Source organism: Rhodococcus sp. LB1, from assembly GCF_001583455.1.
Classification (GTDB): Bacteria; Actinomycetota; Actinomycetes; order Mycobacteriales; family Mycobacteriaceae; genus Rhodococcus_F; species Rhodococcus_F opacus.
Genome location: NZ_LTCZ01000389.1, coordinates 1 through 86,381 on the forward strand (window position 1 = coordinate 1; position 86,381 = coordinate 86,381).

Sequence of the window (86,381 nt, forward strand, 5' to 3'; positions counted from 1 at the left end):
CTCGAAGTGTTGCAGCAGCAGTTGTCGGTACAAGTTTCTGTGAACATCAGACACATGTACCTAACCTGTGACAACAGTCACAAGCTCGGCGCAACTCTACCCGCGCGTATTTCCGGTCCGCGGGCGGTCGACAGCACTCAGGCCTGCGAGTCCTCGATGAGATGCTCGAACGGTTTCAGGTTCGCCAGTGACTCCCCGCGTGAGACACGCCACTCCCACTCACGCTTGATGGAACCGGCGAAACCGAGCTCGAGGAGGGTGTTGAAGTCGCCGTCGGCCGCCTCGAGCACCTGCCCGAGAATCCGGTCCAGTTCGTCCGCGGTCACCGCGTGCTCGGCGATCTGACCGACCAGGTAGATGTCGCCGATCTTGTCGATCGTGTACGCCACCGAGTACAGCCGGCGATTGCGCCGCAGCAGGTACTTGTAGACGCCTTCGAAGTTCTCGTCGGGCTTGCGGCAGACGAACGCCTCGACGCGCAGACCGTGCTTGCCGACGGTCAGGAGCGTGGTGGTCTTGAGCTTGCGCTCGCCGGGCAACTCGACGATGAAGTGCGTCGAGTCCTTCCTCGTGAAGTCCATCTCACGTTCGGTCAGGGCGGACTCGATCGCTTCGGCCAGCTCGCTCATGCGCGCACTCCCCCGGCCCTGCGCAGCTTCCACAGTCCGCGTCCGCGACGCGGGGAGAATTCGCTGGGGCCGTGTCCGTAGTTGTAGTTGACGGTCGCCATCCGATAGCTCTCGAGGAGTCCGTCGGCCGTGTGTTCCCAGGAGAAATTCTCCGCGTGACGAGGAGCCTCGGCGGCCAGCGCGGCGAGCCTGCCGGGCTCCGAGACCAGCGACTGCAACGCCGTCGCCCAGTCCTCGGTGCGGTGCCCGTCCACGAGAAGCCCGGTCTCGCAGTTCCGGACGGCGACGCCGAGACCGCCCACGTTCGCGGCGATCACCGGCGTGCCGCAGGCTTGCGCCTCGATGGCCACCAGCCCGAACGACTCCGAATAACTCGGCACCGCAACGAGATCCGAAGCCCGGTACACGTCGACGAGTCGATCGGGCGCCTGCGGCGGGAGGAACGTCACCCGCGCGGCGATGCCGAGCGAGGACGCGAGTTCGATCAACGCGTCCGGCCGAGCCAGCCCGGAACCGGACGGGCCGCCGACCACGAGCACCCGCAGTGTCGATTCGGGATCTCGGGCGATCAGTTCCGCGGCGGCACGGAGCAGGACGTCGGGCGCCTTGAGCGGCTGGATGCGTCCGACGAACGTCACGACGGTCTCGCGCGGGTCGAGCCCCAGCTTCGCCCGGGCCGCGGCCCGGTCGCCCGGCCGGTACCGCGTCAGATCTGCGCCGGGCGCCACCACGTCGATCCGGTTCGGGTCGGCGCCGTAATGGCGGACCAGCTGATCGGATTCCTCGGTGGTGTTGGCCACGAGCCGGTCGGACTCGGCCACCACCTGCTGCTCGCCGATCTGGCGGGCGGCCGGTTCGGGAGTGTCACCGTCGGCCAGCGACAGATTCTTGACCGCGGCGAGCGTGTGCGCGGTGTGCACGAGCGGCACACCCCAGCGGTCGCGGGCGAGCCAGCCGACCTGCCCCGACAACCAGTAGTGCGAGTGCACCAGGTTGTAGTAGCCCGGTTCGTGGCGCGCCTCCTCGCGGAGCACCCCGGCGACGAACGCGCAGAGTTGGGTGGGCAGATCCTGCTTGTCCAGCCCCTCGAACGGGCCCGCTACGACGTTCCGGACGAGGACCCCCGGCGCCGCTTCCTGGACCGGTGCGTCGGCGGACGACGTGGCCCGGGTGAAGATTTCCACCTCGACGCCGCGCCGCGCCATTTGGATGGCGGACTGCAGCACGTAGACGTTCATGCCGCCCGCATCGCCGGTACCGGGCTGCGCCAGTGGTGAGGTGTGGACCGAGAGGACGGCCACCCTGCGGGGGCGCGAGTTGTGCATGGGCGTCACCACTCCATAGTGCTCCCTCACCGATCGGCCCCTTTAACCGAGGTTGTCGACGAACTCGCCGACCTCCTTCACGAACCTCTCGGGATCCTCCACGAACGGTCCGTGATCGCAGCCTTCCCAGAACGACGCCCGCGCCTGCGGGATCAGTTCTGCAGCGTGCCTACCAGCCGAGACATCGACGACGGAGTCCTCGGTGCCGTGCAGGACGAGCACCGGCACGTCGAGGGACCGGAGCAGGTCGTCGTGGCTCGCAGACCGGTTGAAGAGTGCGGCCCGCACCCGGGGCGGGGTGGCGAGGCTGGCCCCGAACAGCGCCTGCGACTGTGCGCCCTTGCCTTCCGGCGGTCCGGTGAGCGCGTTGCCGAACGCGCCCAGCGCGCGGATCGCCTCGCGCGGCTCCTCGGACATCGCGCCGGGGATCGCCGCGCGCATCGCCGCACCGACCTTGCCGCCTGCCTCCCCGCGACCGATGCTGGTGATGGCTCCGACGAAGACCACACCGTCGACGGCGGACGTGCCGTGCGACGCCAGGTAGTCGCAGATCACGAGGCCGCCGTAGGACCAGCCGAGGAGCACGGCGCCGGACGCGACGCCTTCGACCATGAGCACCGCGTCGACGTCCCCGGCCCAGACCGCGGAGTCGGCGTAGCCGGTGTCGGGCGCACCCGAGTAGCCGTGTCCGCGCAGGTCGACGGCGATGACGCGGTAGCGGGCCGCGAGTTCGTCGAGCACCCCAGGGCCCCAGCACTTCGAGGACTGCGCCCAACCGTGCAGGAGTACCAGGGCCCGCGCGTCGGGGTCACCGGTCACCGAGTAGACGAGGGGCGTTCCGTCGACGCCGACTGTTTCACGAATAGCCATGGGGTCACCATAGAGGCCAGCAGCGCGGCGACCGCCGCCACCGCGTAGCCCGCGGTCGTGCCGAATTCGTCGATCATCCGGCCCGCGAGTGCCGACCCCACGGCGACGCCGACACCCAGCCCGGTGACGATCCAGGTGATGCCCTCGGTCAGCGCGGCCGCGGGCACGATCTGCTCGACGAGACCGGTCGTGACGATCATGATCGGTGCCACCGTCATCCCCGCCACCGCGTAGGCGACGGCGAGCGCCGGAATGCTGTCGGCCAGAAGGAGTGGAACCGTCAGGACTGCCACCGCGAGAACCGCGACCATCAGCTGTTTCCGGAGCGGCGCCGACACCCGGATCGCGCCGAACACGATGCCCGCCACAGCGGAACCGGCCGCGAACAGAGCCAGCACCACGGTGGCGGAGGCGGGTGCGTCGTGGCTTCGGGTGAAGGCGATGGCACCGACGTCGATGACGCCGAAGATCGTGCCCATCGACACCATCACCGCCACGAGGATCCACACGGCGGGGGTCCGGACGACGGACGGGCGGCCGTCGTGCGTTGCCGAATGCACGGGGGGTTCGGTGCCGCGCTGAGCGACGAGTGCGAGCGTGCCGACCACCAGCAGGACGAGACCCGCGAGCGGTCCCGCCTCGGGGAACACCGTGACGGACAATCCGACGGAGACCACCGGTCCCGCGATGAAGCACAGCTCGTCCACCACCGCCTCGAACGCGAACGCCGTCCGCAACAGTGACGTGCCGCGGTACAGCTCGGTCCAGCGGGCGCGCACCATCGCACCGATCGTGGGCATGCAGCCGGCGGGAACGGCCCACACGAACAGCACCCAGTCGGGCGTCCCGAACCGGACGCACACCAGCATCGCGGCGATGGACGTCGCGCTGATCCCCGACGCGACGGGAAGGACGCGGGACTGCCCGTACCGGTCCACCGCCCGGGACACGACCGGGGTGATGAACGCGTAGGTCAGCGCGAACACCGCGGCGAGGGCACCGGCCAGTGCGTAGTCGCCGCGCAGTTCGGACAGCATCGTGACGATGCCGATGCCGACCATGGCGATCGGTACCCGCGCAACGAATCCTGCGGCGGAGAACGCTGCGGAGCCGGGAGCGGCGAAGATCTGACGATAGGTACCGAGCACGCGTCGAGCCTCACAGATCGTGGCCGCGACTTCCAGCACGTGCGAGTATTGCGCTCATGAGTGTCCTGGTGTGTTTCCACGCCCATCCCGACGACGAAGTGTTCACCACGGGCGGCGTGATGCGTCAGGCCGCCGACGCCGGTCATCGCGTCGTCGTGGTTACCGCGACGGACGGGGCGCTCGGCGAGGCCCCCGACGGGATCCTGACCGACGGCGAATCACTCGCCGAGCGTCGGCGCCGCGAGCTGGAGGAGTCGACGTCGCTGCTCGGCGCCCAGCGTGTGGTGTTGCTGCACTACGCGGATTCCGGGATGGCGGGAACGCCGGAGAACGAGAACCCCGCCGCGTTCTGCAACGTCGACGTCGAGGAGGCCGCTGCCCGGCTGGCCGCGATCCTCGTCGAGGAATCCGCCGACGTGGTCACCATCTACGACCCCAACGGTGGCTACGGTCATCCCGATCATGTCCAGGTGCATCACGTGGGCATCCGGGCCGCCGAACTGGCCGGTGTGCCGCACGTCTACGAGGCCGCCGTGAGCCGCGACCACATCCGGCGGCTCATGGCCGCGAATCCGGAGTGGTCCGAGAACGCCCAGCCACCGGACCTCGACACGTTCGGTCTGCCGGACTCCGAGATCACCACGGTCGTGGACGTCACCTCGGCCATGGACGCCAAGCGCGCCGCGATGCACGCGCACGCCACCCAGATCGGGGATTTCGGCCCGTTCCTGCAGATGCCCGAAGACCAGTTGCGGGCGGCGTTCGGTCAGGAATGGTTCCGCCGCCGCGGGGCACCGGCCGGCCTCGCGGAGTCTTCGCTGCCCCTCTGATCGACCGGCCCGGTTGTCTCCGCGAACCGCCTGCGCGGGTTCGGTTCCGCGCCTAGCATCCACGGGTATGGATCCCGCTGATCTCGTCGCGACCATGCCGTTCGCCGTGCACACCGGGGTTCGCCTCACCAAGGCCGCACCCGAGGAGGTCGTCGGGCACCTCGAGTGGGAACAGCACCGCACCACCGCGGGAAACGGCATGCACGGCGGGGCGCTGATGACGCTCGCCGACAGTGTCGGAGCCGTCTGCGCGTTTCTCAATCTTCCGGCGGGAGCGTCCACGTCGACCACGAGTTCGAGCACGGTGTTCACCCGCGGCGTCCGCAAGGGCACCGTCACCGCGACCGCGCGTCCGCTGCACGCCGGACGAACCACGGTCGCCGTCGTCACCGAACTGCGGGACGACGAGGACCGGCTCGTGGCGCAAGTGACGCAGTCGCAGGCGGTGCTGCACCCCCAGCCGGGAAGCTGACCGATGTCGCGTCTGCTGCGGGCGTACCGCTCCACGGGAGCGGATCTGCCGTTCGGCAACGTCCTCGCCGCGCACGACGTCGCGATGGAAGGCTATTTCTGGCGGTTCACCCAGCCCGCGACGGGACAGGTCGTCGTCGCGCTGGCGGGAATCAATCGGGCCGCGGACGGGCACTGGGCGACGCTCGGTCTCGCCGGTCACCCCACCCGGTTTCTGCGGACCGCCGCGCACCCGGAGGGCTACGCCAACCAATCCGGGCTCGGCGCCTTCGCCGGCGACGCGTTCCGCGGGTCCGTCGACCGTGTGCACGTGGACCTCGGGCGGGACGCCCGCCTCGACGTCCGGATCGGCGCCCAGGTGCCGTGGCCGCGGCGCAGGCTCGGCGGGTCGAGTGTGTTCCAGACCGTCCCCGCGCTGAACCAGTACTGGCACCCGTGGCTGCTCGGCGGACGGGCCGAGGGCACGGCCGTGCTGGGCGGCACCGAGATCGACCTCGACGGCGCCCAGGTCTACGGCGAAAAAAATTGGGGCAAGGGCGGATTCCCCGACTCCTGGTGGTGGGGCCAGGCTCAGGGTTTCGCCGACCGTCAGGCGTGTGTCGCGTTCGCGGGCGGCGAGATCACCGCGGGCGGGCTGCGCACCGAGGTCACGGCCGTCGTCGTCGCGCTGCCCGACGGCACGGTGTTCCGCCTCGGCAACCCGGTCACCTCCCCCGTCCGGGCGCATGTCACGGACGATCGGTGGTCGCTGCGGGGCCGCGGTCGCACGTGGAGCGTCGAGATCGAGGGCGGTTCCCCACTGAGCGCGGCGCACGTGCTGCCGGTTCCGCTCCCCGCCGAGCGTCGCAACATCCCCGGCGCCCTCGAACACCTCGCGGGCTCGATGAGTGTCACGGTCCGCCGTCGCGGTGAGCTCGTCTGGGCCGACGAGTCACCACTCGCCGCGTTGGAGCACGGCGGTATCGAGCGGGCGCGTGCGGAGCTGCGCAGGCGGGGTGCGCCACCGGACGCGACATCGGCGCCGCCACTCAGCTGATCACCTCGAGCTCGGGTGGCTGCAATGCCTCGACGATCTCGGCGGTCTCCGCGTGGAGAACCCCTATTCGCCCGGCCTCCTCCAGGTGGCGCGCATCGACGCCCGAGATCGCGTCGGCGGCGACGAGCACCTTGTAGTCGCGTTCGCTGGCGTCGAAGATCGTGGCGCGCGGGCAGTGGGGATAGTTGCATCCCGCGATCACCACGGTGTCGACCCGCCACTGGCGCAGGCGGTCGTCGAGTTCGGTGCGGTAGAACGAACTCCACCGGGGTTTGAACAGGATGTGTTCGGTCGGCGAGACGGGCTGGAGGCCGCCGCCGAGGAGCGACTCGGGGTCGAGCGGTGGCACCCCCAGCTCCGGCGCCACCTGGGAGCCGGCAGTGCCCGGTCTGGCGATGTCGAGTCCGGCCGCGAGCACGCGGCGCCGGCACAGGTCGACGTCGTCGCCCTCGTACAACCGGACGACGTGCACGATCGGGGCCGAGGCCTCCCGGTAGGCGTCTACGAGACGAGCGATCGCGGGCAGTACCGCCGAGGTGCCGGGAATCGGGGCGGTCCCGCCGTCGACGAAGTCCACCTGCGTGTCGACGACGAGCAGCGCGGACCGGCCGAGATCGGGAGCGAGGAACGGATCCGAGTTCTGCCGCCAGTGGGTCACGCAGCAAATCTAACGCTCGCACGCACCCTGTAGCCGGAATCACAGGGACCGGTTCATTCACACGAAACGGGGGTTTGGGACCATGGAGTGGGTGGGGTAGTGCGAGAAGGGTCCCAACCGATGACTGTGAGCGATGAGAACTGGCCGTCGATCGGCGCGACAGGGGCGCGCTTCGGATCAGCCAGCCGGCGCCGCAGCGCCAGGAAAGAGCAGGACCCGAGCCCGCCGCAGCCGGCCGAGTGGGTGGAGCCCGGCCGCGCCGAGGCCGCTCCCTTGCAGGTGGAACCCGATTCCGAACCCGCCGATCAGACTCCCCAGGCGGTCGACAGTCCTGCCGCCGAGCCCACCGAGTGGGTGACACCCGAAGACACCGTCTCCATCGTCCGGCCGTTCATCCTCACGGGCGGTCGGACCGAGTCCGGGGTCGATCTGCCACTGGAGGCGCTCATCGCCGCCCGCCCGGACGGGGACACCGTCGTGGACGGGATGCCGGCGCCGGACGAACTGCGCCGCGTCTTCGCGCTGTGCTCCGAACCGCGGTCGGTGGCCGAGATCGCGTCGCTCGCCTCGATCCCGCTCGGCGTCGCGCGCGTACTCCTCGGCGACCTCGCCGCGGCCGGGGCGGTGACCGTGAACGAGACCGCCGGGTCCACCGGGCCGGACCGGAAACTGATGGAACGCGTCCTCGACGGGCTGCGCAAACTCTGAGCTGCACCGGGTAGCAGGTACCCGGGGAAGAAGCATAACGAATTCGTCCGCCGCACAAATATTTTCCCGTGCGGCTGACGAATTGCTGTGACGCTAGATCGACGTCCGGCGCATCGCTCCGACCGGATCGGAGTAGATGGTGCTCAGCGACACCACCGTCGAGGCGTACTCCTGCACCCGGTTGCCGAATCCGGAAATGCGAATGTCCCTGCGCTCCAGCGACGATGCCTGCGCGAAGGCCTCCGCGACGTGCGGGATGCCGGCCGGATACTCGGTGAACGCCTGACCTCCGAGAATCACCCGGTCAGGGTTGAACAGGTCCCGCAGCATGGCGACCGTCTTCCCGAGCACCTGAGCACGTTCCACCAGAAGCTTCTGCGCGGGAACGGAACCCGAGGACGCCGCCTTGTAGAGGGCACTCATCGTCGGCCGCTGGTTCGACTCCGGGAGGATGCCCGCATCGAGGGCCGCGGAAATGACCGCGCGATCGCTGATCGTCGCCTCGAGGCACCCGCGTGACCCGCACGAGCACTGCGCCGACGAGCCGGTCGGCAAGTGCGCGATGGAACCGGGACCGCTCGACGGCGTGTGAACGCGGCCGTCGATGGTGATCGCGATGCCGGCCGTCTCACGGGCGTAGAAGTACAGGCCCGTTTCGCCTTGCGCGACACCGTCTTCGCTGTCCGGGCTCAGCAGCAGTTCGGACGCGGCCATCGCCTCGACGTGCGCCGCGACGGAGACGGGCAACCCGAGTCCGGTCGCGATGATGGCGCCGACCTGGGCGGACTTCCATCCCAGCCGGGGATGGTCGACGACACCGGTCTGCGGATCGACCCGACCGCCGAGTGCGACACCCGCCCACAGCGGGCGACGCCGGTGCCAGCGGGAGGCGAAGGCCCGCGCGCTGCGTGCGATGCCGGCGAGTGCGTCGGCGGACGCGCCCTGCGGGGTGGGCACCTCGACCGCGCCGAGGACCTTCCCGCGCAGGTCACTGGCGATGATGCTGGTCACGACCGCGCCGATGTGAATGCCCACCGTCAGGTAGGGCTCGTGGTTGACCTCGAACGGAACCCGCGGACGACCGATCGCGCCGGACGGCGTGAGGTCGCCGCGTTCGCGCAGCAGCCCGAGGTCGAGGAGCGCCGACACCTGACGGTTGACGGTGGCGATGCTCAGGCCGGTCGCCTTCGCGGCGACGTCCCGGGACAACGGGCCGCGTGACCGGGCCACCCGCAGAACACCGGCGGCCGGGCCGTCGCTGATCCGCAGTTCGGGGGGAACGATGTGGAGACGGGGACGGGACACAGGCCGCTGGAATCGAGATGCGGAGCCGGTCCGGGTGGGGCTGGAAAGAGTGGGGGTAGACACGTGGCAGTCCTTGCATGCGGAGGCGGTGCGCACCTTCGTCCGAACGCTGCATCCGTCCCAGGCCGAGAGTGGGACGACCGAGGACGATCGATCAGGAGAAGACTGCGCGAATTAGCTGCAGATGCTGAGACAGCGACAACACAGTTCCCGCGCCAAGGGCAGCCGCGAGCCCAGCGCGGAAGTCACATAGGTGACCCGCGGAGCGGTCGACTGGCCTGAAGACATGACACGAAAGTAGCAGCTTCGGTCGGTTTCACCAATCGGAGGGCGCGTCGGCGTGTGCCTCCGCCCCGCGCCGCTTCGGCAGTTCCCGCCGTGGGGAGGCACCACCGGCGGCGCTCCCCGGAGACCGTCACCACCCTTGACGGCAATCGTGTTTCACGACACAATACGCCGGGATACCAACCGAACGTACGGTTATAGGAGCGAGATGTATCGATGTGATCGCCACCGGTCTGCCACGGACCGGACCAGGGGTTGTCGATGAAGACGACGAAGGCGCTGCTAGCCCTCGGGGTCGGACTCAGCGTGCTGCTGACCGCCTGTTCGGCCACCGGAACGCAGGACTCCCCCGCATCCGGGATCACCGTGAAGAGGGACGGTTACGGAATCCCCCACGTGTACGCCGACACCACGCGCGCGCTGTACTCCGGATACGGCTACTCGGTCGCCGAGGACCGGCTGTTCCAGATGGAGATGGCCAAGCGGTCGTCGATCGGCACGGCGGCCGAGGTGCTCGGACCCGACTACGTCGAGATCGACAAGACGGCGCGCAATAGCATCGATCCACAATCGATCAAGGATCAACTGGCCCGGCTGCCGCAGAATGAACACGACATCTTCGAGGGCTACGCCGAGGGGTTCAACAAGCGGATCGACGAGGTCGGAGCAGATCCGGCACGCCTGATGCCGAAGCAGTTCCTGGACGCCGATTTCCGGCCCGAGCACTGGACCGGGTACGACGTGGCCATGGTCTGGGTGCAGACCATGGCCAACAGGTTCTCCCAGTCGAGCAGTGAACTCGCGAACCTCCAGGTCCTGAAGAGCCTCCAGGCGAAGAACGGCGACGAGAAGGGCAGGCAACTCTTCGACCAGCTGATCTGGGCCGAGGAAGATCCCGGCGCCCCGACGACGGTTCCCCGCGACGAATCGGCTTCGCCCGACGACGAGCCGCACGCGATGTCACAGGAAGCTCATCTCTCCGACGTCACGCAGGCTCTGCCCGACGCGAATCTGACCCGGATGAAGAACGCGGGCGGAGGCGAATGGCCGCACATGAAACCCGAGGCCAGCAACCTGTGGATGGTCGGCGCCGACAAGACCGCCGACGGCACATCCGTTCTGATGAACGGACCGCAGTTCGGCTGGTTCAACCCGTCCTACGTGTACGGCGTCGGTTTGCACGGCGCCGGTCTCGACGTCGCGGGAAACACCCCCTATGCCGTCCCTACCGTCCTGTTCGGCACCAACAAGACGATCTCGTGGGGGGCGACCGCCGGGCCGCTCGACGTCAACGACGTCTATCAGGAAGTCCTCGACCCCTCGAACGAGCACGCGTACCGGTACGACGGCGAGTACCGCCCGATGGAGGTGCGGAACGAGACGATCGAGGTGCGGGGCGGCCCAGACGTCGCGTACCCCGTCTACTCGACGGTGCACGGCCGCGTCACCAGCTTCGACACCCCGAACGGCAGTGCCTACTCCCTGAAGGAGAGCTGGGCGGGATACGAGATCCAGTCGCTGGTCGCCTGGATCGACATCATGAAGGCCACGAGCTGGGACGAGTTCCTCGAGCAGGCGAAGAAAGTGGCCATCACCATCAACTGGTACTACGCCGACAACCGGGGAAACATCGGTTACGTCTCCCCCGGTCGACTGCCGGTCCGCCCCACCGACCAGGACCGTCGACTTCCGGCGATCGGCGACGGCAGCATGGAGTGGGAGGGCATCCGCCCCTTCGAGGACAACCCGCAGTCGTACAACCCCGAGCAGGGCTATCTGGCCAACTGGAACAATCAGTCCGCGGCAGGCGCACTCGCCGACGGCTACAACTGGTCTCCCGTCGACCGCGTGCGAGCCATCACCACTCGACTCGAGGCCAAGGACAAGTTCACCCCCGGCGAGATCTGGGACATCAACCGGGAGGCGTCGTTCGCCGACCTCAACGTCGACTATCTGCTGCCGTACCTGGCGCAGGCCACCGAGCAACTGCCCGACGGCGACCCTGTCGCCGCAGGCGTGAACATGCTCCGCGACTGGGACGGACAGGCCACCGACGACAACGCGGACGGCGTGTACGACGGCCCGCAACCGGCGATCATGCGCACGTGGCTGCCGATCCTGTTCGACGCGGTGATCCGGGACGACGTTCCGGAGGACGTGTACGCCTCGTACGCGGCCAAGGTGTATCCCGCCGCGGGCACCGCGCGTCCTGCCGAGGCGACGAAACTCGTCTACAACGCCCTGCGCGGCGACGAGTCCGGAGTTCCACAGACCACCGACTTCTTCAACGGAGCGGACCGGATGTCCGTCCTCCGTTCGACGTTCGGCCAGGCAATGGACCGGCTGCGCACCGAGCAGGGCCCCGACCCCGCCGGCTGGACGATGCCGGTCGGCGCGAATCGGTTCGACTACAAGAACTACCTGGGCGTCCCCCAGGCCGGTAGCGACGAGGTGCTGTCCCTGTCGCCGTACATGAACCGTGGAACCCAGAACGACCGCATCGTGCTCGGCGACGGCATCGCCGACCTCTGCACTGTCGGGCCGCCCGGCCAGAGCGGGTTCATCGCACCGGACGGTACGCGTTCACAGCACTACAGCGACCAGATGGACATGTACCGGAACTTCCAGTGCAAGACCGACCACCTGACCGAACAGTCGGTCGACGCGAACAAGACCAGCGAGGTGACGTCGAACTAGTGGGCCCGGCAGTTCGGTAGGCATCCCGTCATCACCCCCGCCGGGGCAGCACGTCCGCTGCCCCGGCACCCTCGAAGGAAATCGACATGACCTCCACCCAGATCTCCGTGACACCCCGGGCGACCATCCGGCCGCTGAAGGTGGCCGGCGCCAGTCTCATCGGGACCGCCATCGAGTGGTACGACTACTTCATCTACGGCATGGCCGCGGCAATCGTGTTCGGCCCGTTGTTCTTTCCGTCCTTCTCCTCCATCGCGGGCACGCTGGCCGCGTTCGCGACGTTCTCCGTCGGCTTCATTGCACGGCCGATCGGCGGCGTGGTCATGGGCCACTTCGGTGACCGCATCGGACGCAAGTCCATGCTCGTCCTGTCCCTGATGCTGATGGGCGGCGCGACCGTCGGCATCGGACTGCTGCCCACGTACGCCACCATCGGAGTCTGGGCACCGATTCTGCTGGTCACCCTGCGATTCGTTCAGGGGATCGGGGTCGGCGGAGAGTGGGGCGGCGCGGTGCTGATGGCGGTGGAGCACGCCCCCGCCCACCGGAAGGGTTTCTACGGGAGTTTCCCGCAGATGGGTGTCCCCGGCGGCCTGATCCTGGCGAATCTCGTGTTCCTGGGGGTGTCGACGAGCCTCAGCGAGGAAGCGTTCCTGTCCTGGGGCTGGCGGGTCCCGTTCCTGGCCAGTGCGGTGATGGTGCTGATGGGGCTCGTCATCCGGTTCACCATCACCGAGAGCCCCGACTTCGAGAAGGTCAAGAGCACGCACCGCGATCAACGACTGCCGATCGTCACCGTCCTCCGGGAGAACCTGCGCGAAGTACTGCTGGCCGCGGGCGCGTTCATCGGCATCAACACGGTCGGTTACATCTTCATGGCGTACCTGCTGTCCTATTCGACGAAGGTCCTGGGCATGAGCAAGACGCTCGTGCTCGTCTTCACGCTGGTCGCCTCGTTCGTGTGGTTGATCGTCATCCCCGTCGCGTCGATGCTGTCGGACCGGTACGGCCGGCGGCGACTCCTCGTCACGGGCTCGGTGGGGCTGACCGTCTGGGCGGCCGCGCTGTTCCCGCTGATCGACCTCGGGAACCCGGCGGTGATGATGCTCGCCCTCCTCGGCACGGCGGTGTTCATGGGCATCGTCTACGGGCCGATCGCGGCACTGTTCACCGAACTCTTCAGCGCCGAGGTCCGGTACAGCGGTGCGTCGCTCGGCTACCAGATCGGATCGGTTCTCGGCGGCGGGCTCGCCCCGACTGTGGCCGCCGCGCTGTACGCGAACTGGGGTTCGTCGGCACCGATCACCCTGTACCTCACCGCGGTCACGCTGCTCAGCCTGCTCTGCGTCGTCGCGATCACACGGAAGGTTCGCGCCGCCGCGTAGCGCCGACACGATCGACGCTCTCGTCGCCGCCGCACCGGCCTGCCGATGCGGCGGCGACGTCGTTGCGCGCCCGCCCGTTGCGATCAGGGTGACGCAAATCCTTCCGGCGACACACCCACCGATGGTTCGGTTTACGGGACTCAACACCGTCTCCGGTATCCGAAAGGCTCACCATGTCCATCGATTTCGCGCCCGAGCACGTGACAGACGCCGAGGGTTCCCAGAACGCGGCGAGCGTCGTCAAGCTCGGTGCCCACATCGGCGCCCGGATCGACGGCGTCCGGCTCGGCGGCAACCTCGACCCCGCCACCGTGTCGCTCATCCGCCAGGCCCTGCTCGAGCACAAGGTGATCTTCTTCCGTGGCCAGGAACATCTGACCGACGACTCGCAGTACGAATTCGCGGAGCTTCTCGGCTCCCCCACCACGGCGCATCCGACCGTCACCTCGCGCGGCACCAAGGTGCTGCCCATCGACTCCGACTACGGCAAGGCCAACAGCTGGCACACCGACGTCACGTTCGTCGATCGCATCCCGAAGGCGTCGATCCTGCGCGCCGTGCAACTCCCCACGTACGGCGGATCCACCACCTGGGCGTCGGGTGTCGCCGCCTACAACGCGCTGCCCGAGCCGCTGAAGGTCCTCGCCGACAACCTGTGGGCGACGCACACCAACGTCTACGACTACGCGGCGACCAGCGCGGAACGCGCGCAGGACGACAAGGCGAAGGAGTACCGCGCCGAGTTCCAGTCCACCTACTTCGAGACGGAGCACCCCGTGGTGCGGGTGCACCCCGAGACCGGCGAGCGCACACTGCTGCTCGGTCACTTCGTCAAGAGCCTGGTCGGCCTGAGCAGCACCCAGTCGCAGGCACTCTTCCGGGTTCTGCAGGATCACGCGATCTCGCTCGAGTTCACGACCCGGTGGAACTGGCAGTCGGGCGATGTCGCGATCTGGGACAACCGTGCCACTCAGCACTACGCCGTCGCCGACTACGACGATCAGTACCGCCGCCTCAACCGCATCACCCTGGCCGGTGACGTCCCCGTCGACATCCGGGGCGAGCGCAGCCGCAGCGTCGCCGGCGACGCGAGTGGCTACTCCGTCATCGACGAGCCCTAACATGTCGGCATGACCTTTTCACCTGACACCCGCATCGCCGTCGTCACCGGGGCGAGCTCCGGAATCGGAGAAGCCACCGCCCGCACCCTGGCCGAGCAGGGATTTCATGTGGTCATCGGGGCCCGGCGACTGGATCGTCTGGAGAAGATCGCCGAAGACATCGGCGGTACCGCGCTCGAACTCGACGTCACGGACCAGGATTCCGTGGACGCGTTCAGCGCGGTACTGCCGAGGGTCGACGTGCTCGTGAACAATGCGGGCGGCGCCAAGGGACTGGCCACCGTCGCCGAGGCCGATCTCGACGACTGGCGGTGGATGTGGGAGACCAATGTCCTGGGCACCCTTCGGATCACCAAGGCGCTGTTACCGAAGTTGGTCGAGTCGGGTGACGGTCTGATCGTCACCATCACATCGCTGGCCGCGCTCGAGGCGTACGACAACGGTTCCGGATACACGACCGCCAAGCACGCGGAGGGCGTCCTGCACCGCACGCTGCGCGGAGAACTGCTCGGCAAGCCGGTCCGTCTCACCGAGATCGCACCGGGCGCAGTGGAAACCGAGTTCTCGCTGGTGCGTTTCGAAGGCGACCAGGAGCGCGCCGACAAGGTCTACGAGGGCATCACCCCGCTCGTCGCCGCGGACGTCGCGGACGTCGTCGGGTTCGTCGCCTCGAGGCCCTCCCACGTGAACATCGACCAGATCGTCGTCAAGCCACGAGATCAGGCTTCGTCCGGGCGTTTTCACCGCACGACGTAGGCGCGTTCGCGGCGGTCCGCCGGTCCTGGTGTTCGAGCACCAGGACCACGGTCCACAGTCCCGCCACGATCGTCACGACCCCCAGCAACATCCATCCCATCCCACAGCCCCCTGCCGATCAACGACTTTCGACCGAAACGGACTGTCGGGGTCGTCCGTCGACCCCTCGACAGCGGACGACTCCCCACAGTTGTGTGACCCGAGAACACGGCGCCGTTGACGCGTCCTCATTCAGGTAGACGCAGGCGACCCCGGTTTCGGTTCCACCGGGTGTGAAGAAAGTTCGCTCGCCTATGCGAGCGCCGACATGGACTGCCATTCGGGCCAGCTGACGGCCCAGTCGTAGATGTCGCCGTCAGCGGCCGAGAGGTCGATGGACGTCCCGGTCACCTCGACGGGATCGCCGTACATCGCGGTGCCGAAGTACTGCTGGGCGTCCCCGAGGGACAGGTTGATGCAACCGTTGGTGACGTTCGACGAACCCTGGACGCCGATGGTCTCGGGGTTCGCGTGGATGAACTCACCGTTGTTGGAGATGCGGACCGCCCAGCGCTCGCGCACGTTCTCGTAGAACGGCGGGTTGGACATGAGGAAGTCCTCGTGCTTCTCGGTCACCATGTGGATACCGCTGCGGGTGACGTTGCGGGCCTCGTTGCCTTCGCCGTAGCTGACGGGGATGTCCATGATGGTCTCGCCGCCGCGCACCACCTGCATGCGGTGGCTGGGCGCGTTCGCGATCACGATCTGGCTGCGCCCGACGGTGAAGTTCAGCGACAGATCCTCCGCGCCGTACGCGCCGTCGCCGAAGTCCAGTCCGTACAGCCGGGCGTCGAGGCTCACGGTGGTGCCGGGCGCCCAGTAGTTCTGCGGACGCCAGTGTGCGCGCGACCCGTTGTCGTCGGGCAGCCACGCCCACGAGCCGGGTGTGGGCGGGTTGGTCGTGACGGTCATCGCCTTCTCGACCGCCGCCTTGTCCTCGACGGACTCGTGGAACTGGACGATGATCGGGGCGGCGATCCCGACTTCCTGACCGTCGGCGATGTTGAGTGTGGCGCCGATCGTCTCATCGGGCTCGATCGTGGCGAAGCTGCCGTCGACGGCGACGGACTTGCCGTCCGTGCCGAGCGCCGTGCCCGTCCACGTGTACGTGGCGCCGTAGCCCAGTGCCTCCCCGACGGTGAACGTGGTCCGGTCGGGTGACAGCACACCCTGCACGGCACGCCCCTCGGCGTTGACGAGGGAGATGTCGGTGAACGTGCCCTGCGACGCGGTCGCGGAGATCGGCGCCACCGGATTGACGTCCTCGGTGCCCGACGCCGGATTCTGGGTGACCTCGACCGCCGGTTCGGGCGGCGCGGTGGCGGTTCCCGACTCGGAGCCGACCGTGCATCCGGTCAGCAAAACGAGAAACGCAATCAGCGCCGTCGCGATCAACGCGACGCGCGACCGACTTGTCCGAGAACCCAGTTCATGCACAGCTAACAGGTTACCTGCGCTACGGATCTGTCTCAGATCGCGCAGCCCACCGTCACGGGTTCGGGTTCGAGCCGGACACCGAACGCCGCCTGGACGCCGTCCCGGACATCGCGAGCCAATGCGAGCAGGTCCTCGCTCTTCGCGGCACCTCGATTGGTCAACGCGAGAGTGTGCTTGGTCGACAGCCGCGCGACAGCGTTCTCGCCGGGATACCCCTTCGAGAAGCCGGCCCGCTCGATCAGCCACCCCGCAGACAACTTGGTTCCGCCGTCGGCCGGGTACTGGGGAACAAGGACGTCGCCGAGGCGGGTCTCGATCGCGGCGAGGACACCCGCCAACTCGCCGTCCGCAACGACGGGGTTGGTGAAGAAGGAGCCCGCGCTCCAGGTGTCGTAATCCTCGGGATCGAGCACCATGCCCTTGCCCCGCCGCAGGTCCAGCACGGCGTCGCGGACCTGCGCCGACGGCAATCGGTCGCCCTCGGCAGCGTTCAGCGCGGAAACCAGCTCGCGGTAGCGCAGCGGTTCGCCGAGCCCGTCGGGATGCACGGTCAGTTCCACGGCCAGCACTAGGGCGGCGTCGGAGTGCTTGAGGACGCTCGTGCGGTAACCGAGACCGAGGGCCTCGGGTTCGACCCAGCGCGCCTCACCGGTGCGTCGATCGAGGAGGTGGACCCGCCGCAGCATCGACCCCACCTCGACGCCGTACGCGCCCACGTTCTGCACCGGGGTGGCCCCGGTCGATCCGGGAATCCCCGACAGGCATTCCAGCCCGCCCAGCTCGGCGGCGACGGTCTGCGCGACCACCTGATCCCACTCGGCGCCCGCCTCGGCAGTGACGAATCCCTCCTCCAGACCGACGGTGGTGTTGCACACACGCACGACCACACCGTCGAATCCGTCGTCCCCGACCACCAGATTGGAGCCGCCGGCGAGGATCAGAGTCGGGATGTGCGCGGCGTCGAGGAGACGCACCACGTCGACGAGGACCTGCGTGGTCGGGCACTCCGCCACGATCCGCGCCGGCCCGCCCACGCGCAGCGTGGTCATTCCCGACAGTTCGAGGTTCTCGGACACGAAGGCGCCCGAATCGACGAGTTGACTGACAATGCTCACGTCCCACACAACCGCAAACGGTAGCCTGCGGATCGTGAGTCGCCGCATCGAGCATTCGTCGTCCTATGCGTTTCCCGTCGCCCAGGTCCATGCGGGCCTGATCACCGAGCAGTACTGGCGCGACCGTCTCGACCGGGTCGGAGGACCGGGGGCAACCCTGGACGAGGTCACGACCGGCCCGGGCACCATCTCGGTGGCCATGTCGCAGTCGATCCCCGCCGAGCACCTGCCCAGCATCGTCTCGAAGGTCCGGTCGGGCGATCTCGTGATCAAGCGCACGGAGACATGGGGCACGCTCGACGGCGATCACGCCGAGGGCACGTTCACGGCCGAAGTCCAGGGTGCGCCCGCGACGATCTCGGGGACCCAGACCCTGACGGCTGCCGGTTCCGGGTCGAACGTGCAGGTCGAAGGCAAGGCCGACGTGAGGATCCCGTTGATCGGCGGCAGAATCGAGAGCGCGATCGCGGACGAGGTCCTGCGCCTGATCGAGAAGGAGCAGGGCTTCACGCAGCAGTGGCTCGGGGCCTGACCTGGGGCGGGTGTCCCTTGTGTTCCGTCACAGCCGGTAACCTTGGCGATCATGGCTCGCCGCATCGACTACTCAGCCCGTTACAAGCACACCCCGAAAGAGGTGTACAACGCGTTCACCAACCGTGACTACTGGGATGCGCGCATCGAGGAGATGCGGAAGTACTCCGAGAACCACATCGAGCACTTCGACGTGAACGACGACGGGATCGACATCGTCCTGCACCACATCCTGCCGCGGTCGGAACTCCCCGAGATCGCGCAGACCGTGATGAAGAAGGACATGGTCATCACGCGCAAGGAGTCGTACACGCCCTTCGGTGAGCCGACCACGGGCACGTACGAAGCCTCGATCCCGGCGGGCCCGGGCAGCCTCACGGGCACCATGAAGCTGTTCGCCACCGAGACGGGCTGCACGTTCCGCACCTCGTCCGAGGCCAAGGTGTACCTGCCGTTCGTCGGCGGGAAGCTCGAGCAGCTGATGCTCGTCAACCTGATCGACCTCTTCCGCGCCGAGGCCGAGATCACCGAAACGTGGTTGTCGCAGCACTAGAAACCACCGCACGGATTTCCCATGACTTCAGCGACGCTGAAGCGGCCTCACGGTGTCATCACCCGGGGTACGACAGGCATCAATCGGCTGCGACGCAGCGACCGCTGGCTCGTCCACGACGCGCTGGTGCGCCGGACGCTGCACGCGTCCGTCGACCCGCTCGTCGTCGACCTCGGGTACGGCGCCCGGCCGCACACCACGTTCGAGCTCGCCGACCGGTTGACCGCCGTGCGCGGCGACCGCCGGGTAATCGGGCTCGAGATCGATCCCGACCGTGTTGTCGAGAGCAGGAACGGAGTGAGTTTCGCCCGCGGCGGGTTCGAGCTCTCCGGACTGCGACCCGTCCTGGTCCGCGCGTTCAACGTGCTGCGGCAGTACCCCGAGGATGCGGTCGGGCCGGCCTGGTCACGGATGCAGTCCGGGCTCGCACCGGGTGGGCTGATCGTCGACGGCACATGTGACGAGCTGGGCCGCCGCTGCGCGTGGGTGCTGCTCGACGCCACCCGCCCGCTGTCGCTGACGCTGGCGTGGGATCCGTTCGCCGTGGAGAAGCCGTCGGACATCGCCGAACGGCTCCCCAAGGCGCTGATCCATCGCAACGTACCGGGTGAGCCGGTCCACGCCCTCCTCGCGGCAGCGGATCGCGCGTGGGCCACTACGGCGCCGCACGGCTCGTTCGGACCGAGGGTGCGGTGGCGGGCCGCCCTCGAACTGCTGCGCGCGCAGGGACTTCCCGTGCAACCGCAGCGCCGCCGCCTTCGCGACAACATCCTCACCGTTCCGTGGGACGTGGTCGCGCCCGGTTCCGGCACGAATTAATTCACGCGACATCCCCCGAGGCGCCCCGTAGAGTCACTTCACGAAACATGTTGTGCCGGTGCGCAGGCGAGGGCTACTTCGACTGTGGATCGCGTGGTCGCCGGTTCGAATCCGGTCAGGGACGCAGGTCCCTGTAGCTCAGTGGTAGAGCGCGTCCGTGCCTCCGCCGACTCCGAACTCGGCACGACATGCGTGCGCGCCACCCGGTGCGCAGACGACGGATACTTCTCAGGTGAAGTGCGCAAGCACGCGGTTCGACTCCGCACCCCGTCGTCGCCTCGATCTCGGGTGGCGCGCACCCCACGAGCACCGACACCTCCTGGAAGGAGGAACAACCCATGAGCAAGTTCAACCTGAAGACGCTGCGCCGCACCAAGGTACGGAGCCCCATCACATCGGAGACGCAACCGGCCGGCCGCACGTTCGAGGGCGGCAGCGGCTACGCCCGCGACGCGAAGAGCGAGTTGTTCCTCCTCGCGGTCACCAACATGGTGGGTGAGCACACGTTCTACGAGTCAGCTCCGGACCGCGACAACCGGTTCGTCGAGCTCATCCACGAGGTCACGCTGTCGGACCCGGAGTGGACCGCCCGCCTGATCGGGTGGCTGCGCCGCGACGCGCATCTGCGTTCGGCGTCGGTGGTGGCCGCGGCCGAGTTCGTCCGGGCCCGGCTGGGCGCCGGTCTGCACGGCGGCAACCGCGTGGTCATCTCCTCGGCGCTGGAGCGGGCCGACGAGCCGGGTGAGATCCTCGCCTACTGGATTGCGCGCCACGGTCGTTCGATCCCGAAGCCGGTCAAGCGCGGTGTCGCCGATGCCGCCGTCCGCCTGTACTCGGAACGCTCACTGCTGAAGTGGGATTCCGATGCCAGGGACGTCCGCTTCGGCGACGTCCTCGAGCTCACCCATGCGTCGCCGTCGGCGACGTGGCAGGGCGAACTGTTCCGGCACGCGATCGATCGGCGGCAGGGACGCGAGAACACGATCCCCACCGGCCTGCGGATGCTCACGGAACGGGCGGCGCTGGCGGCGCTCCCGCCGGAGGATCGGCGTGCCGTCCTCCGGACCCCGGAGCGGCTGTCGGCGGCGGGCATGACATGGGAATCGCTCGCCGGCTGGCTGCAAGGACCGATGGACGCGGCAGCATGGCGGGCGGTGATCCCGTCCATGGGGTACATGGCGCTTCTGCGCAACCTGAGGAACTTCGACGAGGCCGGGCTCCCCGACCACGTCGCGGAACAGGTGGCGGCCCGGATCGCCGATCCGGGCGAGGTCGCGAAGTCGCGGCAGCTGCCGATGCGATTCCTCGCGGCCTACCGGAACGCGCCGAGCCTGCGGTGGGGACATGCGCTCGAACGTGCGCTCGGGGCATCGCTGTCCGCGGTCCCGTCGCTGCCCGGCCGCACCCTGGTGCTCGTCGACCGGTCCGGATCGATGTTCTACAGCCGCGTCTCGGCGCGGTCGGAACTGACGAGGGCGGACGCGGCCGCGGTGTTCGGCACCGTCCTGGCGGCGCGCGCCGAGCGGGCCAACCTGGTCGAGTTCGGCACGGACAGCCGGTACGTGCCGTTCAAGCACCAGCCGGTGCTGCGGGTCGTCGACAGTTTCGGCGACCTGGGCGGCACGGACACGGCGTCGGCGGTGCGGAAGCACTACCGCGACCACGATCGCGTCGTCATCGTCACCGACGAGCAGGCGGCGTGGGGCGATCCGACCCGGCATGTCCCGGCCGACGTCCCCGTGTACACGTGGAACGTGGCGGGCTACCGACACGGACACGGACCGACGGGGTCCGCGAACCGCCACACGTTCGGCGGACTGTCGGACGCGGGATTCTCGATGATCCCGCTCGTGGAGGGCACCTGGAACGGCGAGTGGCCGTTCTGATCTCGGGGCGGTGACCGGTCAGGTGCAGGTGGCCAGTGCGTGTTCGACGCGCTGCGCCACCTGCGCCGGCAGGGATCCGCACTCGCCGTGCAGTGCGCGCGCATTCAGTCGCCCGATCGCGACGCCGTCGGCGACCACCTCGTCGAGCAGTTCCTGCGAGATGCCGCTCGCGGCGAGGTCGAGTGCCGTGCACAGCGGCGTGGTGATGCGCAGGGGGCCGACCTGCTCGCAGTCTTCCGGGCGTAGCGAACGCCGGTGCAGCGCCAACTGCTGCGTCGGCGAAGGCGGCGACAGCACCGTCGAGAGGTGGATGAACCGCGGGTACAGGTGCCCGAGGCCGTGAAGTTCGGCGGCACTCTGGTGGGAGACCGCGGCGGCGGCACCGAACCAGGTGCACCATTTCGCGAATTCCTCGAGATCGGAGTGCGGGCAATCCTTCAAGCGGAACAGATCTCGCTCGATCTTGACCCACGAGCCGTCGGCAACGCGCTCGCCGATCTCGTCGGAGGCGAAACCGAGGCGCAGCACTTGCGCAGTGGTGAAGAAACCCGCCTGAGCCGTCGCGACGCGTGTCAGTTCTTCACCGACACCTTCGCGCTCCGGGTCACCGGGACGTGGAGCCAACCATCCGGACATTCCCCTAGATTACTGGGCGATTGTGGCACGTATCACAATTTCTGCGGATCTCGACGACCCGCCGCGGGCGCATTCACAGAAATTGTTCAGAGTTGTCGGGAAGAATCCGTGTAATGGCAGCCCGAACGAACTCCGCACCCCGAAGTAACCGTGTGCTCGTCATCTCTCTTGTCGTCATCGCCGCGCTCGTGGCGGTCCTCGTCGGCGGTGAACTCTTCGTGCGCAACAGAGTGAAGACCTGCATGGCAGATCAGTTCGAGAGCCAACTCGGCTCGCAGGTGGACGTGGGCCTGAGCTGGAAGCCGGTCCTGCTCCAGTCGGTCGACAAGAACGTCCCGTACATCACGATCGACAGCGACGACACCAAGTTCGGCCCCGCGCAGGGCATGCAGGTGCACGCCCAGGTCAACGACATCCGGATCGAGAACACCGCGGACAGCAGCGGCACCATCGGCAGTTCCGACGCGGACATCACCTGGTCCACCGCGGGCATTCTCGCGACGCTGCAGCAGCAGGCGTTCGGCTCGCTCATCAGCGGTGTCACCGCCGATTCGAGCGCGGGAACACTGAGGTTCTCCGTCGGCCCGGCCGGGCTCGCGGACCTGACCGTCAAACCGGAGATCGTGAACGGGACCGTGAAGGTGCAGACGGTCGGTGCGGAGATCCTCGGTTTCGGTCTTCCCACCGATCTCGTCGACGGAGTCGTCCAGACCCTCACGTCGAGTCTGCAGACCTACCCGCTGGGCATGCAGCCGACGTCGTTGAAGGTCACCGACGACGCCATCGAGATCACCCTCGAGGGCGGCGCCTACACGATGCCTGCCGCCGGCACCCAGCAACAGCAGCAGGAACAGCAGAGCAGCTGCGGTCTCCTGGTCTGATCGACCACCGGGTCAGTCGGGCAGCCCGTCCAGGACGGCACGGGTTCCCGACAGTCCCAGCCGCGTCGCACCGGCCGCGATCATGTCGAGCGCGGCCTGTGCGGTGCGGATCCCGCCGCTCGCCTTCACCCCGATCCGACCGCCGACGGTCTGCGCCATCAGCCGCACCGCCTCGACGGTCGCTCCCCCGGCCGGATGGAACCCGGTGGACGTCTTCACGAAGTTCGCCCCGGCCCGCTCGGCGGCCCGGCATGCTTCCACGATCGCCTCGTCGGTGAGCGCGGCGGTCTCGAGGATCACCTTCAGGACCGTGCGGTCGCCGACTGCCTCGCGGACGGTGAGGACGTCGGCCAGCACCGCGTTGAAGTCGCCGGCCACGGCGGCACCGATGTCGATCACCATGTCGATCTCCTGCGCGCCCTGGTCCACGGCGAGCCGGGCCTCGGCCCCTTTGACCAGCGAGTGGTGCTTGCCCGAGGGAAACCCGACCACCGCGGCGGTCACCAGACCCGGCGCCTTGACCGGCAGCATCGACGGTGACACGCAGACGGCGAGCACACCGAGCGAGCGCGCCTCGTCGATCAGCGCCTTCACGTCGTCGGTGGTGGCCTCGGGCTTGAGGAGCGTGTGGTCGACGAGGTCGGCCACCTGGGAGCGGGTCAGTGCAACGTCGGACATACCTGTGAGCTTCGCACAATGCCTTCCGGGGCTCGCGGCACGGCCTAGCATCGCCGTATGAGTGATCCGGGATCGATCTTCGACGAGGCGCGGCTGGAGTTCGATCGGCTGACGACGGCCGTGTGGGCGCCTGCCGGGCAGTCGCTCGCCTTCCAGCTCGGACTGCGCCCCGGTGACGCCGTCCTCGACGTGTGCTGCGGCGCAGGGTCTTCGGCGTTGCCCGCCGCCACCGCAGTGGGGCCGTCGGGTCTCGTCCACGGGGTCGACCTGTCCGACGAACTCCTGGAGCAGGGCCGGGTCAAGGCGTCGGAACGCGGACTGCAGAACATCGAGTTCGTCTGCGCGGACGCCACCACCTGGGAGCCGCCGAGCACCGTCCCGGAAGCCGGCTACGACGCGCTCGCCTGCTCGTACGGCGTGTTCTTCCTACCCCACATGGATGCCGATTTCACCCGGCTCGCGGGCCTCGTCCGGCATGGCGGGAAGGTCGGGATGACGGTGTGGCGGCGGGGGGCGCTGCGAGACTTCGCGGACGCGTTCCACGACGCCGTGGCCCGGCACCGGGAACCCGAGCCCGAACCAGCCGGGTCGCCGTTCGATCCCCTCGAACGCATCGACACCCCCGATGCGCTCCACCAGTGGCTGGGCGAGCTGGGCGCGCACTCGACCGAGGTCCGGGAACTGTCCAACATCATTCCCGCGACCCCCGAGTTCGTCTGGGACCTCGTCCTCGGTGGGAACTTCCGCCGCTCGCTCGCCCCGTTCGATTCCGGGACCGTCGAGCAAATTCGCCTCGACCTCCTGCAGTTACTCACCGAGCGCGCGATTCACGACGTCGACGCCGGCACCCTCGTCGGCACCGCCGTGGTGAACGGCCGGAGCGCGACCTGAAAGACTGTTGCCCATGAGCGCTGCTTCGACCGAGGACCACCGGTACGTTCTTTCCCTCGGCTGCCCCGACCGCACCGGCATCGTCGCCCGGATCTCGACGTTCCTCGCCGACGTGGGCGGCTGGATCGTCGAGGCGGCGTACCACGCCGACGCCGATACCGGCTGGTTCTTCACCCGCCAGGCAGTGCGGGCCTCCTCGGTCGACATGTCGATCGAGGAACTCCGGGAGCGCTTCGCGGCGGTCGCCGCCGAGCTGGGCCCCGAAACCGAGTGGACGGTGTCCGACACCGGTGAGCGCAAGCGGGTGGTGCTGCTGGTGAGCAAGGAGGCGCACTGCCTCCACGACCTGCTGGGCCGCGCGGCCGGCGGCGAGTTGCCCGCCGACATCTGCGCGGTGATCGGCAACCACCGCGACCTCGAGACCGTCACGCGACAGCACGGCATCGACTTCCATCACGTCCCGTTCGCGAAGGACCCCGCCGACCGCGGGCCCGCGTTCGAGCAGGTGCGTGAACTGGTCGATGCCCACGACCCCGACGCCGTGGTGCTGGCGCGGTTCATGCAGGTGCTGCCCTCCGACCTGTGCGAGCACTGGGCCGGCCGGGCGATCAACATCCACCACAGCTTCCTGCCGTCGTTCGTCGGTGCCCGCCCATATCACCAGGCGTTCGCCCGCGGCGTGAAGCTGATCGGCGCCACCTGCCACTACGTGACGGCCGAGCTCGACGCGGGCCCCATCATCGAGCAGGACGTGATCCGCGTCGACCACGCCGACGAGGTCGCGGACATGGTCCGGCAGGGTCGCGACATCGAGAAGCTCGTGCTGTCCCGCGGCTTGCGCTGGCATCTCGAGGACCGCGTCCTCGTGCACGGCCGTAAGACGGTGGTGTTCAGCTAGTTTCGTCGTCCCGCTACTGGGACGGCAGCAACGCCAGCACTTCCGGGACGGGCCGCAGGTGGGCGGTGAGGATCTCCAGCGCCTTGTCGGCGTCGACGGCGTCGAGTGCGGCGACGAGCGCCCGGTGCTGCGCGTTGATGGTGTCGAGCCGCTGGGGTCCGACGTTCAGCGCGCGGACGGCGACGCGTTGCTGCCGCGACCGCAGCGAATCGTAGAGTTCGGTCAGTACCGAGTTCTGCGCTGCGCTGACCATGGTCAGGTGGAATTCGCGGTCGAGGCCGGACACCGCGAACCAGTCCTGCTCGCGCCCCGCGGCTTCCATCGGCTCGATCAGATCGACCATGTGCGCGGGTGCGCCGACTCCCCGCGCACACAGGGTGGACACCGCGTGGCCCTCGATCAGCAGCCGGGTCTGGTAGACCTCCTCGAGTTCGCGCGCGGTGACCGTGCGCACCTGCGCACCCTTGCGCGGGAGCAGCGTGATGAATCTTTCGGCGGCGAGGCGGTGAAACGCTTCTCGCACCGGGGTGCGTGACACTCCCATCGTCCCGGAGACCCAGAGCTCGTCGAGGAATCGGCCGCCTTCGATGGACCCGCGGATGATCTCGTCCCGCAGCCAGACGTAGACCCGATCTCGTGCCGGTCCGGATTCACCGGTGGGCCCGGCGAGCGTCGATGCCGACATCTCGATCCCTTCGTCAGACGGCCCATCGGATTGACGGACTCGTAACAAATTGATCATACAAGCTATGGACACACCAAGTATTCTCTGTGTATACATGACGTATACGGAGTGGATGTGTGAGCGGTCACAGCGCAGTGACTACCGAGAGCCACCCGTTTCCGGCAAGGGACCCCACGAAAAAGGAGACCACCAGCATGTACAGCACCCCCGCCGATCGGCGTTACGCGATCTGGCTGTCCGACCCGAGCTTCGCCGCAGCGGAGATCGCGCGCGGCATCGGCTACGGCGCCGTGGTCCTCGACATCGAGCACGGATCCTTCGACCTCGCGGATCTCGAACGGTTCATCCCGTTCCTGTCCAGCCTCGGCATGGAGGTCCTGGCGAAGGTGCTCGGACCCGAACGCGGCCCCATCCAGCAAGCGCTGGACTTCGGTGCGACGGCTGTCGTCATCCCCCACATCGAAAATGCGGCTCATGCAAAGGAAGTCACGGCGTTCGCGAAGTTCCCGCCACTCGGCGACCGAAGTTTCGCGGGCGGCCGCACGACCGGCTACGGCGGTTTCACCGACGAGTGGGTCACCGAGCAGGACACGTTCACCCGCTGCTACCCGATGATCGAGGACGCCGGAGCGATCGAGAACATCGCCGAGATCCTGGCGCTCGACACCGTCGACGGCGTGTTCGTCGGACCGTCCGACCTCTCCCTCCGCCGCGAGCGCGGTGCATACTCACGCGAGGAGGGTGACTTCACCGACCTCGCCGCGGTGGCCTCGGCGGCCGCCGAGGCGGGCAAGCCGTGGGTGCTCCCGGCGTGGAGCGTCGAAGAGAAGGAGTTCGCGGTGCAGCACGGGGCCGACCAGATGGCGCTGATCATGCAGCACGGCGCGCTCGCCGCAGGCTTCGCGGCACCGTTCGAGCAGATCAAGCAGATCAGGGAGTCACGATGACTACCCAGACGTCCGGACCGGTATCCCCCGACAGCGCGGAAGTGGCGGCCCACCCCAAGGTGGGCCGTGCCCGATGGACCATCGCCGGCGTTCTCGGCGTCGGAATGTTCGTCAACTACATCGACCGCGTCAACCTCTCGATCGCCGCCCCGGAGATCATGCGGGACTTCGACATCAGCGCGTCGCAGATGGGCATGGTGTCGTCGGCGTTCCTCTGGACGTACGCCATGCTCCAGATGCCGATCGGATCGTTCATCGACAAGATCGGCGTCCGGTGGGTCAACCGGGTGGCGGCATTCCTGTGGGCGGTCGCGTCGTTCGCGTCCGCCGCCGCGGGTGGTCTCGGCATGCTGCTCGTCGCCCGTCTGGTCCTCGGCGTCGGCGAGGCGCCGACGGTGCCCGCGGGCTGGAAGGCGATCGGTCAGTGGTTCCCCCGGCAGGAGCGTGGAACCGCCACGGCCATCTTCGACGGGTGCGCGAAGATCTCCAACGTGATCGGGATCCCGATCATGGCCTTCCTCGTCACCACGTTCAGCTGGCACGCGGCGTTCATCTTCACCGGCATCCTGTCCGTCGGCTACCTGGCCGTGTGGTGGCTGCTCTACCTCACCCCGAAGCAGGCTCTCGCCAAGGGACGCCTCAGCCAGGCGGAATTCGACTTCATCCGGGCCGGCGGCGCCGAGGACGAAGACGCCGAGACGGCCGGGTCACTCAACGGACTGGGGTACCTTCTGCGCCGACGCAAGACGTGGGGCCTGGCCCTGGGCTACGCGTCGTACACCTACGCCTACTACGTCCTGCTCACCTGGCTGCCGGCCTATCTGGAGAAGCAGTTCGGAGTGAATTTGCTCAAGGGCGGCATCTACACGATGATTCCGTGGCTGGTCGCCGTCATCGCGCAATTCCTCATCGCGGGCATCCTGATGGACCGATGGCTGGCTCGGACCGGCGACGTCACCAAGGTGCGCCGAACCGTGCTGGTGGTCAGCCTGCTCGCATCCCTCGCGGTGACGGGCGCAGCGTACGCGGGATCGATCGTCGTCGCGCTGATCTTCCTGTCGATCGGCGCGGCCGGTCTGGCTGTCTCGGTTCCTGCGGGTTCCAGCATCGTCGCCCTGATCGCCCCTCAGGGGTACACCGGATCGCTTGGCGGAATCGTCAACTTCATCGCCAATCTTCTCGGGATCGCGGCGCCCATCGTGACCGGCATGGTGGTCGACTCCACGGGCTCGTTCGCCGGGGCCTTCATCGCGACCGGAGCGGTCTTGATCGGCGGAATCTTCTGTTACACCGTGGTGCTCGGCAAGATCGAACGGATGCCCGCACCCGCCACTTCGGAAAGGCACTGACATGGTCGACATCGCAATCGCACAGTTCGCACCGGGTTCGGACAAGCAGGACAACCTCGGCCGGATCGCGAAGTTCGCCGAGGAGGCGGCCGCGGGCGGCGCCCGGGTACTGGCAGCACCCGAATACGCGATGTTCACGGTCCCGACGATGGACGAGAGGTTCGTGGACACCGCGGAAACCTTCGAGGGCGAGTTCGTCACCGGACTGCGCGAGGTCGCCGCCCGGCACCGGTTGACCCTCGTCGCCGGGATCAACGAAGCGATCCCGGGCGAGCGCCGCATCTTCAACACCCTCGTCGCGGTCGCTCCCGACGGCAGCATCGCCGCCGCGTATCGGAAGCTGCACCTGTACGACGCATTCGGCTACAAGGAGTCGGACTTCGTGCAGGCCGGCTCGATCGGCGAACCCGAGACGTTCACCGTCGAGGGCGTCACCTTCGGCATGCAGACGTGCTACGACCTGCGGTTCCCGGAAGTGACTCGGCGCATCGTCGACTCGGGCGCGGACGTCCTGGTCCTGCCCGCCGAGTGGGTGCCCGGCCCGCTCAAGGAAGACCACTGGACCACGCTCGTTCGCGCCCGGGCCATCGAGAACACCATCTACGTCGCCGCGGCCGATCAGAGCGCCCCGGCGGGTTCGGGCGCGTCCATGATCGTGGATCCGATGGGGGTGGTGATCGCGTCTCTCGGTGAGCGGGTCGGGACCGCGATCGGCACCGTCTCCGCCGAACGGATCGCAGAGGTCCGTGCCAAGAACCCGGCGCTGTCGCTGCGCCGCTTCGGCGTGGTTGCCAACCAGTAGATTTCGACGGATTTGTCAGGCTCACACGTTATTGCGTGTGAGCCTGACCAATTCGCGGGCAACTGTCGGATCAGAGGTTGCGGAGCCGGACGATCTCCTTGTCGAACTCGTCGATGCTCTCGACGGAACTCATGTGGCCGACGCCGGGCAGGACGATCAGCCGCTCGAGATGACCGGCCTCGTCCAGGACGCGAGCGAGCTTGCGGGCGTGGACCGGTGGGGTCAGCCGGTCCATGGAACCGACGAGCACCGTGGTCGGGACGTCGAGGTTGTCGAGAGCCTCGTGGATGTCGAGGCCGCTGAGCGCTGCACCCCAGCCGCCGCGGATACGCGGTTTGCAGTCCCGGACGATGTTCTCGCAGAACTGGACTTCGGAGCGGGAGGCGTTCGGCGACATCGACACGTACTGGAGCGCGCGGGTCATCACCGGCGACGACACCAACGGGACCGGCGTGCTCAGGACGGCTCGTCCGACCGGAACCGGCACTCGCGGAAAACGATTCGGCAGCGGGATGACGGTGGTTTCGGCGATGAGCCGGTCGCAGGCGGTGCTGGCGAGCAGAACCGCCGACGCGTACTTCTTCACCTCGTCGGGGTGCCGGCCCGCCCACGCCATGATGCTCATGCCACCCATGCTGTGACCCACGAGCACGGCCTTCTTGTCTTCACGCACCGTCGCCTTCAGCACCTCCGACAGGTCGTCGGCGAGGACGTCCGGGCCGAGTGCGAGCGAACCGACCGTGCTGCGGCCGTGCCCACGCTGGTCGTAGGTGATGACCCGGTACTCGTCCGCCAGCGCGTTCACCTGCGGGTACCAGTACTCGGTCGAACAGGTCCAGCCATGGCTCAGCACAATGGGATCGCCGTCCACCGGACCGTAGGCGCGGACGTACAGCGTCGCTCCGTCGTCGGTGAGGATCTCCGTCACGTCCGGGCGCAGGTTCGGAGTGCGCAGCAGCTCGTTCGGCGCCACCTCGGTCGACAACGTCAACCCGCGGGTGGCGCGCGTGCGGCGGATCGCCGCTGCCGCGGCGACGACGGCGCCCACTCCGGCTGCGCCGGCGAGTGCCCGGAAGGCGATGGTGCGCGAACTGCTGGTCATTCCTACCCCTGTCCTGTCTAACTTGCTCTGTTGGTGTCTGTGCTCGTCGCCGGGCCCGGGGTCTCTCCGAGTTGCCGGGCCGCCCGCTCGAGGGCCTTGGAGATCTGCTCCTCCATCGCCTCTTCGAACAGCGACTGGACGGCGTCGTGCGCGAGGGGACGCATCTGGTCGACGAGCCGCGCGATCTCCGAGACCTTCGCCTCGTCGAGTTCGAGCGACTCACCCTCGGCGGCGAGGTAACGGTCCGCGACGACGGCGACGAACCGCGCGGCGACGTCCGAGAGGTCTCGTCGCACCGCCGCGGTCTGTTCGAGGACGTCCTCGAGCGGGATGCCGGCGTCGACGAGGACCTGCGCAGCCTCGACCAGTCGCGGATCGTTCACCGAGTAGTCGTCCCCGGCGGGAACGAGCACACCGAGTTCGGTGCCCTTGGCGATGTTGGCCTCGGTGGTCTGCGCACCGAACATGCGTTTCAGCTCGGCGATCGTGAGACGGGCCGCTCGCCTGCGCTTCTTCCATCGGCTGCCTGGGTCGTCGGTCTCCAGAACGTCCTTGACCTGGAGTCCGTAGTGCGCAGCCGTGAGGAGTTCACTGATGGTGGCGAACGTGTAGCCGCGATCGAGCATGCGCCCGATCAGGTGCAGCCGGGCGAGGTGCGATTCGTTGTACCACCCGGTGCGCCCCTGCTTCCGTGGCGGCGGGAGCAGTCCGCGGTCTTGGTAGACGCGCACGTTGCGCACGCTCACCCGCGCCTCGCGTGCGAGGTCGTCGATCCGGTATTCCTTCATCGGACGAGGTGCGCCCGTGGGAGCAGCAGCCGCGACAGGCCGCCGACGAGTCCCGCGGCCGGGTGGGCATCGCTCGCTGAGTCACGCAGGTGGACGACGGACATGTCAGCTCCTCGGTAGCCGTGTCACCACAATAGCATTGTCACAATGCCCATTGTCATCGTTTGGGTGCACGAGAGCCACGCCTTCGCGTGTCCATGAGGTGGGAGCGGCTACCAGCGAGGCCCGCGCTGCACGTCGTCGACGCGCGGGCGCACGTCCACGAGATAGACGCACACCGCGACGACCGCGACGATGCCGAACAACTGCACTGCGGGGAACAGCAGGAGGACGAGGAACGCGACGGCGAGAATGCTCAGCCAGATCGGTTTGCTCAACTTGTCCACGGCGGTGAACGCGTCTTTGCGCTGGCGAGCCGCGTGGAACAGCGCGTATGCAGCACCGCCCAGGGCGACGATGCGAATCACCAACAAGATCACCGAGACGACGCCGTCAACTTGAATCACAGCCCCATCCTACGAGGTCGACACGCAAACGGCCCCCGCACCGAACGTGCGGGGGCCGAAAAGCGTGAAGGATCAAGCCTTCTTGGCCGGAGCAGCCTTCTTGGCCGGAGCGGCGACCTTCTTGGCCGGAGCCGGGGCCGGAGTTGCCGCAGCCTTGGCCGGAGCAGCCTTCTTGGCGGGAGCGGCATGCTTGGCCTGGGCAGCCTTGTCGGCCTGAGCCTGGACGTCGGCAGCGGTGGCGGCGACGCGATCGGCAGCGTCCTTCGACGCTTCCTCGGCCTGGTCGCCGAGGTCGAGAACCTTCAGGGCAGCCTCGTCGCCGGCGTCGGCGATGGCCTCGCCGAGCCCCTCGGCGGTGTCGGAGATGCGACCCGAAGCCCGGCCCGCGAGCTTCGCGGCCTGCTCGCCGACGGCGCGCGTCTGGCGTGCAACGGTGCCGAGAGCTTCCTCGGTCAGCTCGACCGCGTCGCCGAAGGCGGTCTCGGCGCGGCCGATGCCCTCCTCGACGACCGGCTGCTTGCGGATGCGTTCGACGGTGTCCTCGCCGCGCTCCGCGAGAGACGTGTACAGGTCGGATGCGACCTTCAGGTAGGCCTCGGCGACCTTGCGCAGCTCGTCGGCGGTGAACTTCTCACGCAGCTCGGCAAGCTCCTCGGGCAGCTCGGACGGCAGTCCGGCGAGGCGGTCGCGAAGGTTCTCGACACCCTCGGTGACCTCTTCCTGGAGTCCGGCGATGCGCTCCTTGGCGCCGCCGACACGCTCCTCGACGTCACCCTGGGTGGACTCGGCGCGCGAGCGGACCTGGGCGACGACGTCGGCCACGGCCTGCACGACGACGTCTCCGGCGCCTACAGCCGCGTACAGCGAGGTCTTGACGCTGTCGATGGTCTTCTGGTCAGTCATCGGCTTTCTCCTGTTCAACGGTGGGGGGTTCTGGTTCCGGCGTCTGGGAATCAGAACGCTGGTGTTCTTCTGTCCGAAGCTCGGACGTCCGGGATTCGGCCGCTTCCGCCGATTCGTTCTCACGACAGAACGACTCGTAGATCTCGAGCAGCACTTGCTTCTGCCGCTCGGTAATGGCCGTATCCGCGAGCAGAGCATCACGGAGGGGACCGTGTGGCCGCTGCTCGAGGTAACCCGCCTGGACGTACAGGACCTCCGAAGACACCCGGAGACCCTTGGCTATCTGCCCAAGCACCTCGGCCGAGGGCTTGCGCAACCCACGCTCGATCTGACTCAGATACGGATTACTGACACCGGCCAGCTGCGCCAGCTGCCGCATCGACACCTGGGCCGCTTCGCGCTGGGCACGAATGAAACCTCCGATGTCGTGAGCGGCGTTGCTGACTACGCGAGCTGCCAGATCTCCTGCACCGGCTGCGTCGCGATCGTCGCTTGCCATCAGTCCTCCGTGTTGCTGGGCAGAACCAAGCCTAAGGCAGGGTGCTAGCAATTGCAAGCACTCTGTTAGCACCCAGCTAGCGGACCCTCCGCCGAGGCGAATGTCAGCCGAACAGCAATGTCGAGAACGTGTAGATCAGCAAGCCCGCGATCGAACCGACCACGGTGCCGTTGATGCGGATGAACTGGAGATCCCGCCCCACCTGCAGCTCGATCTTCTTGGACGCCTCCTCGGCGTCCCAGCGCTCGACGGTGTCGGAGATGATCGCGGTGATCTCGTCGGTGTAGTGGACGACGACGTAGCGCGTGCCGGCGAGAACCCACCCGTCGACCTTGACCCTCAGCTCGTGGTCGTCGCGCAGCCGCTCACCGAATCGCACGACGTTCTCCGCGACCTTCGTGCGCAGCGTGCTGTTCGGGTCGTCGACGGATTCCATGATCAGGCGCTTGGCGACCGTCCACGTCGCGGCGGCGAGGCCGGTCACCTCCTCGCGCCCCATGATCTCGGCCTTGATCTTCTCGGCCTTCTCCATGGTCGCGGGATCGTTCTGCAGGTCGTCGGCGAAATCGACGAGGAAGCGGTTGGCCGCCTGCCGCACCTCGTGCTCCGGGTTGGATCGCACCTTCCAGGTGAATTCGACGAGCTCCCGGTGGATCTTCTCGCCGAGCATGGCGTCGACGAACTTGGGCGACCAGGCGGGCGAATCGCGGCTGACGATCCGGTCGATGGTCTCCTGACTCCCGAGCGCCCACTGGTGCGCCCGCTCGGCGAGCAGATCGAGGATCGGCAACTGCCGGTTCTCGCGCAGGAGTTCGCCGAGTACGCGCCCGATCGGCGGCCCCCACTGGGGCTCGGCCAGCCTGCGTACCAGGGTGCTGTCGATGATCTGCTGCACGTCCTCGTCGCGCAGGATCTCGACGAAGCCTCGCAGGATGGTGGCCGTCTCGGCAGCGACACGCGCGGCGTGCTTGGGCTGCGCCATCCACGTGCCCAGCCGCAGCGGGATCTCCGCAGCCTCCACCTTGGCGGACACCACCTCGGGGGCGAGGAAGTTCTGGCCGACGAAGTTGCTGAGGCTCGCCCCCAGCTGGTCCTTCTTGCGCTTGATGATCGCGGTGTGCGGGATCGGCAATCCGAGCGGATGCCGGAACAGGGCCGTCACCGCGAACCAGTCGGCCAGCGCACCGACCATGCCTGCCTCGGACGCGGCCCGCACGTAGCCGACCCACGCCCCCGCGCCCCGCGATTCCTGCCACCTGCACACGAGGTAGACCACGGTGGCGAACACGAGAAAGCCCGTCGCGACAGCCTTCATCTTGCGGAGATCGCGACGCTTCGCGTCGTCGTCGAAGGCGGAAAGGCTCAGTTGATCCACAGACGCCATTGTGCCCAAGGACGGCGGGGAGGCGGCAGCCCAGCCGCTGGACGCGTGCCCGCACAGACGGCGTTGTGCCGTGCGACAAGACCGGAGCACTAAGCTGACAGGAGATCGCGACACGAAACGGATGTGAAGAGACTCAGTGGCGAACGACGACGTGAAGGATCCTGAGCAGGTGACCGAGTCGATGACGAAGCTGGACAAGGCGGCAAAGCCCGATGGGCGCAAGCGCCGCTGGCGTGAGCACAAGATCGCGCGCCGAGAAGAACTCGTCGACGGAACGATCGCCGCCATTCGCTTGCGTGGACGCGACATCGGCATGGACGAGATCGCATCCGAGATCGGTGTCTCCAAGACGGTGCTGTACCGCTATTTCGCGGACAAGAGCGATCTGACGAACGCGACCATGGCGCGTTACGTGGAGACCACACTCGCCCCGCGGATCTACGAGGCCATCGGCGGCGACCTCGACGACTTCGAGCTGACCCGCGCCACCATCACGGCGTACGTCGAGACGGTGGCGTCGGATCCCGACGTCTACCTGTACATCATGGCCAACGGCTCCGGCCCCGGCCGCGAGACGGTCGCCGACTCGGAACGGATGATCGCGGAGGTGCTCTCCACCGTTCTCGGCGAGCGGCTGCGGCAGATGGAGATGGACTCCGGCGGCGCCGTCCCCTGGGCGTACGGAATCGTCGGCGGTGTGCAGTTGGCGACGCACTGGTGGATCTCCAACCGGTCCATGTCGGTCGAGGATCTGATCAACTACCTCACCATGATGACCTGGGGTGGCGTCACCGGTATCGCTGCGGTCAACGGCTCGCCCGCGCGATTCAATGCGATTCCGCACCCGCTGCTGCCGCCCGCGGCCGAGGCCGACTAGGCGCCCGACCCTTTCTTGTGTAACTGACAGTTACAGGTAAACTTATCTGTGTGAACGAACACGAGGAAGAAGAAGAGGGCTACCGCGGCCCCGCCGACGTCGTCGTCGGCGACCGTCCCGCCGTGACCGTGCAGGTCCAGTTGGCGGGAAACTTCGAACCCATCAGCGGTCGGTACGTCTGGCACGGCCGCGTCCGCACCCTGACGGACGCCCTCGGCGCAGATGCAGACCTGTCCACGGGCACGGAACTGCAGATCACCAGTCCGGAAGGCACCGCCACCGCCCGGATCACGGGGGTGGATCTCTGGGGAAGCCATCTCGTCGACGGAGTGACACCCCCGCCGTTCAGCCGGGTGTGAACTCGAAGTCCGCCGGTTCGACCGACCGCGTCCGTCGCCAGTAGCGCACGGTCGAACCCGGCCAGATAGTGCGGTTGACGCCGTGCGAGTCCAGGTACCAGCTCACGCACCCGCCGGTGGACCACACACCCTTTGCCAACTTCCGTTGGATGTCGGTGTTGAAGCGGCTCTGCACCGCGGGCCGGACGACCGCGGAATCGGCGCCGCGCCGGTCGACGAGATCCATCAGCTCGAGTGCATAACGAATCTGCGACTCGATCATGAAGACCACCGAATTGTGACCGAGCCCGGTGTTGGGCCCGAAGAGGAAGAACGCGTTGGGGTAACCCGCGACGGTGATACCGAGGTGTGTGCGGATCCCGTGCTCCTCCCATTCGTCGGCGAGGCGCCGGCCCCCGACCCCGGTGAGCTCGACGTTGTCGAAGCCGTCGGTGACATGGAATCCGGTGGCGTAGATGATCGCGTCCACCGCCCGCTCCGCCCCGTCTCCCGCGACGATGCTGTGCGGGCGCACCTCCGCGATGCCTTCGGTGATCACGACCGTCTTCGGTGAGATCAGCGCCGGGTAGTACACGTCCGACCCCAGGATCCGCTTGCAACCGATGCGATAGGACGGGGTGAGCTTCCGGCGCAGTTCGGGATCGGTGACGGTCCTGTTCAAGTTCTTCCGCGCCGCGCTCTCGATCGGCCGCATCAGGCGGGAGTGCCCGTTGAACCCGAGCGCGAGCGATTCGTAGGTCCAGTAGACCGCGGCACGCACCATTCGACGGACCAGCGGGACCCGGCCGAACAAGCGCCGCGCCTCCGGCGGGATGCCGAAGTTCATGCCCGGTATAACCCAGGGCGGCGTCCGCTGATACAACTGCAACTCGGCGACGTCGCCCACGATCTCGGGAACGAACTGGACGGCGCTGGCGCCCGTGCCGATCACCGCGACCTTCTTGCCCCGCAGGTCGTAGTCGTGGTTCCACTGCGCCGAGTGGAACGCCGTGCCCTCGAACGTGTCGGCTCCGGGCAGATCCGGGATGTTCGGGATGTGGAGGGCGCCGATCCCGGAGACGACGAACTGGGCGTCGTACTCCTCGCCCGACTCGGTGTGGACATGCCACCGTTGCCGTTCGGCGTCCCAGTACCCGCCCGTCATCGTGCGGCCGAAATGAATGTTTCGCCGCAGGTCGTACTTGTCGGCCAGACCGCGCAGATAGTCGAAGATCTCCACCTGACCCGACCACATCCGCGTCCAGTCCGAGTTCGGCTCGAACGAGAACGAGTACAGATGGGAGGGCACGTCACACGCACAACCCGGGTACGTGTTCTCCCGCCAGGTGCCGCCGACCTCCCGCGCCTTCTCCAGCAGAATGAAGTCGTCGCGTCCCCGCTTGCGAAGCTGAATGGCCGTGCCCAGACCGGAAAATCCCGTCCCGATCACCAGGACGCGACACCGATGCACCTCACCGCCCACAACTCCATGTAACGCTCCTGTGGCACTGTTTGCACATGGCAGACAACGCACGCGGATTCTGGAGGACACCGGCAATCGAGGCCCTGCGGTCGCGCCCGGGTCAGCCGATCGCCGAACTCGATTGCGGGAGCACACCCGGATTCGTCGGCGACAAGTCGGACGGGGTCGCGGTGCTCGAGGAACGCGGCGCGGTGCTGCCGTCCCTCCAGGAGAAGCTCTACGCCAACGGACGATCCGGCGACCACCGGTCGGTGCTCCTCGTGCTTCAGGGCATGGATACCGCGGGTAAAGGCGGGATGGTCCGCCACGTCATCGGGCACGTGGATCCGCAGGGCGTGGATCACGCGTCGTTCGGCGTGCCCACTCCCGAAGAGAAGCGCCACCACTTTCTGTGGCGAATCGACAGGGCCCTGCCCCGCGGCGGACAACTCGGTGTGTTCGATCGGTCGCACTACGAGGACGTGCTGGTGGTCCGGGTTCACGATCTCGTGCCCGAGGAAGTCTGGAGCGGCCGCTACGACGAGATCAACCAATTCGAGAAGGAACTCGTCGCCGGCGGCACGACACTGGTGAAGGTCGCGATGTTCGTGTCACTCGACGAACAGAAGTCGCGGCTGCTCGAACGGCTGGAGCGCCGGGACAAGTTCTGGAAGTACGACCCGTCGGACGTCGACGAGCGCAGGCTGTGGCCCGCATATCAGGACGCGTATCAGGCGATGCTCGACGAGACATCGACCGATCACGCGCCGTGGTACGTGGTTCCGTGCGACCGCAAGTGGTACAGCCGGATCGCGGTCACCGAGCTGCTGATCGATGCCCTTCAGAAGCTCGACCTCGACTGGCCGCCCGCCACTTTCGACATCGAAACGGAGAAGCGGAGGCTCGCGGAATCCTGAGTCCTCCCGGAAATCCCGCCGTCAGAAGAGGTGCGGCGTTTCGTGGTGCAGCCTGTGATCGTGACGCACGGTTCCGCCGTACAGCGCCATCGCTCCGGCCAGCGCGACGACGCACAGAGATCCGGAGATCACCGCCCAGCCGCCCTGCCCCGAGCCTGCGGCGACGAGGAACCCGCCGAGACAGACCACCGACAACAACACGAGAGCGAAGCTGACCCAAGCAGCGAAGAGATTGAGTTTCACGGCACTCACCTCACCTTCGAGAACGTGGTCCCGACGCTACGCCCGACCTGCATCGACGACAAGGCGGGCCGGTTTTCTTCGCGCCGCCCTGGGTAACCGCAAAGCATGAACCTCGAGAGCCTGTTCCGAAAGGCGGAATCCGCCGGGTTCCTCGACGGCGGCAGCCGGTTCCTGCAACAGAGGATCCGGGGGGTGCTCGGTTCGTCCGGCGCGGGTGCGGTGTTGCGGGGATCCTGGCTCGGGCACCCCGTGCACCCCGTTCTCGTCAGCCTCCCCATCGGGGCGTGGGTCGGCGCGACCGTCTTCGATTTGGCATTCCGCGATCACGTCGGCGCACGCAGGCTCATCGGCCTGGGACTGCTCGCCACTCCCCCGACATTGGTGACCGGCTGGGCGGACTGGTCCGAACGCGATACGCGTCAGCGCCGCGTCGGCCTGATCCACGCCGAGGCCAACGCCATCGGCATCACGGCCATGCTCGCGTCCTACCTTCGCCGCAGGCACGGAACGGACGCACGCGCCGTCGTCACGAGCACCGCGGGACTACTCGCGATCGGCATCGGCGGCGCGCTCGGCGGGCATCTGACCTACGCAATGGGCGCAGGAGTCGACGGGGTGCGGGAGGGTCCGGGATCGGACGCTCTCCTCGCCCCGGTGGGATGAAGAATCGAGGAACGCCATGATCGTGCTCGGACTGATCTTGCTCCTGATCGGATGGCTCACCGGCCTCACCTGGCTGTGGACCATCGGCATCATCCTCCTGGTGATCGGCGCGATCCTGTGGATTCTCGGCGCCACCGGGCGTGCGGTCGGCGGCAGGCGGCGTTGGTATTAGAACGCAACACCGGCCGGCTCGTGCGACCTGTCCTGTGACAGAGTGCTAGCCGGTCGGTTTACAAACCCGAAGTTCGGGAATCCCCGTGGCATGACGGCCATTCATCGCGAACCCAGACCTCCCGTGTGCGGCGGGCAACCGATGAGAACGGCAGCCGTCGGCACCGCGAGACGATTGAGGATTTCGATGGTCTCGGCCAACGCCAGTCCTCTCGACGTCTCGGACGGCGCCGACGTCGGGGGGCAGAGCATTCACCTCGCCGAACTGTCGGCAGCCCTCACGCGAGAGGGTCACGACGTCACCGTCTACACCCGGGCGGACAGCGAGGACGCCCCGGAGCGGGTCACCACCCCGGGCGGGTACACAGTCGTGCACGTGCCGGTCGGGCCGGCGCGGCGGATGTCCGAGGCCGAGATCCTGCCGCTGATGGGGGCATTCGGCAGCTTCCTCAAGACCGAATGGGAATCCGAACGGCCCGACATCGTCCACGCCCACTACTGGATGTCCGGGATCGCGACGCAACTCGCCGCCCGCACGCTCGGCATTCCGGTGGTCCAGACGTTCCATGCGCTCGGGGTGGTCGAGCAGAGGTTCGAGCGCGCGGATTCGTCGAGCACTCACAACCGAATTCACCTGGAACAGTTGATCGCCCGCGGCGCCACCCGGGTGGTGGCGACGTGTACGGACGAGGTCTTCGAACTCTCCCACCTCGGCCTGCCGCGCTCGCGTACGTCCGTGGTTCCGTCCGGCGTCGACGTCGCCGAGTTCACGCCCGACGGCCGCGCCGACGAGAAGGGTAAACGCCATCGGCTCGTCATGGTCGGCCGGCTGGCGCCGAGCAAGGGCTTCGACACCGCGATCGAGGCACTCTCCCACTTCCCCGACACCGAACTCGTCATCGCGGGCGGCCCGGCCGCCGACGACGTCGCCGACGACCCCGAAGCGTCGCGACTGCTGACACTGGCCCGTGAGGCGAAGGTGCGCAACCGGGTACGGATCGTCGGGCGCGTGCCGAGAAACGCGATGCCCTCGCTGCTGCGCTCGGCGGATGCCGTCGTGTGCACCCCGTGGTACGAGCCGTTCGGCATGGTTCCGCTCGAGGCGATGGCCTGCGGCACCCCGGTGGTGGCGTCCGCCGTCGGCGGTATGCGGGACACGGTGGTCGACGGCATCACCGGACGCCTCATCTCACCGCGCAACCCGGTCCGCCTGGCCGAGGCCCTGCGACAGATCTTCGACGACGACGCCCTGCGCACGGGATACGGCATGGCGGGCTGCGATCGCGCCCGCGCCCGCTACTCGTGGGACCGTGTCGCCACCGACACCCTCCGCGCCTACGGCCGCTGTGTGTCGGCCCCTCCCCGCACCAGTCGAACCGGCGCCCACTGAAGTCGGGCGCCGGTTCGGACGGTCAGGCCGTTCGGCCGTGCCAGGCCCCGAGGGCACTGTCCACGGAAGCGAAGCAGGGGTAGCTCGACTCCTGGCCCGCCGCTCTGAGCAGCCGATATACGGGCCGGCCGCAGATCATCGCCCACGTCCGCCCGTCCCGGACGTTCGTCGCGTGGACGGTGTCGAGCACCGACAGACCCGCGGTTCCGATGAAATCCACCTTCGACATGTCGAGGATGAACTGCCCCTCGGGCGAGATCCGCGTGCACACGTAGTCGCGGAACCCCGGTGCACTGAACAGGTCGATCTCGCCTCGCACCCCTACCAACATCACCCCGGACCCGAGCCGCTCGGAAGTGAATTCCGCGCTCGCACAGCGTGTCGGAGCGGAACCGACAGCCGAGAGCGTTACCCTCGGCTTGTACGTGGTACCGAACTCCGTGCCCGAACACGCCATTTCAGGTTCTGGGACCCCTGGACCAACAGACATGGCTCACCCCATCTCGAACATTGAGAGGGGAAGCGGAGCACCTGCAGACAGACCCGACCTCGGACACATGACACCGTCTGCTACGGCAGCGCTTCCCGACATCGGCTGTGTGTTCAACCTCGGTTCGAGACTACTCCCGCCTGTGATGTGTCACAAGGAAATAACAGATACTCGAGCTCTCATTTGCCCTGGTGAGCGATTACAAACCGTTATGCACGGTTGTACGCGCCGAAACAGCCGCGACGACACGTTCTGCGACCACACGCAGTTTGACGTTCTCCCGCTGCGAACGCGTGACGAGGACGTCGAACGCGGTCTCGGCGTCGAGACCGCGCAACGCCATCACGATTCCCTTCGCCTGATCGATGACGGCGCGGGACCGGAGGGCGATACGAAGTTGCTCGATCAGGTTTCTCGCCTCGCCGTACCGCCGGGCATTGCGCACCGCGACCGCTGCCGCCTCGACGTACAGCTCCAGCGCCGACTCGTCCATCCGGTGGAAGGCGTGCGGCAACAGTCCGTACAGATTCAGCGCGGCGGACTGCTCCGCGACGGGGAGGGGTACGGACAGATAGCTGTGGACGCCGGCAGGTTCGGAACTCGCGGCATACGCAGGCCACCTCTCGTGCGCGGCGGCACGGTCGGCCCGCACGGTCTCGCCGGAGCGTACGGCGTCGAGCGCAGGGCCCTCGCCGAAGCGGTACTGCAACTCCTCGAGTGCCGCGAGCTCGTCCGACGTCGCGGCCACCGTGACGGGACCCGTCGCGCGGAGAACGGTGATCCCGGCCATCGCCGCACCCGGGAACGCCTGGACAACCCGACGGCACAGCGCGTGCAGCGCGACGTCGGTCTCGTCCTCCGGCTCGAGCAACTCGAGCACGGAGTCGAGCGACACGGCGACCGCGTCGGCGTGCACAGCCTCGACATCACTCGTCAACGTGTGCAGGTGAATCTCGTCAGGCATCCCACTCGTCTCCCGTGACCACCATGACCCTGCCGAGGGCCTCAGGAACGCTGATCGTGCCGCCAACATTACTCGGGCAAACGTACTGATCGGACTGGTTTGATCGGTCCTGTTCTGCGGTATTCCACCTGCGGTGTCGCCGGATCGCTACCCTGACTTCTCAGCAGCGCGAGCCGACCCACCGCCCGCCGACAGCACGGTACGCCCGACCCGGAGGTCTCATGGCCATCGCCAAGACAATCGAACCCGACCAGGATCACACACATCCCGTCGTCGAACTGCGCGTGCGAGCAACGCCCGATCAGCTCTCCGTACTGCGCGCCCTGGCAGCAACCGTTGCCATCCACGAAGATTTCGACCTCGACTCCATCGCCGACATCAAACTGGCCATGGACGAGATCTGTACCCAGCTGATCGTCCGCGCGACACCGGACGCGCTCCTGGTGTGCCGGCTGCAATATCTCGACAACACCCTGCGAGTCGACGTATCGAGCACCACCACCTCGGTCGACTCCCTCGGCGAGCGTTCGTTCGCCTGGCACGTACTCAACGCCCTCACCGATTCGGTCGATCTGAAACAGGAGCCCGACCCCGCCACCGCGGGTTTCGTGACCACCATGGAATTCACCAAGGTGAAGAACGGCCTGAGTCTGTGACGTCCCATACTCACAGTGGGGGGCACACGGCCCGTTGGCCGGACGAGTATCAGGACGTCACAGCACTCTTCGAACAGATGGCAGCCCTCGACGAGGACGATCCCCGGCGCAGCAGACTGCGCGACGCCGTCGTGACGCGCTGTCTCCCGCTCGCCGAGCACATCGCACGCCGTTTCGACGGCCGCGGCGAGGCGCACGACGATCTGGTTCAGGTCGCGCGCCTCGGCCTGGTCAACTCGGTCGACCGGTTCGACGTGGAGCGGGGATCCGACTTCGTGTCGTTCGCCGTCCCCACCATCATGGGCGAGGTACGCCGGCACTTCCGCGACACCGGGTGGGCCGTGCGAGTACCCCGCCGGATGAAGGAACTGCACCTCGCGCTCAGCCAGGCCGTCGCCGAACTGTCCCAGAGCCTCGGCCACGCCCCCACCGTCAGCGAACTCGCCGAACACCTGGACCTCGAACAGGAGGAGGTGGCGCAGGGGCTCCTCGCCGGCAACGCGTATCAGACCGTCTCCGTCGACAACACGTCGTCCGACCGGACGGGCGAGCTGTCGATGGTGGAGACACTCGGCGACTACGACGCCGCGATGGACGACGTCGAGAACCACGAAACCCTGCGCCCCCTGCTCCAATCCCTCCCCGAACGGGAGCGGACCGTCCTCATGCTGCGGTTCTTCGGCAACATGACACAGACCCAGATCGCCGACCGAGTCGGCATCTCGCAGATGCACGTGTCCCGGTTGCTGGCGAAGACACTGGCGTCACTGCGAGATCAACTCGGTGACGCGTAGGTCAGATCGTTGCCGTGTCGATCACGAATCGGTACCGCACGTCGCTGCCGACCACGCGGTCGTAGGCGCCGTCGATCTCGTCCGCGGAGATCACCTCGATCTCGGCACCGATACCGTGCTCGGCGCAGAAGTCCAGCATCTCCTGCGTCTGAGCGATGCCGCCCACCATCGAACCGGCCAGGCTGCGACGGTTGGCTGCGAGACTGAACGCGCGCACCTCGATCGGCTTCTCCGGCAACCCCAGTTCGACCAGCGTTCCGTTGATCGCGAGCATCGACATGTACGCGTCGATGTCGAGATTCACCGAGACGGTGTTGACGATGAGGTCGAATTTTCCGCGCAACTGCGTGAATGTGCTCGGATCCGAGGTGGCGTAGTAGTGGTCGGCACCGAATTTCAGGCCGTCGTCCTTCTTGCCGAGGGACTGGCTGAGCACGGTGACCTCGGCTCCCATCGCGTGCGCGATCTTCACACCGACGTGTCCGAGGCCGCCCATCCCGACGACGGCGACCTTCTTGCCCATTCCGGCTCCCCAGTGCGCGAGCGGTGAGTACAGCGTGATCCCCGCGCAGAGCAGCGGCGCCGCGACGTCCAGGTCCAGGCCGTCGGGGATGGACAGGACGAATCGTTCGGTCACGACGATGTGCGTCGAGTAGCCGCCCTGCGTCCACTCGCCGTCGCGCCCCTTGGCGTTGTACGTGCCGGTCACCCGGTTGACGCAGTACTGCTCCTCGTCGGCCCGGCAGGCGTCGCATTCGCCGCAGGAGTCGACGAAGCAGCCGACACCGACCCGGTCGCCGACCCGGTGCTTCGTCACGTCGGAACCGACCGCGCTCACCACGCCCGCGATCTCGTGACCGGGCACGACCGGATAGTGCGTGCTGCCCCACTCGTTGCGGGCGGTATGAATGTCGGAGTGGCAGATGCCGGCGAACTTGATCTCGATGAGTATGTCGAGCGGTCCGAGCTCGCGGCGTTCGATAGCGGTCTTCTCGAAGGCCCCTTCGCTGGACGTGACTGCATATGCGGCTGCGGTAACCATGCTTACATGCCTACATGTTTGCACGACCGAACGCACGTTCGGGGCCACCGTAGACGCGGTGACCCCGAACACGCCTGCGAAATCAGGCCTCGGATTCTTCCTTCTCGGCCCGCCTGCGGAGACGCTTCGCGGCCGCCACCATATTGCGCAGCGACGGCTCGAGCTGCCAGTAGTGACGCGTCTTCAGTCCGCCGTCCGGGTTGGCCCACAACCGTTCGAGTGACACCGACTCGCTCGCCTCCGTGAGCAGTTCGTCCAACTCGTCGATGTCCGGAATCCGGGCCGACCGGCTCTCGTACACACCCGGACCGACACCGTGGGTCAGCGCCCGCTCCTTGATGGCATCGAGAACCCACGTGATGGAGCGCGTCGCCACGATCGCCGTCACGTCCGCATCGAGCCGTTCGATGGCGTCGACCACCGACGCCCGGCTCGTGTACGTGATATGCGTGTGGATCTGCGTCTCCGGCTTCGCCCCGCCCGTCGCGAGACGGAATGCGTCGACCGCCCACTCGAGATACGCCTCGCGGCCGTTCTCGCGCAACGGCAGCAGTTCCCGGATCGCCGGCTCGTCGACCTGGATGATCGCGATACCCGCCGCCTCGAGGTCGGCGATCTCGTCACGGATCACCAGCGCCAGCTGATCAGCCGTCTCGTACAGCGGCTGATCCTGGCGGACGAACGACCGCGCGATCATCGTCACCGGACCCGTGAGCATGCCCTTGACCGGCTTGTCCGTCAGCGACTGCGCGTACGAGATCCACTCGACGGTCATCGGCTTCGGCCGCGACACGTCCCCGTAGAGGATCGGCGGACGTGTACACCGCGAGCCGTAAGCCTGCACCCACCCGTTGTGGGTGAAGGCATACCCCTCGAGAAGCTCCGCGAAGTACTGCACCATGTCGTTGCGCTCGTGCTCACCGTGCACGAAGACGTCGAGACCGATGTCTTCCTGCAACCGGATCGTGCTTTCGATCTCGGCCTGGATCCGCTTGTAGTACTCCTCCCACTCGAGGCGTCCCTCACCCAGCTCGTACCGGGCCTGCCGGATCGCGTCCGTCTGCGGGAACGAGCCCAGCGTCGTCGCCGGAACGAGCGGCAGGTTCAGTCGCTCCTGCTGGGCGACCCGCCGCTCCTCGTACGGCACCCGGAGGCGGTCGCCCGGCTTGATCGCGTTGACCCGTGCGCGCACCGCGTGCTTGAGCTTGAAGTGCACCGACGTGGGACGCTTGCGCCACTTGTCGGACGGACCCTCGGTGAGCGCCTTGGCCAGCGAGACCACCTCGCCGACCTTCTGCTTCGCGAACGCGAGCCGGTCCGCGACATCACCCGGGATGTCGTATTCGGACAACACGTCGTACGGCACGTGCAGCAACGACGTCGACGTCGACACCACCAGATCCGGCACGACGTCCTTCAGCGTGTTCAGGTACGTCAGCGTGTTGTAGCGGTCGACGCGCCACACGTTGCGGCCGTCGACCACACCGGCGTAGATGCGCTTGCGCTTGATGCCCGGGATCTTCGCCAGCTCGTCGGCGCTGAGCCGGTGACTGACGAGATCGAGGCCCAGAGCCTCGACCTTGGTGGAGGCGAGGATGGCGAGCGCCTCCCCGAGATGCCCGTAAGGACCGGTGACGAGGATTCGGGGCCGCAGCGGTGCGTGCGACAGCTTCTCGTACGCCTTGGCCAGCGCGGCCAGTTCTTCCGGTGTGCGGTCCTCGGTGAACGACGGCTCGTCCAACTGGACGCACGTGGCGCCGGCCTTCGCGAGCTGCTCGAACAACCGCTCGTACTCCGGCAGCACCCTGTCCAGCAGGTCGAGGGTCGAGAAGCCGTGCCGCTTCGACGTCGGACCGACCTTCGACAACAGGAGCAGCGACACCGGGCCGAGGATGACGGGACGCAGTTCGATCCCGCGCGCCTTCGCCCGCGCGAACTCGTCCATCACGGTCTCGGACCGCAGCGCGAACTCGGTGTTCTCGTCCAGTTCGGGCTGACGGTAGTGGTAGTTGGTGCCGAAGAACCGCACCAGCTCGAGCGGCGGAAAGTCCGGCCGGCCGCGGGCCAGCGTGAAGTAGAAGTCCAGCGGATCGAGCTGATTCTCGAGCGGCTCGAACCGCTCGGGCACGGCACCGAACAGCAGCGCATTGTCGAGTACGTGGTCGTAGTAGGAGAACGTGTTGCCCGGGACCTGGGTCAGACCGGTCGCGGCGAGCTCACTCCACGTCTCCTCCTGGAGGTCCCGGGCGACGGCGACGAGTTCTTCCTTCGTGCTCGTGCCGTGCCAGTAGGACTCGAGAGCACGCTTGAGTTCGCGGCGAGGTCCGATGCGGGGATACCCCAGGATGCTGGATCCGTATGCTGCGGTGCTGGACATGCGGTCGACCTTTCTGGGCTCAGCCCAGTGGCTGAGAATGCCTCTGGGCTCGATGCACCTGTGCGCCTCTCACAACCGCCAGTGGTCGTGAAAGGCGCACAGGTGTAGTCGCCTACCTACCTGCTAGCTGGCCTTCTTGCTGAAACGGCCGTTGTCGCCGTACTCGTAGAAGCCCGCGCCGGACTTCTTTCCGACCAGCCCGGCCTCGACCATGCGAAGCAGCAGCGGCGGCGCCGAGTACAGGGGCTCCTTGAACTCTTCGTACATGGAGTCGGCGATGGACTTGACCGTGTCCAGGCCCACCAGGTCGGTCAACGCGAGCGGACCCATCGGGTGTGCGAGGCCGAGAACCGTTGCCTTGTCGATGTCTTCCTTGGTGGCGAACCCGGACTCCACCATGCGGATCGCGGAGAGCAGGTACGGCACCAGGAGGGCGTTGACGACGAATCCGGAACGGTCCGCGGAACGGACGACCTGCTTGCCCAGCACATCGCTGGCGAAGGCCTCGGCCCGCTCGGACACCGACTTGCTCGTCTTGAGCGTGGTCACCAACTCGACGAGGGGAAGCACCGGAACGGGGTTGAAGAAGTGCATCCCGATGACCCGTTCCGGGGACTTCGTGGCGATGCCCAGCTTCATGATCGGGATCGACGACGTGTTGGACGCCAGCACGGCGTTCGGATCCGTCACGACCTGATCGAGCTCGGTGAAGATTTCGCTCTTCACCTTCTCGTCCTCGACGACGGCCTCCACGACGAGCTGCCGGTCCGCGAAATCACCGAGGTCGGAGGTGAACCGCAGCCGCCAGGCGGCCTGCTCACGTTCCCGCTCGGTGATCTTGCCACTGCTCACTCCGCGGTCGAGCGAACGCAGGATGCGCGAACGCCCCGCCGCCGCAAGCTCGCGGGTCTGCTCGAACACCAGAACATCGACGTGCGCGCGAGCACACACCTCTGCGATTCCGGCACCCATGATCCCGGCGCCGATCACGCCGACGCGCTGAATCTTTTCGCTGGTCACGTCAGCTCCTTTTCGTCTAGTGGAGTCGTCGCCCGGGGAGGGGCCCTGTTACAGGCCCCTCCCCGGGGGCGGGTTGATCAGGTGAAACCTTGATCGGTCGAAGCCTTGGAGGACAAGACTCAGTGGAACTGACCCTCTTCGGTGGAGCCCTTCAGAGCAGCCGTCGAGGTGTTGGGGTCGACCGTGGTGGCGATGCTGTCGAAGTAGCCGGCACCGACCTCACGCTGGTGCTTGATGGCGGTGAAGCCACGCTCCTCGGCGGCCTTGAACTCGCGCTCCTGCAGGTCGACGAAGGCGGTCATGCCCTCGCGGGCGTAGCCGTGGGCCAGGTCGAACATGCCGTAGTTGAGCGAGTGGAAGCCGGCCAGGGTGATGAACTGGAACTTGAAGCCCATCGCGCCGAGCTCCTTCTGGAACTTCGCGATGGTCGAGTCGTCCAGGTGCGCCTTCCAGTTGAAGGACGGCGAGCAGTTGTAGGCGAGCAGCTGGTCCGGGAACTCGCTGCGAACGGACTCGGCGAACCTCTTGGCGACCTCGAGGTCCGGCACGCCGGTCTCCATCCAGATGAGGTCGGCGTACGGGGCGTAGGCCTTGGCGCGAGCGATGCAGGGCTCGATGCCGTTCTTGACACCGAAGAAGCCCTCTGCGGTGCGGGTTCCGTCCAGGAACTGCTGGTCGCGCTCGTCGACGTCGGACGTGATGAGGGTCGCGGCCTCGGCATCGGTGCGGGCGATGACCACGGTGGGAACGTCCGCGACGTCGGCCGCGAGGCGAGCCGAGGTCAGGGTGCGGATGTGCTGCTGCGTGGGGATGAGGACCTTGCCACCGAGGTGGCCGCACTTCTTCTCCGACGCGAGCTGGTCTTCCCAGTGCGAACCGGCGACGCCGGCCGCGATCATGGCCTTCTGCAGCTCGTAGACGTTGAGCGCGCCACCGAAGCCCGCTTCGCCGTCGGCGACGATCGGGGCGAGCCAGTTGTCGACGGAGGTGTCGCCCTCGACCTTGGCGATCTCGTCGGCGCGCAGCAACGCGTTGTTGATGCGGCGCACGACCTGCGGGACCGAGTTGGCCGGGTAGAGGCTCTGGTCGGGGTAGGTGTGTCCGGACAGGTTCGCGTCACCGGCGACCTGCCAGCCGGACAGGTAGATGGCCTTGAGGCCTGCACGGACCTGCTGAACGGCCTGGTTACCGGTCAGCGCGCCCAGCGAGTTGATGTAGTCCTCGTTGTTCACGAGGTCCCAGAGGATCTCGGAACCACGGCGTGCGAGGGTCTGCTCTTCGACAACGGTGCCCTGGAGCTTGGTGACCTGCTCCGCCGTGTAGTTGCGGGTTACTCCCTTCCAGCGCGGGTTGGTGTCCCAATCCTGCTGGATTTCAGCTGCGGTCTTCGGGGTGCCGGTGGTCGACATCAAGACTCCACTCTCTTCGATCTGCTGGTCCGGTACGGATGTACTGCTTCACATCCTTGCCAGGCCCTTCGTATGTACTTACCGAGAATGACACAAGCAAAAAGTGCCGTCTACCTGTTGCTAATGCCAATCTTGGCTAGCTTTTCACACCGCTTTGCAAAGACTGTTAAGAAAGTTCGGCGCCATACCTGCCCGATCGGAGAGGAAAAATACTCGCCAGTAGCAAAAAGTCGCAGGTGGTGAACCAAATGCACGCAACTCGTCGTACACAGATATTTCCGCCCCTGCGACCCTCGCCTTCCCGCCGCGGCATACCCGTAGACCCGCCCGTTGTGACTGCAATCACCAATCGGGTCGGTTACCGTGACCTCGAATGGTCTCCTCCGGCGAAGGGCACCACGATGCCGCTGTACGAATTCCGATGCGCCGCCGACTGCGGCCCGTTCGAGCAGTCGTTCCCCATGGCCGACGTACCCGGAATCACCCGCTGTCCCCGGTGCAACCGCGACGCCGTCCGGCGCGTGTCCTCGCCGCGACTCGGACACGGGTCGTCGTCCGCGATGAACCTCCTCGACAGCACCAAGGCGTCGGCTCACGAACCGGACGTCGTGACCGGTCCGCCGCACCGGACCACGGCCGGTCGTTCACCCCTCACGAACAACCCGTTGCACCGCCGACTTCCACGTCCCTGACCGGCCACCGAAGGAGCGCACATGCCCGAACTGCTGTTTCCGCTCGATTCCTCGAAGAAGTTCACCGATCAGGCGATCGTCGGCCACAACCGCTGGCACCCCGACATCCCGGCCGCGGTCACGGTGAAACCGGGCGACTCCTTCCGCGTGCACTGCCGTGAATGGTTCGACGGCGCCATCCACAACGACGACTCCGCCGACGACATCCTGAACGCGCCCCTCACCACGGTCCACACACTGTCCGGCCCCTTCGCCGTGGAGGGCGCGAAACCCGGCGACCTGCTGATCGTCGACATCCTGGACGTCGGACCCATCCCACAGGAGGATTCCGGCCCGCTGGCCGGACAGGGCTGGGGGTACACGGGGATCTTCTCCCGCCACAACGGCGGCGGATTCCTCACCGAGCAGTTCCCCGACGCCTACAAGGCCGTCTGGGACTTCTCCGGGCAGACCGCCACGTCGCGGCACGTCCCGCACGTCTCGTTCACCGGCATCGTCCACCCCGGACTGATGGGCACAGCGCCGTCGGCCGCCCTCCTGTCGAAGTGGAACGCGAGGGAGGGCGCGCTCATCGCCACCGACCCGGGCCGGGTTCCCCCACTCGCCCTGCCGCCCGAACCGCAGGACGCCGTCCTGGGGTCCCTGTCGGGCGCCGACTTCGACCGCGTCGCCGGCGAGGCCGCCCGCACCGCACCCCCACGCGAAAACGGCGGCAACCAGGACATCAAGAACCTCACCAAGGGCAGCCGCGTCTTCTACCCCGTATTCGTCGACGGCGCGAACCTGTCCGTCGGCGATCTGCACTTCTCCCAGGGCGACGGCGAGATCACGTTCTGCGGCGCCATCGAGATGGGCGGCTTCATCGACCTGCGCGTCGACATCATCAAGCGCGGCATGGACACGTACGGCGTGTCCGAGAACGCGATCTTCATGCCCGGTAACACGGACCCGCAGTATTCGGAGTGGCTCGCGTTCTCCGGAACGTCCGTCACCCTCGACGGGGAACAGAAGTACCTCGACTCGCACCTGTCCTACCAGCGGGCGTGTCTCCACGCGATCGACTACCTCACCAAGTTCGGGTACAGCCCCGAGCAGGCCTACCTCTTGCTCGGCGCCGCACCGATCGAGGGCAGGCTGTCCGGTGTCGTGGACATCCCGAACTCCTGCTCGACGGTGTACCTGCCGACGGCGATGTTCGACTTCCCCGTCGCACCGTCCGCGTCGGGACCGTTCCAGATCGACCCGGGCATAGGCGCGCCGCGCTCGGAGAACAAGGCCTGAGCGCGGGCGAATGTACCTTTCAGCGCCTCCAGTGCGCCCAGAGGTACGTTCGCCCCGCGTCACCGCGTCCCGACCCGCGCGAGTAAATCTTGCGAAGGTTCCGTTCGCACATCTGACCTGCGCCGGTACCATTGCCGTATGTCCAAGACCTTCGTCGGCACCCGGTTGCGTCAGCTCCGAACCGAGCGTGGACTGAGCCAGGCGGCGCTGGCGAAGACGCTGGAGATTTCCGCCAGCTACCTCAATCAGATCGAGCACGACGTCCGGCCGCTGACGGTGCCGGTGCTGCTGCGGATCAGCGAGGTGTTCGGCGTCGACACCACGTTCTTCTCCTCCCAGGACGACACGCGCCTGATCGCGGAGATGCGCGAGGTGGCGCTGGACCAGGAGATGGGCATCGACGCGGACGCCCAGGAGATCGCGGAGATGGTGGCGTCGCATCCGGGCCTGGCGAAGGCGATGGTCAACATGCACCGCCGCTTCCGCAACACCACCGCGCAGCTGGCTCTCGCCACGGAGGACCGCTACAGCGACGGCAGCGGCAGCGGCTCGATCACGATGCCGCACGAAGAGGTCCGCGATTACTTCTATCAGCGGCAGAACTATCTGCACGAACTGGACACGGCGGCGGAGGAACTGACCGCGCGCATGCGATTCCACCGCGGCGATGTCGGCGGTGAGATCGCCCGCAGGTTGCAGACCGTCCACGACGTGCAGATCGTCAGGCGCATCGACCTGGGCGAGAACGTCCTGCACCGGTACGACCCCGAATCCCGGCTGCTGGAGATCTCGCCGCATTTGTCGGGCGGCCAGCAGGTGTTCAAGTTCGCGACCGAGCTTGCGTTCCTCGAATACGGCGACCTGCTCGACAAGCTGGTGGCGGAGGGCGGCTTCACGAGCGACGAGTCCGTTGCGCTCGCCCGGCTCGGGCTGGCCAACTACTTCGCTGCGGCCACGGTGCTCCCCTACGGCCAGTTCCACGACGTGGCCGAGGACTTCCGGTACGACATCGAGCGGCTCTCCGCGTTCTACTCGGTGAGCTACGAGACGATCTGTCACCGTCTCTCGACGCTGCAGCGTCCGAAGCTGCGCGGTGTGCCATTCATGTTCGTGCGCGTCGACCGGGCCGGGAACATGTCGAAGCGGCAGTCCGCCACCGGGTTCCACTTCTCCACCAGCGGGGGCACGTGCCCGCTGTGGAACGTGTACGAGACGTTCGCGTACCCCGGCAAGATCATGAACCAGATCGCGCAGATGCCGGACGGCCGCCGGTACCTGTGGATCGCCCGCACCGTCGAACGTCGCGCCCAGCGCTACGGTCAGCCCGCCAAGATCTTCGCGATCGGGCTCGGCTGCGAGATCCGGCACGCCCACCGCCTCGTCTACGGCGACGGTCTCGACCTCGACGATTCCAACCCGGGCACCCCCATCGGCGCCGGCTGCCGGGTGTGCGAGCGCGTCAACTGCCCGCAGCGCGCGTTCCCGCCGCTCGGCAAGCAACTCGACATCAGCGAGCATCAGAGTTCGGTCTCCCCGTACCTGATCCGCTGACCCCTCGCTGGGTCGTCCGATGTCACATCGGTTCAATCCGACTGAACCGGTGTGACATTGGCCGCAGCGGCAGCAGCATCCGGCCACGCAGGGGGCACTGTGAGCGCTTGTTCACGTAACCGTAATTCGCGTCACGAACACGTCACCGACAGACATTCAGACGCAACAACGGCCGCTTAATGTTCGCCCCACGAATACACCTCTGTATACGCGGGGCGCATACATGTCCCGGGTTGCGGAGGTCCCCAAGTCCTCCGACGGAAAGGCCCGTACATGCGCACCTTCTCCAAGCGCGCCCTCGCTGCACCGACCGCGCTCGCCGCCATCGGGCTCGTGCTGACCGGTTGTGGCAGCAAGGCGTCCGACACGGCCGGCGAGTCCACCGCGGCGTCCTGTGTGGACACCTCCGGGGACACGATCAAGGTCGGGTCACTGAACTCGCTGTCCGGCACGATGGCCATCAGCGAGGTGACCGTCCGGGATTCGATCGCGCTCGCGGTCGACGAGATCAACAACTCGGGCGGCGTGCTCGGCAAGAAGATCCAGATCGTCGCGGAGGACGGGGCCTCGGAGCCCACCGTCTTCGCCGAGAAGGCGGAGAAGCTGATCAGCAGTGACTGCGTCGCAGCCGTGTTCGGCGGTTGGACGTCGTCGAGCCGCAAGGCGATGCTGCCGGTGTTCGAGGACAACAACTCGCTGCTCTACTACCCCGTGCAGTACGAGGGGCTCGAGGATTCGAAGAACATCTTCTACACCGGCGCCACCACCAATCAGCAGATCGTGCCCGCCCTCGACTACCTGAAGGAGAAGGGCGTCAAGTCGCTGTACCTGGTGGGCAGCGACTACGTGTTCCCGCAGACCGCGAACCGCATCATCAAGGCGTACGCGGAGGCCAACGGCATCGAGATCAAGGGCGAGGACTACACACCGCTCGGCTCCACCGACTTCTCGACCATCGTCAACAAGGTCCGCTCCGCCGATGCGGACGCCGTCTTCAACACCCTCAACGGCGATTCCAACGTCGCATTCTTCCGCGAGTACGCGAACGTCGGCCTCAAGCCCGCCGACATGCCCGTCGTGTCCGTGTCGATCGCCGAGGAGGAGGTCGGCGGTATCGGCGTCCAGAACATCGAGGGCCAGCTGACCGCCTGGAACTACTACCAGACCATCGACACGCCGGAGAACAAGAAGTTCGTCGACGCGTACAAGGCCCGGTACGGCGCGAACAAGCCGACGTCCGACCCGATGGAGGCCGCCTACACGTCCGTGTACCTGTGGAAGAACACCGTCGAGAAGGCGAACTCCTTCGCCACCAAGGACATCCAGGACAACGCGGACGGCGTCACGTTCGCCGCGCCGGAGGGACTGGTCACGATCGACGGGTCCAACCACCACATCACCAAGACCGCGCGCATCGGTGAGATCCGGAACGACGGCCTGATCTACACGGTCTGGGATTCGGGCACCCCGATTCAGCCGGACCCGTACCTGAAGTCCTACCCGTGGGCCGAGTCGCTGGGTAGCTAGAACACGGTCCGACGAGCACGAGGGAAGAGAGAGGACATACATCGATGGATGTAGTGATCGGACAGCTGTTCACCGGGTTGAGTATCGGATCGATCCTGTTGCTGGCGGCGTTGGGGCTGTCGTTGACGTTCGGCCAGATGGGCGTCATCAACATGGCCCACGGCGAATTCATCATGGCCGGCTCGTACACGGCGTACGTGGTGCAGCAGGTGGTGTCGAGCGCCACCGGTTCTCTGTTCATCTCTCTGCTCGTCGGCTTCGTGGTCGGTGGCGCGATGGGCGTCCTCCTCGAGGTCACCCTCGTCAAGCGGATGTACCACCGGCCGCTGGACACGCTGCTGGTGACGTTCGGGGTGGGACTGATCCTGCAGCAGCTGGCACGGGACGTCTTCGGTGCACCCGCCGTCAACGTCGCCGCACCGGAATGGCTCTCCGGCGGTGTGGAGATCCTGGGCGCGGTGGTGCCGAAGACGCGCCTGTTCATCCTGGTGCTGGCCGTCGTGGCAGTGGTCGCACTGTCGCTGGCGATGCAGAAGTCCCCGATGGGACGCCGCATCCGCGCCGTGGTGCAGAACCGAGACCTCGCGGAGACGAGCGGGATCTCCAGTCGCCGAACCGATGTGACGACGTTCTTCATCGGTTCCGGTCTGGCGGGTGTCGCGGGTGTGGCGCTCACCCTGATCGGCTCGACGAGCCCGACCATCGGGCAGAGCTACCTCATCGACGCCTTCCTGGTGGTCGTGGTCGGCGGCCTGGGTCAGATGAAGGGCGCGGTGATCGCCGCGTTCGCCCTCGGCATCCTCAATTCGTTCGTCGAGTACTCGACCACGGCGTCGATCGCCAAGGTCATCGTGTTCGTGGTCATCGTGGTGTTCCTCCAGGTTCGACCGCAGGGCCTGTTCGCCGTCAAGACGAGGAGTCTCGTATGAGCATCCTGACGAGTGGCCGCTACCGCGCGTGGGCGGGATTCGCGCTGGCCGCACTGCTTCTGTTCGTCGTCGCCCCTGCGGTTCTCAGCGACTTCCGGCTGAGTCTGCTCGGCAAGTTCCTGTGCTTCGCGATCGTCGCGGTCGGTATCGGTCTGGCGTGGGGCCGCGGCGGCATGCTCACCCTCGGCCAGGGTGTGTTCTTCGGATTGGGCGCCTACATGATGGCGATGCACCTGAAGATCGCCGACGCCGAACTCCGCGGCGACACCGTGCCCGACTTCATGCAGATCGCGGGAATCCGGGAACTGCCGGGCTACTGGGTGCCGTTCACGTCGCCGATCGTGACGATCCTGGGAATCCTGCTGATCCCGGCCATGGTGGCGTTCGTCCTCGGGCTCGGCGTGTTCAAGCGCCGCGTCAAGGGCGCCTACTTCGCGATCCTCAGCCAGGCGCTCGCCGCCGCGTTCGCCATCCTGCTGGTGGGTCAGCAGAGCACCGGAGGAAGCAACGGCCTCAACCGGTTCCGCACGTTCTTCGGTTTCAACCTGAATGATCCGGCCAACAAGCAGATGCTGTTCTTCATCGCCGCCGGCGTGCTGCTGGCCGTCGTCGCCGTCACCCGGCAGTTGATGAACAGCCGTTACGGCGAACTGCTCGTCGCGGTCCGGGATCAGGAGGAGCGGGTCCGCTTCCTCGGGTACGACCCGGCGAACATCAAACTCGTCGCCTACGTGACGGCCGCATTCTTCGCGGGCGTCGCGGGCGCGCTGTTCGTGCCGATCGTCGGCATCATCTCCCCCGCCGACGTCGGGATCGTCCCGTCGATCGCGTTCCTGATCGGGGTGGCCATCGGCGGACGCTCCACGCTCCTCGGTCCCGTACTCGGCGCCATCGGGGTGGCGTGGGCGCAGAGCGCGTTCTCGGAGTCGTTCCCGTCCGGCTGGATCTACGCGCAGGGCCTGCTGTTCATCGTGGTCGTCGGATTCTTCCCGGCCGGTGTCGCGGGGCTGTTCGCGCTGCTGAAGCGGAAGAAGAAGGCGTCGTCCGAGCAGCCGGCACCGCCTGGGCCGGAGGACGAGACCGAGGCGACGGAACGAATGGAGATGGCGCGATGACGATTCCTGCCACGGCCAAGGAACCCGTGCTCGGCGGCAACGCCGGAATGTCCAGCGAGTACCTCGAGGTGCGGGACCTTCGGGTCAGCTTCGACGGGTTCAAGGCGGTCGACGGCGTCGACCTCACCCTCATGCAGGGCGACCTGCGGTTCCTCATCGGCCCCAACGGCGCCGGCAAGACCACTCTCGTCGACGCCATCACCGGGCTCGTCCCCGCGACGGGTTCGGTGACGAAATCCGGTGTGGAGTTGATCGGCAAGAAGGTGCACCGCATCGCCCGCCTCGGCGTGGGCCGCACGTTCCAGACCGCGAGCGTGTTCGAGGAGTTGACGGTTCTCCAGAACCTCGACATCGCGGCGGGCGCCGGCCGTTCGGCACTCACACTGCTGCGCCGACGCAAGACGGTGCTCCCCGCCATCGAGGAGGCACTCGACGTCACGGGTCTCGGCAAGCTCCGCGACACCCCGGCGGGAATCCTCGCGCACGGGCAGAAGCAGTGGCTCGAGATCGGGATGCTGCTGGTGCAGAACTGCTCCGTCCTGCTGCTCGACGAGCCGGTGGCCGGCATGAGCCACGAGGAACGCGACGAGACGGGAAACCTGCTGCGCCGCATCGGCGGTGAGCGGACCGTCGTGGTGGTCGAGCACGACATGGACTTCATGCGCGCGTTCGCGACGTCGGTGACCGTGCTCCACGCCGGGACGGTGCTGAGCGAGGGAACCGTGGAGCAGGTGCAGGCCGACCCACGTGTGCAGGAGGTGTACCTCGGGACCGCCGCGGCCGGCGCCGCCCCCGAGTTGCAGCCCGAGGTTTCGAAGGAGGACAGCGATGCTCGAGCTTGACGACATCCGGGCCGGGTACGGCCGAACCGAAGTGATCCACGGAGTCTCGCTGACGGTCCCGTCGGACGGTGTGGCCGCGGTGATGGGACACAACGGCGCGGGCAAGACCACGCTTCTCCGGGCCGCGGTCGGACTGATCAAGGTCGACTCCGGGCGGGTGGTGTTCGACGGCGAGGACGTCACGGCGCTGCGGCCGAGCGCCCGAGTGGCGCGCGGCCTCGCCTACGTGCCGCAGGGCCAGCAGTCGTTCGGTCAGCTGACCACCGCGGAGAATCTTCAGGTGGTGGCCGACGGCCGCAAGCGCGGAAAGGAACTCGTCGGCGAGGTGCTGGATCTGTTCCCGGCTTTGCGCGGCCTGCTCGACCGGCGTGCCGGTCTCCTGTCCGGCGGGCAGCGTCAGCAACTCGCCATCGCGCGGGCCCTGATCACGGAACCGAAGATGCTGATCCTCGACGAACCGACGGAGGGCATTCAGCCGTCCGTCGTGGCCGAGATCGAGCGCACCATCGTGGAACTCACCCGCCGCGGCGGACTCGGAGTCCTGTTGGTGGAACAGCACATCGGGTTCGCGCTCGAATCCGCCGAGAGCTACTACGTCCTCGAGTCGGGGCGGGTCACGTCCTCCGGCGCCGGTGGCGCCGCACCCGATTCCGACGTCCGTACCGCGGTCTCCGACGTCCGCGCGGCGATGGCCATCTGATGGCACGCCGAGAACCGGCCGGCTCCCTCAGCGATCACGTGTATCTGTCGCTGCGCACCGACCTGATGAGCGGCCGGATCCCACCGGGACAGCGTCTCGGCGAGGAGCGTCTCGCCGACACCTACGGGGTGTCCCGGACGCCGGTGCGGGAGGCCCTGGCCCGGCTCCTCGCCGACGGACTCGTCCAGCGCGACGTGGGCGGGTTGTTTCCGTACCGCCCCCGCATCGACGAGCTGGCCGGACTGTACGAACTGCGCATCACGCTCGAACTCCAGGGGATCGCCCGGGTGCGCGCCGACGAGTCGCTGTCGCACGACCCGGACGTCCTGGGACCCGAGCTCGACCGGTGGTACGCGTTGCGGAAGGAGAACCCCGAGCCGGACGCCGGGTTCGTGGCGCTCGACGAGCAGTTCCACACCGTTCTGCTGCGGTCGGCCGGCAACCGGGCGCTGTCCGATGCGCTCGTCAACGTGAACGCCAAGGTGCGGCCGGTCCGGATGTTCGACTACCTCACCCCCGACCGCATGAGCGCCACCATCGACGAGCACATCTCGGTGGCCGAGTTCGCCCTCGACGGCAAGCTGGATACCGCGTACGACACGCTGCTCGCGCATATCAGCGAGTCGCGTGAAGTGGTCATCGAGCGCGCTGAACAGGCACTTTCCCTCGCACGGATGGCCTGGGCGATCCGGGATTGAGACAGTTGTCCAACTCGGTTGGACATTTTTCCCACCAACGAACCGAGCGGGTGCTAGCGTCTTGCTACCGCTCGGTAACACAGGTTGGGAACTCGCTTCATGTCACGCACTCTCGAAGAGAATCTGGTCGGACGCCGCGTCCTGATCACCGGGGCAGCCCGGGGTATCGGCGCCGGACTCGCCAGACGACTTCACGAGCGGGGCGCCCGTGTCGGGCTGCTCGGCCTCGAACCCGAACTCCTCGAACAGACGGCCACCACGTGCGGCCGGGCGCCGTGGCGTCGATGCGACATCCGCGACCGGCGAGCCGTCGAGGACTCGTTCGACTACCTCGCCGACCGGCTCGGCGGCCTCGACGTCGTCGTCGCCAACGCGGGCGTGACGCCCCCGGCGCACATCGTCGAAGGCGATCCGGATGTGATGCGGTATGCCATCGAGGTGAACGTGATGGGGACGTATCACACGCTGCGGGCCGCGGGACCGTACATCGGCCACCGCAACGGGTACGCACTCGTCGTGGCGTCGTCGACGACGTTCAGCCCCCTGCGCGGCGTGCACGGCGCCACGAGAGGCGGAGCCGAGGAACTCGGCGGGGCCCTGCGGGAAGAGATGAAACCGCTGGGGACCCGGGTCGGTATCGCCCGGCTCGGCGAGATCGACACGGACCGGACCCTGATCGACTTCGACGGCCTCGCGGTTCCCCCACCCCGCGGCAGTGCACTGACCCGGACCTCCTCGATCACGGTGGCGGTCGACGCACTCGAACGGGGAATCGCGGGGCGGAAGAATCGGATATACGCGCCGTCCCGGGTACCCGGGACGGATTCTGTGCGTATGCTCGCACTTCGGGCCACGGAGATGACCCGTTCGATCGAACTACGCGCGCACGCAGCCGTTCCCGCAAGGGGACGAGTAGAAGGAGAGGGGGCGGCGTGACCGCACGCATTCCACCCGGACGCCTGAAGGAACTCGGCCCCGTCAACTGGGTGCTGTGGCGAATCATCTCCCGTGTCGCCGGTGTGCCGGACGCACATCTGTTCAGCACGGTGGGCCGCACGGGGGGCCTCTTCCGTGCGTGGCTGCAGTACTCCGGCAAGCTCATGCCGGGCGGGCAGATCTCCCGGTACGAGACCGAACTGATCATCCTTCGGGTGGCACACCTGCGGCAGTGCGGCTACGAGATGGACCACCACGTGCGCCTCGGACGCCGGGCGGGCGTCACCCCGGCGCTCCTCGACCAGGTGCTGGAAGGTCCCGCCGCGGAGGGCTGGGACGCGCGCCGCCGTGCCATCCTCACCGCCGTCGACCAACTCGTCGCCACCGACAACCTGGACGATGCCACGTGGTCGGCGCTGAGCACCCACTTCGACGACCGCAGGATGATCGAATTCTGCTTTCTGGTGACCCAGTACGACGCCCTGGCCACCACCATCGGGACTCTGAGGATCGAACGCGACTATTCGTAGGTTCCGCATCGCGTAGAGAAGAGGAACGGCCGCATGACATCCGCTACCGACGAGGTCCGTTCCGAGAAGGGACTGGCGCGGGTCGCGCAGTCGCTGGCCGGCTGGACGGAGAAATGGTTTCCGGACGCCTACGTCTTCGCGCTCGTCGGCGTCTTCGTCGTCTCGGTGGCCGCACTGGCCAACGGTTCGTCTCCGCAGACGGTCGTGGACGCGTTCGGTGACGGTTTCTGGGATCTGACGGCGTTCACCCTGCAGATGGCCATGGTGGTGCTGACCGGATACGTCGTCGCCACGTCCCCGCCGGTCGCCCGGCTGATCGATCGCCTGGCCCTGGTGCCTCAGTCGGCGCGCACCGCAGTCAGTTTCGTCGCATTCCTGTCCATGTCGGTCTCCTTCCTGAACTGGGGGCTCAGTCTGGTGTTCGGCGGGCTGCTCGCCCGGGCGATCGCCCGCCGATCCGACCTGCGAGTGGATTACCGTGCGCTCGGCGCTGCGGCCTTCATGGGTCTGGGCGCCGTGTGGGCGCTCGGCATGTCCTCGTCCGCCGCGCAACTGCAGGCCACCGCCGCATCCCTACCTCCGGCGCTGCTGGAGATCACCGGCGTCCTCGACTTCGGGACCACGATCTTCACCTGGCAGTCGCTGCTGATGTGCGTGATCATCATCGCCCTGACCGTGGTGATCGCCCACTTCTCCGCACCGAGGGGCGCGGCCGTCACCACCGCCCAGGATCTGGACGTCGACCTCGACGACCGGCCGAAGGAGGTGGCTCCCCGAACGCGACCGGGAGAGTGGCTCGAATACAGCCGGATCCTGCCGGCGCTGGCCGGTCTGATGACGCTGGGGTGGCTGATCTCCCAGCTGGTGACCAAACCCGTGCTCACCGTCGTCAGTAGCCTGAACGCCTATCTGCTGGTCTTCCTCATGCTAGGGCTGGTGCTGCACGGGACGCCGCGCAAGTTCCTGCAAGCCGTCGCGCTGGCCGTCCCGGCGACGGCCGGCATCCTGGTCCAGTTCCCGCTGTACGCCGCGATGGCCGCGATCCTCACGAAGGCCGAGGGCAGAAACGGCCTCACCATCTCGGAGCACCTGGCCGAGTTCTTCACGAACATCGGCAGCGGCGGCGGCTTCACCGTCGTCATCGCCCTCTACACGGTCGTGCTGGGCCTCTTCGTGCCGTCCGGAGGCGGAAAATGGCTGGTCGAGGCGCCTTACGTCATGCAGTCGGCCACCGATGTCGGGATGAACCTGGGCTGGACGGTCCAGGTGTACAACGTCGCCGAGGCCCTGCCGAACCTGATCAACCCGTTCTTCATGCTGCCCCTGCTCGCAGTGCTGGGGCTCAAGGCGCGCGATCTGGTGGGATTCACGTTCCTGCAGTTCATGTTCCACCTGCCGGTGGTCCTGCTCCTGGTGTGGCTGCTCGGAACGACGTTCGAGTTCGTGCCCCCGGTACAGCCGTCCTCACCGTGATCCCGATTCGCGCAGGCCGTGAGAGGTCTTACTAACCCACGCTTTACCTCGAGAAATCTCGGTGAAACACCCCCTCCTTAGCGTATACAACCATGTCCACAGGGATGAATACGCCGCCGATCGAGTACTCCTTCGACACTCTGCTCGTCGCGAACCGGGGCGAAATCGCCTGCCGCATCATGCGATCGGCACACCTCCTCGGACTGAAGACGGTTGCGGTCCACTCGGACGCCGATTCGGCTGCCGCGCACGTCGAGATGGCCGACGTCGCCGTCCGCCTGGGTCCGGCTCCCGCCCACGAGTCGTATCTGCGGGCCGACGCCGTCGTGGAGGCCGCCCTGGCGACGGGCGCGGGCGCGATTCATCCCGGCTACGGCTTCCTGTCGGAGAACGACGCGTTCGCCGCGGCGGTGGAATCCGCCGGGATCGCGTTCGTCGGCCCCACCCCCGAACAGCTCCGCACGTTCGGGAACAAGCACACGGCACGCGAGGCCGCCCGCGCCGTCGGCGTCCCGCTCGTCGCGGGTAGCGGGCTCCTCGACTCCGTCGACGACGCCCTGTCCGCGGCCTCCGACATCGGCTATCCGGTGATGATCAAGGCGGTCGGTGGTGGCGGCGGCATCGGCATGCAGGCGTGCTTCGACGCCGCGGAACTCCGCGACGCCTACGACCGCGTGCAGCGCCTCGCCCAGGCCAACTTCTCCTCGTCCGGGGTGTTCCTGGAACGGTTCGTCGCCCGCGCCCGGCACATCGAGGTGCAGGTGTTCGGCGACGGTCTCGGCCGCACGCTCAGCCTCGGCACCCGCGACTGCTCACTGCAGCGCCGCAACCAGAAAGTGGTCGAGGAAGCCCCGGCGCCCGGGCTCTCCGACGAACTGGTCGACAGGCTCCTGAACTCGTCGCGCAGCCTTGCGTCCTCGGTGAACTACCGGTCGGCCGGGACCGTCGAGTTCGTCTACGACGTGGACCGCGGTGAGGCGTCGTTTCTCGAGATGAACACCCGGCTGCAGGTCGAGCACCCGGTGACCGAGGAGGTCACGGGAATCGACCTCGTCGAGTGGATGCTGCGGCTCGCCCGCGGTGACAGTTCCATGCTCGACGGGCTGCCCGACTCCGGACCCGAGATCAGGGGAACCGCCGTCGAGGCCCGCATCTACGCCGAGGACCCCGGCCACGACTACCGTCCCAGCGCCGGACGACTCACCGGCGTCGAGTTCCCGGCCCACACGCGGGTCGAGACGTGGGTCGACACGGGCACCGAGGTGAGCGCCTACTACGACCCGATGCTCGCGAAGGTGATCACCCGCGGACACCGACGCACAGCGGCGTTCGCCGCCCTCGCGGAAGCGCTCGCAGACACACACATCTACGGGGTCCAGACCAACCTGCCCCAGCTGCGGCGGATCTGCGCCGCCGACACCGTGCTCGGCGCCGAGCACACCACACAGTCGCTGGCCGATCTGCGGCCCACCGGCCGCCGGGTCGACGTGCTCCGCGCCGGGACGATGACCACCGTGCAGGACCATCCCGGCCGAATCGGACTGTGGGAGGTCGGAATTCCGCCGTCGGGACCGATGGACGACCTGTCCTTCCAGTTGGTCAACACCGCGGTCGGCAATCCAGTCGGCGCACCGGGGCTCGAATGCACCCTGCAGGGGCCGAGCCTCGTGCTCTCGGACGCCACGGTGATCTGTGTGGGCGGCGCCGACGCCCCGGTCACGCTCGACGGCGAACCGATCGCCCTGTGGGAACCGGTGGAAGCGCCGGCCGGGTCCGTACTCGACGTCGGCACCCCGGCGGACACGGGCCTGCGCACGTACGTCGCGTTCCGCGGCGGCATCGATGCTCCGCTGTACCACGGCAGCGCATCCACGTTCACGCTGGGCGGGTTCGGCGGCATCACCGGCAAGGCCGTCGCCACCGGTGACGTGCTGGGACTCTTCGACGACTCGCTGTTCGAGAACACCACGGGACTCGGTGCGCCGCAACTCGTCCCCGTGACTTCGCGTCCCGAGTTCACGCACGAGTGGCATCTCGCCGTCACCGAGGGACCGCAGCCGGCTCCCACCTACTTCACCGACTCCGACATGACGCAGTTCTACGACACCACCTGGAAGGTCCAGACGCACGCCAACCGCACCGGACTGCGGCTCGACGGCCCCAAGCCGGTCTGGTCCCGGACCGACGGCGGCGACGCCGGGCTGCATCCGTCGAACCTGCACGACAACCCGTACAGCGTCGGCGCCCTCAACGTCTCCGGCGACACCCCGATTCTGCTCGGACCCGACGGCCCGAGCCTCGGCGGCTTCGCCTGCCCCCTCACCGTGGTCAAGGCCCACCGGTGGAAACTCGGGCAGATCCGCCCCGGTGACCGGGTACGCTTCCTCCCGGTCTCCGACAACGGCGCGCACTCGCTGCGGGCGTCGGATTCGTCTCGACGACTGGATGTTCCGCCCGCGGCCACCCGGTCGACGGTGTCCGACGGCGGGGTCCTCCGCCGGATCGCGCCCGTACTGGACCGACCGGAGGTCGTGTACCTCCGCGGTGGCGACGACAACATCCTCGTCGAATACGGCGACCGGGAACTCGACCTCGGGCTCCGCATGCGCGTCCACGCACTGTCGGAAGCGCTGGTCCGACGCCGCGTTCCCGGCATCATCGACATCACTCCGGGGGTGCGCTCCCTGCACCTGCACTTCGATGCCGACGAACTTCCGGCCGGCCGGTTGCTGGACATCCTCCAGGACATCGAGGAACTGCTGCCCGCGACGCACGATCTGGTGGTCCCTAGCCGCACCGTCCGGTTGCCGCTGTCGTTCGACGACCCGTCCATCGCGGAGGCCATCGACCGCTACCGCAGCGGTGTCCGCGCCGACGCGCCGTGGCTGCCGTCGAACACCGAGTTCATCCGGCGCATCAACGGATTGGACAGCGTCGACGACGTCCGGAACGCCGTGTTCGACGCCGAATACCTGGTCCTCGGGCTCGGCGACGTCTACCTCGGCGCGCCCCTGGCCGTGCCGCTCGACCCGCGGCACCGTCTGGTTACCACCAAATACAACCCGGCACGCACCTGGACGCCGTCCGACGCCGTCGGGATCGGCGGCAAGTACCTGTGCGTCTACGGCATGGAGTCGCCGGGCGGGTATCAGCTGATCGGCCGCACCGTCCCGATCTGGTCCGGGTACCGGCAGCACCGCCCGTTCGACGAGGGCACACCCTGGATGTTCCGGTTCTTCGACCGCATCGTGTGGGAACCCGTCACCCCGGAGCAGCTGCGCGAATACCGCGAGCAGGCGGTCGCGGGGCGGTTCGACGCGGAGATCTCCGACGGCACGTTCGCGTTCGCCAACCACCTGAAGTTCCTGCGGAACAACGCCGAATCCATCGCCGAGTTCGACTCCCGGCAGTCCGCGGCTTTCGAGGCCGAGAAGTCGGCGTGGCATGCGTCGGGCGAATTCGACCGCGTCGAACAGGCACCCACCCCCGAACCGCCCGCGCGGGGCGAACTTCCACCCGGAGCCGTCGTCGTCGAGGCCCCCATGGTCGGGAGCGTGTGGCGCGTCGAAGTCGAAGCCGGGCAACGCATCGAACCGGGCCAGAACGCCGTGGTCCTCGAGGCGATGAAGCTCGAGATGCCGGTCGCGTTCCCGTCCTCCGGAACGGTCCTCGAAGTCCTCGTGTCACCGGGCGCGATCGTCGAACCGGGCACCCCTCTCGTCGTGATTGGAGCAGAAAACTGATGACTGTCGATGCCGTGAACCGCGGACAGACCACTCTCTCCCCCACCGCCCGCGTCGAGGACGCCTTCCGGCGGATCGCCGAGGTGGACCGCCCGGAGGTGTGGATCACCCTGCGGCCCGCCGAGGACGTGCACGCGGATGCCGTTGCCGTGCAGGCCCGTCTCGACGCCGGCGAGCACCTCCCCCTGGCCGGCAAGGTCGTGGCGGTCAAGGACAACATCGACGTCGCGGGACTGCCGACGTCGGCCGCATGCCCCGAGTTCGCCTACCTCCCCGACGTCACCGCGAGCGCTGTGCGCCGCCTGGTCGAACAGGGCGCCGTCGTGCTGGGGAAGACGAACCTCGACCAGTTCGCGACCGGGCTTGTCGGGACACGCAGTCCGTACGGCGCCGTCCGGTGCTCGTGGGATCCCGAACGGGTGTCGGGCGGATCCAGTTCGGGTTCCGCCGTCGCCGTCGCCCTCGGCATCGCCGACATCGGAATCGGCACCGACACAGCCGGATCCGGCCGGGTTCCGGCCGCGTTCAACGGTCTCGTCGGCATCAAGGCGACGCTCGGCGTCATCCCCGCAGACGGTGTGGTTCCCGCCTGCGTCGACTACGACTGCGTCACCGTCTTCGCCACCGAACTCGACACGGCGGTGACCGCCGCCCGCATCATGTCGGGCCCGGTGAGCGCGGACCCGCGGAGCCGCGCGTGGCCGTCCGATGTCCGCCTGGCGGCGCCCGCGCAGCCGAGGGTCGCGATTCCCGCGGAAGAGAATCTCGTCCTGCTGACACCGGAGTACCGCGCGGCATTCGTCGCCACGGTGGCGTCGTTGACGGACCGGGGTTTCTCCGTCGAGGCGGTCGACATCTCCCCGCTCCTCGACGCCGCCCGCCTGCTGTACGACGGCGCCGTCGTCGCCGAGCGGTACACCGCTGTCGGGAAGTTCCTCGACACCGCACCGGCGGGCGCCGATCCCGTGGTCACGGCCATCGTCGAGTCGGCGAGGAAGCCGGCGGGCCACGAGTTCGCCGCCGACCTCGACACGCTCACCCGCGTCAAGGCGCAGACGCGGGACCTGATGGCCGGCTTCGACGGCCTCCTGCTGCCCACCACCACCGAACACCCGACCATCGCTGCCGTGCAAGCCGATCCGATCGACATCAACCGGCGGATGGGCACATACACGAACTTCTGCAACCTGCTCGACATGGCGGCCGTCGCGGTCCCGGGCGCCCCGACCGCCACCGGCGCACCGTTCGGTGTCATGTTCGTGGTGCCGGCGTTCGCCGACCAGGTGGCCGTGGACCTCGCCGCCCGGCTCGTCGGCGTGCCCGCGCCCGCCCTCGTCGAGGACGGTGTCGAACTGGCCGTGTTCGGAGCCCACCTGCGCGGGCAGCCCCTGCATTTCCAGCTCGAGGACATCGGCGCACGATTCGTCGACACCGTCACCACCACCGACGCGTACCGGCTCACCGCGCTTGCCACGACACCGCCGAAACCCGGCCTCGTCCGCCGCGGTCCCGGCCTGGGATCCGAGATCGTCGGCGAACTGTTCCGGGTGTCACCCGCAGGCCTGGGCAGCTTCCTGTCCGCTCTGCCCGCCCCGATGGCGCTGACGAGCGTCGAATTGTCCGACGACCGCGCCGTGGTCGGCTTCAGCTGCACCCACGACGCGGTCGACGGAGCCACCGACATCACCGAATTCGGCAGTTGGGTTGCCTACCTTGCCGCTTCGCGGCCTGTGAGTACTTCTTAACCGCGGGCGGTTAACAAGTACTCACGGGGCGAGGGCGGTGGCGGCCGGGGTCGAGTTGCGGCCGATCAGCCGCTGCAGGTCACCGCTCTGGGTGTCGAGGGCGCCGACTGCGACTCCCGCATCGGAGTCGGCGAGCATGCTCGCGATCGGTGCGGGCAGGCCGGCGCCCTCGAGCACCGCGGCGTACTCGGCCTGCGGAAGGTCCTTGTACGACACCGGCTTTCCGAGGACGGAGGAGACGACCTCCGCCAGTTCGCTGTACGTCAGGCGCTCGCCGCCACCGAGCTCGTACACCTTGCCTGCCTGCCCGTCGGCGAGCAGGACCGTGGCGGCGGCCTCGGCGTAGTCCTTGCGGGCAGCCGCGGCGACGACACCCGTTCCGGCACTGCCGAACAGCGCACCGGTCTCCGCCGCAGCGGGAATGCTGCCGAGGTAGTTCTCCCAGTACCAGCCGTTGCGGAGCAGCGCGAAGTCGATTCCGGACTGCGTCAGGCGGTCCTCCGTGGCGCGGTGTTCCACGGCCAGTCCGATCGGGCTGTTCTGTGCGTCGAGGACGCTGGTGTAGGCGACGAAGCCGACGCCGGCGGTCTTCGCGGCGTCGATCACGTTGGTGTGCTGGGCAACCCGCTGACCGACCTCGCTGCCGGAGACGAGCAGCAGCTTGTCGACGCCGGCGAAGGCGGTCTCGAGCGCGGCGCGATCGCTGTAGTCCGCCTGCCTGATCTCTACGCCCCTGTCGGCGAGATCTGCGGCCTTGGCGGGGGTACGGACCACGGCGACGATGTCGCCCGCGGGTACGCCCTTGTCTAGCAGTGCCTCGACGACGAGTCGACCGAGGTGTCCGGTTGCTCCTGTGACGGCAATGGTCATGACGAACTCCTAGCGCGTAGTGGTGCGAGTTGACTATCCAAGCTCACTTTCCATCATGCACTAATTTTTAGTAAGTGCAAATGTTCCCGTAAGCACTTCCCGCATGTGGGGTAGACTGGACGTATGTTCGAGCCCGCGCACCCAGCACAGGAAAGTGAAGACCGCACCCTCGAAGCCGACGTCTTCGCACGCGACTGCGCGTCGCGCGAAACGCTGCAAACCGTCACCGGCCGCTGGGGTGTGCTCGCGCTCGCGGCGCTGACTGAGGGCAGCTACCGGTTCAGCGCACTCCGTCGACGCGTCGACGGCGTCAGCGAACGCATGCTGTCGCAGACGTTGCAGGCCCTCGAACGAGACGGCCTCGTGGTCCGCGAAGTGCTCGAAGCCATTCCACCGAAGGTCGAATACAGCCTCACGCCGCTCGGCGCCGAGGTCGGTTCACGTCTCATCGGCCTGATCGAGCTTGTCGAAGCGCGCGTACCCGACGTCCGGGCAGCGCAGGAGAAGTACGACGCCGCTCGCGGCGTCAGCTGAGTTCGTCGAAGTCGGTGTCCTCGTCGACGATGTGGACCGCGGCCTCCTCGGCCGACGCCGCTCCCCCGTCGATGCCGATGTCGGACGCCACGAGGTCCTTCTCCTCGTCCTCGCCCACACCCTCGTCCTCTGCGACGAGCCGGCCCGACCGCAGCCGCCCGACCTCGTTGTCGTCGAGGATCTCCGCATTGTCGTCTTCCAGAGCCGGGTCCGGCTCCTCCTCCGCGAGCCGCTGATCGAGGGTCTCACCCTCGCGCTGCTCGGCGGCCGTCGTCCCATACGCGTCGAGCCCGAGCGGCCTCTCCGGAGGCGAATAGCCCTCGTCGAGAACGTCGTCCACACCTCTGTCGACCAACGTGTCCTCCGGCTGCAACTGGTCCTCTTCGTCCAGGCTGTACTCGCCCTCGGATCCTTCTGGCGTGCTGTCCGGCATGGTCATCTTCCCCACGATGCCATCGCAGCGGGCAGTTCGCCATCGGATCGCGGAAGCAACTCGGTCAGAAACGCGAAGGGCCCGCACAGAGACTGTGCGGGCCCTCTCGGTGTTCGGGTCAGAAGTTGATCATGTGCCCGGCGAGACCGTGGATGGCCTCCTGCAGGGCTTCGCTGAGCGTCGGGTGCGTGTGCACGTTGCGGGCCAGCTCGTTGACGGTGAGGTCCCACTTCTGTGCGAGGGTCAGCTCGGGCAGCAGCTCGGAGACGTCCGGGCCGATGAGGTGTCCGCCGAGCAGTTCGCCGTACTTCTTGTCGGCGATCAGCTTGACGAAACCGGTCGGGTCACCGAGGCCGTGTGCCTTGCCGTTGGCGGTGAACGGGAACGTCGCGACCTTCACGTCGTACCCCTCGTCCTTGGCCTGCTGCTCGGTCAGACCGAAGCTCGCGACCTGCGGCTGGCAGAACGTGGCCCGCGGCATCATCCGGTAGTCCTCGATCGGCAGCGTCTCGACGCCGGCGATCGTCTCGGCGGCCACGACGCCCTGCGCCTCGGCGACGTGCGCCAGCTGCAGCTTCATCGTCACGTCACCGATGGCGTAGATGTGCGGCACCGACGTCTGCATCGTGTCGGTGATGCCGATCGCACCACGATCGAGCTGCACGCCGGTCTTCTCGAGGCCGAAGCCCTCGACGCGGGGCGCGAATCCGACCGACTGCATCACCTTGTCGACCACGACGGTCTCGATGTCGCCGGACTTGTTGTTCTTGATCGAGACGGTGACCTTGCTGCCGTCGTCGTCGATGCTCTGGACGGCGGCACCGGTCTTGATCGTGACGCCGAGCTTCTTGTACTGCTTCTCGATCTCCTTGGAGACGTCCGCGTCCTCGTTGGGCAGCGCACGGTCGAGGAACTCGACGATCGTGACGTCCACTCCGTAGTTCTTCAGGACGTACCCGAACTCCATGCCGATCGCGCCGGCACCGACGATGAGGATCGACTCCGGGAGATCGCGGGTGAGGATCTGCTCCTCGTAGGTGACCACGTTCTCGCTGAGCGAGGTGCCCGGCAGCAGCTTGGTGGTGGAACCGGTGGCGATGATGGCGTTGTCGAACGTCACCGTCTCCGTCCCGCCCTTGGACAGCTCGACCGAGAGGGTGTTGGCGTCGGTGAACGACCCCTTGCCGTCGTACTCGGTGATCTTGTTCTTCTTCATCAAGAAGTGAACGCCCTTGACACGCCCGTCCGCGACCTTGCGGCTGCGGTCGTAGGCGGCGCCGAAATCGAAGGACGCCTCTCCCGAGATGCCGAACGTCTTGGCCTCTTTTGTGAAGAGATGCGCAAGTTCGGCATTGCGGAGAAGTGCCTTGGAGGGGATGCAGCCGACGTTCAGGCACACACCGCCCCAGTACTTCTGCTCGATGATGGCGGTGCTCAATCCCAGCTGTGCCGCGCGGATAGCAGCGACGTACCCACCGGGACCGGCTCCGAGGACAACGACGTCATAGTGTGAGGTCACGGTTGTTCAGGGTAGTCCCGTCCGGAAACGCTGTCTCCACGCGGTCGTATTACCCGCGAGTAGCCTCATCCGTCACACCTTTGCCGCCGCGACCAGGCACGACATCGCCTGCAAGAATGGCGCCATGACGGATCCCTTCCTCTGGCTCGAAGATGTCACCGCGGAACGGTCACTCGACTGGGTGCGCGAGCGCAACGCCCGCACGCTCGCCGAGTACACCGAGAACGCCGAGTTCTCCGCGCTCGAGAGCCGGATCCTGGACGTGCTCGACACGGACGACCGGATCCCCTACGCCGGCATGCGCGGCGAGTACCTGTACAACTTCTGGCGCGACGGCGACCACAAGCGCGGCATCTGGCGGCGCACCACGCTCGAGCAGTACCGCACGGAGAACCCCGAGTGGGACGTCCTGCTCGACGTCGACGCCCTCGCCGAACGGGAGGGCGAGAACTGGGTGTGGGCCGGGGCCAGCGTGCTGCGACCCGAGCAGTCACGCGCCCTGCTGTCGTTCTCTCGTGGTGGAGCCGACGCGTCCGTGGTGCGTGAGTTCGACATCGAGAAGCGCGAATTCGTCGGCGGTGACCACGCATTCGACGTCCCCGAGGCGAAGACCAGCATCAGCTGGATCGACACGGACACCGTGTACGTCGGGACCGACTTCGGCGAAGGGTCGATGACCGACTCCGGCTACCCGAGAATCGCGAAACGCTGGCATCGCGGCACCCCGCTCACCGAGGCGGTCACCGTCTTCGAGGGCGAGACCACCGACGTGTCCGTCGGCGCCTCCTACGACGACACCCCCGGATACGAACGGCACTTCGTCGGCCGGTCCATGGACTTCTACAATTCCGAGCGCTACCAGCTGCTCCCGGACGGCTCGAAGATCCGGATCGACACCCCCGACGACGCGGGCTCGTCCGTGTACCGCGACTGGTTGACCATCCGTCCGCGCACCGACTGGGACGTGGACGGCACCGTCTACCCGGCCGGGTCGCTGCTCGCCGCGAACTACGCCGACTTCCTCGCCGGGTCACGCGAGCTGACGCCACTGTTCACCCCGGACGAGCACACATCACTCGAGCAGGGAACGTGGACCCGGAACCACCTCCTTCTCGTGCGACTGTCGGACGTGCAGACCAAGCTGTCGGTGCTCACGCCGAACGACACCGGGTGGGAGGAGAAGCCTCTCGACGGCGTACCGGAACTCACGGCGAGCGGAATCATCAGCACCGATCCCCGCACCAGCGACAGCTTCTTCGTCAACTCCAGCGGATTCACGACGCCGGCGACGCTGCTGTACGGCACGGTCGGCGGACCGCTCGAACCCGTCAAGCAGGCGCCGTCGTTCTTCGACGCGGACGGCATGTCCGTGGCGCAGCACTTCGCGGTGTCCGACGACGGAACCGAGATCCCCTACTTCGTGGTGCGCCGCGACGACGTCACCGGCCCCTGCCCCACCATGCTGTACGGATACGGCGGCTTCGAGAACTCGATGGTCCCGGGGTACAGCGGTTCGGTCGGGTTCGCGTGGCTCGAGCGCGGCGGCGCGTACGTGGTGGCGAACATCCGCGGCGGCGGCGAGTACGGCCCGTCGTGGCACACCCAGGCGGTGCGGGAAGGTCGCCACAAGGCGTTCGAGGACTTCGCCGCGGTCGCCCGCGACCTCGTGAACCGGGGCATCACGACGTCGAAGCAGCTCGGGATCCAGGGCGGCAGCAACGGCGGACTCCTCATGGGCGTCATGCTCACCCGCTACCCGGAACTGTTCGGGGCGATCGTCTGCCAGGTGCCGCTCCTCGACATGAAGCGGTACCACCTGCTGCTCGCCGGGGCGTCGTGGATGGCCGAGTACGGCGATCCGGACAACCCGGACGACTGGAAGTTCATCAGCGAGTACTCGCCGTATCAGAACACCGACGCGACCGCGGACTACCCGCCGATCCTCGTCACCACGTCCACCCGCGACGATCGCGTCCACCCGGGCCACGCCCGCAAGATGACGGCACTGCTCGAGGAGCAGGGCCACGACGTCTGGTACTACGAGAACATCGAGGGCGGGCACGGCGGGGCCGCGGACAACGCGCAGGCCGCATTCAAATCGGCGCTCACGTTCACGTTCCTGTGGGAGCAGCTCACACAAGTACTCACGGGTCAGGTGTGGTCGTGGATCCACTCGACGATCCGGTCGACGGTGCCGGCCGGGTCGCGGATCCACCCGTTGTGCCCCAGCGGCTGCGGCTGGTGCCACAGCGTGACATCGGCGTTCGGGAGCTTCGCGAGGAGGTTCCTCGCCGAGGATTCCGGCGCCAGATCGTCACCCTCGACGGTCACCGACAGCACCGGCAGTTTCAGCCGGGCGATGCGTTCCTCGTAGTCGATGTCGGCGCCGTCGGGTTCGATCCTGCCGGTGCGGGCGAATCGCGACCAATCGGTGATCAGCGCCTTGGACTGCCGCCCGAATCCTCCGATGTCGAGTTTGTCGCCGGGCCAGAACCCCGCAAGGTTGGCCGTCATCGACATCGCCGCGGCGCCCACCAGCATCCGCGGGGCATGGATGCCGGGGAACCCCCGGTGATACGGCGACCCGGACGCGACGAGCACGATCCCGCCGAGCCGGCCGCGGATCCGGGCCGCGTACATCACACCGAGCTGACCCCCCATGCTGTGTCCGAGCAGGAAGGGCGTGGCGGCGGGAAAGCGCTCCCGCACCACTTCGAAGATCGCGGGAAAGTCGAGGGCCACCAGTTCGTGGTAGCCGTACGTGCTGGCGCTGCTCGGGCGGGGGCGACTGTCGCCCTGGCCGCGGAGCTCGCCGATTGCCGCGTTGAACCCCCGGGACACGAGTTCCTCGGCGAAAGGTTCGTAGTAGCCGGCGGGAATTCCCAGGCCGGGAAACACCACGATGACGGGGGCCTCGTCCGGGCCGGGAAACAGGCGAACCGGAGTGGTGGTTCCGTCGGGCATCTGGATCGGTACTGTCTCCACTTCGTCAGACTAGACGGCTCGACCCCCGCATATCCGGGATCTGCGGGGGTCGAGTCTCATCCGAGACCGGTGACTACAGGCCGATCGACGCAGCGAGCATCGGCCACGACTTGTGCAGGTCTTCTTCCCAGTACGACCACGAATGCGTGCCGACGGGCCGGAAGTCGAACGTTGCGGGAATCTGCAGTTCGTTCAGCTTGTCCGCGAGCGCGTGGGTGCACTGGTTGGTGGCCGCCTCGATGGCGCCGCCGAGGAGGATCTGGTTGGCGAGCGTTCCGACGTCGCCGTTGATCCCCGGCCCGTTCAGCTGGTCGCCGGGCCCGGGCAGTCCGGATCCGTTGCTGACGTAGACGTCGAGTCCGCGCAGCTTCTCCGCGTTGATGTACGGGTCGTTGGCCGTCCAGCCGGGGCCGTCTTCCGGTCCCCACATGTTGGAGGTGTCGCCGCCGCCGCGGCCCTCGACGACCAGCCGCACGTACGTGCGGCCGGGGTCCGTGCTGGTCATCGCGCAGCCGCTGTAGGCGCCGACGCTCTCGTACAGGCCGGGAGCCGACTGCGCCAGGCTCAGCACCGAACTACCCGCCATCGAGATGCCGGCGATCGAGTTGACGCCGTTGGTGCCGAGCGCGGAATCGACGATCGGCGGAAGTTCCTGCGTGAGGAACGTCGTCCACTTGTTGTTGCCCAGTTCCGGGTCGGTCTGCTCCCAGTCCGTGTAGTAACTGAACGCGCCCTCCATGGGCGTGACCACGTTGACGTTCTTGTCGGCGAAGAAGTCGACGACATCGGTCCTGGCCTGCCACGTGGCGGAGTCCTCGCCGCCGCCCGCCCCGTTGAGCAGGTACAGCGTCGGCCTCGGTTCGCTGGTGTCCGCGGGGGTGATGACCCGCAGTGGAATCTCCCGGTCCATGGAGGCCGAGTACACCTGCATGGTCAACTGCCGGTCGTCGATCTCGTCGGTGCTCACCAGATGGGAGCCACCGTCCGCGACAGCGGCGTCTCCAGTCGGATCGGCGGAAGCGGACGCCTGGACTCCGAGGCACGGAATCGCCGCCGTCAGGGCGACCGCGAGCGCAAACCGCACCCCGTACCTACCCGCTGCAGTGCGGTTGACCATCGTTCTCCTTCGCTGCGACGTCACCTGCCCGACTCCGAAGAGGCGAGAGCTGGAGCCCACATGATGTCATGTGGACTCCAGCTCTCGTCGAGAAGTGGGGTCGAAACGGGGGTGTCCCTATTCCGCGACGGACCCGATGAAGTCGATCAGTGTGGTGAGCGCTTCGAGCAGAGTCAGAAAGCTGTCGGACATAGTATTACTCCTTTTCGACGCAGTGGATTTCGAACTTCCCCCCGCGATCAGGGGCTCCGTCATTTGTACCCGAGTTTTCTCCTCGAATAAGCACAAAGTGGTAAACATTTGCGATCGTTGACTTAACGACGAACCCGCCAATGAGTACTGGCTACTTCTCAATTATCGTCAAAACATGCACCTCTAGCAGGGCATATATGGTCAACACGACCTCCGGATCCACGTTCTCGTAATCGAAGAGTGACAGAACATACCTCGTTGCATTGTTTCCGGACTTTTTCTTGTCATTGCCCTTGAAACACTCGCGCGAGAAAGAGGCGTCGACGAATTCGAACACCTCTTCTTTCGCCCCGGTGAACGCATCCGATTCGTCTCGAAATTCATTATTATTTGGCAAAAGTTTTCATTCTTACACCGAATCGACCCGAAGTGTGGGATATCGAGTTCTTCGGCGCGGCGAGGACACGGAGAACGATCGACCCCGAGACACGAACGTCGGGCGGCGTGGAGCGGGCACTCAGGGTGAAAGACCAGGGTCGAGATCGGGGTACATCCCGATGTGCCGGCAGGCCCCGCCGAACAGAATGGAAGCATGACATTCGACAGCAACACTCCCCGCCAGTTCACCCGTTCCGACAACCAGAAGATGCTCGCAGGCGTCTGCGGCGGCATCGCCGAATACTTCTCGGTGGACGTCAACCTCGTCCGGCTGCTCACCGTGGTCGCCACGCTGGTCACCGGCGGCACCGCGGCCCTCGTCTACCTCGCCGCCTGGATGCTGATGCCGGCCGGACACTGACGCAGGCGACGGCACCGAAAAGCACTGTGGCCGTGGAACGAATCCACGGCCACTGCCGACACGAGATCTACCGACGCGCCGGGGTCACAGAGAGCCTGTGACGAGGGCCGGAATGATCGCCAGGATGAGCTGAGTGAACTGGCTGATCGCTTCCCAGCCGTTGGTGATGCTTCCCATTCTTCCTCCATCTTCATGGACGCACAGTGCGCCGCTTTCGGTGACGAACTACCCCGGCAGCGCCGAGGGGTGACCTGATCAGCTGAAGAACGTGGCGCTTTGCGCGAGCAGATCGAAGACGAAAGTGATGATGTCGGTCAGGGTCGTGCTTCCCATGAATCCTCCTGTTACCTGGTGCGCAGCAACGGAATTCAGTCTCCGTCACCGTCCCTCACATTAAAGCATCAACCTCTGCGAGAACGTGACTGTTTCGAAAACTATTCTTCTGCAACAACTCTCGAGCAATCCGGGGTGGGACGGAGACGGGCAGCGTGAGGCCGGCCCTCCCCGAAGCGAGTGCCGGGTTCACCGCTATGCTGCAGCAGAACAGGATTCACATGATCTGAGCGAATACTCCCTTTACCACCCCATGGCGGTGGCAAGCATCGGCCACGACTCGTGCAGGTCGTCTTCCCAGTAGCCCCACGAATGCGTCCCCGAGGGCCGGAAGTCGAACGTCGCGTCGATGCCGAGCTCGTCGAATCGTGACGCCAGTCGGTGAGTGCAGCTGTCGACCGCCGCCTCGATGATCCCGCCGACGATCACCTGGTTGGCCAGCACTGACGGATCGCCGTCGACCGACCTGGCGGTCAGAGTGTCGTGCTCCCCGGGAAGTCCCGTGGACGAGGAGATGAACATGGCTGTGCCACGAAGCTTCTCGGCGTTGACCAACGGGTCGTTCGCGACCCAGCCGGGGCCACCCAGCGGTCCCCACATGTTTTCCGAGTCGGCTCCGCCGCGACTCTCGACCACGGTCCGGACGTAGAACTGCCCGGCGTCGGTGCTCGTTTCGGCGCATCCGCTGTAGGCGCCGATGCCCCGATACAGCGACGGGGCCGCGATCGCGAGGCTCAGTACCGACGTGCCCGCCATGGAGATGCCCGCGATGGCGTTGACTCCCGACGTCCCGAACTCCGCATCGATGATCGGTGGCAACTCCTGAGTGAGGAACGTCGTCCACTTGTTGCGTCCGAGTTCGGGGTCGTCGCGTTGCCAGTCCGTGTAGTAACTGAAGGCGCCGGCGAGCGGCGTCACGACGTTCACGTTCTTGTCGGCGAAGAACGACTCGACGTCGGCCTGGTGTTGCCACGTCGCCTCGTCCTCACCGCCCCCGGCGCCGTTGAGGAGATACAGCGTGGGGCGCGGGACGCTGGTGTCCGCGGGTGTCTGCACCGCCACCGGAACGACCCGGTCCATCGACGGGGAATAGACGTGCACCGTCACGGTCTCGGGTTCGGGTTCGGGTCCGGCCGACGCCTCCGGTGGACCGGCCGTCAACGGCAGCGCCGACAGCGCGACCAGCGCCGTCCAGCGTGCGTAACGCCGCGTTTGCCCACAACGCATTCGTCTCGTCCTCTTCTGTCGTACCCACGCCGCAGCGAACCGAAAAGTCGTTCGGGAGGGTTGCTAAAGGTCCTTTTTACCCGAATTTCCGCGGCCCGAGACCGAAATGCGAAAAACAGTTGAACAACCGACCAGTTCATGAGAAAGGGCAGGTCACAGACAAGAAAGAGCCCGGGACACCAGATGGTGTCCCGGGCTCTTCGAGCACTTCGTGCCCGTGAGTGGTGGGCGAGTCCGAGGCCTCCTCAACCACTCACAGGAGGCGTAGCCGCCTTTAGAAGTCCATACCGCCCATGCCGCCGGTCGGGTCGCCCACGGGCGCTCCGGCCTTCTCCGGCTTGTCGGCGACGACGGCCTCGGTGGTCAGGAACAGAGCCGCGATGGACGCTGCGTTCTGCAGCGCGGAGCGGGTGACCTTGACCGGGTCGTTGATGCCGGCTTCGAGCAGGTCGCCGTACTCGTTGGTCGAGGCGTTGAGGCCGTGACCTGCAGGCAGGTTGCGAACCTTCTCGGCAACGACGCCGGGCTCGAGGCCCGCGTTGAAGGCGATCTGCTTCAGCGGTGCTTCGAGGGCGACGCGAACGATGTTCGCACCGGTGGCCTCGTCACCTTCGAGCTTCAGGTCGTCGAGCGCGGGAGCCGACTGCAGCAGAGCCACGCCACCACCGGCGACGATGCCCTCTTCGACGGCAGCCTTGGCGTTACGCACGGCATCTTCGATGCGGTGCTTGCGCTCCTTGAGCTCCACCTCGGTGGCAGCGCCGGCCTTGATGACTGCAACGCCACCGGCCAGCTTGGCCAGGCGCTCCTGCAGCTTCTCGCGGTCGTAGTCGGAGTCGCTGTTCTCGATCTCGGCACGGATCTGCGACACGCGACCGGCGATGGCCTCGGGGTCTCCCGCGCCTTCGACGATGGTGGTCTCGTCCTTGGTGATGACGACCTTGCGTGCCTGGCCGAGCAGCTCGAGTCCGGCGGTCTCCAGGGAGAGGCCGACCTCTTCGCTGATGACCTCGCCACCGGTGAGGATGGCGATGTCGGCGAGCTGAGCCTTGCGACGGTCACCGAAGCCGGGAGCCTTGACGGCCACGGACTTGAAGGTGCCACGGATCTTGTTGACCACCAGGGTGGACAGGGCTTCGCCCTCGACGTCCTCGGCGATGATGACCAACGGCTTGCCGGACTGGATGACCTTCTCCAGCAGCGGCAGCAGGTCCTTGACCGTGGAGATCTTGGAGCTCACGAGCAGGATGTACGCGTCCTCGAGGACGGCTTCCTGACGCTCCGGGTCGGTGGCGAAGTACGCCGAGATGTAGCCCTTGTCGAAGCGCATGCCCTCGGTGAGCTCGAGCTGCAGGCCGAAGGTGTTGGACTCCTCGACCGTGATGACGCCTTCCTTGCCGACCTTGTCCATGGCCTCGGCGATGAGCTCACCGATGGACGGGTCGCCTGCGGAGATACCAGCGGTAGCAGCGATCTGCTCCTTGGTGTCGATCTCCTTGGCGGTCTCGAGCAGACGCACGGTGACGGCCTCGACGGCCTTCTCGATGCCGCGCTTCAGACCCAGCGGGTTGGCGCCGGCAGCGACGTTGCGGAGACCCTCACGGACGAGAGCCTGGGCGAGAACGGTAGCGGTGGTGGTTCCGTCGCCGGCGACGTCGTCCGTCTTCTTGGCGACCTCCTTGACCAGCTCGGCACCGATCTTCTCGTAGGGGTCCTCCAGCTCGATCTCCTTGGCGATGGAAACACCATCGTTGGTGATCGTGGGGGCGCCCCACTTCTTCTCGAGCACGACGTTGCGACCCTTGGGGCCCAACGTCACCTTGACTGCGTCGGCGAGGGCGTTGAGTCCCCGCTCGAGGCCGCGACGGGCCTCTTCGTCGAACGCGATGATCTTGGCCATTGCGAAGTGATCCTCCGGATTGGGGGTGACACACAAGGCGACCGCTAGTCGGGTCGCCTCATTTACGCCTTCGGCCGAGTTCGGTGCCCGCGACGGACGACCAGGGGTGTCTTTGGTTCCCGGTCTCACCGTCCCGACCTGGCACTCACGCGTCGTGAGTGCCAAGTGCATTTTTAGCACTCGGACAGGGTGAGTGCAAGGTCGGGACGGAACCGGTGCGCCGGGCGATCAGCGCATCGCACAGACCTGACCGGTGTTCACGTTGAACGCGAGGGACAGGGCACCGACGCAGTCGACGCCGTTCGCGTCGGCAGTCGCACCCGAACCCCACCCGGCGATCGCGACGGTGGTGGTGCCGTCGGCCGCACCGGAACGGGCGATGCCGCCGCCGAGCGCGAGCGCGTACGCCTGACCCGAGCCGGTCGACGCACCGAGCGACGTTCCGTATCCGTTGGCGTACGTGGTGGCGCCGCTGTGTCCGTTGGCGACACTCACCGCGGTGCCGCTGTCCGCGGCCATCGCGTGGGCGACGCCGGCGTCGGTCGCCTTGGCACCGCAGCTCGCGGTGTCCGACACCTGGACGTCGTTCGCCGACGGCGGGGAGACACAGTTGACGGGGGCGGCACCGGCGACGCCTGCGCCGGCCACCGAGATTCCCGCCGCGACGCCCAGACCCACGGCCATCGCCGCTCCCACACGTGCCAGCCGTCGGCCGAACAGAGTCGAGATACGAGTACGAGATGCCGAGGCGGTCGAGGTGACGGGTGTGGAGACAGCGAGCATGGAAGCTCCTTCTGGGAACGTCGAATTGGAGGATTCGCCGCGAGAGTACCCGCTCGCGGGCGGTTAGTCCCGGACCGCGGTCAGGCGAGTTCGTCGAGGAGCTTCGGCAGCTGCGCGACCGAGTCGACGACGTGGTCCGGTCGCTGCGGGGCGAGGTCCAGAACCGACTGGCGGAACTTGCCCGTCCGCACCAGAACGCCGGTCAGTCCCACCCGCTGCGCGGCCAGGACGTCATTCGTCAGATCGTCACCGACCATCACTGTCGCGTCCGGTTCCGTGCCCATCAGATCGGTGGCGGTGAGGAACGCCGCGAGCGACGGCTTGCCCACCGAGACGACGTTGGTCCCCGCGACCTCCTCCATACCCGGGAGGTAGGTGCCTGTGTCGATGCGCAGCCCGTCGTGGGTGGCCCATGTGGTGGCCCGGTGCATCGCGACGACGGGGACGCCATCGAGCATCAACTCCACCACGCGGCTGAGTGCGTCGTGAGTGAATTCCGGCCCGGCGCCGCCGAGGATCACCACGTCGGGATCGTCGTCGTCCAGTTCGATCCCGGACAGATCTGCTGTGATGTCGCCGCTGTTGAGGACCCAGGCCCGCGACCCGGGGTAGGTCGACCGGACGTACTCCGCGGTGAGCCGGGCCGCCGTGACGATCTCGCCGGAGTCGGCCTCGATGCCCGCCGACCGCAGGGCGTCGGCGATCTCGTCGCACGTCCGGGACGTCGTGTTGGTGAGGTAGGCACACGCGAGTCCGCGCTCGCGCACCTCCCGCACCGCGGCGGCGGCACCGTCGATCGGATGCCACGAAGTAACCAGCACCCCGTCGATATCGAGCAGGACACCCTCGACCCCAGCCATGACAGGAGCCTATCCGCGCGGCTCGGACGGTGTCGTGTCACTGCCGAGCCCGGCAGACGAGGACGGGACAGGGTGCGTGGTGCACCAGATTCTGGCTGACGGATCCGAGCAGGGCACCCAGCACCTTGCCGCGGCCGTGGCTTCCGACCACCAGCAGTTGCGCCGTCGTCGCGTGCCGCAGGAGGACGTCGGCGGACACCCCCTGTGTCGTCATCTCGTTCACCGGCACGTCCGGGTACTCGTCCCGGATGCCGGCGAGGCATTCGGACACGACGGCCTTCTCCCCTTCCTCGTAGGCGGTCCAGTCCACGTACTTCGACGCATGGGCGAGCCCGTGCTGCTTCTCTCCGCTCCACGCGTGCACCACGTCCAGACCGACGCCGAACGCGGACGCGAGTGCGAACGCCTCCTCGACGGCCTTCTCGCTGACCTGGCTACCGTCCACACCGACGACGATCGGGCGGTTGTCCGGTGCCGCCGTCGCGGGCGCTCCCCGGACGACCGCGACCGGGCTGTGCGCGTGATTGACCGTCCGGAGCACCGTGGACCCGAGGAGGTAGTCGGTGACCGCGCCCGCACCCTGCGCACCGAGCGCCACGATCCGCGCCGCCCTCGACAACTCGATCAGGTGGGACGCCGCCGCGCCCGATCGGACGTCGCGCTCGACGGCGAGTCCGGGATGGTCCTGCAGGACGGCTGCGGTGGTGGCGTCGAGCATCGAGTTGCCGTCCTCGCGCAGTTCCTGGATGAACTGGGCGTCGATCATCATCGCGGTGCCGTTGTAGAACGTGGCCTCGTCCGGGTAGGTGTGGGCGAGCAGGAGTGGGGCGTCGAGCCGGACCGCCGTGCCCGCGGCCCAGCGCGCCGCGTCGAGCGCGGCGCGTGAACCATCGACGCCGACGACCACGGGCGCCCCTGCATGTTCGCTCATATCTCTCTCCCTCTACGGCTCGAGAACTGCTGCACCGCTGAACTTTCCGCCGGCCAGGTCCTGCAGCGCCCGGTCGGCGCGGTCGAGTGGGTACGGATGGATGTCGATACTCAGCCGGTGTTCCGCTGCGATCCGCAGGAATTCGACGGAATCCGAACGGGTATTCGCGGTGACGCTACGGATCTGCCGTTCCCGGAACAGATGCCTCTGATACTCGAGCGCGGGAATGTCGGAGAGGTGGATCCCCGCGACGACGAGGGTGCCGCCGTCGGCGAGCGCCTCCATCGCCACGGGCACCAGATCGCCCACCGGGGCGAACAGAATCGCGGAGTCGAGGGGCTCCGGCGGCACGTCGCGCACTCCCTGCACGGATGCCGCCCCGAGTCGCTGCGCCAGCGCACGGGCCTCCGCCCCACGCGTCATGACGTGCACCCGGGCGCCGCGGATCGACGCGACCTGGGCGGTGAGGTGCGCGCTGCCGCCGAACCCGTAGATGCCCAGTGCACCGCCGTCGGGGACCGCGGCACGGTCGAGTGCGCGGTATCCGATGATCCCGGCGCACAGCAGTGGTGCGAGTTCGGTGTCCGAGTAGCCCTCCGGCAGGTGCAGCGCGTAGTCGGCCGGGACCGTCGCGAATTCGGCGTATCCACCGTCCGCGTCCCAACCCGTGTACTGCGACTGCCTGCACAGGTTCTCCGCGCCGCGCAGGCAGGCGGCACAATGTCCGCAGGTGTGACGCAGCCAGGCGATACCCACCCGGTCGCCGACCGCGAAGGACCCCGACACCGAATCACCCAGTGCGGCAACCTCCCCCACCACCTCGTGGCCGGGAATCACCCGGGCCCGGTGCACGGGCAGATCCCCTTCGGTCACGTGCAGGTCGGTGCGGCACACTCCGCACGCCAGCACCTTCACGAGAAGGTCGCCCGGTCCCGGCTCGGGAACGGTCTCACGTCCGAGTTCAACAGGGTGGCCCGCGACGGGGCCGGGCGCGACCACGCGCCACGCGGCCATCGTTCCGGTTCCGCCCTGCGCCGCCGCCATACCCCCACAATGCCCGTGCGGGGTGGCCACCGCCAGGACCCGGAGCCCCGTGTCTCGATGACACGGTGTCGCGGCGAAGACCGGGCCGGACCGTCCCCGGCAACTAGGCTCCCAGACATGGACCTGCGCGGTGAAGACCTGTTCACGGTGGCGGGGTCGCTGGCCGAGCTGATCGGCGCGCCGATCACGATCGAGGACGAGAACTCGACGGTTCTGGCCTATTCGAGCGGCGAGCAGGCTGTGGACCAAGCCCGCATCGAGACCATCCTGGGACGGCAGGTGCCCGGGAAGTACCGGCAGCTCCTCGAGGACGCCGGTATCTTCGAACGCCTGCATCGCGACACCGACGTCTTCTACGTGGACATGCGGATGCCGAACATGACTCCCCGCGCGGTGATCGCGGTGCGGGACGCGGGACGCTCGGTCGGGTCCATCTGGGCGGCGATGACGTCCGCCCCCACCCCGGAACAGGAATCGATCCTGCGGTCCGCGGTCCCCGTCGTCGCCGAACACATCGCGGCGGAGCGGGAACGGGTGGACGTGACGCGCCGGATGCAGGTCGATCGGGTGCGTGCACTGATCAACGGTGGCGAGCCCGCCTTCCGCGCCGCCGACGACCTCCGGCTGGGGGGAAGGCTGACCGTCGCGGCGGCCGCCCCGGTCGCGATCGGGCGCCCGCTGCCGTCCGGCTTGCTCGCCTCCCTCGGCCTGTACCTCGACACGTTGGCGGTCGATTCGGTCGCCGCCCAGCTCGACGACGTCATCTACGTGGTCATCGCCGCATCGGAGAAGGACGTCCGGCGCCTCGCCGAGAATTTCCTCGGACGCGCCCGCAGCGGGGCCGCGTTCGTGGTCGCCGTCGGACGCGAAGTGACTACGGCGAGCCAGGCTCACCTGTCGCGGGGGGACGCCGACCGGGTCCTCACCGTCCTGCAGCACGCCCGGTCCGGCGGAGTCGTCGGGACGATGCGGGACAGTCTCGCGTCGGTGCTGGCGTTGCGCGTCGCGGACATCTTCGACGGCCTGGGCGAGCTCACCCCGCTCGCCGCGCTGACCCGGCACGACGAGCAGCACGGGACCGATCTCGTGGCCACGGCCCGTGCCTTCCTGGCCCACGGCGGCGATGTCGCCGATGCGGCGGCCGCACTGCACGTGCACCCCAACACCCTGAGGAACCGATTGCGACGCTGCGTCGATTCGTGCGATGTGGACCTGACCGACGCGGACACCCGGCTCATTCTGATGTTGCATCTGAAGCTGACGGGACTGCGGGATATGTGACCCCTGGCCGATTGCACAGGGGGCGCTGTCCGGGACTGGCCGAACGGCTACTCCCCCGGCGCCGTCGCCGACCGATGATGGAGTCATGAGCACAGTGCAGCGCCCTGACCATGTCGCGATCGTCGGAGCAGGCGTCGTCGGATTGTCCGCGGCGTGGTTCCTCCAGGAGCGTGGCGTGCGCGTCACGGTCGTCGACCGGGATGGTGTCGCGTCGGACGCGTCCTGGGGCAATGCGGGTTGGCTCGCACCGGCATTGACGCTGCCGCTGCCCGAGCCCGCCGTGTTGAAGTACGGGCTGCGCGCGATGCTGAATCCGTCGTCGCCGGTCTACGTTCCCTTCACGACCGATCTGCGACTGGTGCGTTTCCTCGTCGGCTTCGCCCGGCACTGCACGCCCTCCCGGTGGGCGGACGCGATGAAGGTGTACGCCGAGGTCAACCGGATCTCCCTGGGCGCCTACGACGAACTCGCGGACGGCGGCGTGCGGGAGCACACCCATCTCGCCGACCCGTTCCTCACCGCGTTCAAGTCGGACGAGGACCGCGAAGCGCTCGTCGACGAGTTCCGTCACGTCGAGGCCGCCGGCGGGGAGGTCGAGTACGACCGCGTCGACAGGGACGAGATCCACTCTCTCGAGCCGAGTCTCGGCAACGGTGTGCACTCCGGTCTGAGGCTGCGCAACCAACGTTTCATCGACCCGCCGCGCTTCGTGCACTCACTCGCCGACGCCGTCCGGGCCCGTGGCGGCGAGATCAGGCCCGGCTTCGACGTGACGGCTGTGCAGGATCGGGGACAGTCGGGGGTCCGGCTGGTCTCGGCCACCGGCGACGCGGTAGCCGCCGATGCCGTCGTCATCGCCAGCGGCGCACGCCTCAATGCACTCGCCCGCCCGTTCGGTGTCCGCGCCCTCGTGCAGGCCGGCCGCGGCTACAGCTTCAGCGTCCAGCCCCAGCAGATGCCGAAGAACCCGATCTATTTCCCCACCCAGCGAGTGGCGTGCACGCCGTTGCAGGACCGTTTCCGCGTCGCCGGAATGATGGAATTCCGCAGTCCCGACGCACCTCTCGATCCGCGCCGTGTCCAGGCGATCATCGAGGCCGCGACGCCCATGTTCACCGGCATCGACTGGGAATCGCGTCAGGAGGAGTGGGTCGGGTCCCGGCCCTGCACCACCGACGGACTTCCGCTCGTCGGCGCCACCCGCTCCCCCCGCGTGCACGTGGCGGGCGGTCACGGAATGTGGGGCATCGCGCTGGGGCCGCTCACCGGACGCATGCTGGCCGACTCGATGACCGGCGGCGAGGTTCCCGGCGTCATGCGGCATTTCGACCCCCTGCGCTGAGCGCGGCTCAGGAACGGGCTGCCCAGAATCTGCGCAATTCGACGACCAGTTCGCGCGACCGCTCGTCGGGGAAGAACAACTTGCCACCCCGGATCTCCACCACTTCCCGCGCCCCCGGGATGACGTCGCGCAGCCAGTAGGCCCACTTCGTCCGGAAGAACACGTCCCCGGTGCCCCACACGACGAGTGTGGGTACCTCGAGTGCCGCGAGGTCCGACTCGACCGCGAGCAGATCGCGTGGATGGAGGGACGCGATCCAGCGCTGGAAAAGTAGTGCTCGGTCGTGGGTGCCGAGCAGCGGCTCGACGTACGACGCCACGACTTCCTCCGGCAGTGATCGCACATTCTGATACCCACTGCCGTACAACAACTTACGAGCCCTCGACACGTTCCTCGCCAGCGGTCGCGCAATCCGGGCGAGCAGTCCCGCCCGGGCGAGCAGCACGGCGGGAAGGAACGCCTTCGGCGGCACGTTGTCATGGGTTTCGCAGTTCGTCAACGTCAGCGACGACAACCTGTCGGGGTGCCGGGCCGCGAAGATCTGCGCGACCGCCCCACCGGTGTCGTTGGCGACGACGTCGACCTTCGACAGCCCCAGCGCGTCGCACGTGGCCGCGACCACGCCGGCGAGTGCGCCGAGGGTGAAGTCCTGATCGGGCGCGGCGGGGGTGTGACCGTGCAGCGGAAGGTCGAGGGCGACGCACCGCCGTTCTCCCTCGAGTTGACGGATCACGTTGCGCCAGAGGTAGCCGGAGGTCCCGACACCGTGAATGACGAAGGCCACACGGCCGGTGCCGGAATCGAGGTAGCTCACCGGACCACGGTCCGTGTCGACGGTCTTCCTGCGTGTGTCGAACTCCGCGAGAGTCATGAGGACCATCTCCTGCATTCCACGGTAGTTCGCAAAGCTCGAGACATCAACGGGCCGCGGGGCACGCCGCTCAGTCCAGCTTTCCCACCACCGTCTCCGCGCTCGCGACCAGCGCGCCGGAGGCCGCGAGGGTGACCGCGGCCTCGATTTCCGGCGCGAGGTGACGATCGGTCCCCGGTCCGGGAACGTGCTCACGGATCGTGTCCCGCACCGCACCCGTCGCCGGCGACGG

Annotated in this window: 81 protein-coding genes and 2 pseudogenes; 45 read left to right on the top strand and 38 right to left on the bottom strand. The window is 67.3% G+C overall.

Annotated features, from left to right (window positions below; genetic code table 11):
* Positions 1-137: 137 nt before the first annotated feature.
* The 4 genes from AZG88_RS36455 to AZG88_RS36470 are packed head-to-tail and all read right to left on the bottom strand — an operon-like array spanning position 138 to position 3,972.
* On the bottom strand, positions 138-629 hold the full coding sequence (locus tag AZG88_RS36455; protein WP_061700517.1) for a YbjN domain-containing protein: 492 nt from the start codon (positions 627-629) through the stop codon (positions 138-140).
* Entirely contained in the window at positions 626-1,984 is a 1,359-nt protein-coding gene (gene mshA / locus AZG88_RS36460) for a D-inositol-3-phosphate glycosyltransferase (protein WP_197488002.1), read from the bottom strand. Before mshA ends, AZG88_RS36455 begins: the two co-directional genes overlap by 4 nt.
* 12 nt (positions 1,985-1,996) lie before the next feature.
* A complete protein-coding gene (locus AZG88_RS36465; RefSeq protein WP_061700519.1) occupies positions 1,997-2,824 on the bottom strand; it encodes an alpha/beta fold hydrolase in 828 nt (275 codons plus the stop codon).
* A complete protein-coding gene (locus AZG88_RS36470) occupies positions 2,770-3,972 on the bottom strand; it encodes an MFS transporter (RefSeq protein WP_005251936.1) in 1,203 nt (400 codons plus the stop codon). The genes AZG88_RS36465 and AZG88_RS36470 overlap by 55 nt, the downstream gene beginning before the upstream one ends.
* Before the next feature lie 56 nt (positions 3,973-4,028).
* Here AZG88_RS36470 and AZG88_RS36475 point away from each other — a divergent pair, with 56 nt between their 5' ends.
* The 3 genes from AZG88_RS36475 (at position 4,029) to AZG88_RS36485 (ending at position 6,309) form a co-directional block, all read left to right on the top strand.
* Entirely contained in the window at positions 4,029-4,802 is a 774-nt protein-coding gene (locus AZG88_RS36475) for a PIG-L family deacetylase (protein WP_005566246.1), read from the top strand.
* A 67-nt stretch (positions 4,803-4,869) separates the two neighbouring features.
* Positions 4,870-5,274, top strand: a complete 405-nt coding sequence (locus AZG88_RS36480; protein WP_005251933.1) for a PaaI family thioesterase — start codon at positions 4,870-4,872, stop codon at positions 5,272-5,274.
* A gap of 3 nt (positions 5,275-5,277) precedes the next feature.
* Positions 5,278-6,309, top strand: coding sequence for a tocopherol cyclase family protein (locus AZG88_RS36485; protein ID WP_061700520.1), 1,032 nt, complete (start codon positions 5,278-5,280; stop codon positions 6,307-6,309).
* Here AZG88_RS36485 and AZG88_RS36490 read toward each other — a convergent pair.
* Positions 6,302-6,967 carry a cysteine hydrolase family protein gene (locus tag AZG88_RS36490; protein WP_061700521.1) on the bottom strand — a complete coding sequence of 222 codons (666 nt, stop codon included), beginning with the start codon at positions 6,965-6,967 and terminating at the stop codon, positions 6,302-6,304. The genes AZG88_RS36485 and AZG88_RS36490 overlap by 8 nt on opposite strands.
* A 120-nt stretch (positions 6,968-7,087) precedes the next feature.
* On the opposite strand from AZG88_RS36490, the gene AZG88_RS36495 reads away from it, so the two are divergent.
* Positions 7,088-7,675, top strand: coding sequence for a DUF742 domain-containing protein (locus AZG88_RS36495; RefSeq protein ID WP_005251926.1), 588 nt, complete (start codon positions 7,088-7,090; stop codon positions 7,673-7,675).
* Between the two features lie 93 nt (positions 7,676-7,768).
* On the opposite strand, the gene AZG88_RS36500 is transcribed toward AZG88_RS36495, so the two are convergent.
* Positions 7,769-9,043 carry an ROK family transcriptional regulator gene (locus AZG88_RS36500; RefSeq protein WP_005251924.1) on the bottom strand — a complete coding sequence of 425 codons (1,275 nt, stop codon included), beginning with the start codon at positions 9,041-9,043 and terminating at the stop codon, positions 7,769-7,771.
* A gap of 483 nt (positions 9,044-9,526) precedes the next feature.
* Between AZG88_RS36500 and AZG88_RS36505 the strand changes: the two genes are divergently transcribed.
* From AZG88_RS36505 to AZG88_RS36520, 4 genes are all read left to right on the top strand, one after another.
* On the top strand, positions 9,527-11,962 hold the full coding sequence (locus AZG88_RS36505; RefSeq protein ID WP_061700522.1) for a penicillin acylase family protein: 2,436 nt from the start codon (positions 9,527-9,529) through the stop codon (positions 11,960-11,962).
* Positions 11,963-12,048: 86 nt separating this feature from the next.
* On the top strand, positions 12,049-13,347 hold the full coding sequence (locus tag AZG88_RS36510; protein ID WP_061700523.1) for an MFS transporter: 1,299 nt from the start codon (positions 12,049-12,051) through the stop codon (positions 13,345-13,347).
* Positions 13,348-13,520: 173 nt separating this feature from the next.
* Positions 13,521-14,468 carry a TauD/TfdA dioxygenase family protein gene (locus tag AZG88_RS36515; protein WP_007300726.1) on the top strand — a complete coding sequence of 316 codons (948 nt, stop codon included), beginning with the start codon at positions 13,521-13,523 and terminating at the stop codon, positions 14,466-14,468.
* 9 nt (positions 14,469-14,477) lie between these two features.
* On the top strand, positions 14,478-15,224 hold the full coding sequence (locus AZG88_RS36520; RefSeq protein WP_061700524.1) for an SDR family NAD(P)-dependent oxidoreductase: 747 nt from the start codon (positions 14,478-14,480) through the stop codon (positions 15,222-15,224).
* 291 nt (positions 15,225-15,515) lie between these two features.
* On the opposite strand, the gene AZG88_RS36525 is transcribed toward AZG88_RS36520, so the two are convergent.
* Both AZG88_RS36525 and AZG88_RS36530 read right to left on the bottom strand, forming a co-directional pair.
* Positions 15,516-16,700, bottom strand: a complete 1,185-nt coding sequence (locus AZG88_RS36525) for a L,D-transpeptidase (protein ID WP_061700525.1) — start codon at positions 16,698-16,700, stop codon at positions 15,516-15,518.
* 32 nt (positions 16,701-16,732) lie between these two features.
* The gene (locus AZG88_RS36530) at positions 16,733-17,824 is read right to left on the bottom strand and encodes a UDP-N-acetylmuramate dehydrogenase (RefSeq protein ID WP_082833566.1); all 1,092 of its coding nucleotides are present in this window, start codon (positions 17,822-17,824) and stop codon (positions 16,733-16,735) included.
* A gap of 25 nt (positions 17,825-17,849) precedes the next feature.
* On the opposite strand from AZG88_RS36530, the gene AZG88_RS36535 reads away from it, so the two are divergent.
* From AZG88_RS36535 to AZG88_RS36550, 4 genes are all read left to right on the top strand, one after another.
* Entirely contained in the window at positions 17,850-18,347 is a 498-nt protein-coding gene (locus AZG88_RS36535) for a DUF2505 domain-containing protein (RefSeq protein WP_197488003.1), read from the top strand.
* Between the two features lie 51 nt (positions 18,348-18,398).
* Positions 18,399-18,899, top strand: a complete 501-nt coding sequence (locus AZG88_RS36540) for a DUF2505 domain-containing protein (protein WP_005251906.1) — start codon at positions 18,399-18,401, stop codon at positions 18,897-18,899.
* Between the two features lie 21 nt (positions 18,900-18,920).
* Positions 18,921-19,718, top strand: a complete 798-nt coding sequence (locus AZG88_RS36545; protein WP_005251904.1) for a hypothetical protein — start codon at positions 18,921-18,923, stop codon at positions 19,716-19,718.
* A gap of 338 nt (positions 19,719-20,056) precedes the next feature.
* Positions 20,057-21,604 carry a TROVE domain-containing protein gene (locus tag AZG88_RS36550; RefSeq protein ID WP_061700528.1) on the top strand — a complete coding sequence of 516 codons (1,548 nt, stop codon included), beginning with the start codon at positions 20,057-20,059 and terminating at the stop codon, positions 21,602-21,604.
* Positions 21,605-21,622: 18 nt separating this feature from the next.
* Here the strand turns inward: AZG88_RS36550 and AZG88_RS36555 are convergent, their stop codons facing one another.
* Positions 21,623-22,240 carry a type IV toxin-antitoxin system AbiEi family antitoxin domain-containing protein gene (locus AZG88_RS36555; protein ID WP_005261055.1) on the bottom strand — a complete coding sequence of 206 codons (618 nt, stop codon included), beginning with the start codon at positions 22,238-22,240 and terminating at the stop codon, positions 21,623-21,625.
* 113 nt (positions 22,241-22,353) lie between these two features.
* On the opposite strand from AZG88_RS36555, the gene AZG88_RS36560 reads away from it, so the two are divergent.
* Positions 22,354-23,121: an LmeA family phospholipid-binding protein gene (locus AZG88_RS36560; protein ID WP_005251894.1), complete on the top strand. Its 768-nt coding sequence runs from the start codon at positions 22,354-22,356 to the stop codon at positions 23,119-23,121.
* Between the two features lie 12 nt (positions 23,122-23,133).
* On the opposite strand, the gene deoC is transcribed toward AZG88_RS36560, so the two are convergent.
* Positions 23,134-23,799, bottom strand: a complete 666-nt coding sequence (gene deoC / locus AZG88_RS36565) for a deoxyribose-phosphate aldolase (RefSeq protein WP_005251893.1) — start codon at positions 23,797-23,799, stop codon at positions 23,134-23,136.
* Positions 23,800-23,856: 57 nt separating this feature from the next.
* Here deoC and AZG88_RS36570 point away from each other — a divergent pair, with 57 nt between their 5' ends.
* Both AZG88_RS36570 and purU read left to right on the top strand, forming a co-directional pair.
* A complete protein-coding gene (locus AZG88_RS36570; RefSeq protein ID WP_061700529.1) occupies positions 23,857-24,690 on the top strand; it encodes a class I SAM-dependent methyltransferase in 834 nt (277 codons plus the stop codon).
* Between the two features lie 13 nt (positions 24,691-24,703).
* Positions 24,704-25,588, top strand: coding sequence for a formyltetrahydrofolate deformylase (purU, locus tag AZG88_RS36575; protein WP_061700530.1), 885 nt, complete (start codon positions 24,704-24,706; stop codon positions 25,586-25,588).
* Between the two features lie 13 nt (positions 25,589-25,601).
* Here purU and AZG88_RS36580 read toward each other — a convergent pair whose 3' ends face one another.
* Positions 25,602-26,273, bottom strand: coding sequence for a GntR family transcriptional regulator (locus AZG88_RS36580; protein ID WP_025433149.1), 672 nt, complete (start codon positions 26,271-26,273; stop codon positions 25,602-25,604).
* Positions 26,274-26,467: 194 nt separating this feature from the next.
* Here AZG88_RS36580 and AZG88_RS36585 point away from each other — a divergent pair, with 194 nt between their 5' ends.
* From AZG88_RS36585 to AZG88_RS36595, 3 genes are read left to right on the top strand one after another with little or no spacing between them, the layout of a single operon-like run.
* A complete protein-coding gene (locus AZG88_RS36585) occupies positions 26,468-27,220 on the top strand; it encodes an HpcH/HpaI aldolase family protein (protein WP_061700531.1) in 753 nt (250 codons plus the stop codon).
* Positions 27,217-28,569, top strand: a complete 1,353-nt coding sequence (locus AZG88_RS36590) for an MFS transporter (RefSeq protein ID WP_061700532.1) — start codon at positions 27,217-27,219, stop codon at positions 28,567-28,569. Before AZG88_RS36585 ends, AZG88_RS36590 begins: the two co-directional genes overlap by 4 nt.
* 1 nt (position 28,570) lies before the next feature.
* Complete coding sequence (locus AZG88_RS36595; RefSeq protein ID WP_061700533.1) at positions 28,571-29,371, top strand: carbon-nitrogen hydrolase family protein; 801 nt, start codon at positions 28,571-28,573, stop codon at positions 29,369-29,371.
* Between the two features lie 70 nt (positions 29,372-29,441).
* On the opposite strand, the gene AZG88_RS36600 is transcribed toward AZG88_RS36595, so the two are convergent.
* The 6 genes from AZG88_RS36600 to AZG88_RS36625 form a co-directional block, all read right to left on the bottom strand.
* Entirely contained in the window at positions 29,442-30,473 is a 1,032-nt protein-coding gene (locus AZG88_RS36600) for an alpha/beta fold hydrolase (protein WP_061700534.1), read from the bottom strand.
* A gap of 17 nt (positions 30,474-30,490) precedes the next feature.
* Entirely contained in the window at positions 30,491-31,261 is a 771-nt protein-coding gene (locus AZG88_RS36605) for a MerR family transcriptional regulator (RefSeq protein ID WP_061700535.1), read from the bottom strand.
* Between the two features lie 212 nt (positions 31,262-31,473).
* Positions 31,474-31,767: a DUF2516 family protein gene (locus tag AZG88_RS36610; RefSeq protein WP_005251878.1), complete on the bottom strand. Its 294-nt coding sequence runs from the start codon at positions 31,765-31,767 to the stop codon at positions 31,474-31,476.
* Between the two features lie 72 nt (positions 31,768-31,839).
* The gene (gene tadA, locus AZG88_RS36615) at positions 31,840-32,670 is read right to left on the bottom strand and encodes a major lipid droplet protein TadA (protein WP_005251876.1); all 831 of its coding nucleotides are present in this window, start codon (positions 32,668-32,670) and stop codon (positions 31,840-31,842) included.
* Entirely contained in the window at positions 32,663-33,169 is a 507-nt protein-coding gene (locus AZG88_RS36620) for a helix-turn-helix domain-containing protein (protein WP_005261063.1), read from the bottom strand. Before AZG88_RS36620 ends, tadA begins: the two co-directional genes overlap by 8 nt.
* Positions 33,170-33,272: 103 nt before the next feature.
* Entirely contained in the window at positions 33,273-34,544 is a 1,272-nt protein-coding gene (locus tag AZG88_RS36625; protein ID WP_025433153.1) for a DUF445 domain-containing protein, read from the bottom strand.
* Between the two features lie 145 nt (positions 34,545-34,689).
* On the opposite strand from AZG88_RS36625, the gene AZG88_RS36630 reads away from it, so the two are divergent.
* Positions 34,690-35,430, top strand: a complete 741-nt coding sequence (locus tag AZG88_RS36630) for a TetR/AcrR family transcriptional regulator (RefSeq protein ID WP_005261065.1) — start codon at positions 34,690-34,692, stop codon at positions 35,428-35,430.
* A 50-nt stretch (positions 35,431-35,480) separates the two neighbouring features.
* The gene (locus AZG88_RS36635; protein ID WP_005251872.1) at positions 35,481-35,789 is read left to right on the top strand and encodes a DUF4873 domain-containing protein; all 309 of its coding nucleotides are present in this window, start codon (positions 35,481-35,483) and stop codon (positions 35,787-35,789) included.
* Here the strand turns inward: AZG88_RS36635 and AZG88_RS36640 are convergent.
* On the bottom strand, positions 35,776-37,251 hold the full coding sequence (locus tag AZG88_RS36640) for a flavin-containing monooxygenase (RefSeq protein WP_061041745.1): 1,476 nt from the start codon (positions 37,249-37,251) through the stop codon (positions 35,776-35,778). The genes AZG88_RS36635 and AZG88_RS36640 overlap by 14 nt on opposite strands.
* Positions 37,252-37,286: 35 nt before the next feature.
* On the opposite strand from AZG88_RS36640, the gene AZG88_RS36645 reads away from it, so the two are divergent.
* Entirely contained in the window at positions 37,287-38,147 is an 861-nt protein-coding gene (locus AZG88_RS36645) for a polyphosphate kinase 2 family protein (RefSeq protein WP_061700536.1), read from the top strand.
* A 21-nt stretch (positions 38,148-38,168) separates the two neighbouring features.
* Here the strand turns inward: AZG88_RS36645 and AZG88_RS36650 are convergent, their stop codons facing one another.
* A complete protein-coding gene (locus AZG88_RS36650) occupies positions 38,169-38,399 on the bottom strand; it encodes a hypothetical protein (protein WP_012689035.1) in 231 nt (76 codons plus the stop codon).
* 96 nt (positions 38,400-38,495) lie between these two features.
* Between AZG88_RS36650 and AZG88_RS36655 the strand changes: the two genes are divergently transcribed.
* The 3 genes from AZG88_RS36655 to AZG88_RS36660 all read left to right on the top strand — a co-directional run bounded on the left by AZG88_RS36655 (position 38,496) and on the right by AZG88_RS36660 (position 40,614).
* Entirely contained in the window at positions 38,496-39,053 is a 558-nt protein-coding gene (locus tag AZG88_RS36655) for a DUF2231 domain-containing protein (RefSeq protein WP_005251865.1), read from the top strand.
* Between the two features lie 16 nt (positions 39,054-39,069).
* Entirely contained in the window at positions 39,070-39,225 is a 156-nt protein-coding gene (locus AZG88_RS53115; RefSeq protein ID WP_005251863.1) for a DUF6131 family protein, read from the top strand.
* A 174-nt stretch (positions 39,226-39,399) separates the two neighbouring features.
* A complete protein-coding gene (locus AZG88_RS36660) occupies positions 39,400-40,614 on the top strand; it encodes a glycosyltransferase (RefSeq protein ID WP_037182628.1) in 1,215 nt (404 codons plus the stop codon).
* A gap of 22 nt (positions 40,615-40,636) precedes the next feature.
* On the opposite strand, the gene AZG88_RS36665 is transcribed toward AZG88_RS36660, so the two are convergent.
* The gene (locus AZG88_RS36665; protein WP_005251861.1) at positions 40,637-40,945 is read right to left on the bottom strand and encodes an STAS domain-containing protein; all 309 of its coding nucleotides are present in this window, start codon (positions 40,943-40,945) and stop codon (positions 40,637-40,639) included.
* A 358-nt stretch (positions 40,946-41,303) separates the two neighbouring features.
* Positions 41,304-42,068, bottom strand: coding sequence for a GAF and ANTAR domain-containing protein (locus tag AZG88_RS36670; RefSeq protein ID WP_005251856.1), 765 nt, complete (start codon positions 42,066-42,068; stop codon positions 41,304-41,306).
* A 221-nt stretch (positions 42,069-42,289) separates the two neighbouring features.
* Between AZG88_RS36670 and AZG88_RS36675 the strand changes: the two genes are divergently transcribed.
* A complete protein-coding gene (locus AZG88_RS36675; RefSeq protein ID WP_005251854.1) occupies positions 42,290-42,724 on the top strand; it encodes an ATP-binding protein in 435 nt (144 codons plus the stop codon).
* Positions 42,721-43,518, top strand: a complete 798-nt coding sequence (locus AZG88_RS36680; RefSeq protein ID WP_005251853.1) for an RNA polymerase sigma factor SigF — start codon at positions 42,721-42,723, stop codon at positions 43,516-43,518. The genes AZG88_RS36675 and AZG88_RS36680 overlap by 4 nt, the downstream gene beginning before the upstream one ends.
* A 1-nt stretch (position 43,519) precedes the next feature.
* Here AZG88_RS36680 and AZG88_RS36685 read toward each other — a convergent pair whose 3' ends face one another.
* The 4 genes from AZG88_RS36685 to aceA all read right to left on the bottom strand — a co-directional run bounded on the left by AZG88_RS36685 (position 43,520) and on the right by aceA (position 49,366).
* On the bottom strand, positions 43,520-44,560 hold the full coding sequence (locus AZG88_RS36685) for an NAD(P)-dependent alcohol dehydrogenase (RefSeq protein WP_061700537.1): 1,041 nt from the start codon (positions 44,558-44,560) through the stop codon (positions 43,520-43,522).
* Between the two features lie 82 nt (positions 44,561-44,642).
* Positions 44,643-46,937, bottom strand: coding sequence for a 5-methyltetrahydropteroyltriglutamate--homocysteine S-methyltransferase (gene metE, locus AZG88_RS36690; protein ID WP_061041749.1), 2,295 nt, complete (start codon positions 46,935-46,937; stop codon positions 44,643-44,645).
* Between the two features lie 123 nt (positions 46,938-47,060).
* Positions 47,061-47,957 carry a 3-hydroxybutyryl-CoA dehydrogenase gene (locus AZG88_RS36695; RefSeq protein ID WP_005251849.1) on the bottom strand — a complete coding sequence of 299 codons (897 nt, stop codon included), beginning with the start codon at positions 47,955-47,957 and terminating at the stop codon, positions 47,061-47,063.
* A gap of 119 nt (positions 47,958-48,076) precedes the next feature.
* Positions 48,077-49,366 (bottom strand): isocitrate lyase, encoded by a 1,290-nt coding sequence (aceA, locus tag AZG88_RS36700; protein WP_005251848.1) that lies wholly within the window; start codon positions 49,364-49,366, stop codon positions 48,077-48,079.
* Between the two features lie 332 nt (positions 49,367-49,698).
* On the opposite strand from aceA, the gene AZG88_RS36705 reads away from it, so the two are divergent.
* The 14 genes from AZG88_RS36705 to atzF all read left to right on the top strand — a co-directional run bounded on the left by AZG88_RS36705 (position 49,699) and on the right by atzF (position 67,128).
* Positions 49,699-50,058: an FmdB family zinc ribbon protein gene (locus AZG88_RS36705; protein ID WP_037182624.1), complete on the top strand. Its 360-nt coding sequence runs from the start codon at positions 49,699-49,701 to the stop codon at positions 50,056-50,058.
* A gap of 21 nt (positions 50,059-50,079) precedes the next feature.
* Positions 50,080-51,339 carry a formamidase gene (gene fmdA, locus AZG88_RS36710; protein ID WP_061041751.1) on the top strand — a complete coding sequence of 420 codons (1,260 nt, stop codon included), beginning with the start codon at positions 50,080-50,082 and terminating at the stop codon, positions 51,337-51,339.
* A gap of 138 nt (positions 51,340-51,477) precedes the next feature.
* On the top strand, positions 51,478-52,890 hold the full coding sequence (gene ramB, locus AZG88_RS36715) for an acetate metabolism transcriptional regulator RamB (RefSeq protein ID WP_005251841.1): 1,413 nt from the start codon (positions 51,478-51,480) through the stop codon (positions 52,888-52,890).
* 273 nt (positions 52,891-53,163) lie between these two features.
* Positions 53,164-54,417, top strand: coding sequence for an urea ABC transporter substrate-binding protein (gene urtA, locus AZG88_RS36720; RefSeq protein WP_005563339.1), 1,254 nt, complete (start codon positions 53,164-53,166; stop codon positions 54,415-54,417).
* 44 nt (positions 54,418-54,461) lie between these two features.
* Entirely contained in the window at positions 54,462-55,346 is an 885-nt protein-coding gene (urtB, locus tag AZG88_RS36725; protein WP_005251836.1) for an urea ABC transporter permease subunit UrtB, read from the top strand.
* Positions 55,343-56,461 (top strand): urea ABC transporter permease subunit UrtC, encoded by a 1,119-nt coding sequence (urtC, locus tag AZG88_RS36730; protein WP_061700538.1) that lies wholly within the window; start codon positions 55,343-55,345, stop codon positions 56,459-56,461. The genes urtB and urtC overlap by 4 nt, the downstream gene beginning before the upstream one ends.
* The gene (gene urtD / locus AZG88_RS36735; protein WP_005251832.1) at positions 56,458-57,303 is read left to right on the top strand and encodes an urea ABC transporter ATP-binding protein UrtD; all 846 of its coding nucleotides are present in this window, start codon (positions 56,458-56,460) and stop codon (positions 57,301-57,303) included. The genes urtC and urtD overlap by 4 nt, the downstream gene beginning before the upstream one ends.
* On the top strand, positions 57,290-58,003 hold the full coding sequence (urtE, locus tag AZG88_RS36740; RefSeq protein ID WP_061041753.1) for an urea ABC transporter ATP-binding subunit UrtE: 714 nt from the start codon (positions 57,290-57,292) through the stop codon (positions 58,001-58,003). The genes urtD and urtE overlap by 14 nt, the downstream gene beginning before the upstream one ends.
* On the top strand, positions 58,003-58,701 hold the full coding sequence (locus tag AZG88_RS36745; RefSeq protein WP_005251830.1) for a GntR family transcriptional regulator: 699 nt from the start codon (positions 58,003-58,005) through the stop codon (positions 58,699-58,701). The genes urtE and AZG88_RS36745 overlap by 1 nt, the downstream gene beginning before the upstream one ends.
* A 99-nt stretch (positions 58,702-58,800) precedes the next feature.
* Positions 58,801-59,637 (top strand): SDR family NAD(P)-dependent oxidoreductase, encoded by an 837-nt coding sequence (locus tag AZG88_RS36750; protein ID WP_005251829.1) that lies wholly within the window; start codon positions 58,801-58,803, stop codon positions 59,635-59,637.
* Positions 59,634-60,167, top strand: a complete 534-nt coding sequence (locus tag AZG88_RS36755) for a carboxymuconolactone decarboxylase family protein (RefSeq protein ID WP_005251828.1) — start codon at positions 59,634-59,636, stop codon at positions 60,165-60,167. Before AZG88_RS36750 ends, AZG88_RS36755 begins: the two co-directional genes overlap by 4 nt.
* 33 nt (positions 60,168-60,200) lie before the next feature.
* Complete coding sequence (locus AZG88_RS36760) at positions 60,201-61,640, top strand: short-chain fatty acid transporter (RefSeq protein ID WP_005251827.1); 1,440 nt, start codon at positions 60,201-60,203, stop codon at positions 61,638-61,640.
* Between the two features lie 92 nt (positions 61,641-61,732).
* A complete protein-coding gene (uca, locus tag AZG88_RS36765; RefSeq protein WP_061700539.1) occupies positions 61,733-65,383 on the top strand; it encodes an urea carboxylase in 3,651 nt (1,216 codons plus the stop codon).
* Entirely contained in the window at positions 65,383-67,128 is a 1,746-nt protein-coding gene (gene atzF / locus AZG88_RS36770) for an allophanate hydrolase (RefSeq protein WP_061700540.1), read from the top strand. Before uca ends, atzF begins: the two co-directional genes overlap by 1 nt.
* A 21-nt stretch (positions 67,129-67,149) precedes the next feature.
* Here atzF and AZG88_RS36775 read toward each other — a convergent pair whose 3' ends face one another.
* Entirely contained in the window at positions 67,150-67,998 is an 849-nt protein-coding gene (locus AZG88_RS36775; protein ID WP_005251824.1) for an SDR family oxidoreductase, read from the bottom strand.
* Positions 67,999-68,121: 123 nt separating this feature from the next.
* Between AZG88_RS36775 and AZG88_RS36780 the strand changes: the two genes are divergently transcribed.
* Complete coding sequence (locus AZG88_RS36780) at positions 68,122-68,532, top strand: winged helix-turn-helix transcriptional regulator (RefSeq protein ID WP_061700541.1); 411 nt, start codon at positions 68,122-68,124, stop codon at positions 68,530-68,532.
* On the opposite strand, the gene AZG88_RS36785 is transcribed toward AZG88_RS36780, so the two are convergent.
* Together AZG88_RS36785 and lpdA are read right to left on the bottom strand one after the other, a co-directional pair.
* Positions 68,525-68,971, bottom strand: a complete 447-nt coding sequence (locus AZG88_RS36785) for a DUF5709 domain-containing protein (RefSeq protein ID WP_025433160.1) — start codon at positions 68,969-68,971, stop codon at positions 68,525-68,527. The genes AZG88_RS36780 and AZG88_RS36785 overlap by 8 nt on opposite strands.
* A 112-nt stretch (positions 68,972-69,083) precedes the next feature.
* The gene (lpdA, locus tag AZG88_RS36790) at positions 69,084-70,484 is read right to left on the bottom strand and encodes a dihydrolipoyl dehydrogenase (RefSeq protein ID WP_005251816.1); all 1,401 of its coding nucleotides are present in this window, start codon (positions 70,482-70,484) and stop codon (positions 69,084-69,086) included.
* 124 nt (positions 70,485-70,608) lie between these two features.
* Here lpdA and AZG88_RS36795 point away from each other — a divergent pair.
* Positions 70,609-72,624, top strand: a pseudogene (locus AZG88_RS36795) (prolyl oligopeptidase family serine peptidase); the annotation flags it as partial.
* Positions 72,625-72,635: 11 nt separating this feature from the next.
* On the opposite strand, the gene AZG88_RS50950 reads toward AZG88_RS36795, so the two are convergent.
* A complete protein-coding gene (locus AZG88_RS50950) occupies positions 72,636-73,469 on the bottom strand; it encodes an alpha/beta hydrolase family protein (protein ID WP_231914323.1) in 834 nt (277 codons plus the stop codon).
* Positions 73,470-73,542: 73 nt separating this feature from the next.
* Positions 73,543-74,586, bottom strand: coding sequence for an alpha/beta hydrolase (locus tag AZG88_RS36805; protein ID WP_061041759.1), 1,044 nt, complete (start codon positions 74,584-74,586; stop codon positions 73,543-73,545).
* A 784-nt stretch (positions 74,587-75,370) separates the two neighbouring features.
* Here AZG88_RS36805 and AZG88_RS36820 point away from each other — a divergent pair.
* Positions 75,371-75,577, top strand: coding sequence for a PspC domain-containing protein (locus AZG88_RS36820; RefSeq protein ID WP_005251806.1), 207 nt, complete (start codon positions 75,371-75,373; stop codon positions 75,575-75,577).
* Between the two features lie 576 nt (positions 75,578-76,153).
* On the opposite strand, the gene AZG88_RS36825 is transcribed toward AZG88_RS36820, so the two are convergent.
* From AZG88_RS36825 to AZG88_RS36850, 6 genes are all read right to left on the bottom strand, one after another.
* On the bottom strand, positions 76,154-77,137 hold the full coding sequence (locus AZG88_RS36825; protein WP_061700543.1) for an alpha/beta hydrolase: 984 nt from the start codon (positions 77,135-77,137) through the stop codon (positions 76,154-76,156).
* A 274-nt stretch (positions 77,138-77,411) separates the two neighbouring features.
* On the bottom strand, positions 77,412-79,037 hold the full coding sequence (gene groL, locus AZG88_RS36830; protein ID WP_005251801.1) for a chaperonin GroEL: 1,626 nt from the start codon (positions 79,035-79,037) through the stop codon (positions 77,412-77,414).
* A 228-nt stretch (positions 79,038-79,265) separates the two neighbouring features.
* The gene (locus AZG88_RS36835; RefSeq protein ID WP_005251799.1) at positions 79,266-79,820 is read right to left on the bottom strand and encodes a DUF6764 family protein; all 555 of its coding nucleotides are present in this window, start codon (positions 79,818-79,820) and stop codon (positions 79,266-79,268) included.
* Positions 79,821-79,900: 80 nt separating this feature from the next.
* Positions 79,901-80,680: an HAD-IIA family hydrolase gene (locus tag AZG88_RS36840; RefSeq protein ID WP_005251797.1), complete on the bottom strand. Its 780-nt coding sequence runs from the start codon at positions 80,678-80,680 to the stop codon at positions 79,901-79,903.
* Positions 80,681-80,717: 37 nt separating this feature from the next.
* Entirely contained in the window at positions 80,718-81,611 is an 894-nt protein-coding gene (locus tag AZG88_RS36845) for a universal stress protein (RefSeq protein WP_061041762.1), read from the bottom strand.
* Positions 81,612-81,623: 12 nt separating this feature from the next.
* Positions 81,624-82,625 carry a zinc-binding alcohol dehydrogenase family protein gene (locus AZG88_RS36850; RefSeq protein WP_197436098.1) on the bottom strand — a complete coding sequence of 334 codons (1,002 nt, stop codon included), beginning with the start codon at positions 82,623-82,625 and terminating at the stop codon, positions 81,624-81,626.
* 147 nt (positions 82,626-82,772) lie between these two features.
* Here AZG88_RS36850 and AZG88_RS36855 point away from each other — a divergent pair, with 147 nt between their 5' ends.
* Both AZG88_RS36855 and AZG88_RS36860 read left to right on the top strand, forming a co-directional pair.
* Complete coding sequence (locus AZG88_RS36855) at positions 82,773-83,936, top strand: helix-turn-helix domain-containing protein (protein WP_061041764.1); 1,164 nt, start codon at positions 82,773-82,775, stop codon at positions 83,934-83,936.
* A gap of 85 nt (positions 83,937-84,021) precedes the next feature.
* Positions 84,022-85,278 (top strand): NAD(P)/FAD-dependent oxidoreductase, encoded by a 1,257-nt coding sequence (locus tag AZG88_RS36860; RefSeq protein WP_061700544.1) that lies wholly within the window; start codon positions 84,022-84,024, stop codon positions 85,276-85,278.
* A gap of 7 nt (positions 85,279-85,285) precedes the next feature.
* On the opposite strand, the gene AZG88_RS36865 is transcribed toward AZG88_RS36860, so the two are convergent.
* Positions 85,286-86,149, bottom strand: coding sequence for an alpha/beta fold hydrolase (locus AZG88_RS36865; protein WP_061700545.1), 864 nt, complete (start codon positions 86,147-86,149; stop codon positions 85,286-85,288).
* A gap of 70 nt (positions 86,150-86,219) precedes the next feature.
* Positions 86,220-86,381, bottom strand: a pseudogene (locus AZG88_RS52215) (histidine ammonia-lyase); the annotation flags it as partial.

Coding starts and splice junctions, on each gene's coding strand:
- AZG88_RS36455 (WP_061700517.1), bottom strand. CDS start 629: ATGAGCGAGCTGGCCGAAGCGATCGAGTCCGCCCTGACCGAACGTGAG.
- AZG88_RS36465 (WP_061700519.1), bottom strand. CDS start 2,824: ATGGCTATTCGTGAAACAGTCGGCGTCGACGGAACGCCCCTCGTCTAC.
- AZG88_RS36475 (WP_005566246.1), top strand. CDS start 4,029: ATGAGTGTCCTGGTGTGTTTCCACGCCCATCCCGACGACGAAGTGTTC.
- AZG88_RS36480 (WP_005251933.1), top strand. CDS start 4,870: ATGGATCCCGCTGATCTCGTCGCGACCATGCCGTTCGCCGTGCACACC.
- AZG88_RS36485 (WP_061700520.1), top strand. CDS start 5,278: ATGTCGCGTCTGCTGCGGGCGTACCGCTCCACGGGAGCGGATCTGCCG.
- AZG88_RS36495 (WP_005251926.1), top strand. CDS start 7,088: ATGACTGTGAGCGATGAGAACTGGCCGTCGATCGGCGCGACAGGGGCG.
- AZG88_RS36505 (WP_061700522.1), top strand. CDS start 9,527: ATGAAGACGACGAAGGCGCTGCTAGCCCTCGGGGTCGGACTCAGCGTG.
- AZG88_RS36510 (WP_061700523.1), top strand. CDS start 12,049: ATGACCTCCACCCAGATCTCCGTGACACCCCGGGCGACCATCCGGCCG.
- AZG88_RS36515 (WP_007300726.1), top strand. CDS start 13,521: ATGTCCATCGATTTCGCGCCCGAGCACGTGACAGACGCCGAGGGTTCC.
- AZG88_RS36520 (WP_061700524.1), top strand. CDS start 14,478: ATGACCTTTTCACCTGACACCCGCATCGCCGTCGTCACCGGGGCGAGC.
- AZG88_RS36540 (WP_005251906.1), top strand. CDS start 18,399: ATGGCTCGCCGCATCGACTACTCAGCCCGTTACAAGCACACCCCGAAA.
- AZG88_RS36545 (WP_005251904.1), top strand. CDS start 18,921: ATGACTTCAGCGACGCTGAAGCGGCCTCACGGTGTCATCACCCGGGGT.
- AZG88_RS36550 (WP_061700528.1), top strand. CDS start 20,057: ATGAGCAAGTTCAACCTGAAGACGCTGCGCCGCACCAAGGTACGGAGC.
- AZG88_RS36555 (WP_005261055.1), bottom strand. CDS start 22,240: ATGTCCGGATGGTTGGCTCCACGTCCCGGTGACCCGGAGCGCGAAGGT.
- AZG88_RS36560 (WP_005251894.1), top strand. CDS start 22,354: ATGGCAGCCCGAACGAACTCCGCACCCCGAAGTAACCGTGTGCTCGTC.
- deoC (WP_005251893.1), bottom strand. CDS start 23,799: ATGTCCGACGTTGCACTGACCCGCTCCCAGGTGGCCGACCTCGTCGAC.
- AZG88_RS36570 (WP_061700529.1), top strand. CDS start 23,857: ATGAGTGATCCGGGATCGATCTTCGACGAGGCGCGGCTGGAGTTCGAT.
- purU (WP_061700530.1), top strand. CDS start 24,704: ATGAGCGCTGCTTCGACCGAGGACCACCGGTACGTTCTTTCCCTCGGC.
- AZG88_RS36580 (WP_025433149.1), bottom strand. CDS start 26,273: ATGTCGGCATCGACGCTCGCCGGGCCCACCGGTGAATCCGGACCGGCA.
- AZG88_RS36585 (WP_061700531.1), top strand. CDS start 26,468: ATGTACAGCACCCCCGCCGATCGGCGTTACGCGATCTGGCTGTCCGAC.
- AZG88_RS36590 (WP_061700532.1), top strand. CDS start 27,217: ATGACTACCCAGACGTCCGGACCGGTATCCCCCGACAGCGCGGAAGTG.
- AZG88_RS36595 (WP_061700533.1), top strand. CDS start 28,571: ATGGTCGACATCGCAATCGCACAGTTCGCACCGGGTTCGGACAAGCAG.
- AZG88_RS36600 (WP_061700534.1), bottom strand. CDS start 30,473: ATGACCAGCAGTTCGCGCACCATCGCCTTCCGGGCACTCGCCGGCGCA.
- AZG88_RS36605 (WP_061700535.1), bottom strand. CDS start 31,261: ATGAAGGAATACCGGATCGACGACCTCGCACGCGAGGCGCGGGTGAGC.
- tadA (WP_005251876.1), bottom strand. CDS start 32,670: ATGACTGACCAGAAGACCATCGACAGCGTCAAGACCTCGCTGTACGCG.
- AZG88_RS36620 (WP_005261063.1), bottom strand. CDS start 33,169: ATGGCAAGCGACGATCGCGACGCAGCCGGTGCAGGAGATCTGGCAGCT.
- AZG88_RS36645 (WP_061700536.1), top strand. CDS start 37,287: ATGGCAGACAACGCACGCGGATTCTGGAGGACACCGGCAATCGAGGCC.
- AZG88_RS36655 (WP_005251865.1), top strand. CDS start 38,496: ATGAACCTCGAGAGCCTGTTCCGAAAGGCGGAATCCGCCGGGTTCCTC.
- AZG88_RS53115 (WP_005251863.1), top strand. CDS start 39,070: ATGATCGTGCTCGGACTGATCTTGCTCCTGATCGGATGGCTCACCGGC.
- AZG88_RS36665 (WP_005251861.1), bottom strand. CDS start 40,945: ATGTTGGTAGGGGTGCGAGGCGAGATCGACCTGTTCAGTGCACCGGGG.
- AZG88_RS36670 (WP_005251856.1), bottom strand. CDS start 42,068: ATGCCTGACGAGATTCACCTGCACACGTTGACGAGTGATGTCGAGGCT.
- AZG88_RS36675 (WP_005251854.1), top strand. CDS start 42,290: ATGGCCATCGCCAAGACAATCGAACCCGACCAGGATCACACACATCCC.
- AZG88_RS36685 (WP_061700537.1), bottom strand. CDS start 44,560: ATGGTTACCGCAGCCGCATATGCAGTCACGTCCAGCGAAGGGGCCTTC.
- metE (WP_061041749.1), bottom strand. CDS start 46,937: ATGTCCAGCACCGCAGCATACGGATCCAGCATCCTGGGGTATCCCCGC.
- aceA (WP_005251848.1), bottom strand. CDS start 49,366: ATGTCGACCACCGGCACCCCGAAGACCGCAGCTGAAATCCAGCAGGAT.
- fmdA (WP_061041751.1), top strand. CDS start 50,080: ATGCCCGAACTGCTGTTTCCGCTCGATTCCTCGAAGAAGTTCACCGAT.
- ramB (WP_005251841.1), top strand. CDS start 51,478: ATGTCCAAGACCTTCGTCGGCACCCGGTTGCGTCAGCTCCGAACCGAG.
- urtA (WP_005563339.1), top strand. CDS start 53,164: ATGCGCACCTTCTCCAAGCGCGCCCTCGCTGCACCGACCGCGCTCGCC.
- urtB (WP_005251836.1), top strand. CDS start 54,462: ATGGATGTAGTGATCGGACAGCTGTTCACCGGGTTGAGTATCGGATCG.
- urtC (WP_061700538.1), top strand. CDS start 55,343: ATGAGCATCCTGACGAGTGGCCGCTACCGCGCGTGGGCGGGATTCGCG.
- urtD (WP_005251832.1), top strand. CDS start 56,458: ATGACGATTCCTGCCACGGCCAAGGAACCCGTGCTCGGCGGCAACGCC.
- urtE (WP_061041753.1), top strand. CDS start 57,290: ATGCTCGAGCTTGACGACATCCGGGCCGGGTACGGCCGAACCGAAGTG.
- AZG88_RS36745 (WP_005251830.1), top strand. CDS start 58,003: ATGGCACGCCGAGAACCGGCCGGCTCCCTCAGCGATCACGTGTATCTG.
- AZG88_RS36750 (WP_005251829.1), top strand. CDS start 58,801: ATGTCACGCACTCTCGAAGAGAATCTGGTCGGACGCCGCGTCCTGATC.
- AZG88_RS36760 (WP_005251827.1), top strand. CDS start 60,201: ATGACATCCGCTACCGACGAGGTCCGTTCCGAGAAGGGACTGGCGCGG.
- uca (WP_061700539.1), top strand. CDS start 61,733: ATGTCCACAGGGATGAATACGCCGCCGATCGAGTACTCCTTCGACACT.
- atzF (WP_061700540.1), top strand. CDS start 65,383: ATGACTGTCGATGCCGTGAACCGCGGACAGACCACTCTCTCCCCCACC.
- AZG88_RS36775 (WP_005251824.1), bottom strand. CDS start 67,998: ATGACCATTGCCGTCACAGGAGCAACCGGACACCTCGGTCGACTCGTC.
- AZG88_RS36780 (WP_061700541.1), top strand. CDS start 68,122: ATGTTCGAGCCCGCGCACCCAGCACAGGAAAGTGAAGACCGCACCCTC.
- AZG88_RS36785 (WP_025433160.1), bottom strand. CDS start 68,971: ATGACCATGCCGGACAGCACGCCAGAAGGATCCGAGGGCGAGTACAGC.
- AZG88_RS36805 (WP_061041759.1), bottom strand. CDS start 74,586: ATGGTCAACCGCACTGCAGCGGGTAGGTACGGGGTGCGGTTTGCGCTC.
- AZG88_RS36820 (WP_005251806.1), top strand. CDS start 75,371: ATGACATTCGACAGCAACACTCCCCGCCAGTTCACCCGTTCCGACAAC.
- AZG88_RS36825 (WP_061700543.1), bottom strand. CDS start 77,137: ATGCGTTGTGGGCAAACGCGGCGTTACGCACGCTGGACGGCGCTGGTC.
- groL (WP_005251801.1), bottom strand. CDS start 79,037: ATGGCCAAGATCATCGCGTTCGACGAAGAGGCCCGTCGCGGCCTCGAG.
- AZG88_RS36835 (WP_005251799.1), bottom strand. CDS start 79,820: ATGCTCGCTGTCTCCACACCCGTCACCTCGACCGCCTCGGCATCTCGT.
- AZG88_RS36840 (WP_005251797.1), bottom strand. CDS start 80,680: ATGGCTGGGGTCGAGGGTGTCCTGCTCGATATCGACGGGGTGCTGGTT.
- AZG88_RS36845 (WP_061041762.1), bottom strand. CDS start 81,611: ATGAGCGAACATGCAGGGGCGCCCGTGGTCGTCGGCGTCGATGGTTCA.
- AZG88_RS36850 (WP_197436098.1), bottom strand. CDS start 82,625: ATGGCCGCGTGGCGCGTGGTCGCGCCCGGCCCCGTCGCGGGCCACCCT.
- AZG88_RS36855 (WP_061041764.1), top strand. CDS start 82,773: ATGGACCTGCGCGGTGAAGACCTGTTCACGGTGGCGGGGTCGCTGGCC.
- AZG88_RS36860 (WP_061700544.1), top strand. CDS start 84,022: ATGAGCACAGTGCAGCGCCCTGACCATGTCGCGATCGTCGGAGCAGGC.
- AZG88_RS36865 (WP_061700545.1), bottom strand. CDS start 86,149: ATGACTCTCGCGGAGTTCGACACACGCAGGAAGACCGTCGACACGGAC.